This window comes from Neobacillus sp. (assembly GCF_031988165.1).
Taxonomy (GTDB): domain Bacteria; phylum Bacillota; class Bacilli; order Bacillales; family Cytobacillaceae; genus Neobacillus; species Neobacillus rhizosphaerae.
On record NZ_DALZYO010000008.1, the window covers coordinates 1 to 115,343 of the forward strand.

At 39.8% G+C, this 115,343-nt stretch carries 93 protein-coding genes and 2 pseudogenes (1 of these 95 running past the window's edge); 80 read left to right on the forward strand and 15 right to left on the reverse strand.

The window, feature by feature from the left end; genetic code table 11:
• Positions 1 to 82 precede the first annotated feature (82 nt).
• From RTR43_RS06165 to nuoN, 25 genes are all read left to right on the forward strand, one after another.
• Positions 83 to 379 carry a transposase gene (locus RTR43_RS06165; protein WP_312470444.1) on the forward strand — a complete coding sequence of 99 codons (297 nt, stop codon included), beginning with the start codon at positions 83 to 85 and terminating at the stop codon, positions 377 to 379.
• 14 nt (positions 380 to 393) lie between these two features.
• Positions 394 to 1,290: an IS3 family transposase gene (locus tag RTR43_RS06170; protein WP_312470597.1), complete on the forward strand. Its 897-nt coding sequence runs from the start codon at positions 394 to 396 to the stop codon at positions 1,288 to 1,290.
• Between the two features lie 440 nt (positions 1,291 to 1,730).
• A complete protein-coding gene (locus RTR43_RS06175) occupies positions 1,731 to 2,711 on the forward strand; it encodes a nuclease-related domain-containing protein (RefSeq protein WP_312470446.1) in 981 nt (326 codons plus the stop codon).
• Between the two features lie 32 nt (positions 2,712 to 2,743).
• Positions 2,744 to 5,023 (forward strand): S8 family serine peptidase, encoded by a 2,280-nt coding sequence (locus RTR43_RS06180; protein ID WP_312470447.1) that lies wholly within the window; start codon positions 2,744 to 2,746, stop codon positions 5,021 to 5,023.
• 328 nt (positions 5,024 to 5,351) lie between these two features.
• Complete coding sequence (locus tag RTR43_RS06185) at positions 5,352 to 5,570, forward strand: AtpZ/AtpI family protein (protein WP_312470448.1); 219 nt, start codon at positions 5,352 to 5,354, stop codon at positions 5,568 to 5,570.
• A 6-nt stretch (positions 5,571 to 5,576) separates the two neighbouring features.
• Complete coding sequence (locus RTR43_RS06190) at positions 5,577 to 5,957, forward strand: ATP synthase subunit I (protein WP_248734270.1); 381 nt, start codon at positions 5,577 to 5,579, stop codon at positions 5,955 to 5,957.
• 19 nt (positions 5,958 to 5,976) lie between these two features.
• Entirely contained in the window at positions 5,977 to 6,690 is a 714-nt protein-coding gene (gene atpB, locus RTR43_RS06195) for a F0F1 ATP synthase subunit A (protein WP_312470449.1), read from the forward strand.
• Positions 6,691 to 6,756: 66 nt separating this feature from the next.
• On the forward strand, positions 6,757 to 6,969 hold the full coding sequence (gene atpE / locus RTR43_RS06200) for a F0F1 ATP synthase subunit C (RefSeq protein WP_066093867.1): 213 nt from the start codon (positions 6,757 to 6,759) through the stop codon (positions 6,967 to 6,969).
• A gap of 379 nt (positions 6,970 to 7,348) precedes the next feature.
• Positions 7,349 to 7,873 carry a F0F1 ATP synthase subunit B gene (locus tag RTR43_RS06205; protein WP_312470454.1) on the forward strand — a complete coding sequence of 175 codons (525 nt, stop codon included), beginning with the start codon at positions 7,349 to 7,351 and terminating at the stop codon, positions 7,871 to 7,873.
• Positions 7,870 to 8,406, forward strand: a complete 537-nt coding sequence (locus RTR43_RS06210) for a F0F1 ATP synthase subunit delta (protein ID WP_312470455.1) — start codon at positions 7,870 to 7,872, stop codon at positions 8,404 to 8,406. The genes RTR43_RS06205 and RTR43_RS06210 overlap by 4 nt, the downstream gene beginning before the upstream one ends.
• Before the next feature lie 24 nt (positions 8,407 to 8,430).
• Positions 8,431 to 9,939, forward strand: coding sequence for a F0F1 ATP synthase subunit alpha (gene atpA, locus RTR43_RS06215; RefSeq protein ID WP_248734266.1), 1,509 nt, complete (start codon positions 8,431 to 8,433; stop codon positions 9,937 to 9,939).
• A gap of 96 nt (positions 9,940 to 10,035) precedes the next feature.
• Positions 10,036 to 10,893 (forward strand): ATP synthase F1 subunit gamma, encoded by an 858-nt coding sequence (atpG, locus tag RTR43_RS06220; protein WP_312470458.1) that lies wholly within the window; start codon positions 10,036 to 10,038, stop codon positions 10,891 to 10,893.
• A 185-nt stretch (positions 10,894 to 11,078) separates the two neighbouring features.
• Positions 11,079 to 12,500 (forward strand): F0F1 ATP synthase subunit beta, encoded by a 1,422-nt coding sequence (atpD, locus tag RTR43_RS06225; protein ID WP_248734264.1) that lies wholly within the window; start codon positions 11,079 to 11,081, stop codon positions 12,498 to 12,500.
• A gap of 20 nt (positions 12,501 to 12,520) precedes the next feature.
• Positions 12,521 to 12,928, forward strand: coding sequence for a F0F1 ATP synthase subunit epsilon (locus RTR43_RS06230; protein ID WP_248734263.1), 408 nt, complete (start codon positions 12,521 to 12,523; stop codon positions 12,926 to 12,928).
• Positions 12,929 to 13,467: 539 nt separating this feature from the next.
• Positions 13,468 to 13,842 (forward strand): NADH-quinone oxidoreductase subunit A, encoded by a 375-nt coding sequence (locus RTR43_RS06235; protein ID WP_248734262.1) that lies wholly within the window; start codon positions 13,468 to 13,470, stop codon positions 13,840 to 13,842.
• The gene (locus RTR43_RS06240) at positions 13,833 to 14,345 is read left to right on the forward strand and encodes a NuoB/complex I 20 kDa subunit family protein (protein WP_312470461.1); all 513 of its coding nucleotides are present in this window, start codon (positions 13,833 to 13,835) and stop codon (positions 14,343 to 14,345) included. The genes RTR43_RS06235 and RTR43_RS06240 overlap by 10 nt, the downstream gene beginning before the upstream one ends.
• A gap of 3 nt (positions 14,346 to 14,348) precedes the next feature.
• On the forward strand, positions 14,349 to 15,656 hold the full coding sequence (locus RTR43_RS06245) for an NADH-quinone oxidoreductase subunit C (protein WP_312470463.1): 1,308 nt from the start codon (positions 14,349 to 14,351) through the stop codon (positions 15,654 to 15,656).
• Positions 15,657 to 15,659: 3 nt separating this feature from the next.
• Positions 15,660 to 16,760 (forward strand): NADH-quinone oxidoreductase subunit D, encoded by a 1,101-nt coding sequence (locus RTR43_RS06250; RefSeq protein ID WP_312470465.1) that lies wholly within the window; start codon positions 15,660 to 15,662, stop codon positions 16,758 to 16,760.
• The gene (nuoH, locus tag RTR43_RS06255; protein ID WP_248734258.1) at positions 16,760 to 17,764 is read left to right on the forward strand and encodes an NADH-quinone oxidoreductase subunit NuoH; all 1,005 of its coding nucleotides are present in this window, start codon (positions 16,760 to 16,762) and stop codon (positions 17,762 to 17,764) included. Before RTR43_RS06250 ends, nuoH begins: the two co-directional genes overlap by 1 nt.
• 88 nt (positions 17,765 to 17,852) lie before the next feature.
• Positions 17,853 to 18,272: an NADH-quinone oxidoreductase subunit NuoI gene (gene nuoI, locus RTR43_RS06260; protein WP_248734257.1), complete on the forward strand. Its 420-nt coding sequence runs from the start codon at positions 17,853 to 17,855 to the stop codon at positions 18,270 to 18,272.
• Positions 18,269 to 18,787 (forward strand): NADH-quinone oxidoreductase subunit J, encoded by a 519-nt coding sequence (locus RTR43_RS06265; RefSeq protein ID WP_248734256.1) that lies wholly within the window; start codon positions 18,269 to 18,271, stop codon positions 18,785 to 18,787. The genes nuoI and RTR43_RS06265 overlap by 4 nt, the downstream gene beginning before the upstream one ends.
• Positions 18,784 to 19,098 (forward strand): NADH-quinone oxidoreductase subunit NuoK, encoded by a 315-nt coding sequence (gene nuoK / locus RTR43_RS06270; RefSeq protein WP_248734255.1) that lies wholly within the window; start codon positions 18,784 to 18,786, stop codon positions 19,096 to 19,098. The genes RTR43_RS06265 and nuoK overlap by 4 nt, the downstream gene beginning before the upstream one ends.
• 189 nt (positions 19,099 to 19,287) lie before the next feature.
• A complete protein-coding gene (gene nuoL / locus RTR43_RS06275; RefSeq protein ID WP_312470469.1) occupies positions 19,288 to 21,156 on the forward strand; it encodes an NADH-quinone oxidoreductase subunit L in 1,869 nt (622 codons plus the stop codon).
• A complete protein-coding gene (locus tag RTR43_RS06280) occupies positions 21,153 to 22,664 on the forward strand; it encodes an NADH-quinone oxidoreductase subunit M (RefSeq protein ID WP_248734253.1) in 1,512 nt (503 codons plus the stop codon). The genes nuoL and RTR43_RS06280 overlap by 4 nt, the downstream gene beginning before the upstream one ends.
• A 6-nt stretch (positions 22,665 to 22,670) precedes the next feature.
• Positions 22,671 to 24,155, forward strand: coding sequence for an NADH-quinone oxidoreductase subunit NuoN (nuoN, locus tag RTR43_RS06285; protein WP_312470472.1), 1,485 nt, complete (start codon positions 22,671 to 22,673; stop codon positions 24,153 to 24,155).
• 320 nt (positions 24,156 to 24,475) lie between these two features.
• On the opposite strand, the gene RTR43_RS06290 is transcribed toward nuoN, so the two are convergent.
• A complete protein-coding gene (locus RTR43_RS06290) occupies positions 24,476 to 24,694 on the reverse strand; it encodes a hypothetical protein (RefSeq protein WP_312470474.1) in 219 nt (72 codons plus the stop codon).
• A gap of 139 nt (positions 24,695 to 24,833) precedes the next feature.
• On the opposite strand from RTR43_RS06290, the gene RTR43_RS06295 reads away from it, so the two are divergent.
• From RTR43_RS06295 to RTR43_RS06325, 7 genes are all read left to right on the forward strand, one after another.
• Positions 24,834 to 26,870 carry a leucine-rich repeat domain-containing protein gene (locus RTR43_RS06295; protein ID WP_312470475.1) on the forward strand — a complete coding sequence of 679 codons (2,037 nt, stop codon included), beginning with the start codon at positions 24,834 to 24,836 and terminating at the stop codon, positions 26,868 to 26,870.
• A gap of 382 nt (positions 26,871 to 27,252) precedes the next feature.
• The gene (locus tag RTR43_RS06300) at positions 27,253 to 27,507 is read left to right on the forward strand and encodes a DUF1146 family protein (RefSeq protein ID WP_312470476.1); all 255 of its coding nucleotides are present in this window, start codon (positions 27,253 to 27,255) and stop codon (positions 27,505 to 27,507) included.
• A 242-nt stretch (positions 27,508 to 27,749) separates the two neighbouring features.
• Entirely contained in the window at positions 27,750 to 28,562 is an 813-nt protein-coding gene (locus RTR43_RS06305; RefSeq protein ID WP_312470477.1) for a YwmB family TATA-box binding protein, read from the forward strand.
• Between the two features lie 32 nt (positions 28,563 to 28,594).
• Entirely contained in the window at positions 28,595 to 29,905 is a 1,311-nt protein-coding gene (murA, locus tag RTR43_RS06310) for a UDP-N-acetylglucosamine 1-carboxyvinyltransferase (RefSeq protein WP_312470478.1), read from the forward strand.
• A 270-nt stretch (positions 29,906 to 30,175) separates the two neighbouring features.
• Positions 30,176 to 31,213, forward strand: a complete 1,038-nt coding sequence (gene spoIID / locus RTR43_RS06315) for a stage II sporulation protein D (RefSeq protein ID WP_312470479.1) — start codon at positions 30,176 to 30,178, stop codon at positions 31,211 to 31,213.
• Between the two features lie 401 nt (positions 31,214 to 31,614).
• Entirely contained in the window at positions 31,615 to 32,451 is an 837-nt protein-coding gene (gene spoIIQ, locus RTR43_RS06320) for a stage II sporulation protein SpoIIQ (RefSeq protein WP_312470481.1), read from the forward strand.
• Positions 32,452 to 32,734: 283 nt separating this feature from the next.
• Positions 32,735 to 34,726, forward strand: coding sequence for a penicillin-binding transpeptidase domain-containing protein (locus RTR43_RS06325; RefSeq protein ID WP_312470482.1), 1,992 nt, complete (start codon positions 32,735 to 32,737; stop codon positions 34,724 to 34,726).
• Between the two features lie 88 nt (positions 34,727 to 34,814).
• Here the strand turns inward: RTR43_RS06325 and RTR43_RS06330 are convergent, their stop codons facing one another.
• On the reverse strand, positions 34,815 to 35,126 hold the full coding sequence (locus tag RTR43_RS06330) for an MGMT family protein (protein WP_312470484.1): 312 nt from the start codon (positions 35,124 to 35,126) through the stop codon (positions 34,815 to 34,817).
• Positions 35,127 to 35,761: 635 nt separating this feature from the next.
• Here RTR43_RS06330 and spoIIID point away from each other — a divergent pair.
• The 4 genes from spoIIID to fabZ all read left to right on the forward strand — a co-directional run bounded on the left by spoIIID (position 35,762) and on the right by fabZ (position 38,793).
• Entirely contained in the window at positions 35,762 to 36,034 is a 273-nt protein-coding gene (gene spoIIID / locus RTR43_RS06335) for a sporulation transcriptional regulator SpoIIID (RefSeq protein ID WP_090762775.1), read from the forward strand.
• Between the two features lie 271 nt (positions 36,035 to 36,305).
• Positions 36,306 to 37,307, forward strand: a complete 1,002-nt coding sequence (mreB, locus tag RTR43_RS06340) for a rod shape-determining protein (protein WP_248734243.1) — start codon at positions 36,306 to 36,308, stop codon at positions 37,305 to 37,307.
• 488 nt (positions 37,308 to 37,795) lie between these two features.
• Positions 37,796 to 38,125 (forward strand): DNA-directed RNA polymerase subunit beta, encoded by a 330-nt coding sequence (locus RTR43_RS06345; protein ID WP_312470490.1) that lies wholly within the window; start codon positions 37,796 to 37,798, stop codon positions 38,123 to 38,125.
• A gap of 233 nt (positions 38,126 to 38,358) precedes the next feature.
• Positions 38,359 to 38,793: a 3-hydroxyacyl-ACP dehydratase FabZ gene (gene fabZ / locus RTR43_RS06350; RefSeq protein WP_248734241.1), complete on the forward strand. Its 435-nt coding sequence runs from the start codon at positions 38,359 to 38,361 to the stop codon at positions 38,791 to 38,793.
• A gap of 261 nt (positions 38,794 to 39,054) precedes the next feature.
• Here the strand turns inward: fabZ and RTR43_RS06355 are convergent, their stop codons facing one another.
• Positions 39,055 to 39,315: a hypothetical protein gene (locus RTR43_RS06355; protein WP_312470491.1), complete on the reverse strand. Its 261-nt coding sequence runs from the start codon at positions 39,313 to 39,315 to the stop codon at positions 39,055 to 39,057.
• A 128-nt stretch (positions 39,316 to 39,443) separates the two neighbouring features.
• Positions 39,444 to 39,875 carry a YwpF-like family protein gene (locus tag RTR43_RS06360; RefSeq protein ID WP_312470493.1) on the reverse strand — a complete coding sequence of 144 codons (432 nt, stop codon included), beginning with the start codon at positions 39,873 to 39,875 and terminating at the stop codon, positions 39,444 to 39,446.
• 244 nt (positions 39,876 to 40,119) lie between these two features.
• On the opposite strand from RTR43_RS06360, the gene ssb (RTR43_RS06365) reads away from it, so the two are divergent.
• From ssb (RTR43_RS06365) to RTR43_RS06380, 4 genes are all read left to right on the forward strand, one after another.
• Positions 40,120 to 40,488 carry a single-stranded DNA-binding protein gene (gene ssb / locus RTR43_RS06365; protein WP_248734239.1) on the forward strand — a complete coding sequence of 123 codons (369 nt, stop codon included), beginning with the start codon at positions 40,120 to 40,122 and terminating at the stop codon, positions 40,486 to 40,488.
• Positions 40,481 to 40,693 carry a hypothetical protein gene (locus tag RTR43_RS06370; protein ID WP_312470495.1) on the forward strand — a complete coding sequence of 71 codons (213 nt, stop codon included), beginning with the start codon at positions 40,481 to 40,483 and terminating at the stop codon, positions 40,691 to 40,693. The genes ssb (RTR43_RS06365) and RTR43_RS06370 overlap by 8 nt, the downstream gene beginning before the upstream one ends.
• Positions 40,694 to 42,358: 1,665 nt before the next feature.
• Positions 42,359 to 49,081: a DNRLRE domain-containing protein gene (locus RTR43_RS06375; protein WP_312470497.1), complete on the forward strand. Its 6,723-nt coding sequence runs from the start codon at positions 42,359 to 42,361 to the stop codon at positions 49,079 to 49,081.
• Between the two features lie 52 nt (positions 49,082 to 49,133).
• Positions 49,134 to 49,670, forward strand: a complete 537-nt coding sequence (locus RTR43_RS06380) for a hypothetical protein (RefSeq protein ID WP_312470498.1) — start codon at positions 49,134 to 49,136, stop codon at positions 49,668 to 49,670.
• Positions 49,671 to 50,347: 677 nt separating this feature from the next.
• Here the strand turns inward: RTR43_RS06380 and RTR43_RS06385 are convergent.
• Both RTR43_RS06385 and RTR43_RS06390 read right to left on the reverse strand, forming a co-directional pair.
• Positions 50,348 to 50,590 carry a hypothetical protein gene (locus tag RTR43_RS06385; protein WP_312470499.1) on the reverse strand — a complete coding sequence of 81 codons (243 nt, stop codon included), beginning with the start codon at positions 50,588 to 50,590 and terminating at the stop codon, positions 50,348 to 50,350.
• Between the two features lie 406 nt (positions 50,591 to 50,996).
• Complete coding sequence (locus RTR43_RS06390) at positions 50,997 to 51,392, reverse strand: helix-turn-helix domain-containing protein (RefSeq protein WP_312470501.1); 396 nt, start codon at positions 51,390 to 51,392, stop codon at positions 50,997 to 50,999.
• Positions 51,393 to 51,830: 438 nt separating this feature from the next.
• Between RTR43_RS06390 and RTR43_RS06395 the strand changes: the two genes are divergently transcribed.
• The 5 genes and pseudogenes from RTR43_RS06395 (at position 51,831) to RTR43_RS06415 (ending at position 58,882) form a co-directional block, all read left to right on the forward strand.
• Positions 51,831 to 55,523 carry a tetratricopeptide repeat protein gene (locus tag RTR43_RS06395; protein ID WP_312470502.1) on the forward strand — a complete coding sequence of 1,231 codons (3,693 nt, stop codon included), beginning with the start codon at positions 51,831 to 51,833 and terminating at the stop codon, positions 55,521 to 55,523.
• 366 nt (positions 55,524 to 55,889) lie between these two features.
• Positions 55,890 to 56,129 (forward strand): annotated as a pseudogene (gene ssb / locus RTR43_RS06400) (single-stranded DNA-binding protein); the annotation flags it as partial.
• A complete protein-coding gene (locus RTR43_RS06405) occupies positions 56,122 to 56,334 on the forward strand; it encodes a hypothetical protein (RefSeq protein ID WP_312470495.1) in 213 nt (70 codons plus the stop codon). The pseudogene ssb (RTR43_RS06400) and the gene RTR43_RS06405, both read left to right, overlap by 8 nt.
• Before the next feature lie 949 nt (positions 56,335 to 57,283).
• Positions 57,284 to 58,402: a 3D domain-containing protein gene (locus tag RTR43_RS06410; protein ID WP_312470503.1), complete on the forward strand. Its 1,119-nt coding sequence runs from the start codon at positions 57,284 to 57,286 to the stop codon at positions 58,400 to 58,402.
• A gap of 255 nt (positions 58,403 to 58,657) precedes the next feature.
• Entirely contained in the window at positions 58,658 to 58,882 is a 225-nt protein-coding gene (locus tag RTR43_RS06415; RefSeq protein ID WP_312470504.1) for a DUF3951 domain-containing protein, read from the forward strand.
• A gap of 112 nt (positions 58,883 to 58,994) precedes the next feature.
• Here the strand turns inward: RTR43_RS06415 and RTR43_RS06420 are convergent, their stop codons facing one another.
• Positions 58,995 to 59,366 (reverse strand): winged helix-turn-helix transcriptional regulator, encoded by a 372-nt coding sequence (locus RTR43_RS06420; RefSeq protein WP_248734236.1) that lies wholly within the window; start codon positions 59,364 to 59,366, stop codon positions 58,995 to 58,997.
• Between the two features lie 158 nt (positions 59,367 to 59,524).
• Between RTR43_RS06420 and RTR43_RS06425 the strand changes: the two genes are divergently transcribed.
• Positions 59,525 to 60,736, forward strand: a complete 1,212-nt coding sequence (locus tag RTR43_RS06425) for an MFS transporter (RefSeq protein ID WP_312470505.1) — start codon at positions 59,525 to 59,527, stop codon at positions 60,734 to 60,736.
• 43 nt (positions 60,737 to 60,779) lie between these two features.
• Positions 60,780 to 61,610 (forward strand): aldo/keto reductase, encoded by an 831-nt coding sequence (locus RTR43_RS06430; protein ID WP_312470506.1) that lies wholly within the window; start codon positions 60,780 to 60,782, stop codon positions 61,608 to 61,610.
• A 126-nt stretch (positions 61,611 to 61,736) separates the two neighbouring features.
• Here the strand turns inward: RTR43_RS06430 and RTR43_RS06435 are convergent, their stop codons facing one another.
• Together RTR43_RS06435 and RTR43_RS06440 are read right to left on the reverse strand one after the other, a co-directional pair.
• Entirely contained in the window at positions 61,737 to 64,874 is a 3,138-nt protein-coding gene (locus tag RTR43_RS06435) for a DEAD/DEAH box helicase (RefSeq protein ID WP_312470507.1), read from the reverse strand.
• 184 nt (positions 64,875 to 65,058) lie between these two features.
• Positions 65,059 to 66,696, reverse strand: coding sequence for an SWIM zinc finger family protein (locus tag RTR43_RS06440; protein ID WP_312470509.1), 1,638 nt, complete (start codon positions 66,694 to 66,696; stop codon positions 65,059 to 65,061).
• A 290-nt stretch (positions 66,697 to 66,986) separates the two neighbouring features.
• Here RTR43_RS06440 and RTR43_RS25625 point away from each other — a divergent pair, with 290 nt between their 5' ends.
• The 13 genes from RTR43_RS25625 (at position 66,987) to RTR43_RS06500 (ending at position 80,755) form a co-directional block, all read left to right on the forward strand.
• Positions 66,987 to 67,217, forward strand: a complete 231-nt coding sequence (locus RTR43_RS25625; RefSeq protein ID WP_396954541.1) for a DUF4181 domain-containing protein — start codon at positions 66,987 to 66,989, stop codon at positions 67,215 to 67,217.
• A gap of 898 nt (positions 67,218 to 68,115) precedes the next feature.
• Positions 68,116 to 69,132, forward strand: coding sequence for a UDP-glucose 4-epimerase GalE (galE, locus tag RTR43_RS06445; protein ID WP_312470511.1), 1,017 nt, complete (start codon positions 68,116 to 68,118; stop codon positions 69,130 to 69,132).
• 443 nt (positions 69,133 to 69,575) lie between these two features.
• A complete protein-coding gene (gene rfbA, locus RTR43_RS06450) occupies positions 69,576 to 70,454 on the forward strand; it encodes a glucose-1-phosphate thymidylyltransferase RfbA (protein WP_312470512.1) in 879 nt (292 codons plus the stop codon).
• A 17-nt stretch (positions 70,455 to 70,471) separates the two neighbouring features.
• Positions 70,472 to 71,032, forward strand: coding sequence for a dTDP-4-dehydrorhamnose 3,5-epimerase (rfbC, locus tag RTR43_RS06455; RefSeq protein WP_312470513.1), 561 nt, complete (start codon positions 70,472 to 70,474; stop codon positions 71,030 to 71,032).
• A gap of 3 nt (positions 71,033 to 71,035) precedes the next feature.
• Positions 71,036 to 71,893 (forward strand): dTDP-4-dehydrorhamnose reductase, encoded by an 858-nt coding sequence (gene rfbD, locus RTR43_RS06460; RefSeq protein WP_312470515.1) that lies wholly within the window; start codon positions 71,036 to 71,038, stop codon positions 71,891 to 71,893.
• A complete protein-coding gene (rfbB, locus tag RTR43_RS06465) occupies positions 71,890 to 72,918 on the forward strand; it encodes a dTDP-glucose 4,6-dehydratase (RefSeq protein ID WP_312470517.1) in 1,029 nt (342 codons plus the stop codon). The genes rfbD and rfbB overlap by 4 nt, the downstream gene beginning before the upstream one ends.
• 185 nt (positions 72,919 to 73,103) lie before the next feature.
• The gene (locus RTR43_RS06470; protein ID WP_312470518.1) at positions 73,104 to 74,360 is read left to right on the forward strand and encodes an O-antigen translocase; all 1,257 of its coding nucleotides are present in this window, start codon (positions 73,104 to 73,106) and stop codon (positions 74,358 to 74,360) included.
• Between the two features lie 19 nt (positions 74,361 to 74,379).
• Complete coding sequence (locus RTR43_RS06475; protein WP_312470519.1) at positions 74,380 to 75,522, forward strand: glycosyltransferase family 4 protein; 1,143 nt, start codon at positions 74,380 to 74,382, stop codon at positions 75,520 to 75,522.
• A gap of 587 nt (positions 75,523 to 76,109) precedes the next feature.
• Positions 76,110 to 76,751, forward strand: coding sequence for a sugar transferase (locus tag RTR43_RS06480; protein ID WP_396954542.1), 642 nt, complete (start codon positions 76,110 to 76,112; stop codon positions 76,749 to 76,751).
• A 117-nt stretch (positions 76,752 to 76,868) separates the two neighbouring features.
• Positions 76,869 to 78,113: a hypothetical protein gene (locus RTR43_RS06485; RefSeq protein WP_312470521.1), complete on the forward strand. Its 1,245-nt coding sequence runs from the start codon at positions 76,869 to 76,871 to the stop codon at positions 78,111 to 78,113.
• Positions 78,097 to 78,993, forward strand: coding sequence for a glycosyltransferase family 2 protein (locus RTR43_RS06490; protein ID WP_312470523.1), 897 nt, complete (start codon positions 78,097 to 78,099; stop codon positions 78,991 to 78,993). The genes RTR43_RS06485 and RTR43_RS06490 overlap by 17 nt, the downstream gene beginning before the upstream one ends.
• Complete coding sequence (locus RTR43_RS06495; protein WP_312470525.1) at positions 78,986 to 79,879, forward strand: glycosyltransferase family 2 protein; 894 nt, start codon at positions 78,986 to 78,988, stop codon at positions 79,877 to 79,879. The genes RTR43_RS06490 and RTR43_RS06495 overlap by 8 nt, the downstream gene beginning before the upstream one ends.
• A 60-nt stretch (positions 79,880 to 79,939) precedes the next feature.
• Positions 79,940 to 80,755 (forward strand): glycosyltransferase, encoded by an 816-nt coding sequence (locus tag RTR43_RS06500; protein WP_312470526.1) that lies wholly within the window; start codon positions 79,940 to 79,942, stop codon positions 80,753 to 80,755.
• Positions 80,756 to 81,069: 314 nt separating this feature from the next.
• On the opposite strand, the gene tagU is transcribed toward RTR43_RS06500, so the two are convergent.
• The 4 genes from tagU to RTR43_RS06520 all read right to left on the reverse strand — a co-directional run bounded on the left by tagU (position 81,070) and on the right by RTR43_RS06520 (position 84,576).
• Positions 81,070 to 82,008 carry a polyisoprenyl-teichoic acid--peptidoglycan teichoic acid transferase TagU gene (gene tagU / locus RTR43_RS06505; protein ID WP_312470528.1) on the reverse strand — a complete coding sequence of 313 codons (939 nt, stop codon included), beginning with the start codon at positions 82,006 to 82,008 and terminating at the stop codon, positions 81,070 to 81,072.
• A 368-nt stretch (positions 82,009 to 82,376) separates the two neighbouring features.
• Positions 82,377 to 82,514, reverse strand: coding sequence for a hypothetical protein (locus RTR43_RS06510; protein ID WP_312470529.1), 138 nt, complete (start codon positions 82,512 to 82,514; stop codon positions 82,377 to 82,379).
• A gap of 595 nt (positions 82,515 to 83,109) precedes the next feature.
• Positions 83,110 to 83,247: a hypothetical protein gene (locus RTR43_RS06515; protein WP_312470530.1), complete on the reverse strand. Its 138-nt coding sequence runs from the start codon at positions 83,245 to 83,247 to the stop codon at positions 83,110 to 83,112.
• A gap of 117 nt (positions 83,248 to 83,364) precedes the next feature.
• Positions 83,365 to 84,576: a C40 family peptidase gene (locus RTR43_RS06520; protein WP_312470531.1), complete on the reverse strand. Its 1,212-nt coding sequence runs from the start codon at positions 84,574 to 84,576 to the stop codon at positions 83,365 to 83,367.
• Between the two features lie 477 nt (positions 84,577 to 85,053).
• On the opposite strand from RTR43_RS06520, the gene RTR43_RS06525 reads away from it, so the two are divergent.
• Positions 85,054 to 86,541: a sensor domain-containing diguanylate cyclase gene (locus RTR43_RS06525; RefSeq protein ID WP_312470533.1), complete on the forward strand. Its 1,488-nt coding sequence runs from the start codon at positions 85,054 to 85,056 to the stop codon at positions 86,539 to 86,541.
• A gap of 44 nt (positions 86,542 to 86,585) precedes the next feature.
• On the opposite strand, the gene RTR43_RS06530 is transcribed toward RTR43_RS06525, so the two are convergent.
• Positions 86,586 to 89,687 (reverse strand): hybrid sensor histidine kinase/response regulator, encoded by a 3,102-nt coding sequence (locus RTR43_RS06530; RefSeq protein ID WP_312470536.1) that lies wholly within the window; start codon positions 89,685 to 89,687, stop codon positions 86,586 to 86,588.
• Between the two features lie 374 nt (positions 89,688 to 90,061).
• On the opposite strand from RTR43_RS06530, the gene RTR43_RS06535 reads away from it, so the two are divergent.
• The 6 genes from RTR43_RS06535 (at position 90,062) to RTR43_RS06560 (ending at position 99,695) form a co-directional block, all read left to right on the forward strand.
• Complete coding sequence (locus RTR43_RS06535) at positions 90,062 to 90,217, forward strand: YwzD family small protein (protein ID WP_312470537.1); 156 nt, start codon at positions 90,062 to 90,064, stop codon at positions 90,215 to 90,217.
• A gap of 324 nt (positions 90,218 to 90,541) precedes the next feature.
• On the forward strand, positions 90,542 to 91,663 hold the full coding sequence (locus tag RTR43_RS06540; protein ID WP_312470538.1) for a response regulator: 1,122 nt from the start codon (positions 90,542 to 90,544) through the stop codon (positions 91,661 to 91,663).
• A 205-nt stretch (positions 91,664 to 91,868) separates the two neighbouring features.
• The gene (locus RTR43_RS06545) at positions 91,869 to 97,307 is read left to right on the forward strand and encodes a SpaA isopeptide-forming pilin-related protein (protein WP_312470539.1); all 5,439 of its coding nucleotides are present in this window, start codon (positions 91,869 to 91,871) and stop codon (positions 97,305 to 97,307) included.
• 351 nt (positions 97,308 to 97,658) lie between these two features.
• On the forward strand, positions 97,659 to 97,937 hold the full coding sequence (locus tag RTR43_RS06550; RefSeq protein ID WP_312470540.1) for a hypothetical protein: 279 nt from the start codon (positions 97,659 to 97,661) through the stop codon (positions 97,935 to 97,937).
• A gap of 531 nt (positions 97,938 to 98,468) precedes the next feature.
• The gene (locus RTR43_RS06555; protein ID WP_312470542.1) at positions 98,469 to 98,780 is read left to right on the forward strand and encodes a hypothetical protein; all 312 of its coding nucleotides are present in this window, start codon (positions 98,469 to 98,471) and stop codon (positions 98,778 to 98,780) included.
• Positions 98,781 to 99,473: 693 nt separating this feature from the next.
• A complete protein-coding gene (locus RTR43_RS06560; protein ID WP_312470545.1) occupies positions 99,474 to 99,695 on the forward strand; it encodes a hypothetical protein in 222 nt (73 codons plus the stop codon).
• A gap of 551 nt (positions 99,696 to 100,246) precedes the next feature.
• On the opposite strand, the pseudogene RTR43_RS06565 reads toward RTR43_RS06560, so the two are convergent.
• Positions 100,247 to 100,993, reverse strand: a pseudogene (locus tag RTR43_RS06565) (EAL domain-containing protein).
• A gap of 202 nt (positions 100,994 to 101,195) precedes the next feature.
• Between RTR43_RS06565 and RTR43_RS06570 the strand changes: the two are divergent.
• From RTR43_RS06570 to RTR43_RS06630, 13 genes are all read left to right on the forward strand, one after another.
• Entirely contained in the window at positions 101,196 to 101,927 is a 732-nt protein-coding gene (locus RTR43_RS06570) for a LytR/AlgR family response regulator transcription factor (RefSeq protein ID WP_312470547.1), read from the forward strand.
• Positions 101,928 to 102,039: 112 nt separating this feature from the next.
• Positions 102,040 to 104,001: an ATP-binding protein gene (locus RTR43_RS06575; protein WP_312470550.1), complete on the forward strand. Its 1,962-nt coding sequence runs from the start codon at positions 102,040 to 102,042 to the stop codon at positions 103,999 to 104,001.
• 315 nt (positions 104,002 to 104,316) lie between these two features.
• Positions 104,317 to 105,120 carry an EAL domain-containing protein gene (locus RTR43_RS06580; RefSeq protein ID WP_312470553.1) on the forward strand — a complete coding sequence of 268 codons (804 nt, stop codon included), beginning with the start codon at positions 104,317 to 104,319 and terminating at the stop codon, positions 105,118 to 105,120.
• Positions 105,121 to 105,185: 65 nt separating this feature from the next.
• Positions 105,186 to 105,914: a LytR/AlgR family response regulator transcription factor gene (locus RTR43_RS06585; protein ID WP_312470555.1), complete on the forward strand. Its 729-nt coding sequence runs from the start codon at positions 105,186 to 105,188 to the stop codon at positions 105,912 to 105,914.
• Between the two features lie 280 nt (positions 105,915 to 106,194).
• Positions 106,195 to 106,944: a YveK family protein gene (locus RTR43_RS06590; protein ID WP_312470556.1), complete on the forward strand. Its 750-nt coding sequence runs from the start codon at positions 106,195 to 106,197 to the stop codon at positions 106,942 to 106,944.
• Positions 106,934 to 107,638: a CpsD/CapB family tyrosine-protein kinase gene (locus RTR43_RS06595; RefSeq protein ID WP_312470557.1), complete on the forward strand. Its 705-nt coding sequence runs from the start codon at positions 106,934 to 106,936 to the stop codon at positions 107,636 to 107,638. Before RTR43_RS06590 ends, RTR43_RS06595 begins: the two co-directional genes overlap by 11 nt.
• Positions 107,639 to 107,738: 100 nt before the next feature.
• Positions 107,739 to 108,503, forward strand: a complete 765-nt coding sequence (locus tag RTR43_RS06600; RefSeq protein ID WP_312470559.1) for a tyrosine-protein phosphatase — start codon at positions 107,739 to 107,741, stop codon at positions 108,501 to 108,503.
• Between the two features lie 414 nt (positions 108,504 to 108,917).
• The gene (locus RTR43_RS06605) at positions 108,918 to 110,744 is read left to right on the forward strand and encodes a polysaccharide biosynthesis protein (RefSeq protein WP_312470561.1); all 1,827 of its coding nucleotides are present in this window, start codon (positions 108,918 to 108,920) and stop codon (positions 110,742 to 110,744) included.
• Positions 110,745 to 110,878: 134 nt separating this feature from the next.
• A complete protein-coding gene (gene galU, locus RTR43_RS06610) occupies positions 110,879 to 111,760 on the forward strand; it encodes a UTP--glucose-1-phosphate uridylyltransferase GalU (protein WP_312470563.1) in 882 nt (293 codons plus the stop codon).
• Between the two features lie 35 nt (positions 111,761 to 111,795).
• Positions 111,796 to 112,464, forward strand: coding sequence for a sugar transferase (locus RTR43_RS06615; protein ID WP_312470565.1), 669 nt, complete (start codon positions 111,796 to 111,798; stop codon positions 112,462 to 112,464).
• Complete coding sequence (locus RTR43_RS06620; protein ID WP_312470567.1) at positions 112,461 to 113,300, forward strand: NAD-dependent epimerase/dehydratase family protein; 840 nt, start codon at positions 112,461 to 112,463, stop codon at positions 113,298 to 113,300. Before RTR43_RS06615 ends, RTR43_RS06620 begins: the two co-directional genes overlap by 4 nt.
• 17 nt (positions 113,301 to 113,317) lie before the next feature.
• Positions 113,318 to 114,529, forward strand: coding sequence for a glycosyltransferase family 4 protein (locus RTR43_RS06625; RefSeq protein WP_312470569.1), 1,212 nt, complete (start codon positions 113,318 to 113,320; stop codon positions 114,527 to 114,529).
• A gap of 24 nt (positions 114,530 to 114,553) precedes the next feature.
• Positions 114,554 to 115,343: the 5' portion of a polysaccharide biosynthesis protein gene (locus tag RTR43_RS06630; protein WP_312470571.1), read on the forward strand. 248 nt of this gene lie beyond the right edge of the window; the window shows 790 of its 1,038 coding nt (coding positions 1–790); its start codon is at positions 114,554 to 114,556; its stop codon lies off the right edge, out of view.

Consider the following 115,343-nt stretch of genomic DNA (forward strand, 5'->3'; position numbering starts at 1 on the left):
AAAATTGAAGCTAGTATAAAAAGTGGACACCGGTTGTGGCGTCATGTTTAAATCAATACAACAATAAAAGGGCGGGTTTAACATGGCGAAAAAGTATCCTAAAGAGTTTAAAGAATATGTTTCTAAATTAATTGTCATCGACGGAAAGAAAAGGGTAGATATTTGTAATGAACTAAAGCTTCCATATGATACGGTTCAGAAATGGGTAAGCAGTTACAAAAAAAGTAAACAGGATGCTGAAAAGGCTAGACAAAATCAGTTACTAACAGCTTCTGAATACAAGGAACTTTATGAAGCTGAGCTATCAAAAAGACTAGAGATTGAGGAGGAGAACGCAATTTTAAAAAAGGCCATGCACATCTTCACGCAAGAAAAGTAGAAAGGTTTGCTTTCATACAGTCCAATAAAAAGGATCATTCTATTGTGAAGATGTGTAAAGTGTTAGGTGTTTCAACCTCCGGTTATTATGTTTGGGAGAAACGTCAGAATCAGGATGAAACCGAAAAGGAAAAGTGGAATCGTCAGCTAGACGAACGGATAAAGTTCCACTTTTATGATAACCTTTCGGCATTCGGCAGCCCTAGGATTCATGATAAGCTGGTAAATCAGGACAAAATCAAGGTTTCTCAAAAAACAGTAGCTATCCGTATGAGGACATTAGGTCTGTTTGCTACTAAGCCGAAAAAGTATATCAATACGACTGATTCTAATCATCAAAAACCTGTCTATCCAAACGAACTAAACCGAGAGTTCTATCCTGAAGCGCCCAACCGTGTTTGGGTAACGGATATCACCTACATTCACACTGGTGAGGGGTTTATTTTCCTTAATCCAGTAATCGATTTGTTTTCCCGACGAGTCGTTAGTTATGCCATTGATGATCAAATGGATCATACACTGCCACTTCGTGCCTTAAAGGAAGCTGTAACACTACGTAAGCCGTCTGAGGGCTGGATCCACCATTCAGACCGAGGAACTCAATACTGTTCTAAAAAGTACACAGAAGCATTGAAGGAAGCTAAAGCTGTAATCAGTATGAGCAGAAAAGCTACTCCGCATGATAATGCTTGTATTGAGTCATTTTTTGCGTCATTAAAGAAAGAGTATCTCTATAAGTTTGTATTTCCAACAAAAGTGGAGGCCGTCGCAGCTGTAAAGTTTTATATCGAATTTTATAACCGTAAACGCACGCACTCTACGCTTGGATACGCCACACCGATTGAATATGAATTGGCGTACGAACAGGCGCAACGAAATAACGCCAGTGTAAGTCATGTGTCCTCAGCCTGAAAGAACAATTGTTTTTCAAATTGTTCTTTTAGGCTGAGGTCTCCAAGCGAAGTGTGAACGAAGCGCGGAAGAAAAAAATACGCCACTACTTGGCAGAAAAAAGTCTATTTTATTGACAGAAGTCCAAAATGAGCCATTAACGTGAAAAAATGAGCCAAAACCTCCGATAAATGAGCCAATCGACTTTTTAAGCTAAATAAGTGGGCCAAAAACCAGCCCATTTACCTCAGAAAATGCCGATTTCTATTATCAAAAATACTGCCCCGTCAAAAAACCTCTTAAAAAAGGACTTTTCTGCCCAAATGAGCGAAAAAATGACCGTTACTTTACAATCTTCAACAAACTGAAAAACGTTCACAAAAAATTGCCAATTAAGTGGAAGGGGTTTTCCTTCTGAATAAGGAAAATTAGAGGTTAAAGACAAAAAAGGAGGAGTAGGCATGATTATAAATGAAAGGAAGATTCCAATACCACTTTTACAACGGGAGGCACTTCTTCGGAGGATAGATAAGCTTCATTCGAGATACAAGGATATTGAAAAGGAACTAATTAATTGGAAAACAGGATATTCGGGAGAGAAAAATGTGGATTATTATTTTTCCTATTTGCCAGATGAACCATATAGGATCATCAATGACCTTCGTCTGAAATGTAACAATACCTTCCAAATCGATAGTCTTATTTTTTCGCAAATGTTTGGATTGGTTATAGAAATAAAGAATATAACAGGGACGCTGTTTTTTGATAAGCATACAAAAGGTGTAGTCAGAACCTATAAAGATAGTGAAGAAGGGATCGCCAATCCACTGACACAAGCTAGGCGGCATCGTACCCAATTAATAAGTTGGATGATTAAACATAAAATTACCCCAATGCCAATTGAGTATTTAGTTGTTTTTAGTAAAAACTCAACCATTGTAAAAACAAATGAAGGTAATGAGCGTATATTTGAACATATCATTTATGCGGAATATTTAGAGGAAAAAGTGGCCCAAATCGCCGCAAAATATAACAGCCCAGCCCTTAAAGGCAAAGCACTTAACAAACTTTGTGATTACATTCTATCGGAAAATATCCCCTCATATCCTGAAATCCTCAAAACCTATGGAATCTCCCAAACCGATATCATCCGTGGTGTACAATGCCCGACCTGTAAAGCGATTCCGATGATCAGAGTTTCAGCCGCATGGTATTGTCCCACATGTAAAACTTACTCAAAGGATGCTCATTTACAGCCAGTGAGAGATTACTTTCTGTTAATGAACTTACCCATAACATTAAAACAGTTCCAGGAATTCTTGCTGATTGAGCATAGAGGTGTGGCCAAAAATTTACTCCATTCACTAAGCCTTCCCTCGATCGGGGCAAAACGCACCACTCAATACTTTATCCCACCCGACTGCATACTTTCTCCTTTATAAGAAAACGATATGAAAAAAGGGGAATTCGTCACATGAAACTTCTAATCGCCATCCTTCTCTCGATTCATATACCAAAAACACTCATCCACCCACCAATACCGAAACCAACAGAGGACACAATTGCAATTGTTCTCTTGGAAAAATCACAATCCGAACAAGAAATCAACCAGCTCATCAGCCCTTATAAGGACATCAAATTGCGCCGGGTATTTCGTGAAGCTCTCGACGGTTTTTCCGTACAAGGCAGCCCAGAATCAATCGCAAAGCTGGCCGAACAAAAACAAATTCTGAACGTCGCGCCGGTCACGCAGTACCAGGTGCAAACCGAGGAAAGTGTCAAAATTATCGGCGGCGATAAGGTGCGCGGTTTTTTTGACACCAAAAATAAGCGGCTCACCGGAAAAGGAGTGACCGTCGGCGTTATCGATACCGGCGTGGATTACACCCATCCCGACCTGAAAAGGAACTATGCTGGCGGGCACGACCTTGTCGACAATGACCGAGATCCGATGGAAACACGGGCTATCGGGCAGGCAACCATCCACGGCACCCATGTCGCCGGAATTATTGCCGCCAATGGAAAAATAAAAGGCGTTGCGCCAGAGGCAAACATTGTTGCCTACCGGGCGCTCGGACCAGGCGGCGGCGGGACAACGGAGCAGGTACTGGCGGCGATTGATCAGGCAATCAAAGATAAAGTGGATATTGTCAATCTTTCGCTCGGGAACGATATCAACGGACCTGATTTGCCGATTAGTCTCGCACTAAACAAAGCGGTCGATAAAGGGATTGTTGCCGTGGCGGCGTCAGGAAATTCCGGACCGAATGTGTGGACCGTCGGTTCACCGGGGACAGCCTCAAAGGCCATCTCTGTCGGGGCCTCTACTCCGACGATGGAAATTCCATCCCTATTAATAGAAGGAACGCAGGGGATTTTCCGGATTCAGCCAATGGAGGGCTCGGCCAACTGGGTGCTTGATCGTTCTCTTGACATAGTCGACGCGGGACTGGGCAGGAAAAGTGAGTTAAAGGATGTCCAAGGGAAAATCGCCTTAATAAAAAGGGGAACATTAACCTTTGCGGAAAAGGCAGAAAATGCACGACAAGCGGGTGCCACTGCTGTTCTAATCTACAATAATATGAGTGGGGGCTTCATGGGGAACCTCGATACTCAGCTGACCATCCCTGTCGGATCACTCTCGAAGGGTGACGGAGTTTTTTTTCAAAAAGAATTAAAAAAACGAAGTCTCACAGCAAAGGTCATGGTCAGCGAAGCACGGGATTTGCTGGCGGACTTCAGTTCACGGGGGCCGGTGACGGGGACGTGGGAAATCAAACCGGACGTTGTCGCGCCGGGGGTGGCGATCAACTCGACGATTCCGGGCGGATACTTAAGCTTGCAGGGGACGAGCATGGCGGCACCGCATGTGGCAGGGGCATGCGCGTTAATCAAGCAGGCGCACCCAGACTGGACGCCTGAGCAAATCAAGGCGGCGTTGATGAATACAGCAAAACCGCTCGTGAAAAAGGTGGAATTGACGACGAAACTGGACCGAAGGAATAGCGGTACTGGAAAAAGTGGGTCCGACACCACCGGGAACAGACGGGCGGCCAGTGGTGACGAACCTAGTTATTACCGCACCTTTGAGCAGGGAGCAGGCAGAATTCAGGTAGACGAGGCCATCAAGGCTTCCTCACTCGTTTCGCCGAGCAGCATCAGGTTCGGGAAGTTTTCGGACAAGAGACACTCACATAAAGCTTTTTTGCATGTTGAAAATACGAGTAACCAACCACAGCGCTATTCGTTTGCGATTCCCAAACAAGTAGAGGGGTTAAGCTGGCGGTTTCCGTTAGCGTTTGCCTTGGAAGCGAAGCAATCCAAGGATGTCACGGTGGAGTTAATGGTCGACCCGCAGATATTTAAAGGGAAAATCCATGATGGCTACCTTAGTCTGCTGGCTGGGGCGAAGATCATTCAAATTCCGTATCTGTATGTGCTTGAGGAGCCGGGCTATCCAAGGGTGATGGGCTTTGAGTTTGCGGAGGGAGATAAACCAGGCAGGTACAGGTATGAGGTGTATTTGCCTGGTGGGGCGGAGGAGTTTGGGATTGCCTTGTTTAACCCAGAGGATTACCGATTTATCGGCTTTTTGGATACGAGCACGAATCTGAATAAGGGGCTTATCAAGAAAGAGATACCCAGTGAGCAGCTACCGGCTCCAGGGACGTACTTGGTGAAGATTTTTGCGAAGAAGGCAAATAAGGAAGATTTTATTGACAGGATGATCAGCATTGGAGAAAAAGTAGACTAGACGGCCACTAGTCTACTTGCATCAATAAGTTTTTAATTAAAGATCGAAAAAACGTTCACAAAATAGACACAAACTAGCCATAAAACTTTAAAGATTTCCAATACAATAATAGTGTAAACCAGAATGATATAATGGAAGGATTTACGGGAAATTGTTTGTGGATTAATTCACGTAAACTCATTGACATTGAAAGGTGCCTATTGTATGCTAACAAAGGGTGTAAATGATAGGGTTTTCATATTCATTTTCATATTGTGAACAGCTTTGTCATATTGCCCGAATACCTCGTTGTCCGTTGCCGATTCTCTTAAATGTGGGGGAGAAAAGGATGCAAAAAGACCGCAATTCATTTAAGGCGATGGCCCTAATGTCCGCAATCCTCTCACAATTGGTGGGAGCCACTCTTATCGGTATTTTTTCAGGAAGATGGCTGGATAGTTACTTAGGCACAGAACCAATTTTCTTAATAATCGGATTGTTCATCGGACTCGCGGCAGGTATATATTTCATATTTATATCGATCCGTCATTTCTTTACAGGAGATTAATCAACCATGCCGGAACTTCAATTAATGTTTGCAAGACAACGAAGATGGATGTTTTCTTTATTATCTATTTATGTACTCGGCTGGGGGTTCACGTCTTATCAATCTATTTTTTTAGGATTGGTGCTTGGGACGAGTTTGAGCCTTTTTAATTTGTGGTTAATGGTAAGAAAGATGGACAAGTTTGGGGATGCTGTATCACAAGGGAAAAAGGTACGATCACTCGGATCTTTTTCAAGATTTGCGACGGCGGCATTGGCTGTAATGATTGCCATGAGGTATCCTGAGCATTTTAGCTTAATCACTATGGTTATAGGGTTAATGACATCCTATATTGTCATTATAATAGATTTTTTTTATTTCACAGCATTAAAAATACATAAAAAATGAGGAAGCGAGGTGAATATTGTTGGAACACGAAGCTCCGATAAGAACATTTCTTGGGCTCCAATTTAACATGGCAAATGTTTTGATGATAACCGTTGCAACTGTCATTGTCTTTTTAATTGCCGTCCTATCCACTCGAAAACTAGCCATGAAACCGACTGGAGTCCAGAACTTTATGGAATGGGTCATGGACTTTGTTAAGAATATTATTAACAGCACGATGGATTGGAAAGACGGTGGACGATTTCATGTTCTCGGATTAACGATCATTATGTATGTCTTTGTAGCCAATATGCTGGGATTACCATTTTCAGTCTCAGTTAACGGCGAACTTTGGTGGAAATCACCAACAGCTGATCCAGCTGTGACGTTAACGCTTGCTGTATTAGTGGTAGGGTTATCCCATTTCTATGGTGTAAAAATGAGAGGGGCGGCGGCATATGGGAAAGAATTTTTTAAGCCGTTTTGGTTTATGGTCCCAATCAAAATCATTGAAGAGTTTGCAAATACTCTGACTCTCGGTCTCCGTCTTTACGGAAACATCTACGCGGGTGAAATTTTGTTAGGTTTACTCGCAGGTGGACTAGCAGCATCTGGTCCAGGCGGATGGATAGCCGCAATCGTACCAACGTTGGCTTGGCAGGGCTTCTCAGTCTTTGTCGGTGCCATCCAGGCATTTATCTTTACCATGTTAACAATGGTTTACTTGTCTCACAAAGTGAGCAGTGACCATTAATATAACCGTTCATTCTATGGACAAAAAAATAAAATATTTTATACATTTTAAGGAGGAAAATTACAAATGGGTCTTATAGCAGCAGCAATTGCAATCGGTTTAGCAGCACTAGGTGCCGGTATCGGTAACGGTCTTATCGTATCTAAAACAGTTGAAGGTATCGCTCGTCAACCAGAAGCTCGCGGTATGCTTCAAACAACAATGTTTATCGGGGTTGCGTTAGTAGAGGCGATTCCTATCATCGCGGTTGTAATCGCGTTCATGGTTCAAGGTAAATAATATTAACCAATAAACGTTCCAAAATGGCGAAGATCATTTCCGTGAGAACCTTCGCCATTCGTTTATGTCCATATCCATTAGGGCAATGTTGAAAAACAAAAAACGGATGGAACCTTCACTTAAATATGTGAAATGACGAATGAAAATGATGGTTTTGTGGATAAGGGGCGGAGCGCCGCAAAAATGAATCAATATATCCAATCGTGGTGAAAAAATACATTTTCGCCTCGAATGACCTGAAGCTCTGCTCTGCTCACACCGCCTTTATTAAGTTAGATTGGTTCTTTGAATGAATTGTAGTTCCATTGTCGATGGTGGCGTGGAACCCTATATAGGTTTTCTATATAAAGGAATGACTCTTGAAGGGAGTGAACCCGAGGTGTTTACAAGCAGTCTAGTATTAGGTGCAGCAGCGCACACTGGTATCAATTACGGTGATATTGTTTTCCAACTACTAATGTTTATCGTTTTAATGGTATTGCTGAAAAAATTCGCGTGGGGCCCGTTAATGGGTATAATGAAGCAGCGTGAAGAGCATGTTGCGAATGAAATCACAGCAGCGGAAAATAGCCGTAAAGAAGCAGCGAAATTAGTAGACGAACAAAGAAATATGTTAAAAGAAGCTCGCACAGATGCACAAAACTTGATTGAATCTGCTAAAAAGCAAGGCGATCTTCAGCGTGAAGAAATCATTGCTACAGCTCGCGGCGAAGCTGAACGTCTAAAGGAATCAGCGAAGCTTGAAATTGAGCAGCAAAAAGAAAAAGCAGTTGCCGCGATTCGCGAACAGGTTGCATCATTATCAGTCTTAATTGCTTCTAAAGTAATTGAGAAAGAATTGAGCGCACAAGATCAAGATAAACTCATTAACGAATATATTCAAGAGGCAGGAGAAGAGCGATGAGTAGCTCCATGGTAGCAAAGCGCTACGCGTTGGCTCTTTTCCGAATTGCCAAAGAACAACAGCTTCTTGGAGTAATAGAAGAAGAACTTCGTGTAGTGAAAGAAGTTGTCGGATACAATCCAGAATTTAAGGCCCTATTAAAATCTTCCAAACTGTCACTGGACAAGAAAAAGGAGATTTTAACACAGGCTTTTGCAACAATTAATGTCTATGTACTCAATACATTGTTAATCTTGATTGACCGTCACCGCGAAGACCAAATCATCGACGTGGCCAATGAATTTATTCAGCTAGCCAATGATGAAATGGGCATTGCTGAGGCAGAGGTACACAGCACACGTGCATTGACAGATGCTGAGCGTGACGGATTATCGGCTGTATTTGCCGCAAAAGTCGGCAAGAAATCACTAAGAATTGAAAATATCGTAGATTCCAACCTTCTCGGCGGTCTGCGCCTTCGGATTGGAAATCGTATATATGATGGTAGCTTGCGTGGCAAGCTCGATCGTTTAGAACGTAAATTGTTAACCTAAGATTCGTAGATAGGGGTGAAACTCATGAGCATCAAAGCTGAAGAAATCAGTGCCCTGATAAAAAAGCAAATCGAAAACTATCAGGCAGAAATTCAAGTGACTGATGTCGGTACAGTTATCTCCGTAGGTGACGGTATCGCTCGTGTTCATGGCCTCGACAATGTCATGGCTGGAGAACTTGTTGAATTTTCGAACGGCGTTATGGGTATGGCACAAAACCTGGAAGAAAATAACGTCGGTATCATCATCCTTGGACCTTTCACCGAAATTCGTGAAGGTGACGAGGTTCGCCGTACAGGACGCATCATGGAGGTTCCAGTTGGTGAGGCGTTAATCGGCCGTGTTGTTAACTCATTAGGACAACCAATCGATGGAATGGGTCCAATCCATTCAACAAAAACTCGTCCTGTTGAAGCTGTTGCTTCTGGGGTTATGGCTCGTAAATCCGTTCATGAGCCATTGCAAACAGGGATTAAAGCGATTGACTCTCTCGTTCCAATCGGACGTGGTCAACGTGAGTTAATCATCGGTGACCGTCAAACAGGTAAAACATCTGTTGCCATCGATACAATTTTGAACCAAAAAGGTCAAAATATGATCTGTATCTATGTTGCCATTGGTCAAAAAGAATCAACGGTTCGTAATGCAGTTGAAACTCTTCGTAAGAATGGTGCATTGGAATATTCAATCGTTGTGTCAGCATCTGCTTCACAACCAGCACCGCTTCTTTTCTTAGCTCCATATGCGGGCGTTGCAATGGCTGAAGAGTTTATGTATGCAGGTAAACACGTATTAATCGTATACGATGATTTGTCTAAACAAGCGGCAGCTTACCGTGAGCTTTCCTTGTTGCTTCGTCGTCCTCCAGGTCGTGAAGCTTATCCAGGGGATGTATTCTACTTACACTCCCGCTTACTTGAGCGTGCAGCTAAATTAAACGATACACTTGGGGCTGGTTCGATCACGGCCTTACCATTTATTGAAACACAAGCAGGTGACGTTTCTGCTTATATTCCAACAAACGTTATCTCCATCACAGATGGACAAATTTTCTTGCAATCAGACCTTTTCTTCTCCGGTGTTCGCCCAGCGATCAACGCAGGTCTTTCCGTTTCTCGTGTAGGAGGATCCGCGCAAATCAAAGCGATGAGGAAGGTAGCCGGTACACTCCGTCTTGATCTTGCTTCTTACCGTGAATTAGAAGCATTTGCTCAGTTCGGTTCTGACCTTGATAAAGCAACACAAGCCAAGCTTGCTCGTGGTGCCCGTACAGTTGAGGTTTTAAAGCAGGACCTAAACAAGCCGCTTGCGGTTGAAAAGCAAGTAGCAATTCTTTATGCCTTAACACGCGGTTTCCTTGATGATATTCCATTAGAGGATGTCCGTCGTTTTGAATCTGAATTCCATAACTGGTTAGACCACAACCGCAAAGAGTTGTTAGACCATATTACACAAACGAAGGATCTTCCTTCTGATGACGATATGGCTTCTGCAATCAACGACTTCAAAAAGACGTTTGCAGTTTCCGAATAATAGGGTCTGACATTTAGAACGGTGAAGGTGTTGGGCGCACGAGTTGGTGCCTGACACCGGAGCCAGACATTCTTTGAATGAGGGTGGTGAGAACCTATGGCTTCCTTACGCGATATAAAAAATAGTATTAATTCTACAAAAAAGATGAGTCAAATTACGAAAGCTATGGAAATGACGTCCGCAGCTAAATGGAACCGTGGCGTAATGAATGCAAAAGCATTCGTTCCTTACATGGAAAAAATCCAGGAAGTAACGGCGTCGATTGCGATTGGCGCAGGCGGTGTGAATCATCCAATGTTGCAGCATCGTCCCGTTAAGAAAACCGGTTATATTGTCATGACAAGCGACCGCGGACTTGCTGGTGCCTTTAACAGTAACGTGATTCGTAAAGTTCATCAAACAATCCAAAGCCGTCATCAATCGAAGGATGAGTACGCGATTATTGCCATCGGTAGAGTCGCACGTGACTTTTTTGTGAAGCGCGGCATGAATGTAATCCTCGAAATCGTCGGGGTGTCAGACCAGCCAAGCTTTGAAAGCATTAAAGATATTACCAGCTCAACGGTTGGTATGTTTGCGGATGGAACGTTCGATGAACTATATGTTTACTACAATCATTATCAAAGTGCGATTTCTCAGGAGGTTACCGAGAAGAAGCTGCTTCCACTTGCGGATTTATCGACTTCTCATAAGCTGATTTCCTATGAATTTGAGCCGTCAGCAGAAGAAATTTTAGAAGTTCTCCTGCCGCAATATGCGGAAAGCTTAATTTATGGTGCGCTTTTAGACAGTAAAGCCAGTGAGCATGCTGCCCGGATGACAGCCATGAGAAATGCGACTGATAATGCACAGGAAATGATTAAATCCTATTCGCTTAAATACAACCGTGCTCGTCAAGCTGCGATTACGCAAGAAATCGCAGAAATCGTCGGTGGTGCGGCTGCATTAGAATAGAAAAGCGGAAGCGCCAAGGCTGCTTGCGTTAGACAATAATAATTATAATTTGGTGCCTGACACCATTTTCTTTGGTTTAAACGGAGTCGAAGGCTGTGCTGCCTTTGAGTCTGCTATATTTTTTGAAAAAAAGAAGAGCCCCGAGGCTTGGATAGGTTTGAAAGAGTAAGTTAGGAGGGAAAACGATGAACAATGGACGCGTTCTTCAGATTATGGGTCCGGTAGTTGACGTGAAGTTTGACGGCGGCAATCTTCCTGAGATCTATAATGCGTTGAAGGTTGTAAGTAAAGCGCATAATGCATCAGAAGTTGATATCAACTTAACCCTTGAAGTAGCCCTTCATTTAGGTGATGATACAGTTCGTGCGATTGCGATGGCTTCTACTGATGGTTTAACACGCGGTTTAGAAGTGGTTGATACAGGTGCGCCAATTTCGGTACCAGTTGGTGATGTGACCCTTGGCCGTGTATTTAACGTTTTAGGTGAAGCGATTGACCTTGTGGAAGATGTTCCAGCGAGTGCTCGCCGTGATTCGATTCACCGTGAAGCACCAACGTTTGAAAATCTTTCTACAGAGGTAGAAATTCTTGAAACGGGTATTAAGGTAGTAGACTTGCTTGCTCCATACATTAAAGGTGGAAAAATCGGTCTATTCGGTGGTGCCGGTGTAGGTAAAACGGTTTTAATCCAGGAGTTAATTAATAACATCGCTCAGGAGCACGGTGGTATTTCGGTATTTGCCGGTGTAGGTGAGCGTACACGTGAAGGTAATGACCTTTTCCATGAAATGACGGATTCTGGTGTTATCAAGAAAACAGCGATGGTATTCGGACAAATGAATGAGCCGCCAGGTGCACGTATGCGTGTTGCCTTGACTGGTTTGACGATGGCTGAGTATTTCCGTGATGAGCAAGGACAGGACGTGTTGTTCTTCATGGATAACATTTTCCGCTTCACGCAAGCAGGTTCTGAGGTTTCCGCGTTACTTGGTCGTATGCCATCTGCCGTTGGTTACCAACCAACACTTGCTACAGAAATGGGCCGCTTGCAAGAGCGTATCACTTCTACTAACGTAGGTTCTGTTACTTCAATCCAAGCGATTTATGTACCAGCCGATGACTATACGGATCCGGCTCCGGCGACAACTTTCGCGCACTTGGATGCAACAACGAACCTTGAGCGTAAGCTTTCTGAGATGGGTATTTACCCAGCGGTGGATCCACTTGCGTCGACTTCTCGTGCACTATCACCTTCCATTGTTGGTGAAGAGCATTATGAGGTAGCACGTAAAGTACAGCAAACCTTACAGCGTTATCGTGAATTACAGGATATTATCGCGATTCTTGGTATGGACGAACTTTCTGATGATGATAAGTTGGTCGTACACCGTGCGCGTCGTATTCAGTTCTTCTTATCGCAAAACTTCCACGTGGCTGAGCAGTTTACTGGCCAGCCAGGTTCATATGTACCTGTAAAAGAAACGGTTAAAGGGTTCAAAGATATCCTTGCTGGTAACTATGATCACCTTCCAGAAGATGCATTCCGTCTTGTTGGACGCATTGAAGATGTGATTGAGGCCGGAAAACGCATGGGTGTAGAAGCCTAAGTACGCCAGGAGGGTAAAAAATGAAGACGATTAAAGTCAGTGTTGTTACTCCCGATGGCCCGGTGTATGATTCAGATGTGGAAATGGTGAGTACGAAGGCTCAAAGTGGTGAGCTCGGAGTTTTACCTGGTCACATTCCGATGGTTGCGCCGCTTCAAATTGGTGCCGTTCGTCTTAAGAAAGAGGGCAAGATGGAGTTTATTGCGGTCAGCGGTGGATTTTTAGAGGTCCGTCCTGATCAAGTGACGATTCTTGCTCAGTCTGCTGAGACAGCATCTCACATTGATGTGGAACGTGCTCTAAGAGCGAAGGAACGTGCCGAGCAGCGGATGCGCGAACAGAAGGCCGAGCATATCGACTTCAGACGTGCTGAGCTTGCGTTACAGCGTGCCATCAATCGCCTCGCCGTATCGGAAAAAAGATTTTAATTTTTTGAAAAAATAGGGAAACCCCTTTGTACAGCATGTTGCTGTGCGGAGGGGTTTTTTTGGTTGTAACGGGGCCATGTGGAGAGTTTTTACTGAGATTTTTTAGTTACCTAGGCCAATCAGGCGACTGGCTTTTTCGAAGGTGAACAAATAATAAGGAAGGGAAAGAGGAACTAGATTATGTGAAAATCGAATGAAATTGAAAGAATAGAATAAGAATGGTAGGGGAAGAGGAAAAAAGAATGGTAGGTGAATTTTTTAAAAAGAAAAGTTGTCAAATAAAAAAATGTAATTAAATATAAAAAATTTATAACAAAACTCACTGACAGTGTGTATGGATTGTTGTTAAATAGGGGTTGTTGTCGAATAGTTATGGGGTTAATAACGGTTCTTGTAAGCCTTTAAAGAGGGAATTTTGGAGAAATTTGAATTCCATTTTTAAGTAGATGGCTTGTCGACACGAGTTTGTAACAATGCTATAATGAATTCGGTTACAATATTGATTAGTTTAAAAATTTTCAACATTGGAGGGGATGGACATGGAACTTTTAAATGTATATCAGAATAATTATCTGATAGTTTTTGTGTTCCTATGTCTTGGGGTACTGCTGCCGGTGGTGGCGTTATATTTGGGTAAGCTTTTGCGTCCGCATGTTCCGAGTGATGCGAAGTATACCACATATGAGAGCGGTATTGAGCCATTTCACGATTCCCGTGTACAGTTCAATGTCCGCTATTATATTTTTGCCCTAATGTTTGTTATTTTTGATGTGGAAACGGTGTTTTTATATCCATGGGCTGTGGCTTATGACAAGCTGGGGATTTTTGCATTGGTGGAGATGCTGATTTTTGTCATCATGCTATTAATCGGACTAGTGTATGCTTGGAAAAAGAAGGTGCTACGATGGATTTAAAACTAGACGCTATTTCACCTATGGAAATGGAAGAGTTACAGAGAAATGTATTTATGACTACGCTGGAGCAAATTAAGGCTTGGGCTCGAAGCAGTTCGATCTACCCAATGACATTTGGTCTGGCTTGTTGTGCGATTGAAATGATGGGTGTGGGTGGTGCGAATTATGACTTGGACCGTTTTGGGTCATTTTTCCGGACGTCACCACGGCAATCGGATTGTATGATTGTTTCTGGAACGGTGACGAAGAAGATGGCACCGATTTTACGACGTTTATATGATCAAATGCCTGAGCCAAAATGGGTAATCGCAATGGGTTCTTGTGCGACAGCAGGTGGGCCGTATGTTAAGTCATATGCAGTAGTTAAAGGAGTCGATCAAATCGTTCCTGTTGATGTATACATACCAGGATGCCCTCCAAACCCGGCCGCTTTAATTTATGGAATCAATAAGTTAAAGGAAAAGATTCGCTATGAAGCGAAGACTGGGAAGAAGGTGATCTAACCGATGAGTGGGGAAAAAGACCTTGAGCAGTTAAAGAAAGAGGCTGTTGCAAAAGCAAAAGCGGCAGCAGCAGCGAAACGGCAGGCTAAGGCAGCGGGCACGTCGGCTCCCAAGCAAGATGAAAACCCGGTTGAGCCAGTAAAGGCTGAGGCAGCGACACCGCCAGCTGTAGAAGCAGATTCGGCAAGTGACACCGATGATTTGGCAAAGAAAAAAGCAGCAGCGGTAGCAAAGGCGAAAGCAGCGGCAGCAGCGAAACGAAAAGCAATGGGTGAGGCGCCAGCGGAAGAAAGCGTAGCCGAACCAGCCCCAGCAGCCGATGCCGGTGATGATCTTGCGAAGAAAAAAGCAGCAGCGGTAGCAAAGGCGAAAGCAGCAGCAGCGGCGAAACGAAAAGCAATGGGTGAAGCGCCAGCGGAAGAAAGCGTAGCCGAACCAGCCCCAGCAGCCGATGCCGATGATGATCTTGCGAAGAAAAAAGCAGCGGCGGTAGCAAAGGCGAAAGCAGCAGCAGCGGCGAAACGAAAAGCAATGGGTGAGGCGCCAGCGGAAGAAAGCGTAGCCGAACCGGCCTCAGCAACGGATGCCGATGATGATCTTGCGAAGAAAAAAGCGGCGGCAGTAGCGAAAGCAAAAGCAGCGGCAGCAGCGAAGGCGAAGGCGAAAGCAGCTGGAGCAGGAACAGACGCAGCCTCAGACGGCGACGATGAAAAGGCGAAAGCCATTGCGGCAGCAAAAGCCAAGGCAAAGGCCGCGGCAGCAGCAAAAGCAAAAGCAGCAGCTGGAGTAAAAGCTGGCGACACGTCGATACCGGAGACCGAAACAAAACCATCAGCAAACCAGCCTTTCTTAGATAAGTACAGAAAGGTTATTGAGGAAAACTTAGGTGCTGATGTTTTAGAAGATTCTTATATTAATAAGCTTTCCAAAGATGTTCCAACACTTGTGGCGAAACGTGGTACATATTTTAAAGTAGCCCAATTTTTAAAATATAATGAGCTGTTAGGGTTTGATTATTTATCTGAACTTCATGGATCAGACTTTGAAACACATATGGAAGTTTATGTTCACTTGTACTCATACAAAAATCATCAGTCTGTCGCCTTAAAGGTGAAGATTGATCGTGATGAACCAACAATCGAGTCGTTGCACCCGCTTTGGGCCGGCGCGGAATGGCCTGAATGCGAAGCTTATGATTTATTAGGTATTAAGTTTACAGGACATCCAGACTTACGTCGAATTATGCTCGGCGAAGATTGGGTTGGCCATCCACTGCGAAAAGATTATGAGCCGTACGATGTGGAGGTGTAGAGAGTGATCAGAACAGAAGAAATGATACTAAACGTCGGTCCTCAGCATCCAAGTACACACGGAGTTTTCCGGCTTGTGGTAAAAATTGATGGGGAAGTCATAACCGAGGCAAAGCCTGTCATTGGATATTTACACCGCGGCACGGAAAAATTGGCTGAGGACCTCCAATATACGCAGATTATCCCGTACACAGACCGGATGGATTATCTGTCATCGATGACGAATAATTATGTGATCTGTCATGCTGTTGAAACGATGATGGGAATTGAAGTTCCTGAACGTGCAGATTTCCTGCGCGTCATTGCTATGGAATTGAACCGGGTTGCCAGTCACCTTGTAGCGTGGGGCACTTATATCCTTGACCTTGGGGCGACAAGTCCATTCATCTATGCGTTCCGTGACCGTGAAATGATTATTAACATGCTTAACGAATTATCGGGTGCCCGCTTGACCTTTAACTATATGCGCGTTGGCGGTGTGAAGTGGGATGCTCCTGAAGGTTGGATTGAAAAAGTAAGAGATTTTGTTCCATATATGCGTGAGCAACTACAAGGCTATCACAACCTTGTTTCTGGAAATGAAATCTTCCTAGACCGGGTAAAGGGCATTGGCACGTATACGAGAGAGGATGCCATAAATTATTCACTCAGCGGACCCAATCTTCGCTGCACTGGAGTGAAATGGGATCTTCGTAAAGACGAGCCGTATTCGATTTACAACCGTTTTGACTTTGATGTTCCGGTCGCGGAGAGTGGCGATGCTTTTGCACGTTATCATCTGCGTCTTTCTGAGATTGAAGAATCATTGAAAATCCTTGAACAAGCAGTGGAGCAATTCCCTGCCGAAGGCCAAATTCTAGCCAAAGTGCCGAAAATTATCAAGGCACCTAAAGGTGAAGCCTATGTCAGAATTGAATCACCACGTGGAGAAATTGGCTGCTATATTGCGAGCGATGGTAAAAAAGAGCCGTATCGCTTAAAGTTTAGAAGACCATCCTTCTATAATCTGCAAATTCTCCCAAAACTATTAAAAGGCGAGAATATCGCAAACATGATTGCTATTTTAGGGGCAATTGATATTGTCCTTGGGGAGGTTGACGGCTAATGATAGAAGAATTGCTCCAGTCAAGTCCGGGTTGGGCTAACTTTGGTATTTTCTTTTTACTCGGTGCTGTCTTGCTTTTAATCGTATTAGGCTTCGTTACTTACGGAATTTTAGCAGAACGGAAAGTCATGGGTTACATGCAGCTGCGTCATGGTCCAAACCAGGTAGGTGGCAAATGGGGACTCTTGCAAACCGTCGCTGACGTCCTCAAGCTGTTACTTAAAGAGGACATTATTCCGAAAGCAGCCGATCGGCCATTATTTATCATCGCACCAGTAATTGCCTTCGCGCCATCCTTTATGGTATTAGCGACGATGCCCTTCACTGACAAATTTCAGTTTGCTGATATCGGTGTCGGATTACTTTATTATATTGCCGTTTCCGGATTAACAACCTTTGGAATGCTGCTTGGCGGCTGGGCATCGAATAACAAGTACGCCCTCTTAGGAGGCATGCGTGCAGCTGCCCAGATGATTTCATACGAAATCCCGCTTGTCATGTCCGTCCTAGGCGTTATTCTTTTAACAGGCAGCTTAAATTTAAATGAAATCGTTGCAAAACAGGAGCATGGCTGGTTTATTCTTTTACAGCCAATCGGTTTTATCGTCTTTTTCATTGCATCGATTGCCGAATTAAACCGGACACCATTTGACTTGCCAGAGTCGGAAAACGAACTAGTCGCTGGATACCATGTTGAATATTCAGGTTTCCGCTGGGCCTTCTTTATGCTCGCAGAATATGTGTATTTATTCGCAATGTCCGCACTCATTACCGTCGTCTTCCTTGGTGGATGGTTGCCGCCACTCGCCATCCTTGGATTTATCCCGGGGGCCGTCTGGTTTGCGCTTAAATTCAGTGTCGTCGTCTTCGTCTACATTTGGCTGCGCAGTACGTTCCCGCGTTTCCGCGCCGACCGACTAATGGAGTTTGGCTGGAAAGTACTCCTGCCAGTAGCACTAGCAAACATATTCTTAACCGCCTTAATCAAATCATTATTTTTCTAAGGTGCGGTGCCTGACACCAAATTGCATTATTTGGGAAATGGTACCTGACACCAAAAACCATCTTTAAAACGTAAAAGGGGTGAAAAACGTGCTTGGATTAGCAAAAGGCTTGAAATATACCCTAAAAAACTTAACACGCGAAAAGGTTACTTATGATTATCCGAACAAGCCGCTGCCGTTGCCAGACAGATTCCGCGGTATTCAAAAATTTTATCCGGAGAAGTGTATTGTTTGTAACCAGTGTGCGCAGATTTGCCCGACAGATTGTATCAATCTGACTGGTAAGAAGCATCCGGATCCAGCGAAAAAAGGGAAAATCATCGACACATATGACATTAACTTCGAGATTTGCATCCTTTGTGACCTATGTACGGAGGTTTGCCCAACGGAAGCCATCATCATGACCAATAACTTCGAGCTCGCTGAATACAGCCGTGACATGTTATTTAAAAACCTAGAGTGGTTGGATGAAAACGACGAAAACATACGGCAGGTGAATAAAGCATGACATTTTCAGGCGAATTCCTCGCTTTTATGGGACTCGCACTTGTTGCGATCATCGGCGGCGTGCTTCTGTTGAACCTTACAAAGGTTGTTCATATGGTCGTTGCCCTCATCTTCACATTTGTAGCGATAGCCGGCATTTACGTTCTGCTTTCCGCAGAGTTTATCGCCGCCGTGCAAATATTAATTTATTCAGGTGCGATTACGATTATCATGCTGTTCGGAATTATGTTAACGAAGCATGATGACGAAAGTGAACCAAAAACAGGAAAATGGCGAAAGATTCTCGTATTTTTAGGGATTGTTGGCTTTGCCTTTGCCGTTTATATTGGTATCTACAATTTCAATATCGAACAAGTTCCAACCACCTTGCATGAAAACAACACGATGCAAATTGGTAAAGAACTTTACTCAAAATATATCATTCCGTTTGAGTTGACTTCTGTTTTACTATTAGTAGCCCTAGTCGGATCGATTATTTTGGCAAAAAACGAGAAGAAGGAGGCAGATAGCGAATGAGCTCAGTTCCCGCTTCAGCCTTCCTGGCACTTGCACTTATTTTATTTTGCATCGGTTTATACGGTGCGCTGACTAAGAGAAACACCGTCATCGTCTTGATTTCAATCGAATTAATGCTGAACGCCGTGAATATTAATCTCGTAACCTTCAGCAAATACGGGATGACACCGTCAATTACCGGACAAATCTTTGCCCTGTTCGCCATCTGTGTGGCAGCAGCAGAAGCATCGGTCGGTCTAGCGATCCTTATCGCCCTGTACCGCACTAAGAAAACCGTCAACATCGACGAAATGAACACAATGAAAAACTAAAACTTTTAAGGTGTCAGGCACCACAAAAAGACACTTACGGCAATTTGTCCACCGTGGACGGACACTATCGATGTGAGAGCGTCCACTGCACACGTACAAATGTCCATGAAGGGTGTCAGGCACCATAAAATTAGACATTCGACAAAATTCGGGTGGTGACAGGTACCGCCCGAAAAGGGGATAGTGATAATGATGGAAAATGCATGGCTCATACCGCTTTTCCCGCTATTATCGTTTTTGATCCTTCTTCTATTCGGTAAGCGACTGAAGGAGGCGAGTGCCTTTGTGGGGATTATCTTCACACTGGCATCGCTTATCTTCTCGATTCTAGTGTTATTCGAGCGCTTTTCAGAGCCAACCTACATGACGAAATTTGAATGGCTCACAATAGGAGATCTGCATCTAACAGCGGGCTTTGAAGTGAATCAATTAAATGCATTAATGCTGTTTATCGTATCGCTCGTAAGTTTCTTAGTTCATACCTATTCCAAAGGGTACATGAACGGGGACGAACGGTTTCCAGTATTTTATGCCTATTTAGGATTATTTACGTTTGCAATGCTCGGGCTCGTCCTATCACCGAACCTGCTGCAAACTTATATTTTCTGGGAGCTTGTTGGTGTCGGTTCCTTCCTATTAATCGGTTTCTATTTTAACAAAGAAGAAGCGAAGGCTGCTGCCAAAAAGGCGTTCATCATGACCCGTATTGGGGACGTTGGACTCTTTATCGGCATGATCCTGCTCTTCTGGGAAACCAAAAGCTTTGAATATAGCGAAATTTTCAAAGCAGTCGACTCAGGCGCGGTGTCAGGCACCATGATTACCTTGACAGCGATCCTGATTTTTATCGGGGCAGTTGGAAAATCAGGTCAGTTCCCGCTCCATACGTGGCTTCCGGATGCGATGGAAGGACCGACGCCTGTTTCGGCCTTAATCCACGCCGCAACAATGGTTGCCGCTGGGGTTTATTTAGTCGCTGCACTTTTCCCGCTGTTCTTAGCTAGCAAAACCGCACTGTTAACGATTGCCGTCATCGGCGCGTTTACCGCGATATTTGCCGCCAGCATTGGTCTTGTGCAAACCGATATCAAAAGAGTTCTCGCTTACTCAACGGTCAGCCAGCTCGGCTACATGATGCTAGCGCTTGGCTCTGGTGGGTACGTTGCAGGTGTATTCCACCTCATGACACACGCGTTCTTCAAAGCGCTCCTATTCCTTGCTGCAGGCTCAGTCATTCACGCGGTCCATACGCAGAACATCGAGGAAATGGGCGGACTTTGGAAAAAATTAAAACTGACCGGACCATTATTCTTAATCGGAACACTTGCCATTAGCGGGGTGCCGTTATTATCCGGTTTCTTCAGTAAAGATGAAATTTTAATTGCGGCATGGGAAGGCGGACATCCAATCCTCTTCTTATTAGCACTTATTGCTGCATTCATGACCGCATTCTACATGTTCCGTCTGTTCTTCATGGTGTTCACCGGTAAAGCACGCAGCGAAATGAAACATGTTCACGAATCACCAAACAACATGACCTTCCCGATGATTCTCCTCGGCGTGCTTGCGATTGTTGCTGGTTACGTGAACACACCATGGTTCGGCTCGTTCTTTGGGGACTGGCTCGTTGACGGTAACCCCGTCCTCGGGCATGGCCATATTGAAGGTCCAATTTGGATTATGATTGCTGCAACCGTTGTTTCCTTACTCGGAATCTATGTTGCTTACTTGATGTACTTCAAACGCTCGCTTGCTCGCAATTGGCTAAGTGGCACAGGGGATACATTGCATACGATTTTACTGAACAAATATTACGTCGACGAATTTTATCAACTGACAGTCATCGCCTTCACGAAAGGCTTCAGCTACTTCTTACGGTTCATTGATGTCTTCGTGGTCGAAGGACTTGTCAAGGGCGTTGTCGGGATTGTCCAAGGGCTTGGAAAAACAGGCTCGAAAATGCAAACCGGACAGGTGCAAACGTACGGGGCAGTCGCCTTTATCGGACTGGCGCTACTCGCTGTCATCTTTGCCTTAACAGGGGGGTACTTACGATGAATTTACATTCGATTCTTTCAATCCTAGTATTCTCCCCTTTACTAGGAATCGTCGTTTTGGCCTTTTTGCCGAAACAATCGGAAAAACTAATTAAATGGGTCGGCTTTTTAGCGACCATTCCAGCACTCTTAATTGCGCTTGCTGCTTACTTGCACTTTCAGTGGGGCAAAGATTTAGCCGATTTTGCTGTATCGAAGTCGTGGATTCAATTTCGCGGCATGGGCGGCGCCCCTGAGCCATTTTTCTCGGTGAATTATGAGCTCGGGCTAAGCGGTTTTCAGCTCTTGCTTGTCGTCCTTACAGCCGTCGTTGCCACACTCTCTGCCATTGCGGCGGTAAAGTTTGTGAAAAAGGAATGGAAAGGCTACTTCATGCTGTTCCTTCTATTAGAAATCGGCATGCTCGGAGTCTTTACCGCAGAAAACTTAATCTTGTTCTTCATCTTCTTCGAGGTGACCCTGATTCCAACCTTCTTCTTAATCGGAAAATGGGGTTATTTTGAAAAAGAAAAAGCAGCATACAGCTTCTTAATTTATAACGGTTTAGGGTCAGCCGTCCTTTTAATCGTCATTATGATTCTGTTTGCGAAAACAGGAACAACCAATATTGAGATGCTGACAAAAATTATCGCAGACCCAAGTGCACCGCTTTCTGGTGACTTGAAGCTTGGCTTATTAATCGCCCTTTTGGTGGCCTTTGGAGTAAAATTACCAATTTTCCCATTGCACAGCTGGATGCTGAAGGTGCACGTTCAGGCACCGCCAGCGGTTGTCATGATTCACTCTGGGATTCTACTAAAAATAGGTGCGTACGGATTAATTCGTTTTGGATTGGGCATTTTTCCCGAGCAGTTTAAGACTCTTGCGACGCTGCTTGCGGTACTTGGAGTCATCAATCTACTCTACGGGGCGTTTCTAGCGTTCATTCAAACAGACTTTAAAATGGTTTTAGCGTATTCGTCGATTTCACATATGGGAATCGTGTTAATCGGACTTGCGGCTATGAACGAGGCTGGGGTTCAAGGGGCGATTTTCCAAGTGATTTCACACGGATTGATTTCCGCATTATTATTCTTCCTAGTGGGAGTATTGTACGAGCGAACCGATACATCGCTCATCGAAAATCTGGGCGGAATGGCGAAGGGCATGCCGATTGCCGCAGGCTTCTTACTGGCCGGCGCAATGGCCTCGCTCGGATTACCGGGTATGTCCGGATTCGTCAGCGAATTTATGGCGTTCCTCGGATTGTTCAAAGAATTACCGTGGATTGCCGCTGTTGGTACCATCGGCATTATCATGACGGCCGCTTACTTGTTGCGTGCTGTCCTTGGGATGACCTACGGCAAGGCACACCGTGAATTTACTGGCGTCCTTGACCTGAAGGGCGTCGAATTCGTACCAGTTGTTGTTCTTTTTGTATTAATCGTGTTAATCGGCGTTTACCCAAGTGTTTTAAGCGCACCGCTTCAAACGACACTGGAAACAATCATGCTTGGGTTAGGAGGGTGATGAAGGATGAGTCTGAAGACATTAAGTGAGTTTAACTGGAGTGTCATGACACCGGAGTTCATCATCCTTGGTGTAATCGCACTGCTTACATTATTAGATTTATTTATGCCAAAGCGTCTGGACCGTCGAATTCTTGGCTGGCTGAGCATTGCGGGGATTTTTGCCGCGATTGTCTCGGTTGTGAGCTTACTAAACGTAGAGCCAACCTCGATTTTGCATGATACGTTTACACTTGATACCTTTGGCAAGGCATTTAAACTACTTCTTCTTGCCGGCGCCGGGCTGGTCATGTTTTTGGCGGTCAGCTACGAGGCAAAGGATGGCATGGAAGACTACCGCGGCGAGTTTTATTACTTATTCTTAACGGCCTTGCTCGGTGCAATGTTCATGACATCAAGCAGCGATTTGATTACGCTGTTTATCGGTTTAGAATTGTTATCGATTTCTTCTTATATATTAGCCGGCATCCGTAAGCACAACCTACAGTCAAACGAATCAGCGATGAAATACGTCATCAATGGCGGAATTTCCACAGCGATTACGTTATTCGGGATGAGCTATGTTTACGGCTTAACTGGGACAACCAATTTGGGGGAAATCGCCAATACGCTGTCGATGATAGCGGATGGTCAGCAGGCCTACTTGCTTGGCCTCGCTTTCTTAATGATTTTCGTTGGTTTATCGTTTAAATTGGCTTCGGCACCGTTTCATATGTGGGCGCCGGACGTTTATCAAGGGGCACCAACACCGGTTACAGCGTTCCTTAGTGTTGTCTCCAAAACGGCTGGATTTGTGATTGTGATTCGAATTCTGGTTGCTGTGTTTTACAATGCTGCTCCATCAGGAGAAGGCGGCAGTATCCTATTCAGAATGCACGATTACCTCGCTTTCCTTGCTGCGGCAACGATGATCATCGGTAACATAGTCGCCTTGAAACAAACGAATATTAAACGAATGTTTGCTTATTCGAGTATTGCCCACGCGGGTTATCTGCTTGTGGCCTTAACGACGATGAGCTCGAATTTGATTTTTTCGGTTTGGTTTTATCTGCTGGCCTACATGTTAATGAACCTTGGCGCGTTTGCGGTCATCCAAGTCATTACGGAAAAATCCGGTTCGACGAAGATTGCGGACTTCGCTGGGCTATATCGACGATCACCGGTTCTTGCCGTCACGATGGGAATTTTACTGGTTTCCTTGGCAGGTTTCCCGGGCACGGCCGGCTTTATTGGAAAATTAAACATCTTTGTCGGCGCCTTTTACGGCGAACCGCATTATGTGCTGGCTTCGATCATGATTGCGACCACCGTCGTATCCTATTTTTACTATTTCGGCGTTATGACGCAAATGTTCTTCCGCCCTGCTCGCGACGAAAGCAAATTCAACGTTCCATTTGGAATCATCGTTGTCTTAATCATTGCCGTTGTCGGCTCAGTATTGTTCGGTATTGCGCCAAACATCGCCTTAGATTTCATGAACAATCTCAAGTAATGTTTTGAAAAAAGTAATAGAAGTGATTTCATGCGCTGGCTAGCCAGGTTGCTGCAGCGAAGCTGAAGTCAAAGTAACAGGGGCGAATAAGGTGGCCGTCTACCTTAGGGAAGGAAGCTAGCCTGAAATTTGTTTCTGATGGCTAGTATTGCAGAAATTTTGAACAGATAGCATGATGAGCAAGAGCGCTGGTGCCACGAAAATCGTGGTCTGCTTTTGCTGAAGTGTCAAATTAAAGGGGTATTATCTAGAAAGAAGAGGTTGGGGAGCCTCTTCTTTCTTTGCGTTTTGAAGGTGGAAACGAGCAGGATTCTGCAGAATTAGAGAGGAATTCCGCTGGATATCCAGTAACCGCTAACTACAGCGCAAATTCCGCCAACTCTTGATACAATTCCGCCATCATAACAAATAATCCCGCTAAGTTCTTGATAATATCCAGGGATCCACCAAACTTTTCCATATTTCTGGATGATTCCACCGATTTTCGAATTAATTCCGCCAACTTCACAAATAATACCGCTACCATCACTCGAATCCATCTAAAATACCAAGGAAATGACATAATTTTTCAAAATACGAAATCAAAAATAGAAAAATATGGAGTATAATGGAATATGCTAGATAATCTGCACTATATAGTAGATTATTAGATTAATTTTTTTGCAAAAGGAGGGCACAATGAAAAAACTACGAATAATTTTGATGTTTCTAGTGGTGATTACATCATTTCAGTTAATTCAGCTGACTGGCTCGGCCCAGGTTCAAAAGCCAGTGGCCATCTTTTATTCTCCTCATCAAGATGATGAACTGCTCAGCATGGGGATGGGCATTATCAACAGCATTGCCCAAGGCTATGAGGTCCATTTGGTACTGATGACGGATGGCGGCGGCGCAACCGACGCCTTAAATGCTGTGAACAAAAAACTGGAGAAAGAGAAATTTGCACCGCTCACAAGGGAAGATTTCATCAAAGCACGCACCGAAGAATTCCAGCAGTCCGCGGCATCACTTGGGGTTAAGATGGAAAACATCCACCTGATGAATTTCCCTGATGGCAAGCTAACATACAATCAAGCAAAACAAACAATCGAAACCTTCGAAAAGACTTACCCACATGCGATACATAAATCGATGTCCTATGCGGATTGGCATTCGGACCATGCCGTTATGGGAAAGGCACTAAATGATTTATATAATGAACATAAAATCCGTGACGTGCGTTTTTATGTTAAAAATGTTCAATATAATACGATACCAGGCAGCAACGAAGCTCCAAAGCAAATGACAGAAGCAAATCTACAAAAGATAAAAAATGCATCCTCTGTTTATAAACAATGGGCGCCAGCTTCACAAAAATATTCGATCGGCTATATTTCGGTGCCAAGCAATTTTGCTGGGCTCGAAAAAGATCCGCAAAGCCGAACACACTTGGCAAATACTCCTAATATGCCAGCTGCGCACAAGCTCGCAAAATCGATGGCGAGTGGACAAGCTGACGGTCCTATATCTGACACTAACCTGGCAGCTACGATTAAAACGGAGCTAGGTGTCACCGATCGGGAACTAACCGAGGATGATTTATCAGCATTAACAGCGCTTCATGCGGCCGGAAAAGGGATATCCAGTCTAGAAGGCTTGCAATTAGCAAAAAATCTCAAATTTCTAGTCCTTGACAACAATAAAATTTCTGATTTAATGCCACTAAAAGGGCTGACACAGTTAAATGAGCTCTACCTGAAGGATAACCAAATTGGAAATTTGGCGCCGCTCAACGAACTGACTAACTTAGCAGCGCTGAATTTTGACTTTAATCAGGTCACCGACCTTGGTCCAATTTCTTCCTTAACCAATTTACAGGTGCTGACGTTTAATAATAATAAGGTTTCGAATCTTGTTCCGCTTGCTCCGTTGACGAATTTGATAACACTTTCAATGGATAGCAATTTTTTCAAAGACATTACCCCTTTAAAAAACATGACGAGCTTAAATGCGTTATCTTTTTTTAATGTCGATCTGGATTTAAGCAAAGGCAGTGGCAATAGTGGAATCCTTGACAGGTTGGCCCCACAAGCAAGCGTTTATTATTCTAGTGTAAAAGTAACGCGGAGCTATCACACGAATCGGATGGTCGGGATTTCCTGGAGGTACCTTGATAGCAGTATCGATAAAGTGCAAATCCGTATTAACGACAACAAACCGGTAGAAGTGAATGGCGGCACGACAAATTATTTGTTTGTGAATTTGAATCCGGGCCAAACCTATAATCTGACCATTTCCGCTTTTAGTAAAGGAAATATGAGTTTTACCGGCGATATGACGGTGGCAACTGATGCCAAAGTAATCATGAGCAAGTGGCTGGCGGTCGACCGTGATTGGTATTTTATTAACCCGGCTACCGGCAATCTAAGCACCGGCTGGCTCAAGGATAATGGCAAGTGGTATTACCTTGGTGCTAATGGGAAAATGAACTCAGGCTGGGTAAAGGTGAATGGCAAGTGGTATTACCTGGCGACTAGCGGTGCAATGAAGACGGGGTGGAACCTAGATAAAGGTAAGTGGTATTATCTTGATAGTTCTGGCGCTATGCGCACCGGATGGCTATACGTTAATCGAAATTGGTATTACCTCGAAAGCTCGGGGGTAATGAAGACGGGCAGGGCTTTGATTGGTGGCAAGTGGTATTACTTCAATGCGAGTGGCAGCATGCGCCGCTAACATTTGGTTTGAAAGCCGTGTCTGAACTGGACGCGGCTTTTTTTGTGAGAAGGCGGGTAAATGAAAGAGTCGGTTTGTTTGGTAAAATGAGTGGGTGAATGAACGAGTCAGCTTTTTAGCGAAAAGGAAGGCTGAATTTGTGAGTCGGCTTGTTTGGCGAGAAGGAAGCCTAAATTAATGACGCGACTTTTTAAATTTTTGACGCTGTTTTTTACGGATAGGAAGTATGAACGATCCACGTAGCACACTTTTAAGTGTTTTTTGAAATTGTCATTAATTTGTCACAATTACCACGAAAGTTGAAAAATAAAGAAACAGTTAAGTATTTCTCTCGTCTATATGTTAGAATAGTCACAGTGTGTAAAAAGGGGGTAGCAGAAGGATGAATGACTTTGGTCAAATCGCGTTGGTAAGCATACTGTCACATTTGCTGTTTATTGCCATTTCGTGGTGGGCGCTCCAGGCAATTCGTTTAGAAAAATTGCTCAAAGCCAATCATGTGTTTCAGGCACGATTACTGTACATATTATTAGCCATTTTCATCGGATCATCTGTTAGTAACTTTTTCCTTGATTATCTTCAGTGGTCAAGACAACTGCCATTAATTCTGCAGTTGGCACAATTGGTAAAAATTTAGGTCTTCGTACATGTTCCCATTTACGAGAATTTTGAGTACAATTTTCTTTATGTGGAAAGCTATGTATGTCTTACAATTGAAGTAATAGATCTCGGTTGGATTATTATAGGTAAAGGTCGGACGTTTTACGACCGATTATTCATTTTCAATAGTCGAATTTGGTATTTGTCTAAATGTGACGACATTTCCCAAGTATGCTCTCCTGCTGCCTGGTAACAATGGTAGTAAGGGGGAGTAGAGAGATGAACAGAAATAGTAAGATTTTTTTAAGCGTGATTGCGATAATTAGTTTTATCCTGGTTGTTATTGGGAACCGCACAACTGAAGCTTATGGCGGCCTGGATTTATTTCATATCGACGGTGTCGATGCCTTACTTTTTCAAAAAGATGAAAGCAATCCTGACTTGGCGAAAATCGGATCTGTTTTGCAAGCCGAAAATATTTTGCTCAATGAATGGTCGTTTTATGCACGAGAGCATCTTTCTGGCATGAAAAGTGAGCAGGAAGTGAAGGAATACGTAGAAAAGCTTCAGCAAAAGTTTCCCGACTGGGATTGGTCTGTAAAAAGCACCAGCCAAAAATGGGAAGCAATAGCAGTATCTCCAACAGCTAAAAACCACAGCGAAAAGCTTCAAATTATGGCAACCCACACAAAACAACCTGTCAATGCGTATATAGTTTATAGTGTTAGCGGTAAGGAGTGGAACAAGGCTCAAGAAGCCTATTTCACAAGCGATCATTTTAAAAATAGGCTATCTGACATATTTCGAGGAAAACCAACAGTTTTTTCTTGTATGAAGGGCGTAGTCAGTGATAAGATTGATACGGCTTTACCTACAGCAGTAAGCAAGTTACTGTCTAGTTTTAATGCAAAAGAAATCGAAGCGTTAAAAGAGGAGACATTCATGTCTGTTTCGGCGACATCGCCTATGTTTACAGGCTCCATAGATAATCAAAAAAATAACATGAATTTGCAAATTGGCATACGCTCCGAAGGATTGGGCGCAAAGACTACCATCGTAGTTGGCACACCAATCATTACGATTGAATATTAATATAGAGAAAATGGACGCGGAGGGGAATACTCTTGGAAAAGATCATCGTCCGCGGCGGACAAAGGCTGTTTGGAACGGTAAAAGTTGAAGGTGCAAAAAATGCCGTCCTGCCTGTTATCGCTGCAACATTATTAGCAAGTGACGGAAAAAGTGTAATTCGTGATGTACCTACACTCTCCGATGTATACACAATTAATGAAGTCTTACGCAATTTAAATGCTGAAGTGGGATTTGATAATAATACAGTTGTTGTTGATGCATCCAGAGAGTTGAAAGTTGAAGCACCATTCGAATATGTTCGGAAAATGCGAGCGTCTGTCCTTGTCATGGGATCATTGCTAGCACGCAATGGCCGAGCACGTGTCGCTCTTCCAGGAGGATGTGCGATTGGATCTCGACCTATCGACCAGCACTTAAAGGGCTTTGAAGCCATGGGTGCCTCGGTGAAGGTAGGAAATGGCTTTATCGAAGCAGAGGTAGACGGTCGCTTAAAAGGAGCAAAAATTTATTTGGACTTCCCAAGTGTTGGTGCCACTGAAAACATTATGATGGCAGCAACCCTTGCACAGGGCACAACCATCATTGAGAACGTCGCAAAAGAACCAGAAATCGTTGACTTGGCAAACTTTTTGAACAAAATGGGCGCTAGGGTGAAAGGTGCCGGTACGGGTACACTTCGGATTGAAGGCGTTGATGTATTATTTGGCGCCGATCACAACATTATTCCTGACCGGATTGAAGCGGGGACCTTTATGGTTGCAGCCGCGATTACGGGCGGAAATGTAGTAGTAAAGGGCGCAGTTCCTGAGCATTTATCTTCCTTGATTGCCAAAATGGAGGAAATGGGTGTTGAAATTTTTGAGGAAGAGGATGGCGTAAGGGTCATCGGTCCTGATCAATTGAAGGCTGTTGACATCAAAACGATGCCGCATCCCGGCTTCCCAACCGACATGCAATCACAAATGATGGCATTATTGCTTCGTGCACAAGGCACATCGATGATTACGGAAACGGTATTCGAGAACCGTTTCATGCATGTAGAGGAGTTCCGTCGCATGAATGCTGAAATTAAAATTGAAGGTCGTTCGGTTATTTTAAATGGTCCTTCCAATTTGCAAGGTGCAGAAGTGTCGGCAACTGACCTTCGTGCAGCGGCAGCTCTCATTTTAACCGGACTTGTTTCTGAAGGAAACACACGGGTCACAGAGTTAAAACACTTAGACCGCGGCTATGTAAACTTCCATGGCAAGCTCGCTTCATTAGGCGCTGACATCGAACGGGTAAAAGAAGTGGATGAAACCTTCATCGAGATAGAAAATTACGTATCGGATATGAACGCGTAGTTGCGTTGTATTGGACGTACGGATTGCTAGAGATGAACCTCAGGCTTAAGCTGAGTAGACAATTAAACACGAAAACAAAGCAACGGGGCCTAGAGATGAATTGGGTCCTGTTTTTATTTTGTTTGATTTTATGGATTAGGAGAAGTACATCATGCTCATACTTTAATAAAAAAATCTGTAATAAATGCTTGTCCGCCCCCATATGTATGAATGGAGACACAACCTGGCAGATGGTGCCGGCTGTGAATTTTTCAAACTGGAGGCACAATCATGAAAAAAATCAAACCACTCATCGTACTAGCATCACTCTTCATTGCCCTAACCTTGATTATTCCCGCAGTGCTTGTATTACCATTTTCAGGGGAACATCACGCAAGCGGAAAGCTGGGGGAGGATTTAACCAAGGTCCCGGCTAAAGAAACGAAGGCACCAGGACCCTCCGCGGACGAAGCGGTTGAAGTTGCAGTATTTCGTTCTGCAAAATCGAAAATTGAGAAAGTACCATTAGAAGATTATCTTGTTGGGGTGGTTGCGGCTGAGATGCCCGCGGAATTTAAGGAGGAAGCACTCAAAGCACAGGCGCTAACAGCGAGAACCTATATCGTAAAAAGATTGTTAACGAAGGATACGATGGGGACTCCAAAGGGTGCCCAGGTTACAGATACCCCCATCCATCAGGCGTACAGGAGTGATGACCAATTACGGAAGGAATGGGGGATGAAGTACGACGAGAAGAGGAAGAAGATTTTAGAGGCTGTTAGGAAGACGAGCGGGCAAATTTTAACCTACAAGGGCGAAGTGATTACGGCGACCTTTTTCTCGACAAGTAATGGTTACACGGAAAATTCAGAAGACTACTGGCCAAGCACCTACCCATATTTAAGAAGTGTTTCAAGTCCATGGGATAAAAGTTCTCCTAAATTTAACTTTCAAAAGGTGCTGACGGTTAAGGAATTTGAAGCAAAGATGGGCGTGAAAATTGGTTCAGGTGGGACGATTGGAAAAATTGTTGAAAAAACAGCTGGTAAACGCGTTGGAAAAGTGGATTTCAATGGAAAGGTGCTGTCCGGAAAGGATATCCGAGAAAAACTTGACCTGAAGTCATCTGACTTTGCATGGGAACGCAAGGGTAACAATATTGTCATCTCAACGAAGGGCTTCGGCCACGGCGTGGGCATGAGCCAGTATGGCGCGAACGGCATGGCAGAAGAAGGTGCGGATTATAAAAAGATTGTGAAGCACTATTATCAGGGTGTTGAGATTACTTCGGCGGCGACCATGCTTGCCACGATAACGGCACAGAAATAGTGGATTGAATAGTTTAAGTTACCTAAGCCAGGCGCGAAGCCTGGCTTTTTAGCTTTAAGTGGGGTGAATGTTAGCGGTTTAAGGGAAAAGGAGAAGTGGACGATAACACTAGCAAAACATATTATATTGCGAACTCTATTAAATGGAGGGACTCTTTGATATTGCAGGTAAACCAATTACGACCAAGGCAGAGATAAACTATCATCTCATACAGAAGCAAATCGTTTTAAGAATCGAAACACCGGGTCCATGATTCTGAAATTAATTTTAACAAAATATAATTTTTTCACTTTCATGCATAAAAAGCTTAGCATTGTTGAAAAATAAGTTTTAAAAAAATTTTTTAGATTCGTGTATATAATTCTAGTTATCTGTTCAGAATGATTGCTGAGGTGATGAAAATGAGAGAGGAAGAAAACAAACGATCTTCTCAAAGTTCCAGCGTAAAACGCTTTTTCAAAAAGCGTTGGGTATTTCCAGCCATCTATATCGCAAGTGCAGCAATCATTTTAACAGGAGTTCTTTGGTATCAAGCGAGCAGCAGCAATACAGACAAATACGATTATAAGTCTACTGATCTCACTGGTAAAAAGAACCAACCCAAAGCTGTCGAAGTTAACAAAACAATGGAAAACTTCAAAATGCCTGTGGCAAAAGCGGATGAGGCTGTCGTTAAAATGAAATTCTATGATTTCCAAGGCAAAGCAGAAGACCAGGAAGCAGCATTAGTATTTTACAACAATACTTATGTTCAAAACATGGGTGTCGATCTTGCCATGAAAAATGGCGAAGCGTTTGATGTTACAGCATCACTTAGCGGTACCGTCACTCGTGTCGAGGATGATGCTGTTCTCGGAAACGTCATTGAAATCGAGCACGACAAAGGTATTGTAACACAATATCAATCCGTTAAAGACATAAAAGTTAAGGTTGGCGAACAAGTAAAACAGGGCAAAGTCATTGCCAAGGCTGGACAAAGCTTGTTCAATGAAAAAGCTGGAATACATGTACATTTTGAAATCCGTAAAGACGGCGTTGCTGTAAACCCAACGAGCTATTTTGAAAAATCGTTGAGCACATTACAGGAAAACAAGCTTTCGGACGATAAAAAATCAATCGAATCTCCAAGCTTAAAAAAGCAACAAAAGCTTGAAGACCTAGAAAAGTCAACAGACGACAATCAGTCCTCTGACACACAAGACGAATCTACAAATTCCAGTCAAAACAAAAACTCATAAAAACGTAACAAAGGGGAAGGGGATGCTTTCCTCTTTTTTTGCATTTAGGGCAAAAAAAATGGTGCCTGACACCATATTATATCTTTTCACCATGTAAATAAGATTATTGCTGCGAAATTATTGTTTCTTTACTAGTGCTATTAGTGGTGCAGACACCCACCTCAAGAAAATGTTCTCCAAACGAGGACAAATGTATTTCTATGGTGCCTGACACCATGTTTTTGCGTTAAAACGATTTGTTGGTGCATATATGTTAGAATGGTAATAAAAGGGGGGGATTTGGTTGAGGAAATTAGCAGGGTTCTTGCTGCTGATTGTTGTTTTAGTGTTTACTGGCTGCAGTAAGGAGCCTACACCACAGGAAAGATTCTCTGAATACATAGCTCTATGGAATCAGCAAAAGTTTACTCAGATGTATGATTATCTTTCAAAGGATGCGAAACAGAAAATCACCAAAGAAGAATTTACGAGTCGCTATCAAAAAATTTACGAAGATCTTCAGATTACTAACCTCAAGATTAAATTCAAAGAGCCAAAAAAGGATAAACAGGCAGATCAAGAACAAGCCAACTATTCCTTTAGCGCTAAAATGAACAGCATTGCAGGAACGATTCAATTTACCCAAAAAGCTAGATTGCATCAGGAAGAAAGAGACAATAAGAAAAACTGGTATGTAGACTGGAATACTGAGTATATTTTTCCGGATTTAAAGGAAGAAGACACGATTGGATTAAGGACAACTTCGCCAAAACGAGGGGAGATTGTCGACCGTAATGGTACCGGGCTGGCGGTGAACGGGCAGGTGTATGAAGTGGGCGTGGTAGCCGGAAAGGCAGAGGCGCCTGTTATCGAGCAATTAGCTTCCCTGTTAAAAATGACGCCTGAGCAAATTAACAAGACACTCGGCGCAAGCTGGGTGAAACCTGGGCAGTTTGTACCACTGAAAAAGGTATCGATGGAGGACAAGGAGCGGGTTGCCCAGTTGGTCGCGCTCGAGCCGGTACAGACGCGGAAAGTGGAGGCACGGATTTACCCTTACAAGGAGGCAGCAGCGCAGCTGGTGGGCTATGTCGGCGCGATAACGGCGGACGAGCTGGCAAAGCGAAAGGATAAGGGCTACACTAGTCAAGATGTCATTGGCAAACGGGGCCTTGAGCAGGTGTTGGACGAGAAGTTAAAGGGCGAGAGCGGTGTCAAAATCATCATTAAAAAGAAGGGTGACGGAACAGATGTTGTGCTCGCAGAAAAGGCAGTAGTGGACGGGAAGGATATTAAGCTGACCATCAATGCCGATTTGCAGGCGGTGATTTATGACGAACTGGCCGGAGAAGCTGGTACCGCTGCAGCCATGAACCCTGTTAACGGTGAAACGCTGGCACTTGTCAGTAGCCCGGCGTTTGACCCGAATCAGGCGGCGCTCGGCTTTTCAGCTGATGAATGGAAGGCGTTACAGGAGGATAAACGGAAGCCGCTGACGACACGCTTTACCCAGGCGTATGCCCCGGGATCTGTCATGAAGGCAATTACGGCCTCTATCGGGCTTGCAAGTGGGGCAGTCAACCCGGCTGAGCAGGTGGCCATCCTCGGGCCGAAATGGCAAAAGGACAACTCATGGGGCGGCTATTTTGTGACACGGGTCCATGTGGGAAGTCCGGTTAACCTGGAAAAAGCGCTCGTCTTTTCCGATAATATTTATTTCGCCCAGGCAGCGTTGAAAACAGGAAAAGAAGCGTTCGTGGACGGGCTGAAGAAGTTTGGCTTTGAGGAGAAGCTTAAATACCCGTATCCGTTGGAGACATCGACTATCGGCCGGATGGACAGTGATATTGCGCTTGCCGACTCGGGTTACGGTCAGGGGCAAATTCAAATGAGCATTGTTCATCTGCTGACCTCCTATACTCCGTTTATGAATAATGGCAATATGATGAAACCGATTCTATTAGATGAGGAAGAACGAGGGCAGGTACTGAAGGAGGCCGTGGTCACAGGGGAGCAGGCAGGTCTGATTGCAGCTGATTTACGGAAGGTCGTTGGCGACGCAGGTGGGACAGCCCATGCCGCTGAAATGGCGGAATATCCACTCGCAGGAAAAACAGGGACAGCGGAAATCAAGCAGAAGCAAGGAGAAACCGGAGCAGAGAACGGCTGGTTTATCGCTTATAACGCGGATTCGCCAAGCCTAATGGTCGCGATGATGGTTGAGGATGTCCAGGGGCGTGGCGGCTCACAGGTACCGGTGAAAAAGGTGAAGAATATTTATATGAAATTGAAATGAGGCACGTGTGGTGTCCCGCAAAAAAGGTTTGAAAATCAATAATAGTTAGGGAGACACTTGGCAATTAAATCTCTCCCTAGCTATTTTTTTATACGTGTGGATTCCACTGATATACTCCCAAATCGATGGCACCGTTAAGACCAATTACAACCCCCTCCGCCTCAAGTGACATCCATTGCTCATTGTAGGAATCGTCATCTTGAAGGGCAATCTGCCCCTTAGCGTTAATGACGCGGTGCCAGGGAAGGCGATGCGCCCTGCTCATCGAGTGGAGAATGCGGACGACCTGGCGGGCAGCGCGCGGGCTTCCAGCGAGGCTAGCAATCTGGCCATAGGTCATGACCCTGCCAGCCGGTATATTTCGAATGATTTCAACCACAGCTTCTGTAAAAGGTGTCATGGTTATTATCCTTTCTGATCAACGTATGACCATTATATAATACTTGAAAAAAGAAGGTCGAGGAAACGGGATATATTTGAGCCCGTAGCCGTAATCGTTAAAATTATCAATAGCCCCTCGAAATTACTAGTTTAGGTCAGTTGAAGAAAAAATAAGGGGTTTTCGGGAGTGTGGAAAAAAATTTTCTCTCGACAAATTTCTAAGTAAATAACACAGCTGTAGGCAAATTTCTTAGATAAAACCTAGCGGCACGGGCAAATCGGCGGTTGTCGAAAAACGTTTTATTGTCCTATTTTCAAAAAACTTCGGATTTGAATGGTCCTGAATGTGGATTTTGTGCATAAACCCGTATCCAAGCTAATAAACTGTTACAAACCTTTACAAAGAGAGTGTTTGAGGTGAGGAGTCGTTTGAAGTTAGCGGGTATCCAGTCAGGGACATGATTATTCATTGTATTTCAGAAGGTATATTACCTTCATCCGCGTGGCGCCAGATGAAACCAAATTAGGATAGTGTCCACCGGACGCGTACAAATGTCCTTTTTGGTGCCTGACACCAGCGGAAGCAGAAATCGTTGGAGTGAAAGCGGGCCCTTATTTCACACTACTCACATCCATATTAGGGAGGGCGAGAGTGTGCACGATTACATCAAAGAGAGAACTATCAAGATTGGAAAGTATATCGTGGAGACGAGGAAAACGGTTCGCGTGATTGCGAAGGAGTTTGGCGTATCCAAAAGTACAGTCCATAAGGATTTGACAGAGAGACTTCCTGAAATTAATCCAGAACTGGCAAACGAGGTAAAAGAAATTCTAGATTATCATAAATCGATCCGGCACCTCCGGGGTGGAGAGGCGACCAAAATGAAATATCAAAAAGAAGAACAGGAAGGCGAGGCTGTTAAATAATCCGCAACTTTCTATAGTTTTTTTGAAGAAATTGTGTCTTTCAGGTAATTTTATAACTGACTTTTTTAATTGTGATCCATCATTTTTTCAGGAAATCCATGTAATTTAAGGAAGGAAACCCATTGTTCTCTTGGAATTCTCCAATTCTGACAGTACTCAACAAAATTCTACTTATTTTATCAAATCATTATGGAAATTTTAATGAATATGATAAAATATACAATTAGGTAAAGTATGAGGATTTTTGTTTTCAAGGAGGAAAGAAAAGAGAATGTTTGCAAGGGATATTGGAATCGATTTAGGAACGGCTAACGTCTTGATTCACGTTAAGGGTCGTGGAATTGTGTTAAATGAGCCATCTGTTGTGGCAATTGATAAGAATTCAAACCGTGTTTTGGCTGTTGGCGAAGAAGCTCGCCGCATGGTCGGACGTACACCTGGGAATATTGTCGCGATTCGCCCGTTGAAAGATGGCGTCATCGCTGACTTTGATGTTACAGAAGCAATGTTAAAGCATTTTATTAATAAGCTAAATGTGAAAGGCTTTTTATCGAAGCCGCGAATTTTGATTTGCTGCCCAACAAACATCACTAGTGTGGAGCAAAAGGCAATCAAAGAAGCTGCCGAAAAAAGCGGCGGCAAAAAGATTTATCTAGAAGAAGAGCCAAAGGTGGCTGCAATTGGCGCAGGGATGGACATTTTCCAGCCAAGCGGGAACATGGTAGTGGACATTGGGGGAGGAACGACAGATGTTGCAGTGCTTTCAATGGGCGATATCGTAACTTCTTCCTCCATAAAAATGGCCGGCGACAAGTTCGACATGGAAATCCTCAGCTACATCAAGCGCGAGTACAAGCTGTTAATTGGGGAGCGTACGTCTGAAAATATTAAAATCAATATCGGTACAGTATTCCCTGGCTCCCGTTCAGAAGAAATGGAAATTCGCGGCCGTGACATGGTGAGCGGTTTACCGCGCACGATTACCGTTCGTTCTGAAGAAATCGAAGGCGCATTGCGTGAATCCGTGTCTGTTATCGTTCAGGCTGCAAAAAGTGTTCTTGAGCGCACACCGCCCGAGCTTTCTGCCGACATCATCGACCGCGGTGTGATCTTAACTGGCGGCGGGGCATTACTACATGGAATTGACATGCTGCTTGCGGACGAGCTGAAGGTTCCAGTTCTCGTTGCTGAAAATCCAATGGATTGCGTAGCGATTGGTACAGGCATCATGCTTGATAATATCGATCGGATTCCGAGCCGGAAGTTAGGGTAAGAACAAGTTCATTTTTGAAAAAAGAAGATTGGGATTCGTTTGTGCCATTCATTGGTTGAATACTAATCAGAAAATTAGTAATCGCTATAGTTAAAAAATTCGTTTAAGCTGTTGTAAGACATCAGACCATCAAAGTCATGGCTAGCAGCAAATAAAAAGTCTAATGAAGCAGGCAGGATAAGCCACGCTCATTGGACTTTTTTTATTTTACCTGGAGATTTAGCGGCTGAGGCTGATTGAAATGATTAGCCTTAGGTATTTTATATTAAAAAAACAATATCTAATTGCAAATATTGCGTAATTTTTGCAAGGATTGACTTTTTCTTGCAAAAAGTTAATGTGTAATTATGAATAATTTCTTATAATAGAATAAATACAACTGCAATTTTATAAATAGTCGAAAACCAAAGTTGGTTATAATATGTATTAACTCACTGAAGCCGTGGACATAAGCTGGTATTAACGGGTGCAGTAAAAGGGGAAATAATATGTCTGTGAATAATCTAAGCCAGGAACAATCGAAAACGAGAGAAGAATATAAAAAGGCCAAATATGAGGCTGAGCAAAAGATAAAGGCGAAGGATGCGAAGGCTGATAGGGCCGAAGTCGAAACGAAGTCGGATCCTCAGAAAAATAAGCGGATCCGCATTCGCCTGATTCCGGTGTGGCTTCGCCTTGTCCTATTAGTTGTATTCACCTTCATCAGTTTAACGGCTGGGGCAGCTGTTGGGTACGGAATACTTGGAGATGGGAAAGTGGCAGATGTTTTCAAAGAGTCAACCTGGACGCATATTCGTGATTTAGTGAATAAGGAATAAAGATGAAGGGTGGAGAATCCCTTCTTATTTGCAGATTTTTTTCATGGAAAAAAGAAGGGAACAAAATACCATCTTTGGGTAGACTATAACTCATGAAATAAGTAAGGCTGCAATATTAGCACATGGAAAAAGTAAATTAACTCGGGAAGGGACTGAAATCCCTTCCCTTTTGTGTAGCATTAATAGTAGAATAGGGAATATATACTTGATACTAGTAGGAGGTACTAAATCATATGTTAGATATTGATCAAATCAAAGAAATCATTCCGCATCGCTACCCATTTCTGTTAGTGGATCGTATTTTGGAAGTAGAAGAAGGCAAAAGAGCTGTCGGGATAAAAAATGTTTCAGCCAATGAAGAGTTTTTCAATGGCCATTTTCCAGATTATCCGGTTATGCCTGGCGTCTTAATCGTCGAAGCACTCGCACAGGTCGGGGCTGTCGCTGTATTGAAAAAAGAAGAAAACCGTGGCCGCTTAGCTTTTTTTGCAGGCATTGACAATTGCCGTTTCAAAAAGCAAGTGAAGCCTGGCGATCAACTCCGGCTAGAGGTGGAAATCGTGCGGCTTCGCGGGCCAATCGGAAAGGGTAAAGCCGTAGCGACTGTGGATGGCGAGATTGCCTGCGAAGCGGAAATCACCTTCGCTCTAGGTGGCAAAAAAGAATAATCTTTACTAGAATGATGATAATAGCAGAATGAAACGACGGGGAGCAATCTCGGTCGTTTTTTCATGTGGAATCGGATAAATTTGGCTGCAACCAGGAGCCTGAGAACAAAAACACAGACACGGATAAAGACCCTACGATAACAACAATACGCCAAAGGAAGACACTATCGAAAACGATATTGACCGCACAACGCCTGATAACAAAGAAGAATAAAGAAAAGGGACAGGCGTGGGCCTGTCCCTTTTGACTCCATCAGCCGCTTAAAAATTGCCACTTGAAAGAAGCACTGCTGCGATGACCACTATAAAGATGAGAAAAATATAAAATAAACCAACGACAACCAGCATAATCCAACCAATCACTTTACGGCCGGTTTGAATTAAATAAATCCCTAGTGGAATTGGGCCAAAGAAAAATCCTAAAATCGCCCAAAGCCAAGGCCTTTTGTTGTGTTTAGGCGCATCAACCGCCAAATAAATTGCAATAATAATACCAATAATAAGACTGATTCCATACTTCAACTAATATCCCCCTCCTTTTTCGCCGAATACTTTTAGTATCAATGGAAATAGTCGAAAAATCAACATAATTTGCAAAAATTAACTCCTTATGAAAGAGAAAAACCAGCCCGGAGACTGGTTAGTTAAAATTAAGGATTTTTTACTTTTATCTTAGGCTTACTCTTCATTTTTTCCTTGAATTCCTTGAGAAGTTCCGGACCATTTAGGCCCTTTTGGAGGAGGATATCAAGTAACAGCTCCGAGTAGTCACTTTTATTGCGGCGGAGATGGCCTTCAAATAAAACGCTAATATGCTTTTCAAATTTATTCAATGAGCAAATTTTTGTTTGAAAATAGGCAGGGTCATTTTCTTTTTTTGTGATCACCGCTTCGACGATGATGTCGCGGTTTTGCTCGGAAATTTTTTTAAAATAATCATAGAGGGACAGATCTGTATAAGCCTCAAGCAGCCAGGTGTAGCGGTCGTCTTCCTTATTAAGAATCAAGCCATCTGTTAACGGAACTTCCACCGACCTATCATCATCCACAACTTCCAATGAGTATAACTTAAAAGATTTCATCGCAACCTCCTGTTTATTTTTTCTAAATTATAACATACGTTTGCCAGAAACAAATGTCGAAAAATATTTGTCGAAATTTAGAATATCATTTTATGGAGGGAAATAATCAGCACTATTTTACAAAAACCAGCTTAATAATGTCATTATCGAGCAAAATCAGCCGCGAAAATACCCTTATCGTTGTTTTACAACTATAAAGGCCTGGCGCTATGATAAAACCATCAAACGAAAAGGAGATGAAAACATGATCAATCAGGTCACGCTTGTCGGTCGATTGACCAAAGACCCAGAATTAAAAGTGACACCTGAAGGGACGCCGGTCGCCCACGTTACGTTAGCGGTAAATCGCCACTTCCGCAACCACAATGGTGAGATTGACGCCGATTTCGTTCAGTGTACACTTTGGCGCAAGGCCGCGGAAAATACGTGCCAATATTGCCGCAAGGGTTCAGTCGTCGGGATAACGGGCCGGCTGCAAACGCGGAATTACGATAATAAAGAGGGCAAAAGGGTGTACGTGACAGAGGTGGTCGCGGAAACGGTCCGTTTCTTAGGCGCCAAGCCACAGGGCGTCGTTCCTGAGCAAAAGCAGGAGGAAGTGCCAATTGGATAATCATGATGACGATGCTAGAAACTTGGAGCAGCTTTTAGAGAGCTTAATTAAAATGGTTGGAAAAGCTAACCATAATGTCGACAGCCTACAAAAACGCGTCAGTCAGCTGGAATGGCTCATAAAGGAGCAGCAGTTTGAACTAAGGGAAAGAGGCCTCATCAGAATTTACTCGAAACACCCACACAGATCCTCACATTTAATCTAAAAAAACGCCATAATGAAAAAATGTTCATTTGACAAAATATACAATATCGTGAAAAAGCGGTTCTATTCGACTAAATACACTCTATCGTGAACAAGCAATTCATCCTACAAAATACGCCACAGTTCTGCCTCATGATTAGCTTGCCGGCGAGTTTTTTGAAAAATTTTCCCCGCAACCGGTACCAGTTGTTAAAGAAAATCAAACATTTCTCCGCCAGCATCCCCATTTTTCCGGCAGAACCTTGCCGGATTTTTTTGTTTGGTCTCCCTAATGGCAGAATCTTATTTGGATTTTCGAAAGTAGTGTGGTTTTTAATATAAAATTTCACAGATTTTAAGATATTTTGTCATAGGATTTTAATATATAATGTCACAAATTTTTGATCGTAAACCTTGATATAATAAGGTTTGTCGGTGATTTTATTAATAAATAACATATCCTTTAAAAGAGCAAAAATCATTTTTTTTTGGAATCGAAGAAAAAAATAATTTTATTATATATTGTCATATTTAATAATTATTTTGTTGGATACCTGTATAAATACACTTTATAGTGGACCAAGAAGAATTTACAGCCTAATAAGATGTCTTGAAGGTTGATTAACACAAATACTTAGAAATCTAACCAAAAATTCGACTGCACAATTACAATTAGCTAATGTACTTCAAATTCTCAAACTCATTTGACAAACCGGAATTTCTAAACGTTATATTCAATTTCTTCCATTCTACCTTAGTCAAAATTATTAAAGAATCATAAAAACACCTTTATCCAAAATACTGCTATCTCAAAAGCTTTTAAAACGAAGTAACTTCCTAATAGTGCTAAAACAAAGGTCGAATTGCAGATGTGAATAAGTATAAACTTTATTAATACAAAACCAAGAATGCTGAAGAAGTTGATTGGTTGCTATCAGAACGAACTATAGCCATTGATAAATACTGAATACAAGGTATATAACAAGAGCGAAGTACTTAACAAGTTCTTGCTAAACATCAATGATGCTATGTTAATCTTTGCTTCTTACTTGGTTAATGAAGTAAGAGGAGACTTCAGAAAACCCAAGATAAAGAACTACCCATTCCTTCCAGAGTGTTTACGACATTAAAATTTTTTAAGGCTGTTTTTTATCCAAGTAGGCTTGAATCTGACTTTCTTCTTTTGCAACATCAAGACAAATAACTAGGTTCAACGTTTTTCTCTCCTTGAGTTTTATTAACCGGCACACCTAACTCTGCATATACGGTTGTTATTCCAGATCGAAGTACCAACCACCTCAATCAGTTTCTTCGGAGTGAACGGTCTAGTTGACGAAATTAAGTCCCTCGGGTACGACTTTTACCACATCTACTATTTCATATATCGAAAAAAATGATCAAACAGACATAACTGGCTGAACCTAATAATACGAACGGGTACTTATCTTGGATAAGGTTTTTTAAGAAGTGATCTTCTACAATCGGGCACGCTAGGGGGAACGAAAAGTAAATATTTTGAAATAGACCTCTTTTCAACACTAAAGAGATAAAAAGTAACATAGTAATAGGTGAAAATTTGTCGAATTATGCGCTATTTTGTCTGTGAAATATTGTTGTATTATGTAATATTAGCAAATAAAATTAACACTGTTGCACTTAAAGTGAAAATAAAAGGAGATTGATTTGCGTGAACATCTATCATAAGGGATTGGCGATTTTTCTATCCCTATTATTAATTATTACTAGCATTCCAGTACACAGTTTTGCGGAAAATTCAGAAATTAATGGAGGAGATGTTAATTTAGTAGAATCCTTGGCTACTAAACCAAAAGAACTCGATTTGTCTGAACATAATAAATATGATAATCAGTCAAAAAAGAAAAAGCCGGTAGAACTGAAAAAAGAACGAAAAGAGAAGGAAAAAGTCTTCGATAACCAAGATGGAACCTTCACAAAGAAACTCTACAACCAACCTATTCATATTAAAAAAGGGAATACGTGGGAAGAGATATCTACTAAACTAGCGGAAAACGGGAAAGAGAAAGTTAAAGCAGAAAATACAGGGATTGACGTAGAATTTGAGAAAGGTATGAAAAAAGGGAAATATGCACAGTTTCAACAAGGGAATGACTACTTAAGTTTTTCCATACTAGCGGCTAACGGAGAAGCAGGTGAGGTTAGGGCAAATGAGGTTGTTGCGGAAGTAGAAGATAATAAAATAACGTATAAACAAGTATTTCCTCATGTTGATATAAGAAATATTCAGTTTAATGACTCAGTAAAGGAAGATATTATTTTGAATCAGTATACTGGTCATAATATCTTCAAGTATGAAATCAAGACGAACTTAACGCCAAAACTAGAAGAAGATGGTTCGGTAACATTTACTAATCGTGGTGATATCAAATTCTCATTACCGAAGCCGGTTATGTCCGATTCAAATATGAATCCGGAATCGGGAGAAACAGCCAAATCAGATAACATTTCGTTCAAATTAGAAACAGTACAAAAGGATTTATATATTCTCTCCCTAACTGCCGATACCGAGTGGTTAAAAAGCCCTGACCGTGTATTTCCAATTTATTTAGATCCCACAGTAGACAAGTCGCGTTTTAATGCTTTTGGAGATGCCTTTGTTTCTAAAGCGTATCCTACAACGAACTATTCAGGAGGAAATCTTTGGGATGCGGGGCAAGGTGCTTATACGTTAAAGGTTGGATACTACGATAGTACAACAGGGGATAACTATGCCTATTTAAAGCATGATCTAGCTGCATTAAAAGGGGCTACGATTGTTGAAGCGAAGTTTTGGCTCAATTGCATATGGAGTTATAGTACAACACCAACAGATGTTTGGCTCGCGGAGGCAAACTCTTCATGGAATCCTAAAACGATTACATGGAATAATAGTCCATCTGTTACCAATATCGGAACAACTAAAGTAGCAAGAAACAATTGGACTTCTTTTGATGTTAAGAGTACGGTTCAAAAGTGGGCTACTAATCCGGCAACTAATTATGGGTTTGCCGTGCATACGAGCGGAAACGGGCAGACCTATTGGAAAAAATTCGTTGCAACAGAAAACAACACCGTTGCCATACCTGAATTGACAATTACCTACTCATTCCCTGACTTAGTGCAACCTAAAGTAACTCCTCAAGCCGATGGTAATGGTACAGGCTACCTGGATATCAGTTGGACTAAGGTATCAGGAGCAATTGGGTATAGTGTCGGGATTTATAACGGAAAAGATTATGACTATTTTGATTTCGATGCCAATCAAACAAGTTGGTCTACGAAAGGGGAAGGGATATGGCCCACTGATTCTGAAATTTCAAAGGGAGTCTACAAGCTGCATTATGATGGAGGCGGGAACGAATTACCGCTAGATCCATCCCTAGTATACAAAAATGCCAATATGGGTGTAACTCCCCAACCTCCTTGGGTGAATGACTCCACCTATTGGGTAGTGGTAAGAGCGGAATATCCTGATGGTTCCATTTCTAGATCACCGTATGCAGTACCAAAAATTCCGGTAGATAAACCCAAAGGCTCTACCTACACATTTCCATTAGATCCTACTAGAGGTCATATCGCGTTAAATTGGGTGCCAATAAAAGGAGCATCCGGTTATAAAGTATTGATATACAATGGAATTGGATACGATGAAATTAATGTTGGAAATGTAACCTCATGGTCAACAGAGGGGCAAAATCTTTGGCCAACAGATACAGAAATTTCATCAACAGAAAAAAGATTTCATCTTCATACAGATAAAAAAGGAGTAGAATTTCCTTTAGACCCGTCACCTGTTTATCGAAATTCCGGGGGGGCAGAGGGCAATTCTAAAGATTATTGGATTAGAGTCATCGCCTACGGTCCAGCTGGTACTCAGATTGGCGCTCAGTCAGATTATGGAACATTTCGTATCGCTGATCCAACGTCGTCCCTTGGTTTGAAAGATTATTGGGCTAGTATCGATGTAGTGGGAGGAAAAGTTAATGCTTTAAATGGAAATCTTGTCATTAATGAAACGGATTTTCAATTAACAGGGAATGGACCGAATATTACAATTGCCAGGACCTATAATAGCCAAGACAAGGAAACAGGTCTATTTGGGAAAGGCTGGTTTAGTTCGATTGAAGAAAATATAAAGGAAGCTACTAATGGGGACTTACTTTATACAACCGGGGATAAAAGCAACTATCGTTTTGTTTATGATGCTACGACTAAATCCTATTCAGCGCCTTCTGGAGTCTACTTAAAGGCTTCAAAAGATTCAACCAATGGCACTTACACCATTGAAGATAAAGATAAGTCAAAGACCACGTTTGGCACGAACGGAAAAATTCAGTCGGAAATCGATGATCACAGTAAAGTGGTTAAATATGAATACACAAACAATCAATTAACGAAGATTACGGATGCTACAGGAAATAGATCCTTTACCTTTAACTATAAAGGAAAATTCATTGGAGAGATAATTGGTCCAGAACAGAAGAAGGTTAGTTTTGACTATGACTCAGACAATTTAGTTTCTTCTACGACCCCAAAGGGGAAATTGTACAGGTATGGGTATTATGAAAATAGTAGTTTGCTACAATATTTATATGATCCAAAGCATACGGAAAAAAAAGAATATAAAACCACTTTTCTATACGAAAATGAAAAAGTCACGGATATAATTGACCCGGTCAATAAAAAAACAAACTTAAAATATATCCCTGACGCCAAGCAAGTAATTATTACTGATCCAAAAGGGAAGAAAAATTCGATTATATATAATCTCTCAGGCAATTTAATTGAATCATCCGTTGATATTGAAAAGTTGAACTTGAAAACAATTTTTCAATATTTAGGAAATAATTTGGTCAAAACGATCACACCCAAAAATCAAGAAGAATCGGCAACATATGATGCATATGGAAATGTTACCTCTGTGACGGATCCATCTGGTACAGAAAAAGCAGAATACAATAGTAATAATGATGTCATTAAAGCAACAGATAATGAAAACAGAACGACGACTGTCGCCTATAAGGAGACGGATGCAGTATCCGTCACGGATAACAATTCGCTCACCTCTTCGGTAGCGATGTATGATTCGTATGGCAATCCCACTGAAGCAAGTAGTGATTATGCATCTGGCCATAATCTGCTGAAGAATTCAAGCATGGAAGATGCACAAAACATGTTACCTACAAACTGGACTATTTCCTCATTGAAAGATTCAGGGGATGGTTGGATAGAATCACAGACAAAAAAAATGGGGGAAAATTCGCTACGTCTGAATAGTAGTGCGTCCTCTACGGATTATGGATATGTAACCGCATCTCAAGTGGTACCAGTTCAGCCCAATACGACCTACACATTAAGCGGATATATCGAAACAGCAGGAGTGAAAAACGCAAATACAGTTCTTGAGGTAACAGAACGAGATAAAAATAATGTTAAGGTAAAATCAAGTAAAAATGATCTTAGTAAGATATCATCTAATGTATATGATTGGACAAAGCGTCAGTTTACCTTCACGACTGAAGCAACTACAACAAATGTAGTAGTTTGGTTAACGATTGATCATACAGGTGATGCTAAGGCCGTAGCGAGTGCATGGTTTGATAATATCCAGCTAGAAAAAGGAACGGTATCATCTTCCTACAATCCGATTGCCAACAGCAGTTTTGAAGACAATAATATAGGGACCATTCCATCATGGGTTCGGACCTGTACTGGAACGAATTGCGGAGACGCTGCTAAAAATGTTAGCAATCTTCCTTTTGACGGGAACTACTCCCTCTTTCTTGAGAGAACGAGTGAGTCTCAGGCTAATACATGGTATCGGAACCGAGTTGTGTTAAATCAATCTGAACCAAAAGCCATAACGTTGACAGGGATGTCCCGATCAGAAAATGTATCCTATAACGGTACCACAAATCTCAATAATGATTATGCTATTTTAGCAACTGTCACCTATAACAATGGTGACGCCATTAATTATTATGCAAAGTTTCCATTAGGAACGCATGAATGGAACAGGGGAGCGGTAGTCATCAATCCTCCAGGCATATATGGGATAAAATCAATTGATGTGTATACTCTTTTCAGGAATAATAATAAAGGAAAAGTATGGTTTGATGATATCCGATTAATAGAAGGTAGCATTCTTTCTAAAAACACGTATAACACCAATGGATATGTCCAGGATTCTACCGATGTGGAAGGGAATACATCCTCCTTTACGTATGATGAGTATGGAAATAAGAAAACTGAGACAGATCCAAAAGGAAATAAAAAGAGTTATGAATATACGTTGGATAATCAGTTAGAGAAAGTAACCTTGCCGAACAAATCCACTATCACGTATCATTACGACCTAAATGGAAATATCGAGGAGAAAATAGTCCAAGACACTAAAGGTATTACGAAAACAAATACTTTTGTTTACGATCAAGATAATAAGCTCCTAAACTTTATTGATTCCTTGGGCAGAAAAATTACTCATGAATACGATAATAATGGTAATAAAACTAAAACATTGATGCCTAATAAGCATGAACTAGAATGGAATTATGATACGGCAGACCGTCTGACGAATGTCAAACGGGATACAAAAGATGCCTTCACCTATGAACTTGACAATAATGGCAACCAAACAAAGATAATAGACCATGTCAATAGCATCATTTATACCAATGGCTATGACACAAATGATCGTTTGTTCAGTTGGGCAAACGACCGTGGGGGATCCATCAATTGGTCCTTTCACGATACAGCTTCCAGTAAGACAGGGAAAGTGAAAGACCTTACCGTCACTCAAGGTTCCTATAATCAAAAAACAAGCTATTCCTATAATAGCCTTGACCAAAATACAAAAATTGTCGACGGCAATGGAAAAACCTATTCATTTGATTATAATGAAGAAGGGAATGTCGATACCTATACGGCTGGGAATGGGGCAGGCTCCACGTTTGTCTATGATCACACCGGCAAGGTAAAAGAGTTAATGGTCGCCACCAAATCAGGAGAAACCATTCTTTCAGAAACATATGAGTATGATAAGAACGGGAACCGGAGTGGAGTGAGAAAGTATGATGCCCCTCTGGTGTTTAAGAATGTGTATGACTCATTAAATCAACTGGAGGAAGAAACACTACCTGATGGTAGGAAAAACACATACGGCTATGATGAATTTGGAAATCGTAATCTTGTAAATGGTAAAGTTGTCAAATATAACAGCGGAAATCAACTGACCGATTTCGGGACAGAGTCAATTGGCTACGATGAAAATGGAAACCGCACATCAGACGATAAATATACCTATCAATGGGATGCTGTAGACCAATTAATTTCTGTAACGGAAAAAGGAAAAACGACTCCACTTACCGAATATAAATACGACGATGCTGGCCGCAGAATCGAAAAAATAAAACAAAGTAACGGAACAACATCTACTATTCGCTATATTTACGACGGCAACAGCATCAATGTATTATATGAAACTGATGATAAAGGAAATGTGCTGCGTCACTACATCTACTCTGCAAGTGGTATCCTAGTTGCAATGAAGTCCCAGGGACAAACCTTCTATTATCACTACAATCCGCATGGTGATGTCATTGCCATGACAGATGATAGCGGCAAAATTGTCGCCAGTTACCAGTATGACGCATGGGGCAATGTGCTTTCATCTGATGTAACAGGACTCGCAGCCGATAATCCGTTTGGGTATGCAGGATACATGTACGATAAAGAAATCGGAATGTATTATCTCATGGCAAGGTATTATCATCCAGTTCACGGGGTATTCTTATCTATGGACCCAGATCCTGGGGATGAAGACGATCCGATTACACAGAATGGGTATTCCTATGCGAACAATAATCCAGTGATGAATGTAGATCCGGATGGGCATTGGGCACACATCGTAGCTGGAGCTGCTATAGGAGCTGTAATAGGTGCAGGAATATCTGCATATGATCAATGGAGAACAAGTGGAAAAGTAAAATTGGGCAAAACATTGACAGATGCAGGAGTTGGTGCAGTGTCTGGAGCTCTTGCAGCTACTGGTGTGGGAGTCGTTGGACAAATGATTGGTGGAGCTGCTATTAACTCTAGTGTATACTTGGCTCAAAAGCGTAAAGGTGTTACCCTAAGAGGGTATGCAAACAGCGCAATAGTAGGTGGCATTGGTGGAATTACTGGAGGGGCTGGTGCAAAAGGTGCAAAATTATTAGGGGTATGGAAAACATCTAATAGAATTCTTAAAACTGCAAAAAGCCCCCGAAAAATTCTAATGTATAACGCTAAAAAAGCTGCTGTTAAAAAGACTGCGTTTAAGTCTGCTGGACAATTTTTAGGTGGTGGAGTAGCTTCTTATGGGAGTTCAAAGTCAAAGTGGCTAAACTATTAAAAAATGGTGTTTCATAAAATTAGAAGTTTTGGGCCAAAGAGGAGTTAATTAAATGCAAGAGATTTTTAATTACATTGACAAGATTATCATGATGGGCCTAATTGGAATCGTTGTAGGTATTGTAAAATGGAAATCATTAAGCAGCAACGAAAATGTTAGTAGTGAAAATAATACGGTTGTTCGTCTACCTAGTTTTTATAAATGGGTGGGGTTATTCGTAACACTTTTTTTCGTAGTACTTGCATTTGGGGACATTCTTTTCCCAAAGATTTTTGTTAAAAACCCACTTATAGAAAATCTATTAATGTCTACTCCATTTGTACTATTAGGAGTATATCTAATTATGGTTGGATTGTTCTGGAATATTCAGATAAATAAAGATTCTGACTATTTTGTTTATAGAACCATTTTTGGGCGTATTCACAAAATATATTATAACAAGATTTCTTATTATAAAACAGATAAGCACGCTATGATAATGAAGTACAATAAAAAATTCTTTGTTATCAATCCTTATGCAATTAATTATGATGATTTTCTTCAATTGCTTATTAAGAAAGATGTTGTAAAAAAATTCAAGCGTGTTTAGTTAATCGTATTGTAGTATTTTGATTGGCTATTGAAGTAATGCCAAACGTGAGTTCAGTAGCTTGAGTGATTTATAGAGTTAAATTACTAAAAAAACACTGTTCTTATAAGAATCAGAAACGTTTCTAAAAAATAGAGGGCTTATTCGAGTCCCATTGGAAACATTACTATATGATAGATTTAAATTAATGAGGCGACCTTTCATTCGATTCTGAATGAAAGGTCGCCTTTATAGTTTGTTTTCTTAATAAGCTCTCTTAATCAATGTCATAGGTGTTTAAATTGTAAGAATGGAAAATTAACTTAGAGAGCACCGATGAGCATGAAGGATTGGGAGCAAATTCTGGACAATCGGCGGTATAACTCTAACAGCAGCTATAAGTATGCTCCTTTTCCTAACATATTCATATAATGAAATTGGTGAATCCTTTAAAAAAATAAATGATTATGGAACTGTTATTAGGAATAATATTAAAAATAAAGGTACACGTTCCATTAATTTTTTTGTGATGGTTAACATTATGTATATTTAGGGTGATACTTATAACTTTAATAGGAATTTCGATAAATGACATTAAATATTAAAAAAATCTTGACTTATGACAAGATAAGATAATAAAGTGACATTTTTATGTTCAAAATAAGCCTAAAGAAGAGGGGGAATTGTGACAAAATATATTAAATTCCACATCTATGGTCATAATAAAACTTTCGTGGACCCAATTTTTTTACTTCCCCTCTTTCAACTGCTTTTTTCCATCGTTCAATGCTGATTTGGTTTAAAGCTTCAATTTCCCCTTTGCTACGTGGTCTAAGTCTTCTCTTACGGTCTGAGCCTAGACTTAAAGCAATCTGTTCGTTTACTTCTTTCCTTCTTTCCATGATGACCCGGTTAAGTTCATCAAGATTTATCTTCCTCATCACCAATTCACCTTCTAACTGTTTAATTTAATAATATTCTTGGGTTTCCCTTTAAACTTGTCATTAGACTTTGCAACGGCAATACCTGTCTCCGACATTCATGTATCCTCGCTCTCCCATGCAGGACTGTAAGAAAGATATTTCTTAAAAGCTTTGACGTATCTGTGGAATCAAACAATCCCATATTTATAGGTGAAGATTTATAAAATTCTTTCCTTTACGTTCCTAGCCATCTAACAATCTTTGTAACGATTAATATATCCCCTTTGTTAAAAAAGTTTAAAAGCATTTTCTATCTCTCATTTTCATTGTTTTTCACTATTACCTTATAATATGTCAAATAAATTTTTATTGTTAGAACCACATTTCCGAAGAAACCTTTTTAAACATTTATTGGTTTATATAATCACCCGGGGATTATACGTTCAACATTTTTCCAAAGCTTTAATAATTTTTTAATTTTCTCTTGTGTGTTTTCTTTAACAAAAACCATGAAGTCTTTATTTTTTTTAATTTCCTCAAATATAGTAATTTCTATTTCACTAAAATTAATTCGATTTTTTTCAGTTTTACTAACACTGTCGTCATAACCAAGAATGTCATTAGGAGAAACATCAAAAATTTTTGTAAGTTCAAGCAGGGTTGTAATTTTTATTTCTCTTTCTCCAGTTTCATATAAAGCTATAATCGACTGTCCAAGAGAAAGCATTTCGGCTAAATCTTTTTGGCTTAATCCTTTTTCTGTTCTGAACTTCTTTATCCGTTTTCCAATATTCTTAAGGATATCTTCTTTATTTTCCATATCGGTCTTTCTCCATTCTAGGTATATGCTATGCTTTTTTGTTTTAATATTATTACATATAGTAATTAACGTCAATTAAAATATTTGAATTCAGTGGTTATAATTACCGTATAATAATTAGATTATTGATAAAGTAAATATTAATTAATTACTATTTGTAATTAAAATCATTGATGGTCTACTAAATGGCTTGGTTAAAGTAAATAAAAATATCGATACTTTAATGGGGAACCGTAGATTATAAATTATTAAGATATAATTAATTTAAATTGTATAAGGAAGAAACCAAATTTTGCATTTTATTAGACAAGAGAATAAGCATATAGTTATGAAAATTTGGTAAAATTGTGAAAATAATTGTAACCATTTTTATTTTTTGAAATAATGCTCTTATGGTAGTAATTTTTCAGGGGAATTTTATTAGAAAGGTGAAGTGAAATGTCAATATTAGGAGAAGTAGCATTAGCGATTAGTAAAGGTCTAATGAGTAACTTAGCATCAAAATCTTTGATGAACTTTAATGACAAAAGGGCTATTGGACGGATACGATTACAAATAAGTGATTTCAATAGAAAGTATGATAACACTGAAGTTGATTCATATGCATTTCAACAATTTTTGAATTCTTCTGACCTTGTAAATGAAATATATACAAGAGTGTTCGAATCGTATAAAACTGAGACTGAATCTATCTTAGATTTCAAACAGAAGATTGCCGAAAATGCTATTGAAAGTGTGAATCAGTTTTACGAGAAGTATTCAAGAGCTATAAAAGACCGATACATCTTTTATGATTACTTTAATGATTTGGTAGATTCATTTGTTAAAATAAGAGACAACGTTCTATCTTTTCAAACAGGAATTCAAACAGCTATTATAACTGATAAAGTCGTAGAAAATAATGAACAACTTGTAGATAGAGTCGTACTTGAAATTGCCAGGCAGAAAGAAGATAACATTTTTGCCGAAGATAAAATTAATAAAATAGTTGAGATTATTAATCAAAATAAATTTAACCTAGCTGAACAAGAGCTTTCAGAAATTCTAGAATCATCACATCTCCTTAGTATTTCCCAAAGGGAATTTGTTTATTATCAGAAAGCAAGAATACTCATAAATTCTAATAAGTACTCAAAACTTAAGGATATTATTCAAAGGATTGAAAGAATTAACAGGAATTCAGTATATATTGCCGAAATTAATTATTATATTGCTTACAAAACCCATGATAAAAAACTTTTTGATGAATCACTGGAACGTTTCCAATTACATAATTATTCGTCTGAAAAAATACTTCTAAAAAATGTTAACTTTGAGTTAGGTTTAGGTAATTATGATAAAGCACTTGAAATGATTACTTTAGATGGAGAATTATTAAATGAATTACAGGAGCACCATGAAGCACATTTTTATTATGGCATTTTACTAAATAGAAATGGTGATTTCAATAAAGCTTATAAGGAGTATTCGAGAGCTTTTGAATTATCAGGTAAAGTGGTCTACAAATATAATGCTTTAATTACCAAGTCAAATATTTTACTTGCTGATAATAGAAACAGGATTGTCGGTTCAGATGAGCTTTTTGAGGAAGTAAGAGGAACTATAAATGAATTGAATGAAGTAAGATATTTAATAGAGAATTTCTCGGAAGAAGAAGAAAAATACTATTGGGTGTTTGAAATTAGTCTTTTATTAATTATCAACCCTAAAAAGGCTTTAGAAGAATTAAAAAATATAGATAAAAAACTTGATAAAGATAAGTTGATTCGGAGCATTAAAGCAGATGTATACTGCAAAAACTATATGGATACAGAAGCAAAAGACATACTAGAAGAATTATGGGATTTTGACCCTATTAATACTATTAATCTATTTTTTATTCTTGCAAAGGAAGAGGATTGGAATGGTATCTTAGCAATATATAAGCAAATAGAAGATGCCGAGACGAGAAGAAATCCTCACATAGTAACATTATATATTAAAGCAAAAAATGAGTTAGAAGGTTTTTCTATCATTCGAAATGAAATCATAAGGTTATTGGAAGCGAACGAAAAATCAATATATTTTTTAAGGTATGTCTTACAAACTGTATTAGTAAATCAAGATGATGAATTGCGAGCCATACTTCTAGAATATTTAAATTCAAACAAAGCATCGTTTTATGATCAGGAACTAGGAATTGTTGGAGAACTTTTAAATGAGTACTCATTCTATGAAGATACAAGAAAACTAATTGAAGATAGAATTGAAAATTGTGAACCATTGCTGAGTTTATATGTTCAGACATTTAAAGATTTAGATGAATTAAATGAAATAACGGAAACTTATGAAAAAGTAAAAACTTTTTATAGCAATGGTTGTAGATTTAAGGTTTTATTACAGTTTAAGACTAAGTTGGAAGTTAACCTTGGCATTCCAAGGAAAGTAATCAAAACACTTGAAGAATATAAGGGGATATTTGGAATTGATGATTTTTATGGTTATTATTATGTTGCTTCAAAGCTAGAAAAGAGAGAATTTGATGGACTTAATGAAGAGGTAGAATATTTATTAAATGCAAATAATCCCTCATTTCATCAACTCGTTTCTTTTGTTAAAGCAAAACAAGGAAATTGGGATGAAGCCAAAAATTTGGCTATTAGCGCAATATATTTGTCAGACGAAAACCTTGAAAAAGAAATACTGATGAGTCACATCTCATTCCATTTTTCTAATATAGAGAAAGAGAAAGAGAAAGAGAATGTAACTCTTGAGGAAGTAATTTGCAATTCAGTAGTTACAATTAAATCAAATGATAAATTTAGAAACATTGCTATACACAAACATGGAGAATTCATAAGTGAATCAGGCCAAGTCAAATTCGGTTTGGAAAATTATCTTCCCGATGATGACTTAAGTTTAATCTTAACCTCAATTGGTAAGAAGGGAGAAGTAATTAAATTAGAAGATAGTGAATATGAAGTTATTGATATTGTCCCTTTAGAAGTATATTTCTTTAATTACTGTTTAACAAAACTACAAGAAGATTATCCTGAACACGAATACTTTATTGCGAACTCTGCTCAAAGTACTGAAGAATTTCTTGAAAAAACGAAAAAAACCATGGAATCCCTAAATGAAAGTAGAAACAAACAACTTGAATTTTATAATTTCGGTGTAGAAATTGGAGTGCCCATTTCGTACTTGTCAGGAAAAAATATAGATAGCTATTCTGAAATGATTAATTCACTTTTAAATCATAAGAATCAGCATTTTTATACGGGCGAAGTATCTGTTTACGAAGATAGAGAATATGTTTTATCTTTAAGCTCGATTATTGTTTTAGCTACTTTTGGAATGTTAAACAAGTTAGAAATGATTCCTCAAAAATGTGTGATTTCAATTAATGTTGAAAAAAGTATTAGAGAGGGTATAAAAGAGTCCCAAAAACATGCCAAAATAGCATCAGGTGTTTTATCTCTGAATGAATCAGGGAAACTACAAATGTATTCATATAATGAAAATGATAAGAAAAACAGAAAATTATTTTGGACTGATATTTTGATTACATTGTCTAAGATTAAAAAAGATGAAGTCCAAATCGAAGATAATTCGTTATATGAAGTTATTACTATGAGTATACTTGACGAAGATATTTCTTCTATTGAATTAAGTAGGAAATCTAATAGGGTATTAGTATGTGATGACCTTTTTATTCGAAAATTACATCACGGAGTAACTGGTACAACAGATACTACAAATATCGTTGGATTAATCATATCCGAAGGTTTAGCAACGTTCGAGGAATTCATTGAACTACTATTAAAACTGATACGAAGCAAGTACCTATATCCACTGAATGAATCAGTAATTATTAACATTATTTATTGGATTCAGGATTTAGAAGATACAAACCAAAGGAAATTATACTTTAGTAAACTCAAAGAAGTATTTCAATGTATGCTTGATAATGTCAGTGGTCAATATTACATGGAAATGCTTCCTAAACTTGTTGATGAAACTAAGAAATTTGGAATCCCAATAGGGTTAATTTATGAACTAGTTAGTGAGCCGTTAAAATTGAAGCCAGTAAAAGATTTTGTAAATGAAAAGAGTAAAGAATTCATAAATGAATACTTTAAGGAAAAATAATAAATTAGGATTTAGAAGGTGGCAACAACAATAAAGTTCACCTTCTCTTTTTTTATTTAGTCCCTAGAATTGGAGTTAGGTAATTCCCTTTATAAGTTAAATCCAGTAGCAATTTTTTAAAATCATTCTCACTAGGAGAACTACTACAATAACAAAAAGAGTGTTGTTGTAGTAGAAGTCTAGATAGGGTCTTAAAGGGGTCATTTTTATACAAGATTTATACACTTAACATCATTTTATATACCAACATTATTTTTACACATAAAAATGATTATTGTGAGAAAAGTTTTCCTTCTAAATGTTGATAAATCCACCTTTTTTTCACCTAATCTACATTTATTTATATTTAGACCAAAAAAGAGGAATATAAACGCCGATTTCGTTCAGTGTACACTTTGGCGCAAGGCCGCGGAAAATACGTGCCAATATTGCCGCAAGGGTTCAGTCGTCGGGATAACGGGCCGGCTGCAAACGCGGAATTACGATAATAAAGAGGGCAAAAGGGTGTACGTGACAGAGGTGGTCGCGGAAACGGTCCGTTTCTTAGGCGCCAAGCCACAGGGCGTCGTTCCTGAGCAAAAGCAGGAGGAAGTGCCAATTGGATAATCATGATGACGATGCTAGAAACTTGGAGCAGCTTTTAGAGAGCTTAATTAAAATGGTTGGAAAAGCTAACCATAATGTCGACAGCCTACAAAAACGCGTCAGTCAGCTGGAATGGCTCATAAAGGAGCAGCAGTTTGAACTAAGGGAAAGAGGCCTCATCAGAATTTACTCGAAACACCCACACAGATCCTCACATTTAATCTAAAAAAACGCCATAATGAAAAAATGTTCATTTGACAAAATATACAATATCGTGAAAAAGCGGTTCTATTCGACTAAATACACTCTATCGTGAACAAGCAATTCATCCTACAAAATACGCCACAGTTCTGCCTCATGATTAGCTTGCCGGCGAGTTTTTTGAAAAATTTTCCCCGCAACCGGTACCAGTTGTTAAAGAAAATCAAACATTTCTCCGCCAGCATCCCCATTTTTCCGGCAGAAACTTGCCGGATTTTTTATTTGGTCTGCCTAATGGCAGAAACTTATTTGGATTTTCGAAAGTATGTATAAAATCCATACAATGGGATAAACTGATTGAAAAACCCCCCTGTTTTTTTTGTAAAGAGGCCGCTGACCATTGTGTCAGCGGCTTCTTATATTTAGGGCCAAGTATTCTTAAAGCGTTTAGGGTTTTTAATATAAGTTGTTTTCGCAAATAATTTTTTTCTAAATCTTCCTAATTCCATTGATTAGATAAGATATTAATTTTTCTATTTGATTGATCAAATTAAGGTAACCCAACAAAGAATATTTCTATAAGAAATTGAGGTACTTTCCGTTATGGTTACCAATACCCTCAAATACTCCTGATTGTAGGTCGTTTCCTTCTTTCAATCCCATTTCAATCACTAAATGATGAGTTTTTTTGCTTTTCTAATACAAAATACTATTTCAAAATAATTCCTATTTTGACAAAAATGGATTAGAATAATTACCTCAAAATGGAACCCTTTAGAAATATATATGGATTTCCCCACCTTTTTATCCAACGTTAGACCCATTCAAATAACCGATAGAACTGACACTAATATGACACAGAATTAATAATTTCTTCTGTAATAAGACAATTTGTGATACGCTTTTAATATTTTTGTAACATAACTGGCATATTGTTCTGATATAAATATAGTAATAAGGAAAGGAGAAAGAGTATGCAAACGTCATTAAAGCGTATAATTCTCGTGTTACTTACAATCCTGTTATGTGTATCAGGAACTGCGGTTACATATGCACAAACAAGTAAGGAAGCCCTACATAACGCCAAGCAGGTGCTTGACGAAAAACAAAGAATCGTAGAGCAAAAGAATCAAGAAAAGCAGGCTGTAAATAAAGAAATAGAAAATATACAAAAAGAACTTGAATCATTATATTCTTTTATTACAAAGAACAAAGAAGCAATGGCAGCAACTCAGGAGAAAATAGACGCAACGAACCAACTCATCGAGAAGAAAAAAGAAGAGATTGTTGTGCTTGAGGACAAAATCCTTGGACGTAAAGGGATTATGAAGCAGCGTGCCGTAGCTATGCAGCAAAATGATAATATTAATCTCATCATTAACCTATTCTTTGAGTCTGATAGTATCTCAGAGTTCATCCAACGCGCCAGTGCTGCATCGGAATTGATGGATGCAGACAAAGATATTTTAACCTCACAGAAGGAAGACCTGCAAAAGATTGAAAAGGATAAAAAAGAGATTGATAAGCAGGAGCAATTTTTAGAGGAACAACAAAAGGAGCTTGCTAAACAGCAGGCGGACCTCGATCAAAACCTGCAAAAAAGGCAGCAAACGTTAACCGTTATGCAGGATAAATACAATCAAATCGCGCAGCAGGCGGCACTTGCAGAACAGGAAAAAGCAGGCCTTGAGTCGCAAATGAAAGATATCCAAGCGAAAATGGCTAGAGAACAAGCGGAGGCACAGGCACGAGCAGCCTCAGGTTCGTCTTCCAGTTCATCACAAAACAATGCGGGCGTAGCAATAAAAGGCAAGGAAATGTATGTTACTGCCACCGCTTACACACCTCAAGATTCCTATCATATTACAGCGGCCGGCTATGATATTAAAGCCAACCCGAATATGAAATTGATTGCCGTCGACCCAAGAGTTATTCCACTTGGAAGTAAAGTTTGGGTAGAAGGATATGGTGTGGCCGTTGCTGGTGATACCGGCGGAGCCATCAAGGGACATATCATCGACGTGCTATTGCCAACAAAATCGCAAGCATTAACCTGGGGCAGAAAGACTGTGAAAATTGTTATTTTGAATTAGCAGTCCACTAAGATGACTATGAAAATGCCATTATCGGTCAACGCCAAATAGATAGATCGTGGTAACATAAAGCCTGACATAAAAAGAGATCCAACAGTTGAAAAAGCTGTTGGATCTCTTTTCTTTGCAGGGGAGGACGCCAGCCAATAGATATGTGATAAAATATTGAAAAAGAAAGTCAATGTCTACATCACATCACAACGATTCGAAAAGCACAAAGTGGTTTCGAAAAATTGAAGAGCTGGAGTTGACGGTATGGATTTATTAAACATGGCTGCGGTCGGAATTCCAATGGTGATTTTTGTTATAACGTTAATCGGCTTTTACAAACTGTTTATCAAAAAGAAAAATATTACGCCTTTTTACACTCCGTTTGATGAAATTACGGGGCAGACCCCGATTGTTTTTCACCAGGAACATGAGGTCATTGCCGAGGATGAGGATCAAGGAGATGGGAAAAAGAACTTTCCCACTGATTAATTTAATAGAAACATATCCAAAAAAATGGTTCCGCAGTTTTAAGCGGAACCATTTTTCTATTCGTATGGATGGTGCCTGACACCAATAACACTATTAACATCATTTGCACCATTTATTTCAGATTATCGTTTAGTATGCTTTCCTCAAGGACGGAGAATTTGTCACCGTAAACCTTGGTGATGTGTTTGTCGCCCCAGACACAAAGAGAATTAAGAATTCCTTCCAGACTCCGGCCGTATTCGCTTAGCTCATATTCCACTTTTGGCGGTATTTGATTATAGATGATGCGGTTAATGACTCCATCTGCTTCAAGCTCACGCAATTGCTGCGTCAGCATTTTTTGCGTAATATTTGGCATCAGTCGCTTCAAATCACTTGTCCGTTTTTTCCCGTGCGTCAGATGGCAAAGAATGACGCATTTCCACTTTCCTCCAATTACCTCGAGTGTTGCCTCGACAGATATATTATATTTCTTTTTCTCCATCACAATACATCTCCTTATTTATAGGCACAAAAAAGTACCTAAAGCACCAAAAGGTAACAATAGCACTTTAAAGTGCGTACTTCTTATTATTTTGTGTTTATACGATAATAACATTTGTCAGTTGCAAATAATCATACACAAATGAAGGAGGAACTGCCATGTCTTTAAATAAAAAACAAAGCACAAGCGCCCTGCTGGCCTTAGCCATCAGTGCCTTTGCAATAGGAACAACGGAATTTATCAGCGTCGGCTTACTGCCGCTAATTGCACAAGACTTAAACATCCCCCTGACAACCGCCGGATTGACGGTTTCATTATATGCCCTTGGGGTCACAGTCGGCGCTCCCGTTGTGACATCCCTGACATCAACCATGTCACGCAAGACATTACTGCTATGGATCATGATTATTTTTATCATCGGGAATAGCATCGCCGCCAGCGCGACAACCATCAGCGTCCTTCTGGCTGCACGGGTGATTTCCGCTCTGTCACACGGCGTATTCATGTCCATCGGCTCAACCATCGCCGCCGAACTCGTTCCGGTGAATCGTCGAGCCAGCGCCATTTCAATCATGTTCTCCGGACTCACTGTCGCCACCGTTACCGGTGTGCCGCTTGGAACCTTTATCGGCCAACAATTTGGCTGGCGTCTCGCCTTCATCCTCATTGTAGGAGTCGGCATCATCGGCTTGATCGCCAACGCAATTCTTGTTCCTTCTTTTTTGAAAAAAGGAACTCTGTCCAGTTTTCGTGACCAGTTCAAGCTCCTGACCAATGGACGTCTCTTACTTATTTTTATCATCACAGCGTTAGGATATGGAGGGACATTCGTTGTTTTCACCTATTTATCACCGTTATTACAGGATGTAACTGGTTTTAAAGAAAGAACCGTAGCGATTATTTTGCTCGCTTATGGTCTGGCGATTGCGATTGGCAACATGATAGGTGGTAAGCTTTCGAATCGAAATCCGATAGGCTCACTATTTTACATGTTTATTGTCCAAGCTGTCGTGCTCTTTGCTTTGATGTTCACGGCACCCTTTAAAATCGTCGGACTCATAACGATTATCTTAATGGGATTACTCGCTTTTATGAATGTGCCAGGCTTACAAGTATATGTCGTGATGCTGGCTGAGAGGTTTGTGCCCAGTGCAGTGGATGTTGCATCTGCCATCAACATTGCGGCTTTTAACGCGGGAATTGCGATAGGCTCCTATTTAGGCGGCATTATCACCGATTCCATTGGACTCATCCACACCACTTGGATTGGAGCACTGATGGTCTTTGGCGCTGTCATCTTAACGGGTTGGAGCCGAGCTCTAGAGAATAATGATCAAAAAGTAAGTGATTTTGCCCAGGAAGTATGCTAGGAGAAAAAATAAAATACAATATTTTTTATTAGGAGGAAATCTAATGATTAACAACTTACAGGATACAATTACTTTAAATAACGGTGTAAAAATGCCTTGGTTCGGTTTGGGCGTGTTCAAAGTTGCAGAAGGACCAGAGTTGGTAAATGCGGTGAAAACAGCAATCAAACATGGATATCGCAGCATTGACACAGCGGCTGTTTATGAGAATGAAGAGGGAGTCGGTCAAGCGATAAAAGAAGCTGGAATCGCTAGGGAAGATTTATTTGTAACATCGAAGGTTTGGAATTCCGAGCTCGGATATGAATCAACCCTTGCCGCCTATGAAACAAGCTTAAAGAAACTTGGCTTAGAATATTTAGACTTATTTCTAATCCACTGGCCTGTTGCTGGAAAGTACAAGGAGGCCTGGAGAGCATTAGAGAAGCTATATAGGGATGGCCGGGTAAAAGCGATTGGCGTGAGTAACTTCCAAATCCATCATCTCGAAGACTTAATCAAGGATGCGGAAGTCAAACCAATGGTGAACCAAGTGGAATACCATCCACGGTTAACGCAAAAAGAAGTCCAAGCATTTTGCCGGGAACAGGGAATCCAGCTCGAAGCCTGGTCTCCATTAATGCAAGGGCAGTTGCTAGATAATGAGGTCCTAGTGGGAATAGCCGAAAAATACAAAAAATCTGTGGCACAAGTGATTTTGCGTTGGGACTTGCAAAATGGCGTCGTTACCATCCCAAAATCGACAAAGGAACACCGTATCATCGAAAACTCACAAGTATTCGACTTTGAACTAACAGCAGATGATATGGACAAAATCAATGAAATGAACCAAAACCACCGCGTCGGCCCAGACCCGGATAATTTCGATTTTTAATACAGTTTAATTATCTCTTGCGGTAGCGGTCAACCAAAGTACTTTTCACCAATGAAAAAAGGGTTCCGGGGCTTTCCCCTGGAACCCTTAATTTTATTACGATGCCTGACACCATCACTGAAACCATCAACCCAAGTACACCAAATCCTTCAGCTCGTCTGTCGATAGTTCGGTGATCCAGTTTTCGCTTTGGATGATCTGGTCGTTTAGGTGTTGTTTTTTCTCGAGCATGGCGTCGATTTTCTCCTCGAGCGTTCCGGTGCAAATCAGCTTGTGCACGTGAACGAAACGCGATTGGCCAATGCGATAGGCCCGGTCGGTTGCCTGGTTTTCAACAGCAGGATTCCACCACCGGTCGTAGTGGATAACGTGATTTGCCGCCGTCAGGTTCAGCCCAGTTCCACCTGCCTTCAAGGACAGCAGGAACACCGGGAACTCGCCGTTCTGGAAGCGCTCAATCATCGTATCCCGCTGGGTCTTCGGGACGCTTCCATTCAAAAACGGCACTTCAACGCCATATTTCTTCTTCAACGTGGCACGAATCATCTCGCCCATTTCAATATATTGTGTGAAAATGAGACAGCTCTCACCTTGCTCCAAAACAGCGCCAATCAGCTCGACAAGCTTCTCCATTTTATTAGAACGCTCAAGAAGCTGCCGCGTCGCCGACTTTTCTTTTAAATAAAGTGCCGGATGGTTGCACAGCTGTTTTAACCGGCTTAGCATTTGTAGGATTAACCCCTTGCGCTCAAAGCCAGATAATTTTTCAATTTCAGCAAATGTATCGTGGATGAGCTGCTCGTACAATGACGCCTGTTCAGCCGTGAGCGGACAATATTCCTTTTGCTCCAGCTTGTCTGGAAGATTGAGGGCGACCTCTTCATCCTTTTTCGTACGCCTTAGCAAGAATGGCCGAATTAACGATTGTAGCTGCTGAACTTTTTCCTTCTTATCATCCTTTTCAATTGGGATGACGAACTTTTTCTGAAATTGTCCTAAGCTGCCAAGATAGCCGTGATTGGTAAAATCAAAAATCGACCACAGCTCGGATAACCGGTTTTCCATCGGTGTGCCCGTCATCGCGATGTGGTGGCGGCCACGCAGCCTACGAACTGCCTTCGATTGCTTCGTCTGCGCGTTTTTAATATTTTGCGCCTCATCAATGGCGATAGAGCTCCAAATCATGGACTCGAATTCGGCTGAGTCGAGATGGCTCAACCCATAGGAAGTTAGGACGACATCGACATCTCTTACCTTTTCGGAAAAAGAATCTTCCTTCAGACGGTTTGAGCCGTAATGCAAATACACCTGCATCTCTGGAGCGAAGCGCTCCAGCTCCTTCTGCCAGTTTCCAAGCACCGAGGTCGGGCAAATGATCAGTGCCGCCTTCGTTGGAATCTTAGTGGAAGCAGCATCAACTTCCTTTTTGCTTCGGGGTTTGGCCGTGGTGACAGGCACCACGATGCCACCGCCTTCGTCAGTCACCAATGTATCGCCGCTGTTATTATGGATGTCAGGCACTACCGCAACGTTTCGACCGTCTGCGGTGTCAGGCACCATGGAGTTACCGCTACCAACACGACTTCCAAGAGTGCTAGGATCCATCGCCAAATCATCCCCACTCATTTCCTTCACCTTCAACAAATAGGAGATGAGTTGGACAGTTTTGCCGAGGCCCATGTCATCGGCAAGGCAGGCGCCAAACCCGTACTGGCGTAAGAACCAAAGCCAGCTCATGCCAAGCTGCTGGTACGGGCGGAGCTCGCCGTTCAATCCTGATGGTACATCCACTGGAGGAATTTCGTGCACCTCCGAAAGCTGCTTGACCATTTGCTTCCATTGACGGTTCATTTCAATTTGAATTTTCGCAAATGCTTTAGGGTTTTCCAGCTCATCTTCAGCCGCTGTAGGCTCCACCAGCTCCTGCTCAAGCAAATCGCGGACATGCAGGCCTTCTTTCTCAGCACGCTTCATCAAATCCTGTATTTGGCGGATGAACTGCGGATCCAACTTGACCCAGCGGCCGCGGATATAAACAAGCCGTCTTTTTTCCTCGACCAGCTTGCCGAACTCCTCTTCGGAAAGGTCGACACCGTTCATTGAAAAACGCCAGTTAAAATCGAGCATAGCTTGCAGGCCAACGAACGACGGCCGGTGGCTTGACGTTCCTTTTAACGACGCCTTCACCTTCAAATTAGCATTTTTCATTGCCTGCCACCAGGAAGGAAGGAGAATTTCAACATCGAGCGCGACCAGCGTTTCGCTGGCTTCGGTTAAAAACCTCCACGCTTCTTCCTCGCTAAGGTGCGTTTTGAGGCGATCCTGCATGGTGGCAAAACTAGCCGTATCCTCGATATCCTTGTAATCCTCGCCCAGCCATGGAATCAAACGAACCCAGCGAGCCTGTTCACAATCGACTTTTTCCAAAAATGTCCGCCACTTAGCAGGAATCCTAGCGGTACCCTTAACATCATATATCTCCTCGACATTTTTCCTCCCACGTAAAAAAACATCCAGAGTCCACGCACCTTCACCATCGATAGGTTCATCTAACCGTAGTCCGATGGTAAAAGGAGTGTCGCTTTGCTTAATCCCGACCCACTCGAGCCAGCTTTCTTCATCAAAATAACGGGCCAGATCGCCTCCAGAAATATTTTGTTTTTTCAATAAATCAAGCTTCGGTCCGAACAGCTCTTTCATCGCTGAATTCCTCGTTAAATAAGCATCGAGGGCACTGTTGTATAAGTCAGAGATATAATCAAAAGTCGTTTCTGTTTGATGTGATGCCGCTTCATGCTCTCTAGTTCTATCCAGGGAATGAGCGGAATCCATAATTTCCTGTTCCCAAAAGGACGGGTCGAATTCATCCTTAACCCGCTCCGGCAGCTTCCAGCGGAAATCACCATGCTCCCACACTGAAAAGTCAGGCAACCAGTCTTTTTCCAATATCCCTTCATAAAGCGCAAGGGAGGAGGCAAGACAAATCTCGGATTCCTCATTCCAGTCCCATTCGATAAAGCGGTTGAACGATTCTTTGGCAAAAAGTGAGACAAGCTGCCAGCCGCTAACTGCGACCCCTTCAACGCCATCCACGGTTTCCGTTTCAAGCAGAGTCCCGAAAAAGCTCTCATCATGGCTACTAAAAACGAGGTTTTTCCATCTAGAGGGATCCTTATAGTTATCACGCTCATCCTGGGCAGTAAGAAGAAATCGCCCATTTCCTAATTTAGTTGTCAGCAATTTCAAAAACCTTGTTTTCAGCATCGTGCATTGTGCTCCTTTTACTGGGGGAGAGAGTAATTATGGGAAAATCAGTTGATTTTCCATAAAATATCTAGATAAAAAAACCCCTCCAAAAATAAACAAAACCTTCAAATATTAAAACAAAAGCTCTGGCGTAAAAAACTCCCAAAAATAACTCCTAAAAATGACACCTTCAATGCCGGTGTCAGCCCTCGATCAGCTTGCTCCGCTTGCATTCTTCGTGAAAGGCTCGGAGCCTCCTGGTTCGCTCAAGTAAGGTTTCCATAAAGTATTGCCAGTCGTCGACGCGCTTCTGTTTCTTATAGATCGTCCGCAGCTTTTTCAAGTGCCGGACGGCCATGCGATAGCTCGCGCGGTTCTTCTGGTCAATCTCGCGCTGGGCGGTTTGGTGGAGCATCGCCAGGAGTACCTCGGGCCGCTCCTTCTCGATAACTTTCAAGCGGTCCTTCGGCAAATCGTAATAATCGAGGCCCACCAGTGCTTGGAGTTCGCCCCAGCGATCATACTGCCCGCGCTCGAACAACAAATACTCATAATCAGCAAAACTATATGGAAGCATCACGAGCAGCGCTCGCTCAAACAAATCGACCCGGTCATTTTCCACACAATATGGTGTCACAGCCCGGAGCGCATTCCTTGTGAACGCGGCACAACTATGATAGCCACCCAAATGCTCCAAATACCCCTTCACCTTTTGCAAAAATAACTCAATCAATGGTCCAACCCGTTTCCATGCCTTCAGCTGACTCAGATAATCAATCCAAAAAACCATATAAGCCGTGAATAAGTCATCCGTAATTTGAGCCATTATTTTCAAAGCCAATTCATCATTCTGCTGCAGGATATTCAAATGAATCCTTGCCACCGCTAGCGGCACAGGATTCTCCCAATCCTGGAGCTCCTTACCACGGAGCCGGATATTCTCCAATTCTTCCTCACGCCAAGGCTTTTTTTTGAAAAAATGAACCCACAACAAGCGATACAAATAAATCCGTTCATACTCGACCCCGTTCGCAGCCGTCAACAACTCAAACGCATCGTCCTTTAATTTCTCGATAAACTCATCAAAGGCGAAGGGCGTCGTCTGCACCCCAATTTTCCCCACAAGCTCCTCGGCATCATCCATCATATTTTGGAACAAATGAAGATAAGCTCGTTTGACAACATCCTCATTATGGCCGAGCTGCTCACTCAGAACAGCCAGCTTTCGGAAAGATACAACAATCCCAACCAACTCATATAGCAGGCGCCATTCCTGCTTCACAGGGGCACTTGCATGAATCCGCCGCTCGTAAATCGCGAACAACTCAGGAATCACATAAGGACTTGTGTACTTTTTCGAGGCAAGCAGCGTATCAAAACTCAACTCAAACGAGTGCACCCAGCGGCTGTATTCCGGCTTCAACACCCCGTTTGCCTTGATCAAATCCTTTGCTGCCTGCATGCCCCAGCCCGCAACCGCCTTCTGCTCACGAATCGGCTCACGCCATTCCGTCACCCAGTCGCCAACACTGCCCACCCCAGATCGGGCATAGGCACTGAAAAACACCGCCAGCTGATGACGGCACAGGTCATCTGTCGGGCACGAGCACTCACTTACCGACAAAAAGTTGAGGTCAAGCCGCACCTTAGCTGGTGTCACGTCCTGCACCGTCGCCGTGACCGAATCATCCCCAATATGTAATTGTGTAACCATTCCTTGCCGATACAGCATCAAGCCTTTTTGCACAAGCTTGGCATCTTCGACCGTATTTGGATGCAAAAGCTCGCCAAGCTCAGCTGCCAGGCTTTCTATCAGTTGATTAGTAGGTGTCAATTCCAAGGCAACAACCCCCTTTTTGAAAAAAGTAAATATGGAGGCCGACCCATCAAAGTCGCAACTCCTTTTGAAAAATCAATATCATAAACCGTTTTTTATAAAGAAAAAACAGTAAACACGTTAAAAAAATCCATATTCCTTTATTATACCCAAAAAATCGCTATTAGAGGAGGGGGAGGATTGGAAAGAAGGAAAAAGCTCAAACATTGAAGAAGTACTTTGAAAAAATTCAATTAAAGTGAAGGTAACCACGCATAGATTTAAAAAGTTTACTACTGTATTTGATTCCTTGGATGTTGTTTATTTTGCTTTTTGAGTTCGTCTTACGCAAAAAATTAAAAATAATCAAACCAAAAGGCTTTTATCTAAGAGTGAAAAACCTGCATAAAAGAGTGGAACTAGGTCTTATCATCGTATTTTTCTTTTCCTCTATTGTTACTGCCTGGTATGACTTTGAAAAAACAAAAATATTATTTTCATTTACTTTACCGTATTATTGGCACTTTTATCGAATGGAAATTTGACCGGCCGACAAAGGAATACATCATTTCTTTTTGGGGGTTCTTCCTCTTTTGCATTTTTACAATTAGTTTCATCGTCCTCTTTTGAAGACTAATAGTCTCTGAAACTACTGATAATGTTGCCGAACGTTAAGTTTTAAATTACCAGAGTAAAACGCATGGATGAAGGAAACGTCAATGCGGTATTTTTTTGTCTAATATTGGTTGTGAATTTACCAATATACAACTCAAACAGCGGATGATATACTAAAAAAGTTAATACATGCTAGTGTAATTATAGAATTTAATAAGCAGCTTTTTTATACTATGGTACTTGAAAGTGGTCAAGAATTATGTAGGATTTGAAGGGAGAGCAAGGCGTCAGGAATATTAGTTGTTTAATCTTTTCAGTGCGATAATTTCCGTTATCCTCATAATTTTTAGCGACAATCTCTTATTCCTTGTCCAATACTCAATTAATTGGCATTCAGTTACCAACCCTAGCTGTCAAAAATCAGGATTTACCCGTCAACTTTTCTAGTTTACTCGTCGAAGTCCCCATTTTTCCGTCCCCTATCACACTACTCCCCAAACCAGAGAAAAAGCTTACCCTTATATTAGGACTGGCTTGGTAACTGATGAATCTCCATATCTCAATCTCACTCCTCCTGAAATTTTAATAGAAGAGATGGATTAGGGCTATTAGGACTTCAAAGGATTTTTTCATTAGAAAATACTGCATGTTTTATCTTTTATTGTTATTATAAAGTGGGTCATTATTCCTGTTTTTGAAGATTCAGTATAACGAATTGGTAATTTAATAGGATTAAAATAAGTGTGAAATTTGGGGCTAAAGCATAATCCCCAATTTGAAAGAATGAGTGAAATATCAATAAAATAAAAATAGGGAAGGTACTTGTCCATGGCTATATTAGTTACTGGTGGTGCTGGTTATATTGGAAGTCACACATGTGTAGAGCTATTGAATGCGGGCTATGAAATTATTGTCGTTGATAATTTTTCTAACAGTAAACCAGAAGCGTTAATACGTGTTAACGAGATTACAAGTAGGGATTTTAAATTTTACGAGACAGACTTACTTGATCAAAAGGGGCTTGAAAAGGTATTTTTCGAAAACAAAATTGAGGCTGTTATTCATTTTGCTGGCCTAAAAGCAGTGGGAGAATCTGTATCAATCCCATTGCATTATTATCATAATAATATTACTGGAACGCTAATGCTTTGTGAAATGATGAAAAGGTATGAAGTGAAAAATCTTGTGTTTAGCTCTTCCGCGACCGTATATGGTATGCCTGAACGCATGCCGATTGCAGAAGACTTTCCACTTAGTGCCACGAACCCATACGGACGGACGAAGCTGATGATTGAAGAAATTCTTCGCGATTTGCATATTGCCGATGAAAGTTGGAGTATAGCATTGCTTCGATATTTTAACCCAATTGGTGCACACGAAAGTGGCAGAATCGGGGAAGCCCCCAATGGAGTTCCAAACAATTTAATGCCATTTATTACTCAAGTGGCTGTTGGTAAACTAGAGAGTTTGCTTATTTTTGGAGAGGGCTATCCAACAGTTGATGGGACGGGCGTTCGTGATTACATACATGTCGTTGACCTCGCAAAAGGTCATTTGAAAGCACTAGAAAAAACAATTCATGGTAATGGGGTAGAGGAATATAATCTTGGTACTGGAAAAGGCTATAGTGTTCTGGAAATGGTTAAAGCTTTTGAGAAAGCCTCTGATAGGCATATTCCTTACCAAATTGTTGAAAAAAGACCTGGGGACGTAGCGGTATGCTATGCTGATCCAGAAAAAGCGAAAACTCAACTCGGGTGGAAAGCTGAAAAAGGAATTGATGAAATGTGTCGGGATTCATGGAGATGGCAACGGGCAAATCCGAATGGATATGAGCATTCATAAGTATGAACTTTCCTTTTGTCTTTTAAGATATTAAAAGTGATGATCATAAAAGAGATGATAGGATCGTCTAATGTAAAAACGCAAAGAGAAAAGATAACCTATTAATCTATTAACAGAAAGAGTGCCCTGTCACTCTTTTTATTTTTTATTGGTAGCCTCTAAAAATAATTGTACGAACGATATAGTTTTGGTTTGAATGGCTTTTGCTTATTCATTTTACTTTCTTTTATAAGCAGAAAAAAGAAAGTAAATACATTTTTAACGAAAATATGGGTAATGGAACTTAAGGTTGAATTGTGAAATATTAGGTGAAAATAAAAATTTTAACACTAATTGTGATATAATACTTTTGTTTTGCAATGATCGATGTTGATCAAAGAAATATAAAATGAATGAAATGTTAAAGAAGGAAGATTTCTTATAAAAATAAATTGAGGTGTGAGATGAAAGGAATAATTTTAGCTGGGGGTAGTGGGACACGTCTATACCCTCTTACTATGGTTACAAGCAAACAGTTATTGCCGATATATGACAAACCGATGATTTTTTATCCTCTATCAACTTTAATGCTTGCAGGTATTCGTGACATTTTAATTATTTCAACTGCAGAAGATACTCCAAGGTTTGAAGCATTGTTAGGGGACGGCTCTCAATTTGGGATCAATCTTGAATACAAAATCCAGCCAAGCCCGGATGGATTAGCTCAGGCTTTTTTAATTGGGGAAGAGTTTATCGGAACTGATTCGGTTGCCATGATTTTAGGGGATAATATTTACTATGGTAGTGGTTTACGGAAAATACTCCAACGGGCATCACAAAAGGAAAGTGGAGCGACCGTATTTGGGTACCATGTTCAGGATCCAGAGCGATTTGGTGTGGTTGAATTTGATGAGCATGGCAAAGTATTAAGCGTGGAAGAAAAGCCAGAAGTACCAAAGTCAAATTATGCAATCACTGGATTATACTTTTATGACAATCGGATTGTCGATATCGCGAAAAATGTTAAACCATCTCCACGCGGAGAATTGGAGATTACCTCGGTGAATGAAGCTTATTTACAAATGGGTGAACTGGATGTAGAACTTCTTGGACGTGGTTTTACTTGGTTGGATACGGGAACACATCAAAGTTTAGTAGAAGCAACCAATTTTGTGAAAACTATTGAGGATCATCAAGGGATTAAAATAGCTGCACCAGAGGAGATTGCCTTCATTAATGGATGGATTGGCATCGACGAATTGATTGAATCGGGAGAGAAATTCTCCAAAACTGGTTATGGTCAATATCTATTAAAAGTTGCAAATGGCAGTATAAAGTACTAATTAAGAGGTGTTATGAGTTGAATGTAGTGGAAACCTTCCTTCCAGGAGTAAAAATAATTGAACCAAAAGTATTCGGTGATCACCGCGGCTGGTTTATGGAGACGTATAGTGAAGCAATGTTTGAAGAAGCAGGGATTAATATAAAGTTTGTTCAGGATAATCAATCCTTTTCGGCAGCAAAGGGAACGTTAAGAGGTTTGCACTATCAGTTAAATCCTAAAGCCCAAACAAAGCTTGTAAGATGTACGAAGGGATCTATCTTTGATGTTGCGGTCGATATTCGCAAAGGGAGCCCAACTTACGGGAAATGGTTTGGCATTGAGTTAAGTGCAGAGAATAAAAAGCAGTTATTAATCCCCAAAGGATTTGCCCATGGATTTATGACCATAACGGAAGATGCAGAAGTGCAATATAAAGTGGACGAGCTGTACGCACCAGAGTGTGATCGAGGCATCATCTGGAATGATCCTGCCATTGGAATTGAGTGGCCGATGGAGATTACGCCGGTTTTATCAGCCAAAGATGAAAAGGCACCACTCCTTGTAGAGGCAGAGAATAACTTTATAGTTGGAGAGTAAACGATGAAAATTTTAGTGACCGGTTATACAGGGCAACTCGGCTTTGATGTTGTCCGTGAAGGGAAAGGCCGCGGGTTTGACATGATTGGTGTTGGTTCGAAAGAGTTGAATATAACGGATGAACGGTCAGTCTATCAGTATGTGAAAAAAATCAATCCTGATGCCATTATCCATTGTGCAGCCTATACAGCCGTCGATAAGGCAGAAGACGATAAAGAAACTTGCTGGAATGTGAATGTTAACGGTACGAAGTACTTAGCCGAAGCGGCAAAAGAAATAAAGGCAAAGTTTATGTTTATAAGTACGGATTATGTTTTTGAAGGAACGGGAGAGTCTTCTTTTGAAGAAACGGACGTACCGAACCCTGTGGGATATTATGGACAGACCAAATCGGAAGCGGAGAAACTAGTGCAGTCGCTATTAACGAAATCGTTCATTGTCCGGATATCGTGGGTTTTTGGTATCAATGGAAACAACTTTGTCAAAACCATGCTAAAGTTAGCGGAAACTCGCGCAGAGTTAAATGTTGTCGGTGACCAAGTTGGTTCCCCTACGAATACGTTGGATGTATCACGCTTATTGCTCGATATGATCCAAACGGATCGATATGGCGTGTATCATGCAACAAATGAAGGATTTTGTAGCTGGGCTGAATTTGCCAAAGAAATATTCCACTTAGCAGGTAAGAAGGTAAAAGTAAATTCAATTACAACGGAAGAATATCCTACAAGGGCCATTCGTCCAAAAAACTCGCGGATGTCTAAGCGAAAATTAATTGACAATGGCTTTGCCCCATTACCGAGCTGGCAGGATTCATTAAATCATTATATAAAGCAATTACTACATGAGGTGAAATCATGACAAGAAAAAAGATTCTTGTAACCGGAGGAGCAGGGTTCATTGGGGGGAACTTTGTTCAATATATGGTCAACAAATACCCACACTATGATATTTATAATCTAGATTTATTAACCTATGCGGGTGATTTAACGAAGCATCGAGAAATAGAAAAGAAAGAAAATTATCATTTTGTGAAAGCAGATATTGCTGATCGTGAGGCCATCATCTCCTTATTTGAAAAGGAAAAATTTGATTATGTCGCGCACTTTGCGGCCGAAAGCCATGTCGATCGCTCGATTACGGAACCAGAAATTTTTGTTCGTACCAATGTATTAGGAACTCAGGTGTTACTAGATGCAGCCAAACAGATTGGTGTGACAAAATTTGTTCATGTATCAACAGATGAAGTATACGGTGAATTGGATTTTGACCCAACGACATTCTTTACAGAAGAAACACCATTACAACCAAATAGTCCATACAGTGCCAGTAAGGCGTCATCCGATTTCTTAGTGCGGGCTTACCACGAAACATTTGGGCTACCAGTCAATATCACTCGTTGTTCCAATAACTATGGACCTTTCCATTTTCCAGAGAAGTTAATTCCCTTAACGATTTCTCGCGTTTTAAATGATGAAAAGGTGCCTGTCTATGGTGACGGGAAAAACATCCGTGATTGGCTGCATGTTCTCGATCATTGTTCGGCAATCGACCTTGTCCTCCATGACGGTCTGAATGGAGAGGTTTATAATGTCGGTGGACATAATGAGCGAACAAATTTAGAAGTGGTTAAAACCATTATTAACACATTAGGAAAGTCAGAAGAGTTAATTGAATTTGTAGCCGATCGTTTAGGACATGACAAGCGCTACGCGATCGACCCTACTAAATTGGAGAAGTTAGGTTGGAAGCCAACTTACACATTTGAGACAGGGATTGCCCAAACTATTGACTGGTATCTAGATAACATGTGGTGGTGGGAGCAAATCATTAGTGGGGAATATCAAAATTACTTTAAAAACCAGTATACTTTAAATAAAGATTGATTCATAAAGTGGCTTAAAGCCTGTGTTCACAACTAATGAATACAGGTTTCTTCTATCTTTTGTATGAAGGGAAAATAAATGTTAGGATAAATTGGGATGATTTTATCATAATATAGAAAAAAATACACACCAATCAAAGTTGAGTGACAACGAAATTTTATCAGACAACTAAAAAGGGATAAATTATGAATTTAATAAAAACAAGTATTCTCTCTTCAATAGCCACGATGATCCGAATTATCACTGGATTTGTTGTAAATAAAGTAATTGCCTTGTATGTAGGTCCTGCAGGTATAGCACAAATTGGACAACTTCAAAACTTTTTCTCTATTATCTCTAATTTAAGTAATGGAGCCATAAACCAAGGTGTAACGAAATTTACTTCTTTCTATTCAGATGATACCAAAAAACAAAAAATATATATTAATGCTGCTTTTACTATCGCTTTCTGGGCATCATTATTGACCGGCATATTGGTTGTGGTTTTTAATAAGTCACTTTCCATTATGCTATTGAACGATGCTTCTTTTTCAAAGTTATTTATTTCAATAGGGGTGTTAATTATTTTTTATTCCATTAATAGCATCTTATTGGCTATAGTAAATGGAATGAAAAATATTAGGAAATTTACGATAATAAACGTTTTGTCAAGCTTATTTAGTTTGGGGATTTCTTTATTACTTACAATCAAATGGGGCCTAAATGGGGCATTGTATTCCTTTGTCATTTCTCAAACCCTTATTATTTTTATCACCATCTCCTTAATTTTTAAGGAAAGTTGGTTTAGAGAATTAAGGCTTATGAAAATAGAACGGGATACGATTAAAAGCTACTCAAAATATACAATCATGGCACTAGTCCATGTGGTAACAGCCCCTGTATCTTATATTATTGTAAGAAATTATATAACGGATACATTATCCATGAGAGATGCAGGTTATTGGCAAAGTATTGGGAAAATATCCGATACCTATTTAATGTTAATCACCATGACATTAAGTATATATTATTTGCCCAGATTATCAGAAATAAAGGATGATTTCCTATTAAGAAAAGAAATACTTAGTGGCTATAAAATCATCATACCCGTTTTGACAGTAATGCTAATTCTAATCTATTTTCTAAAAGATTTTATCATTATCATTTTGTATTCAAATGAGTTTCTCGAAATGAAACAGTTATTTTTATTTCAGTTAATTGGAGACTTTTTTAAAATTGCTAGCTGGTTAATCTCCTTTAATATGGTGGTAAAGGAAATGACAAAACACGTAATCATGACAGAATTATTTTATTCGTTTACGTTTACCACTCTTTCAATCGTGTTTATTAAATATTTTGGGTTGATCGGTGTTACCTATTCATATAGCATAACGTATATTTTATACTTTTTTATGGTTGCCTTTATACTTAGACGGATTTTATTCATGAAAACAAATAAATAGGGATTGGATGTAACAATCGATGAAACAATTGAAAATATTATTTGCAACGAGACATGATGCTCTTACCCGACAGGGTGGGGATACCGTTCAAATGTTAAAGACAAAGGAATTTTTAGAAAAGGATTATAACGTAAGAATTGAATTAGCTTTGAATGAAAAGGATTTTGAACAGCATAAGGATTCGGATATCGTGCATGTTTTCAATCTTCAAACAATCGATGAAACGTTAAAATACGTAGAATTGTGTGGAAAATATAGCAAAAAGGTAGTACTTTCGACGATATATTGGGACCTTTCACACTCCATTTTTCATACATTCCTCACAAATAGGTTTAATTTAAATAATATAAATAAGAAAAGGTCTTTATTTAAGGATAGCTTTTTCCATTTCAAAAACCTAATAGGGAAAATGGCCAATAATAGTGATCAATTTGGAAGTAAAAGTTACATAGAAAGACGTAGGCGTGTCCTAGAGCTGGTTGACGGATTGCTTCCTAACTCCCATGAGGAGCTCGCTATTTTAGAAAAAGAGTTTGGTTTAAATCGATTAGATGAAAAAACCATGGTAATACCAAATGCTGTTGATGTTAAAGCCACAGGTAATGAATCAAATTCAATTCATGAAATCATCAATTTAGACAAATTTGTATTGGAAGTTGGGCGGATTGAACCGACCAAAAATCAGGCTAATGTCATTAAAGCGTTAGAAAACTATCCGGATATCCCAATCGTCTTTGTTGGGAGAGTTCAAAACGAGAAATATAATCAATTTGTTAGAAAGTTAGCAAATAAAAGAGGCAATGTGTATTTTATTGACCAGATTAACCATGATGAAATATTTAATTTATATAAGAAAGCTTCTGTTCATCTGCTTCCATCATTTCGCGAGTCCCCCGGCTTATCTAGCCTCGAGGCACTTACTTCAGGGTGTAACATTGTTGTTTCTTCGATTGAATACTGTCCAGTAAAATATTATCAATTCGATAAATTTGGTGAAATTTGTGATCCTTATGATCCATGGTCAATCGAACAAGCAATACTAAGAGCTCTAAATAAGGAAAGAGTGAATCTGCCTAGTGAATATTTAAGTGAATATTCATACAGCAAAGCTGCTGAGTTAACATTTAATGCATATGAAAAAGTTTTAGGACTGTCTAGGTAGCCCTTCAGTTCTTCAATAATAGTTAGCGTATGTCTGAACCATGACAATAAAGGAAAATAGCAGAGTCAAATTCCTACTGGATTTGATAATAGGAAAATACAATGAAACAGGATGCCTTCCTTTATGGTTTTTAAGGAGAGTTGTTTTATTTGTTAAACTCTTCAAAAAAAGATAATCCGTTGATATTAAAATGTTATGAAAATTGATAATATTAAAATAGAAAAATACACGGTAGTAACAAAGAAAATTTCCAAAAAACCTTTTGTTTTTTTGTGGAAGTTTGATATATTATAAGATGAACAAAATTTCTAGTAAAATGGAAATTTCGATAAAAAAATAGCAATCAATTGTGACGAAATTCACAATTGAAACACGAGTTAGTTGTTAAAATTATATTATTCCGTTCTATTGAAATTGAAAGTGACCTATATCCTATTAAAAATAAAGACTGTAATTGAATTTACGCATAATGAAGAATTGGTATTTAACATGCTAAATATTGTTTATTGTAAAAATTCTACTTAAAAGGTAGATTGTTAATTTCTGAGGGAGAGTGTATCTCAATGGAAACGAAAGAGTCATTTGACATGGTCAAACACAAAATTAGCCCCCAAATAGCAATTAATTATTACCAGAGAGAAGAGAATAGAACTTTTTATTTTTTTATTAAAAGGTTTTCAGATATCCTATTTTCAATTTTGGGTCTACTCATTTCTTCTCCTATTATGTTATTATTTGCTGTATTAATTAAACTCGAAACGCCAGGACCCGTTTTCTTTACTCAAGAAAGAGTGGGTTTAAATGGTGTTAATTTCAATGTAATTAAGCTAAGATCAATGGGTATAGATGCAGAAAAGCACGGTGCACAATGGGCAGAAATAAATGACGCACGTGTTACAAAGATTGGGGCATTTATTAGAAAAACTAGAATTGATGAGATTCCTCAATTTATCAATATTTTAAAGGGGGAAATGAGTTTAGTTGGCCCTAGACCGGAGAGGCCCATTTTCACAACCCAATTTAATAAAGAAATACCTGGATTCGTTGATAGATTAGCTGTTAAACCTGGACTTACAGGGTGGGCTCAAGTAAATGGTGGTTATGATATTTCACCAAAAGAAAAGTTGGAGTTTGATCGTTATTATATAAAAAAACTTAGCATTATGCTTGATATAATGATTATTTTTAAAACCATTAAGGTTTGTTTAACTGGGAGTGGAGCAAGATAATTTAAATCAAATTAAAAATAGGGGCCCAATAAAATGGGTCCTTAAAATTGTTTGAAATAGATTTCTACCGAATGAGAAGTCCCATACTCAAATTTTTCATACATAAGGGAGAGCTTAATGATCAAGAGGAATGAATGGTTTTTAAAAGCCTTGCCAATATTATCTTATCTTTCATTTGTTATTTGTGTATTTGCTATTACTCGGCAATTTCCTTTTGTGAAAATTTCCGGTTTAATTAGCATCAGTTTAGTATTGATATTTGTTTTTTCGATCATTCCAATCTGGAAAAAAATTAGTAGAAGTAAGAAAGGGATAAAAGTCCTCTTCTTGATAAATGTAGTAAGTTTAATGCTTTTGTTTATGTATTCTGTATTCATTCAGCACAATAGTGCAGGCTTGGCGATCCGATTTTTAATTATTTTGGTGTTATTATTAGTCGTTTTCTTTATGCCCAGGAAAAAATTCTTTTTGGATAGCTTTATCGTTCTTGCTGTCCTTCACAGTTTATTTTTAATTGGCTTTGAAATTTATATTGTGTTATTAGCTGATGCCAATTTTGCCACTCATATTCGAAACCTTGTGATTGAACTGGGTGTAGGGGATATTTACACTTATAATGGCTTTTACTACAGAATTCAGATAAAAGGGAATCCAATCCTGCCAATTGCCTTTCTAATCAGTCTTTTTTCTATAAAAACGAAACGGTTAAAGATTATCATTCCACTTATATTATTTGGTGGAACCATGATCGCGGGCAATTTTGCCTTCATGCTAGCCATTATCTTCTTTTTTATTGTATACAGTGCTATATATTATCGAAAAAGAATTATTTCCACTTTTTCCTCCCTGTTTAAACAGCGGAAAAGATTTTATATCGTTGTTTCTACTTTGGTTGTATTTCTAGCGCTCATCGGTTTTCAAACGTTTAAATATGTTGAAGAAACAATCGTACGAAAATCGGAATATTCACTGCCGGCTCGTTTTGATCAGGTAGAAGTGTTAATGGACAATTTAAGTGAATCGCCGCAAACTTTATTATTAGGTCAAGGTGTTGGAAATGTTCTTTCCAAGAAGACTCCTTACCGCGACTACACAAATAATATTTATTTTGAACTCCAAACTTTTTATGTTCTTAATCAGGTAGGAATATTATACTTCTTGCTTTATATTTTAACGAATATTGTATTTATCCTTTTCTTTTGGAGGAATAAAATAACCTACGTTTTATATTTATCCTATTTGGTGTATGCACTGACGAATCCGTATATTTTTGATTCAACCCATATATTAGTCATTTTAGTTTTGAACTCACTCGAAAAATATTTAACAAATGAGGTTTTAGTTGGTGGAAAAGAAATTTAGGGTTTGTGCGGTTGTGGTTTGTTATTACCCAAATATGGAGGAGTTTCCATTAAACATCGACTCAATCGCTTCACAGGTCGATCAATTACTAATCGTTGATAATAGTGAAATACCACTGAAGATGGACTTTATTAATGGCAAGGAATATCAAGATAAAATTGAATTTATTTTACTAGGTGAAAATAAAGGAATTGGCGCAGCCCAAAATATCGGAATTCAGAAGGCAATCGACCTAGGATTTGACGGTGTCTTGTTATTGGACCAGGATAGTAATCCACCACAAAATTTGGTCGAAGAACTCTCTAGAGGCTTCCAATATCTTAATAGCTTAGAAATTAAAGTAGCGTGTCTCGGTCCAGAAATCTACAACAAAGAATCAGAAGCGGTATATACTCCCTTATTGAACAAAGGGGTAAGTTTGACAACTGATTTTGTCGAGAAAGATGCGATTATTAGTTCAGGGAAATTATTAATAAGTGACGCAGTTCAGCAAATTGGTTTAATGGATGAAACGTTATTTATCGATTTAGTTGATTTTGAATGGTGCTGGAGAGCAAGGAAATTCGGATATCGAGTCTTTACTAACAAAAAAGCTCGAATGGGTCATATGGTCGGCCAAAAGAACAAAAAATTATTTAATGTTTATAATTTACTAATCCCTTCTCCAATCAGACATTATTATCAGTTTAGAAATTCGTTGCTCCTGTTAAGAAAGGGCTATGTGCCAAAGTATTGGAAAGTCAGAGTGCTCATCGAAAGAACAATTGATCTATTTGTCTATCCTTTCTTTATTAATCCTAAACGGATTAGGTTTAAATATATTAGAAAAGGAATAATGGACGGTGTCTTAGGCAGGAAAGGAAAAATAGCAAATGACTAAAGCCGGTTTAGGTTTAAGTGAAACATGTGCAATTATTGTTACTTATAATCCTGACATAATTGAATTTAATGAAAATGTTAAATCAATCATTAAACAGGTTAAAGAAATATGTATTGTTGATAATTCTACCTTGGATTCCCTGCAAAAAGAGGTCATGAATTTTCAAGAAAGCTACAGCCTGCATGTCATTTCCAATAAGACAAATCTTGGGATAGCTGAGGCGCAGAACCAAGGTTTAGAGTGGGCTCTTGACCATGGTTTTGAAGCCTTCTTGCTTCTCGATCAAGATAGTAAGCTGCTAGATCATACAACTGAAAGATTGTTAGCTCACCATAATCGTTTAACTGAAAAAGATATTAAGGTCGCATGTATAGGTCCTTTGGCCTTCAATCGAGATAAATCAGAGGAAAATGTATATCATAACTATGGTGAAAATAATGAAATGATAATTGAAGTTGAACAAACCTTGAGTTCAGGTTCCCTTATTTCTCGTGAGGCATTAGTAACGATTGGAAATATGGAAAGTGACCTATTTATAGATTTAGTCGACTATGAATGGTGTTGGAGGGCTAAAGAAAAAGGTTATTCTACCTTTATTGCACAGGATGTCAAACTTGCTCATCGATTAGGAGATGATCGGATAAATTTCCTTGGAATAAAGATAGGGATACCTTCTCCGGTTCGACATTATTATCAATTTAGAAATACGTTAAAGTTGCTGTTCAGGTCCTATGTCCCCAAAAATTTTAAAATGAAATATGTTATTCTTTTACCGATAAAATACCTTGTTTATCCTTTATTGGCGAAACAAGGGTACCTTCGTTTTAAAATGATTAATAAAGGGATAATGGATGCGGTTAAAGGGATTAAAGGAAAAGGTTTATAAGATGGTAAATGATTAAAATAATTGTAAAGCAAATAGATATCTATTTTGGAGTTGTTCCATTTGAAGTTTTCTGTATTAATGTCAGTTTACAGTAAAGAAGATCCACAATTTTTACTTGAAGCAATAAAAAGTACGATTAATCAATCTTTAAAACCTGATGAGATCGTTATAATCCAAGATGGGGTGCTAACATCAGAATTAAACAAAGTACTAGAAGAATTTCAAAATTCTTACCCTGGGATAATAAAGTTGATTCAATTGGAAACAAATATGGGCCTGGGAAAAGCTTTGGAAATAGGGGTCGAAAAATGTACCTTCGATTTAATTGCCAGAATGGATACGGATGATATATCCCATCCAAATAGATTTGAAAAACAAGTCAATTTTATGGTCAACCATCCGGATGTGCAGGTTTTAGGCTCATGGATAGGGGAATTTGAACATAATCCAGATGAAATCAATTCTATTCGAAAAGTCCCAACCACATACGAAGAGGTCGTTCAGTATGCTAAAAAAAGGAACCCGCTAAATCATATGACAGTAATGTATCGTAAGAGTGCTGTTTTAGAGGCGGGGAATTATAAACCTTTTTTATGGAACGAAGATTATTATTTATGGGTAAGAATGTTAAATAGAAATGCAAAGATTGTAAATATGCCTGAAATATTAGTGTTTGCCCGCGCTGGAAGCGATATGTTTAAAAGGCGTGGAGGATTCAAATACCTGGTAAAAGATGTTGAATTGCAACAGGAATTTTTAAAAATGAATTTTATCGATAAAAAACAATTTATTACAAATATCTTTCTCAGAGGTTCTGTAAGAATACTCCCAAATTTTGTTAGAGGGTTTGTTTATAAAAGCTTTCTAAGAAAATGATAATAATATAATATATATCAGGAATCTATCATCCCCTTATATCTTTAGTCCAGGTGTTAAACCTGTTGAAGATTAAGTATATAACCCACATGGAAAAACCAGAATAATGGACTTTTTTAGCTGTCCTTTATTCTGGTTTTTATTTGCCTATAGGAAAGGATTACTTTCCTATCCGTCATTAGTGCGCTAGGGATGCCTCGTGCATAAGCTTCACTGTCGAAATGCTGTCCCTTTTGATGAATAATGTCCCGTAAATAGACCTTAGAAGCCCACCAAGCGGCGAGCTTCCTTTAATAGACCTGTCTCCAGTTTTATTACTTTTTAAGCTCCAACTGTTCCGCTAAAACCTGATGAAGTCTCGCTTTTTCCTCATCTGAAACCAACTGGTAAGAGATACGATCAATCATAGTACCTTTTGCATTTACTGGAATTTGTTCAATTGAATTGCCTGCATCTCGATATTTACTTTGAATGGTTACCATCTCATTAAATGTCAAGTTGGTTTTTACGTTATTTCCTAAAGCAGAAAAGATGTCACTGTAATTTGTTAACGAGCTTAAGCTTGCACCTTCATGGATAACACCTTGAATAATTTGGCGTTGACGCTGTTGTCTACCGAAGTCTCCACGAGGATCTTCATGACGCATTCGAGAGTATCTTAGGGCCCTTTCACCTTTTAGTGTTAATTCTCCTTTAGGAAAGTGAGAACCTTCATATGAAAAATCTAAGTCGTTTTGTACCGTTACCCCACCAACAGCATCAACAATATCCTTAAATCCTTCCATGTTAACTTGTACATAATAATCAATCGGGATATCTAGGAATTTTTCGATTGTATCAAGAGACATTTTAGCACCGCCAAATGCGTAAGCGTGGTTGATTTTGTCTACTGTCCCTTTCCCAACGATTTCAGTCCGTGTATCACGTGGAATACTTAGCATCTTAACAGAGTTAGTATTAGGGTTAACGGCCATCACGATAATGGAATCAGATCGGCCCCGGTCGTTCTTTCGTTGGTCAACACCCAATAATAAAACTGAAAATGGCTGAGCCTGCTTCAATGACACCTGTTCGGTACGTTTATCTGATTTTTCTCTATCGAGGGGACTGTGCATTGTTTCCACAGCGCTTGTTAGGGAGTGATAAACCATATAAGCATAAGCACCTGCTGCAAATATTAATATCACAATGATTGATAATAAAACTTTTAGCCATGTGGGCTTTTTTTTCTTTCTTTCTGTTCTTGAACTCATAACAGGTAATTCCTCCTCAGATGATTGAACATTAATATGAAATGATAGATGATTCCTAACCGAAATAATAGACGAGTATTCGACAAAAAATGTTTCGTTCACATAGAATTTTGATAGATTATCATTCCACATTTAGAACGCAATTTTAAGAATCATATAATTTATTCAGTTAGAGAGTAAATACAGCCAATGATATAATAGCAGAAAACACTTTTTTAATATACAAATTTTTAAAATTTAAGGGTAAATTCCCATTGGGTTTAGTCGAAAAATGGACAATCATTGTTCTGAATAGGCATATTTCGACAAATGCCATCGGTCATTACTCATATATAAAGTGATTCAGTCCAAAAAAGCCAGCCCTCGTATTACGAGGCTGGCTCGGTATTCGATTTTCCAGCAGTTGATCGTTTTAGATAATAGTCAAACAAGTGGGTAAGGTACTTGTTAAGCTCAAATCCCTCTTCATTAGCAAACTCTGACAATAACAATTTATTTTCCTCCATTAACTTTCCCCCTTGATTATGGAACTATCATCATTATTATCAAACTATTAAACTGTTATACAAGAATTTGAAAATAAACAGCCAGCCTTCAATTAGAGGACTGGCGTATATTTCTAATAGAGTCTCTTAAATGTCGAAAAGTGAGCGGTATAGTACGTGCTTTTAAGTTGGCTTGACATAAGAGGGAAAGGTGATGACCGTTGTAATTTTAATCGTTTGTGCTGTCATGATATTGTTTTTAGCGGTTTGGTGATGGGTATTGTCCAATAGAGATGATCTAAAGGACAATTTAAGTGGTAAGGTGGTGGGTATTGTCCAATAGAGATGATCTAAAGGACAATTTAAGTGGTAAGGTGGTGGGTATTGTCCAATAGAGATGATCTAAAGGACAATTTAAGTGGTTCGGTGGTGAGTTTTGTCCAATAGAGATGATCTAAAGGACAATTTTAGTAGTATGGAAGTGGGTATTGTCTAATAGAAGTCCAATACCCGTCAAAAATCAGGATTTACCCGTCAGTTTGCCCAATTTACCCGTCGAGATCTCCATTTTACCCGTTTCTCCCCATCGAACACTCTCAAAAGCCAGCCCTCGCAATTACGGGGCTGGCTCGGTATTTGTGTTTTTACTTTTTGGTAGAGAAGAGAAATATTCAAATAACTGGGTAAGATAGCTGTTAAGCTCGAATCCATCTTCATTGGCAAACTCAGACAATAACAATTTATTTTCCTCCATCAACTTTCCCCCTTGATTATGGAACTATCATCATTATTGTCAAACTATTAAACTGTTATACAAGCATTTGAAAATAAATAGCCAGCCTTCAAATAGAGGGCTGGCTGGCATATATTTCTAATAGAGTCTCTTAAACGCAGAAAAGTGGGCGGTATAGTACGTGCTTTTTAGATTGGAAATCATGATGCCGTACTTTTCATCGGCGTGGATGAATTGATTATCGCCAAGATAGATACCAACATGGGAGATCCCCTTTTGATATGTATTTTCAAAGAATACGAGGTCGCCGACCTTAGGCTGGTCTACGTAGTAACTGCGATCGTAATAGCCTGCTGCGGAATAGCGGCCGATTTTCGTGCCTGCTTGGTTCGCTACGTAATAAATGAACCCGCTGCAATCGAAACCGGAAAGAGTGCTGCCGCCCCAAACATATGGCGTCCCTATTAAGCTTTTAGCCACACTGACCATTTGCGTCGCAAAATTAGTCGTTGGTGGAGCTACCGTGGTGCCTGACACCTTCAGTTTTTGCCCGATAAATATCATATTAGAAGTAAGATTGTTGAGCGATTTCAAATCCTGAACGGACATGTTATATTGTACGGAAATTTTTCCGAGAGTATCACCGCTTTGTACAACATATTCACTCACATTGACAGGTGGAGTGGTCGTTGCCGGTGGCTGTATAGGTGTTGTCGTCTGCCCAGTAACCTTCAATTTCTGTCCGATATAAATCATGTCGGAAGTTAGATTATTCAACGTCTTCAACTGCTGCACGGTCATCCCAAATTGCACGCCGATTTTGCTTAAGTTGTCACCGCTTTTGATGGTATACTCACTTGTAGGAGTTTGCGGTGCTGGAGTGGTTGTTGTCGGTGGCGGAGTCACGGGTGCCGGCGGTGTTGGTGCTGGCTTTGGTGCCGTTACGGTCACAGTTTGGCCGGGAGCGGACACCTTCAGTACTTGTCCGACAAGAATCAGCGTGCTGCTCAGATTATTCCACTGCTGCAGCTCACCGACGGTAACATTGTAACGGTTGGCAATTTTGATTAGGGCATCACCGCTTACAACGGTATAGGTGGTTTGTTGGACAGCTTGTACGGTTGCAGACGCTGGTGCAGAGTTAATTTGCAGAATCTGGTTTTCATAAATTAAATCGGATGTCAACCCATTTTGCGTCTTGATTTCATTGACACTTGTCTTATATTTCGAGGCAATTTTCGATAGGCTGTCACCTTTCTGGACTTTGTATGTATCGGCGAGGGCAGAACCGGCAAACAGTGTCGAAAAAAGTGCGGTTGTCGATAGAGTACGAACAATAGTTTTCTTCATCTAGTAATATCACCTCATATATTTCATTTTTATATAAATTTTACCATAGTTTACTATTATTATCGGTAAATAATTGAAAAAGTTTACAGTGTTTTGCCATGAACATCATAGAAAATGGCTAAAGGGGTCGAAAGATGCTGGGGAAATTTGAGTGATTACGAAAATAGAATAGTTTATCTGAGGGGAAAAAGTGTCTCCAAACCAGGATATTGGTGACCATAATTTAATAGAACTAGAGACCCAAATTATATGGCGGAATTTTCATAAACTATTTAGTTGCTTCATATCTTATTTTTCTATAAAATTAATCTGGAAATTGTAACCAATAGATTGAGCTTGTACTGTCTCTAATCGTTGACGTTAGAGTAGTTAAGACATTAGAACGGACTACCCATTAGGGCTGGATGAAGGAAAACCCCCACTGATGGAAGTTTCACTTTATTGTTTCTCATTTACTGTAAAGAGCGGGTGAATAAATTGAAAAATAATATGACTTTTTATAAAGGGATTGCCAATCTCTCTCTCATCACGGCTTCCCTTTTTTTGTTTTTTGTTGTTAAAAATGAGCTGTCACCAAATCACCTTTTTATTTTTGCTGTACAAACCATTATAGGAAGTGTTTGTATTAGTCTTCTCGTTCATCATCTCATAAAGTCCAAACAATTGATTTTTCATATTGGACAAGAGGAAGAAAAACAACGAATAGCTGCCAAAAATATGACGGAAATGTTGGCTGTTATTGATCAAAAGGGAGTAATACAATCCTGTTCACCCTCACATGCAAGGAAAATAGGTGCAGTATCGACAACAACTAATTTTTATCAATTAATTCATTCGGAAGATGAGGAGAAGGTCGTAGCGTTAATTCAATCCGTTTTTATTAAAGGGGAAGAGATTGAAACAGAATTTCGTATGAAACATAAATACGGATACTGGATTAATATAGAAATTAATGCAAGTCCATTCAGTAATGAACACGGTGAAACGGATCAGGTGGTGCTAGTATACAGGGATGTAACAAAAAGAAAAGAAGATGAGGAGAAATTACTTGAAACCATCAAAAACTTTCAGGACATAAGATTTGCACTGGATGAATCCTCACTTGTGCAAATTACCGATAAACACGGCATCCTTATCTATACGAATGAAAAAGCTTGTCAACTTTCAGGATACTCATTAGAAGAAATAATGGGAAAACCGATGCGAGTGTTCAATAGTCATTACCATTCAAGAGAATTTTTTGAAAACCTTTGGAAGACTGTCTTGAACGGTAATGTATGGAGAGGCGAGATTCGAAATAAAACAAAAAGTGGGGGCTTTTTTTGGGTGGATACAACGATTGTTCCATTTTTAGATAAGAGCGGACAGCCATTTCAGTTCATTATTATTCGAACAGATATTACAAAAAGTAAGGAGAACGAAAAAAAACTGGAGTATTTATCAAATGTCGATGGCCTTACCTCCCTTTATAATCGCCGTTATTTTGATAGGATGCTTCAACAATATTGGGTTTCCATGATGCAGAGAGAAAATCCGATTTCGATTATTATTTTCGATATGGATAGTTTTAAATCCTATAATGACTATTACGGACACATAAAGGGCGACGAATGCCTTATTCTCATTTCAAAAAAAGCAAAAGAACTATTGGATGATAGTAAAACGGTCTTAGCAAGATACGGCGGAGAAGAATTCAGTATTATTTTGCCAGGCATAGACGCAAAAGAAGCCTATTATATCGCAGATAATATCAGAGCTGAAATAGAATCTTTAAAAATACCGCATCGAAAATCTGAAGTAAACACATATGTAACCCTTAGTCTTGGTGTAGCATCTATGGTTCCGAAGAAAGACATAGAACCAAATGAAGTATTAATGTTAGCTGACAAAGCATTGTACCAAGCAAAGAATAATGGAAGAAACACCGTCGTTTCAAATGATGTAACACTTTGTTCCACTATATAAACGGGGCTGTCCTAAACAGCCCCTGGCTTATGTAACATCCTTTTTTAATGCCTTGGTATTTGGAAGCTTACAGTCGTACCTTGGCCAAGCACGCTTTCGATGTGCAGGCCTTTTCCATATAATTGCTTTAAGCGGCGATCCGTGTTAAGTAAGCCGATACCCCTTGTTTTATCGGGGTGACTGATTAGAGTTTGCTGTAGCTTTTCCAAATTCATCCCTACACCATTATCGATGATCATGATTTCGGTATAAGCGATATTGTCGCTAATCCGAATTGAAATTTTCCCTCCATCTGCTCTTCTTAGAACACCATGTTTGATCGCATTTTCTACTATCGGCTGAATCGACAATGGAGGGATCTGAATCGATATCCGTTCATCGATTTCCCACTCGACTTGCAGTCTTTCTCCAAAACGTTCTTTTTCGATAAACAAGTAAGAACGAAGAAGATCAAGCTCATGTTCAAGCGGCACAACGGAGTTTGAATTCCTGACATCGAAGCTTCTTTTTAAATAATTGCCAAATTCATTAAGAACGATGACCATTCTTTCTGTATCAATATCACTGAGCGATGCGATGGTGTTTAATGTGTTAAATAAAAAATGTGGCTGAATCTGCGCTTGAAGCCAGGCTGCTTCCATACGCAACCGCTCACTTATCGACTGTTTTAATTTGGTTAAGGCATGGACACGAGATTTTAATTCTACCGCATCAACTGGTTTGGTCACATAATCATTTGCACCTGAAAGGAAGCCAGTATAGATGTCTTCGATTTGACTTCGTGCGGTGAGAAGCAAAATAGGGAGTTCTGAAATGGAAAACTGCTCGCGTATCTTCAGTGCCAATTGGTAACCAGACATATGAGGCATCATGACATCGGAAATAACCAGATCCCATTCACCCCTAGCCAACTGGGATAACGCTTCTTTTCCACTTGTGACGGTGACAAAATCATATTCTTCTGAAAGCATGGTGCTTACGATTTTCAAGTTAATTGGGTCATCGTCCACAATCAAGATCCTTGAACGTTGTGTTGTAAGCGTTGCGGCGGTGGAAGTATTGCTAAAGGCTCTCCCATCAGCCTGACTGGATTCAAAACTTCCCTGATCAGGCCGCCACGTGTCAAAGGCTGCCGCCACTTCTTCCTGAGGCAAAGCGGATCCTTTAGCAAGCGGAAGTGTAAACGAAAAGACGGAGCCTTTGCCAAGAGTAGATTTTACGCTTAGTGTCCCACCATGTAATTCCACTAATTGTTTACAGATACTGAGTCCTAGACCTATGCCACCGCCCAGAGACGTGATACTGGAATTCCCCTGCTCGTAAGGGTGGAAGATTCGTTGCTGCGTTTCCTCATCGATCCCCATTCCTGTATCCTTAATCGAAATAGTGACCATGTCACCTTGAATAGCAGCGGAAAGGGTTACGACCCCTTCTTCTGTGAATTTGACGGCATTATGAAGGAGATTGAACAAGATTTGGATTAACCGATCTTCGTCAACCAACACGTTTGAAATATGGTCTGGGATCTCAAGTTTTAGCTGAATATTCTTCCCTTCGGTCATAAATCGAAGCATATCGAGTACCCCAGAAGCGACGGGGAGAATATGAATACTTTTTTTGTGAAGCCGAATATGTTGCTCCCTTAGACGCGTGATATCGAGGAGATCATTAAGAATAAAGGACAGCCGGCGTCCGATGGTAATCAACAGCTCTAAGTTTTGTTTATTTTTTTCATTCCCAGAATGTACTTCACTGTCCAAAACGGTTTGAGCGATGTTGATCATGCCGTGAAGCGGATTGCGCAATTCATGGGAGGTGTTGGCAAGAAAGTCATCCTTCAGCTTATCCACTTTTTGTAGTTTCGTAGCAAGCTCTTGGCTTTGTACAGACATTCGAATAAACTGTCTAAACAGATAACAAGCGAAACAAATAATAGCGAAAATCCCATCAAATGGATAAAAAGTACTGGTTGGTAGATACGTAGCTTTAACAATCCCCCATAAAAGGCTGTTAATAATACTTGTAATCGCAAGCAATAAAAATATGGAGTCTTTTTTGGCGTTCAAAACATTTTGCAACATATGAATAAAAATGAAAATAAAAGTCGCTATGCTTTGAACTATTATAAGGGAGAATAAATAAGTGACGAATGGTAATGGTGTGATCAAAATGATGAGAACCATCATGCCGAAAAAGATCTTGAACCAACGAAGCATAGGATTTTTTTCAAAATTAGAAAGTAATAGTTGAAAAAACCGAATCGCAGAAAAAGAGAGACCGATATAGGATAAAAATAATAGTTTCAGCGACCATTCGAAATCAATCGGTAACCAAAGGAGTAATAGTTTATCATCCTCTAGTAGGATGGATAGAACGGTACAGACAAGAAGCAAGGCGAAGTAAATTAATTCCAGTTTTCGCCTTCCAATGAAATAGATGATTATGGCATAGATACCATGCAGCATGAAAATGACACAGGCGATAAGCTGCATCATAATTGAAAAATTTGTTGTTCTGCTGATTGCCTTTTCGGTTCCGAATTGAATCGATTTAGTGATTCCACCTGCAGCGGGATCATCATAGTTGGCAACGTGAATGACCATTTCAATATCGTTGCGGTCACTACTAAAGGCGGAAGTGTATGGAATTATTTTCGCTTTATATTTTTGAACCGAATCCGCTGGATGACCAGACGCAGCAACGAATTGTCCATTAATGAAAACGTTAGAAGACATAGGGATTCCCTGAAGGTGAATGCCGTATAATTGTGGGTGATTTTTCGGAAGTAAAATTCTTAAACGATACGTTCCGAACCCATATGAGTGTTCTGGCTTGTTCTCTGTTAACGCACCTCGCCAATTTCCAGGAACGGTGATCAAGCTTTTAGCTGATTCATTTGTTGGATGATCGAATGTGTTTGGCATAAGGAGAAGATGAGGGTAAAATTCCCACTTCCCATCTAGGGGAATCGTTTGATCATCGTCAAACACCCAATTTCGTAAATCCAATACCCCATTCTTTGCTTGAGCATGAGGCGGAGTCGTATTAGATAGGACCCAAAGGATCCGGTAACTGGTGATGACAATCAGAAAAAGGACGAAAATGAGTAAATATTTTCTTGTTAAGCTTCGATTATTTGTTGACACGATTCACCCAACCTTTAGACCGTCAATAACCTTCAAATGAGATATCGACTGAATAAAATAATGCTCCAATTCTTGGTAGCATAGGTTTTACGACATCATTATAACACAATATATTTCCATTTTTGGTAATCATACTAACTTATCTGTGGGGTTCTACCGTTTTAATTGCCATTTTTAATCGCTTACCATCTACTTTTCGTAACTTCCCGGCCAACCACTATACTGAAACCTGTTAAGACAGCTAAAAAGTCAGTCCCGCCAAATTAGACATAATTCACAGCTTATCCACAACAAACAACTGGAAATGTATTTACAATCGAATGTGGTTCTAGTAAAATATGTAACTAATACAACTGGAAGGAGGATATTGGGAATTGGAGCAGGATGGAAAAGAAAATAGTTCGAATGTCATAGATTTTTCGGAAATCGTGAAAAAGGCATATGATAAGGGCTTGAATGAAAATGAACTAACATTGGAAAAATTAATGGAAGATTTAAAAGCGGATTTGAAGAGTCTAGTGATGAGCTAATTATATAAACGATACATAAGGCTGTCGAGGTGAACTTCGGCGGCCTTTTTTGACTAACAAGAATGTAAATCCATTAATCTGTACGCATAAGTCTACTTAGGAGAACTCCGTAAGCATTTACTTCATAGATGAAAACTTCATCGAATTTCACCACTGTCTTCGCCAAACGGCTCACCAATCAGAGTTTTCTTTACATTTTTCAAAATAATGTCGGTGCCTGACTCCATCAAATCGATACCATATTTCTTACATTTTCGATTAAAAATGGTAAAATGAAAAGTGGGTAAATAGTAGGATAATTAGTTAGGATGAAAGGAGCAGTTTATGAAAGCAATCCTTGTGGATGATGAGCAACTTGCCCTGGACTTTTTAGAACGTCAACTCAATAAAATTGGGAATATTGAAGTGTGTGGTAAATTTGTAAATCCTCTTGTCGGGAAAGAGAAAATCATTCAGGAAGCTGTGGATGTGGTGTTTTTAGATATTCACTTACCGGAAATCAATGGTCTTGAATTGGCCGAGCAGATTTTGGAAGAAAAGCCCGAAGTCATAATTGTTTTTGTCACAGCGTATGATGAATTTGCTGTGAACGCATTTGAACTGAATGCCCTAGATTATCTAGTCAAGCCGATACGGGCAGAGCGGTTGGCAAAAACGATCACACGAATCGAAAATCAATTACCTACACTGCCAAGTGAATGTTCGTATGAAACAATAAAAATCCACATGAATATTGGCAGTCAAGTTACGATTGAAGAAGAAACCCTTCATTGGCGGACGACAAAGGCGCAAGAGTTGTTTCTTTACCTCTTTCAACATCGTGAACAACTACTACATAAGTCAGTGATTGTCGATCTCCTTTGGCCGGAATATGAACCAGAGAGAGCGTATTCGCAATTATATACAACCATTTATCATATACGGAAAACGCTGAAGAAATTTCACGACCACTTCAAGATTGAGAATACGACAGAAGGTTACACACTTCGGACTGAAACCATCGTGTTCAATATCGAGGAGTGGGAAAACGGAATTCAATCAGCGCCACCCCTGAATAAGAACACTATCGATCACTATTGTGAGTTGATGAAATTAAATGCAGGAATCTATTTACATAAATATGATTACTGGTGGGCAGAAACGGAACGCCATCGATTAGAACAAATATGGCAAAAAACCGCTTTTCAACTAGCAAATTGGTATCAGGATCACGGGTTAATGGACGAGGCAATTAACTGGTATGTCGAAATAGAAAATCGTCAGCCCGAAGTGGAAGAAGCTTATTTTGCTTTAATGAAAATCTATGCAGCAAGGGACAATCATTTGTTGGTGAATCGACAATATCAGGAGTTAACAAAATTTTTAGCAGCGGAATTAGACATCTTGCCGAGCGCCTATATCACCAAGTGGTATCAGGAATGGAAGAAAAAAGCAGTCATAACATGAAAAATCTTTCACAAAGGTGGAAGGTTTTTTTTTTTCGACAATCAGTAAGTTTTTTCTCAAAAATCAAACAAATACTTTCCTTTTGTGACATAAATCACCGATTTGTAGAGTTTTTGTATAGTTGGAACATTCATAATTCTCCTTTAGAGTGAAATCCTTTTGTAAAAACTACTGAAAGGAAATACAAGGTAAGGAGAACGTAGTGATGAAAAGTAAGATTAGGATCATAGCCATTTTATTTATGTTCATCGTCCAGACTATGTTTAATGGGTTGGGTTATCCATTGGTGGCAACTGCACAGGAGTCAGAATCAACTGAAGCCACTGCTATCGCCGCGACAGCTAGTGAGATTAAGGAAAATATTCTCACAAGTGTCGTCTTAAAGGATAAAGATGGAAATGTTATTCATGCAGCGGAAAATCCAGATCTTCATCCAAGCTTAGGTTCAGCAGTAGAAATTTCCTATACATGGGCACTAAAAAACAATCACGGGTATAAGGCAGGTGATTATTTTAGCTTCTACCTACCAAAAGAGTTTGCGATTTACAATGATATTGATGCCCAACCTTTATTGTTTGGCGGTAGTACAGTGGGAACTTTCACTGTGACAAAAGACGGAAAGGTCACCATGACCTTTAACGAAAAAATAGAAACTCTTTCCAATGTCAACGGGGTCATCAAGCTTTGGACCGAATTTAGTGAAAAGCTTGTTGGCAGTGTGACGAAAGAAATTGTTTTTCCCATCAAGGATGACCAAATCGTAAAAATCCCAGTTGTTTTTCAACCAAAACAAGGTCCTGCTATTGATAAGAAAGGCCTGCCCAATAGAGTTTACAATGCTGAAACCATTAATTGGACGGTTGATTTTAACAAACAGCTAGCGAAAGTGGACCAAGCCATTCTCCGGGATCCAATCCAAACAGGACAAGCCTTACAGTCAGGTTCGATCAAGTTATACCTCCTTTACGTGCAGTTGGATGGCAGCGTGAAACAAGGAGAAGCAGTTAACCCGAACGATTATATCATTGAAAAAATAACCGGAGGGGGAGATTTTCAAATCCGGTTTAAAGAAGGTACTGTTCGTTCCGCCTATCGTGTCTGTTACACAACGACTATTACCAATGCAGACCAAACGAGTTTTGAGAATGAAGCTTCACTATTAGGGACGAATATCAGTGAATCAAAGGCGAAGACCACGGTTACGGTCAGTCGGGGAACACCGCTCGCGAAGGATTCAACAGGCTATAATGCAAAAGAACAAACAATTGAGTGGACGATTAAATACAACTATAACGAAAAAACCATTGCCAAGAATAATGCGGTCTTAACCGATTATTTCAATAATAGTCAAAAGCTGGTCAATAGCTCATTTAAAGTGTATAAAATAACATTAAACGAAAATGGCACTGAAAAAGATGCCCAGCTACTCACAGCAGATAAATACACTGTCACACCGATATCCAAAACGGGACAAGACGGATTTGAGTTCAAATTCCTGGAGGAGATCAATGCAGCTTACAAAATTGTTTATCAGACAAAAGCGAAGGATCGTATTTTTACGAATGGAACGATTACCAATAGCGTCGTGTCAGGAGATGCGAATGCCAGTGCTTCGAGAAACATAAGCCAAGGGATATTAACGAAAGTAAATAAACCCAATTATCCTGATACCAACTACATTGATAAAACCACCAAATGGGAAATCACCTTTAACTATGATGAATTTTATATGAATAAAGCGAAATTAACAGATATTTTTCCTAATAAGGGACTGACGTTGGTTCCAGAAACACTGAAAATTGAACAGGATGTCCAGGGCAAAAGGGAAGTATTAAAGCAAGGGATTGATTATGTATTAACACAGAACAAACAAGATGAATTCATCCTAACCTTCCTCAAGCCAATTACTGAAACGCATTTCATCAGCTATCAAACGAAATTTGATTATGAAGCAAGAGCGATTACAAACAATAAATATTTAGATAATAAAGCAACGCTAGTGTGGGAGGATGAAGCGGGCAAGCAACAAACGCAAGAGGCCACAGCTCGATTTACCCCAGATACCTACACCCAGAATAACGGCTTTAAAAATGGTTCTTACAATGCAGTCACAAAAGAAATCACCTGGAATATTGGAGTGAACTATAACCTAAAGACCCTTTCAAACCCGATGATGGACGACTATATTTTACAAGGGCAGGAACTAGTAGAAGGGTCACTCAAAGTCTACCGGATGGACTTGACGGGCACTAACAATGGAACAAAGAATGGTACAGAGTTAATTCTCGGTACGGACTACACCGTTACAAGTATAAAAGATAAAGATGGAAATCCTGGATTCCGAATCACGTTTAAAAAGGAAATCAATTCACCCCACTTTATTACCTATAAGACGAGTTTGAAAGATAAGCTCATTAAAAAAACTTATAACAATACGGCTACTCTATTCGATGGAACAACGGAAGTAACCAAGCTCAATGCCAGTGTATCTGTTCAATATGGAGAAGAATACACACGTAAAACAGGGACACAGGATAATAAACTCATTAATTGGACGGTAAACATCAATTTTGGGCAATCACATGTTTCAAATGCCAAAATCCTGGATACCCCTACTCCCAATCAAATTTTATTAGAAGACTCCTTCCATTTATATGCAACAAAAGTTGCTGGAAATGGAACGGTGACAAAAGATCAAGCAGCTGAATTAAAACGAGATGTCGATTACAAGCTGACAATAAAGACGGATGACCAAGGGAGTCAAAGCTTCGAGGTCCGTTTCCTTCGGACCATCGATTCAGCCTATATATTAGACTATCAATCTTTCATTAATGCCCGAAATGGCGATACCGTGTCGAATACGGTTAAATTTGAAGGCGAACAAATTACCACCGAAGTAACGGAATCGACTCAAAAGGTTGTCGTCAAACTTTCAGGAGGTTCTGGCACAGGTAGTGGCGAAACCGGTAGTCTAGAAGTGACTAAAGTTGACGCAACTACAGGTGATGTTTTACAAGGGGCTACGTTTACTCTCTATGACAGTGAAGGGAAAATCGCTCTTCGGACATTAACAACTGGCGAAGATGGGAAAGTGACATTTGCCAACTTACTCTATAACGATTATATCTTGAAGGAAGCAGCCGCACCTGTGGGCTATCTAGTAGGGATCAGTGATAGTCAAAAGGTGACTGTTAATGCCAAGGATACAAAAGTAAGTATAAAAAATAAAAAGATCATCCGTGCTGTCGAATTAACAAAAGTCGATAGCGATAATCAAACGGAAACGTTAAAAGGGGCCAAATTTGCGTTATTGGTTAAAGAAGGAAATCAATTCAAGAAAATAGCTGAACTAGAAACAGATGATCATGGCATCATCTACAAGGATCAGCTTGAACCAGGCGAGTATCAATTCATTGAGATCGAGGCCCCGTTTGGATATAAGTTGGACGCTACGCCACAATCATTCACGATTGGGGAAAAACAAACAGAAAAAATCACGATAACGATGAAAAATCAACTTTCGACTGGTGCAGTTGAACTAGTGAAAATCGATAAAGACCATAAAGAAACAACATTGTCAGGAGCAGTGTTTAAGCTGCAGGACGCTAAGGGCAATTCGCTAAGAACCGGGTTGACAACTGACGCGAGCGGCAAGCTGGTAGTGAACAATTTAAAACCAGGTGACTATCAATTTGTCGAAACGAAAGCGCCATTTGGTTATGAACTGGACCAAACTCCGATCAAGTTCACGATTGTAAAAGGCCAGGTAGTTGTGGCCCAAGTAACTGCCATTAATGAATTGACCACAGGCTCCGTTGAGTTAACCAAGTTCGACAAAGACAATCAGAATCTAACATTGTCCGGAGCAGTATTTGAGTTACAGGATGTAGCAGGAAAATCGCTGCAAACAGGATTGGTAACCACTGAGGATGGCAAGTTGGTGGTGAACAATTTAAAACCAGGTGACTATCAATTTGTTGAAACAAAAGCACCATTTGGCTACGATCTCGATAAAACGCCAATCAAGTTTACGATTGTCAAAGGGCAGACAGTAGTAGCCAAAGTAACAGCGATTAACGAACTGACACCAGGTTCTGTTGAATTAATCAAAATCGACAAGGACCATAAAGAATTAACAGTGTCCGGAGCAGAGTTTGCTTTACAGGATGCAAAAGGAAAAACGCTTCAATCAGGCTTAGTAACGGATGTGGATGGCAAGCTGATTGTGAATCATTTAAAACCAGGCGACTATCAGTTAGTCGAAATGAAAGCGCCATTTGGATATGAGCTTGATCAAACGCCTGTCAAGTTCACAATTGTCAAAGGACAAACAAAAGCGATCCAAGTAACAGCGATCAATGAACTGACCACAGGTTCAGTGGAATTAACAAAGGTTGACAAAGACGATCACAAAATAACATTGTCCGGAGCGGAGTTTGAGTTACAGGATGCATTTGGTAAAACACTGCAAGCAGGATTGACCACGAATGAGGTTGGCAAGTTAGTGGTCAACAAGTTGAAGCCGGGCAATTATCAATTTGTCGAAACGAAAGCACCGGTAGATTATCAGCTTAATGCCACTCCAATCAAGTTCACGATTGAAAAAGGTCAGAAGGTAGTGGCTCAAGTAACAGCGATCAATGAACTGATAACTGGTTCGGTTGAATTAACGAAGGTCGACAAGGACAATAAGGAATTAACATTGTTCGGAGCGGAGTTTGAGTTACAGGATGTGGCAGGGAAAACGCTGCAACCAGGCTTAATTACCGGTGTGAATGGCAAACTGGTTGTGAACAATTTGAAACCAGGTAACTATCAATTGGTCGAAACAAAAGCGCCATTTGGCTATAATTTGGACCAAACGCCAATCAAATTCACGATTGAGAGAAGTCAGGCGGTGGTGGCTCAGGTAACAGCCATAAATGAACTGACCCCAGGCTCGGTTGAATTAACGAAGGTCGACAAAGACAATCATGAGTTAACATTGTCTGGCGTCGAGTTTGAATTACAAGATGCAACAGGCAAAACGCTGCAATCAGGCTTGGTAACAAATAAAGAAGGCAAGCTAGTGGTGAACAATTTAAAACCAGGTAACTATCAATTTGTTGAAACAAAAGCACCATTTGGCTACGATCTCGACCAAACGCCAATCAAGTTCACGATTGAAAAAGGCCAGACGGTAGTGGCCAAGATAACAGCAATCAATGAACTGACAACGGGTTCGGTTGAATTAACGAAGATCGACAAAGACAATAACGACTTAACATTATCTGGAGCAGAGTTTGAGTTGCAGGACGCAGCAGGTAAATCACTCCAAACAGGCTTGGTAACCGATGAAAACGGCAAGCTAGTGGTAAATAATTTGAAGCCAGGTGACTATCAATTTGTGGAAACAAAAGCGCCATTTGGCTATGAATTAGACACAAACCCAATCAAGTTCACGATTGAAAAAGGTCAGAAGGTAGTTGCCACAGTGACGGCAAAAAATGTGAAGAAAATAGTGGTCACTAAAGACACCTCTGATCCACACAAATTAGCGAATACCGCAACAAACATCTATAATATGATGCTTGTAGGTTCAGGGCTGTTGCTAGCAGGAATGGTTCTACTGATCATTGGCAGAAGAAAAAAATCCTCTGAATAATGATAGATAAGCAAAAAGCTTTCACGTACTAGATTAGTATGTGAAAGCTTTTTTTGCTTTTAGTGGATTTGGAGCACGAAAAGCGAGTAAAACGTAGAAAATGGTTGTCAATATGGAATAAAGGTGACCGGATTGAGGGGGAAAATCTAACGGGGGTTTATAAGAGAGGTCCATAGAGCCTGTAGTTGGAAAAAAAGCCTAATTTTCAGGTCGATAAGAGAGTTTCATAAAGCCTGTAGTGGGGAAAACATTTGGTAAACAAATACAAAAAATTACCAAAATATTCATTTAAGTAAATGAACTTTATGTTATGATTAGTGTAAATTTACACTTACGAAGGGTGATTTGATTGTGGGGAAACTTAACGCATTGTCTTATTTGTTTTTTTCTATTGCAGTAATTGCAAAAATTATTGAATCAACTTTTATTACATCGCACTTTTTCTATTCTCATTATCTTAATTTCACACTGCTTATTGTTATAGTCAGCCCCTTTGTTGGCATAATTTTAGCTTCGTTCGGAAAAGGAAAAAAAACAAAATGGATTGCTATTGCTTTGAATGGCATCTTTTTATTTCTTTTTTCACCTTTAGCATTGCTAAATTTATGGATTATAAATTTCGGAAAATGAACTCACAATTAACAACCTCATAATTTTGTTCCATTTTGTATGAAGTTGAAGATCCAGCTGTCATCGAATGCATCTTTTCTTTATTTAAGTAACGGGCAGAATAATTGAATAAAGTATCACGATTCTTGTAAGTCGGGAGGTAAAGCATATGTTGCCAAGTGAATATGTTTTACCAACTCTACAGAAGGATACTTAAACTATATGGGTTCTTGAATTCAAAAAGGCCAGGCCGTTACGGCAGCCTTTTTCAGATTGCGCTAACTGTCCAGTTTATTTTAAGAAGGAAAATTTTCCAATATTGTAGAATAATTAATAATACAATATGCAGAAGTAGAGAATGGAGGGGTATACATTGTTATACAAAATTTTAACTTGGAAACATACACCATTTGTAGGTATTGGATTTATGACGGGTCCGCTAATTAACCACATTGGATTATGTAGTGCAATATTATTTTTTATTGGAGCATTCCTAATAGTGAGATCAATTACATATAGGATAGAAATTCAGGAAGCAAAGGAGGACTGTGGATGAGTCGTATTAATAATTGGATAGTCATTTTTATCTACAATTTGCTTTTATTTATTATCTTTTACTTCTCATTAAAAACGTTGGTGGAAATCCCAGTCACAGCAAAAGCTTTTCCAAATTCTAATTTTTTTCTTGTATTATTATCAACTGCCTTTGGGATTGTGATATTAGCTCTTGGAGTTAGAAGATACATTTTTATTTCATCAAAGGATGAAAAAGAACGGGGGAAACTTAGGACAATTATTATTTTAACAACACCAATTACTTATATTATTTATTTGATTGCTTTTTCAAGTAGAACGCCTACGTAGACCCTTTCTACATCGCTTTTGCTCGTCTTTTTTAGCTGAAAACCTACGTAGATCGCTTCTACATCGGTGTTAGCTCACTTTTTTCGGTGGAAAACCTAAGAAGAGCCCTTCTACATCGTCTTTTACTCTCTTTTTTGGGTGGAAAACCTACGTAGACCCTTTCTACATCGACTTTTGCTCGTCTTTTTTAGCCGAACACCTAAGTAGACCGCTTCTACATCGGTGTTAACTCACTTTTTTCGATAGAAAACCTAAGTAGACCGCTTCTACATGGGCGTTAGCTCACTTTTTTCGATAGAACACCTACGTAGCCCCCTTCAACATCAACGAAAATGTCCCTTTTATCAGCGAATTTTATGATATATCACCGATTCGAAGGGAAATTACCAGATTGTCCTTAAATTTCAATAAAAGCAACAATTATCAAAAAAATCATGATAAAAAGATACCATTTTTGTTGTTGTTTGACATCGATTTCGACAAATACTGCACGACTGTTAGGAAATAGTTCATAACCGGATGGGGATTGCGGTTTGGGAGAGGACACTTGATATTCTTGGGTTTGTTGATTCTTTCAAAATAACACAAGCAGGCTGGATCGGTATAGCGTTTCCTGGGCAAAGAATAACTTGGATAATCCTAAGGCAGTCTTGTATACTATTGGTATTAGTTTACAAACATGGAGGGATTTAAATGGATGGAATGGATGGAATGAATGGAATGGGTGGAATGGGTAGTGTATTTGGAATGTTTGCTATTATTCCTATTTTAATGTATTTGTTAATATTGGGCTTCAGTATTTATTTTATCGTTCGGACGATCAGGTTCATGAAGGAAAAAACGAAATTGGATCAAGAAAGAAATGAGAAGCTGGATACTCTGATCAAGGTGATGCAGGAGAAGTCACGGGATTAATCTTAATCAGGTAGTTTGCCCAAAAGGAAGTGGCTCCCGCACACTCGTGACTTTAGTCGTGGGAGGTTCATGAGGGCAACAATAAAAGGGATTCTTACGATGCTGGCAGGGACAGTCGTCCTCGCGCTGTTACATTATGCAATTACCTGGTAGTTTGTGTTTTTTAAATACGTATTTGATAGAGAGAGACCGTTTTGGGGGACTTGGCATGATTATGCGGAATCCCTCGGAAAATTCACGAAGATGCTCGCAAAAATCATGTTGGTCTCATCTATTCTAGTGCTCGTATATACCACTTTTGTTTAATCTAGGAGCAGGGGCGCTCTTCCACACACCCTCTTAATAAATAAGATTTTTTTAATCTTTTGTTCATAGTTTTTTCATGTTTGGGGATTATAATGAGAGCATGAAAAGGAGTTAATGCATCTTCTTCTCATGCCCCCCCCATATAAATATTTTTTATTGCAGATCCGGCATTTTGCCGGATATTTTTTTGCAAAAAAAGGATGTCAAAAGTCATATTTGCTAGCTTTGCGCACACTCTTCTAAACTCAAAAAACTTCCAGCCCCTCTGAATCTATCCGCAAAAAACCAAGCTGCTCTATTTCCCCCGCCCGCAATGGTTTGCTAAAAAAGTAGCCTTGGGCATGTTTTAGGTCGGCCGCCATTAAATAGGAAATTTGCTCTTGTGTTTCAACACCGACGGCAATGATCAGTATCCCTAGTTCTTTTTCCAAAGTGACAATCGACTTGATAATCGCTTGATTCTCTTGTCCATCCCCGCCAAAAACACTTTGAATAACGGACTTATCATTTTTTACTTTGTCGATGGGCAGATGCTTTAGATAATCGATAGAAGCATAACCCGTTCCGAAGTCATCGAGAGAAACCGTTACTCCCATCTCATTTAAGCTATACAGCTTGTCCATCATATCAAAAAGATTCTCAAGAAAGACGTTCTCTGGAATTTCGACCTCCAAGTTGGAAGGATGAATAATACCCTTTTAGAACGCATCTAGTAAAATCATAAATGATTGGTTCCGTTGCAAAATAACGGGAGAAATATTAATCGCAAACAGCATCGGTGCATAGCCGCTTTTCACCCATTGCTTCGATTGTTCGCCAACCTGTTCAATCAACCAAACCGTTAGCTCATCAATCAGATCCGTTTTTTCAGCGATAGGAATGAACTCATCAGGAGGAATATTCCCAAAAATCGGGGTAGAAAAACATACATTATCAGTGATTTTCCTTACGTAATTTGTGTAGAGTATCAGATAATTTTTATAGTAATCAATTTACATGTCGACAAGATGATAGCCGTGAAAAGGGAGAAATGGAGGTTGAAGAGGATAAATACCTATTTCTTATGTCCAGTCTGCTTCGACAATTTTCAACATTTGCATGGACGTAATCACCGAAATTTATACCACTAAATGACATTTTCTATTAAAATAAAACAATAAGATAGATTTTCAGAGATAGGAGGGAAGGGATAGTGTGAAGCCAATAAAGGTGATACTTGCTGATGATCATCCAGAATCTATAGAGATAATTAAAAATTTGATTAGCGACTTACCGGATTTTCAATTCATTGGGCAGTGTGAAAACGGGGTACAGCTCGTCGAGATAGTCATGGTAAAGAAGCCTGACCTTGTACTTACAACGGTTCCATTTCCGAACAAGGATGGGATGCAGGCGATAAAGGAGTGTATGTCTGTATTTCCAATGATCAAAGTCATTTTTATTACGGGCAATGATGAATTTGCGATCGAAGCCTTTGAAATCGGAGCTATTGATTATATGGTTAAACCAGTGAATAAGGAACGTTTATTTCAAGCATTAATGAAAGCGAAAAACATCATCTCCTATGAACGGGACAAAACGGGAAACAGCCCCCAATTGCAGCAAAAAACTCTGACGCTAAAGGACCAAAACGCTATCTTATTTATTCCCCTAGTTGATATCTTTTTTATAGAAAAAGTTGGGAAGAAGTGTCTTGTATATACTAATAAAGACATCTATGACACGTTCGAAACGATGGGGAGAATTATCACTCGTCTGGATGACTCCTTTTTCCACGGACACCGTTCCTATCTCATTAATTTAGAAAAGATTTCGCAAATAACACCTCAGAAAGAAACCTTTATCGTTCATTTTAAGGACTACGACAAATTGGCGAAAGTCTCCAAGTTAAAAATCAATCAAATGAGAGAACAAATTTCGCTGTAATCGTCATGTCTAGCATTACATCGGTAGTTCCTTATCGTATTCCATTACCATTAATATATGGATCAATTCATAAAAGGGGGATTCTAAACTGATCTATTCTGGTTTCAATTTAATGGGACTTGTGAACTTGTCGGTTCTTGTCGCCATCCTTTCTTCAATTGTATCACTGACGATTTATATTAAATACAAAGCACAGGCCAAAAAAGCGGAGATAGATTTAATGACCACGATCCGCAGGCAGCAGGGAATGACCTTGAAATATATCAAGCAGGGAGACCATTACATATATACCTTGATGGAAGGCCAATTGTTAGGAAAAATGGGCCTTACGTCTGCGATGGTAACCGGAAAAAATCTCCACGAGTTTTATTCAAAACAGGATGCGGATACGATTGAGCAAGCATATTCCAAGGCCTGGAATGGTGAAATCACCGATTACGAAGCCCATCTTAATGGGATTGATTACTTTGTCACCTTAAGCCCAGTGATCAAGCATGGGAAAGTGGTCGAAGTCATTGGCTCGGGTGTAGATATTTCCGAGCGGAAAAAGTCAGAGAAAATATTGCATATGTCCCTAGCATTAAGAAGAACGCTGATTGATAGTTTGGAGATTGGCATGGTTGTGATTGATGATGACCGGAAAATAATCGCCTTAAATCGGAAGTGGTGCCAATTATTCAAATTCGAGGGGCCGATACAGAAAATTATTGGCAAAGATGTTTTCGAACAGATGGCTTTCTTTTTTGAAAATAATGAAGTAGAAAAGAAAAAGTTGAACGATCTATTAGTAAATCAAAAGCCAGCGGTAGATGAAGTGGAACATTTTGAAAATCGAATCTTTAAAAGAAGCTATTTCCCTTTTTATATGGATGGAGAACTAAAGGGACATATATGGGCGATTGAGGATATTAACGAACGTAAGGCGATGGAAAGAGGAATCATTGAAACGAAGGAAGAAGCGGTCAAGGCCAACAAGGCGAAATCGGAGTTTCTAGCGAGAATGAGTCATGAGCTGCGCACCCCGTTAAACGGAATTCTCGGATTTTCGCAATTGCTGGAGTTAGAGGAGACACTAAATGCTAAGCAGCAGCAGTTTGTCCGTGAAATATTAAAAGGCGGCCGACACCTATTGACGCTGATTAATGATAGCTTGGATCTTTCTGCAATTGAATCTGGAAAAATAAAGCTGGCATTGGATACCGTGAAAATCGATGAGATCATCAATGAATGTATTAAATTAATCGCCCCGTTAGCGGATAAAAAAGGAATCAGCATCGCCTTCGAGCAAAACGGTAATCATGATTGGTATGTTTTTGCTGATAAAATAAGGCTGAGACAGATTTTCTTGAACCTATTGGATAATGCGATAAAATATAACCGCGAAAATGGAAAGGTATCGATTCACTGGGACAAGCGAGATGACATCCTTTTCGTGCATATGGTGGATACAGGGATTGGGATACCGGATTCCGAACAAAAGTCGATATTTGAACCTTTTTACCGAAGTGATCATACACAAGGGGAAGGAATAGGAATGGGCCTTGCGCTTGTCAGCCAGCTGATTCAAGTAATGGGGGGCAAGGTCGGGGTGGAGAGCCGGATAGGAGAGGGAAGTGATTTTTGGATCAGTCTTCCGCTCGTGAATGCCCAAGTAGCTATCGACCGGCAGCTAATGGAAGGAGAAAGACCGGCGCTGCTTCAAGGGCATAATTTTACGATTTTATATATTGAAGATAATTTATTAAATCTACAATTAGTAATAGAAATACTCGGAACGATCCAAGGGATTAGCTTAATTTCGGCGATGACCGGTAGTGAGGGAATGGAGTTGGCCGCGGAGTGGCGGCCGGATTTAATCCTATTAGATCTAAACCTTCCTGATCTTCATGGGTATGAAGTGTTTGACAGGATTAAAGCGAATCCTGCTTACGAACAAACGCCAATCATTGCTTTAAGTGCGAATGCGATGCCAGAGGAGATCAATCAAGCACTGGGGAAAGGGTTTGCGGAATATATATGCAAGCCGATTGAGATTCCTGCCTTTTTAACCGTGCTTTCGAAACATTTGTCATAGCCGTTAGTGAAATATCGTTCAGATGGAAGCTGCCTGATTTTAGGCAGTTTTTTTCTATGAAAAGCAGTTAGAGATAAATTGTGAGGTTGGTTGGCCTATTTTATGTACAAAACTAAATTTTGAAAAATAATGCGAAAAATGTCGCGAAATGTCGCTTTTTATGTGGTGTTCTGTCCTCATTTCCTATCTGTTAGGCCTAGATGGCAGTCTTTCATGCCATTTGGAGATTAGACAGATGGATAACTTACAGGTAAATTAAGGTATTGCTATTATTTTCTAAATATAGAAGAGTTATGACAGGAATGGTGGTTGTTTATGAGTGTGAGCTTTATGGGTGATATTCTTACGCAAAAAATGGAACATGTCTATCAACCCATGTGGAATATAGAGAACTTAAGTATTTTTGGCTATGAAGCACTCCTAAGGTTTCCTGATGGCTTTTGGGCAGGGAAGATTGAGAATGCCTTCGAGTTGGCAAGGACAGAAGGAACCTTGTACGAATTAGATACGATGTCCATCTCGACGGCAATCAGCAGCTTTCCGTTGCATAGATTGGCCAAGGACGCGAGGTTGTTTATCAATATTTATCCATCGACACTCATTCATCCGTACTTTCCGTTATTCATTGATCAGTTGCTCACAATCTATCCACAAGTAGCTGGGAAAATTGTTTTTGAATTAAATGAAACGAAAAAGGAAGAAGCTAGTTGGGATATTCCAGAAATGAAGGAAAGAATCGCGCTGGTAAAACAACGTGGTTTTTCCATCGCGCTCGATGACATTGGCAAAGGGGCAGCTGGGATACAAAAAATCATTGAGTTTTCTCCTCAATACATGAAATTGGATCGCTACTTTGCTGAGGGACTTTCATCCTCAAAGGAAAAGCAGGAAATGATTTCATTATTCATTCAATACGCGAAGGATAAGATGGGCGTTATTCTCGAGGGTATCGAAAAAGAAGAGGATCTAGAAGCGGCAAAACGGATCGAAGTTCCTGTTATTCAGGGCTATCTGCTAGGAATGCCACAAAAATTAACAGCCAATAACCACTTTTTTGATAGTCATCTAACATGTAAAACCACCTACCAACCCATTTATTCTCTGCAGAAAAAGAGATAAAATAATAAGGAGTCTATATGGCTTGAAAGTGGATCATAGATAAAAAAACAAAGGTGAGGGGTTTGATGACGAAACTGAAAGTGATTATAGCTGATGATGATCTTTCTTCGAAATCACTCCTGGCTCATTATATTCAGTTATTACCTGATTATAAGGTAGCAGGAATGGTATCTAATGGCGAAGAGCTGATTCAGGTGGTCATGAAGGAGAAGCCCGAGATTGTGCTAGTAGATATCAATATGCCGAAAATCAATGGGGTCGAAGCCGCAAAGGCTTGTAAAAAGATCGTTCCTTCGGTGCAGGTCATTTTTACAACTGGTTATGCTGAGTTTGCTGTTGAGGCCTTTAATCTGGCGGCGGTTGATTATATTGTGAAACCCATCGAGAAGATTCGCCTATTTATTGCGTTAGAAAAGGCAAAGGTAGGTCTGAAATTACATAGAAGAATGGAAGAAAGGCAGATCAATATCATACCAAATAAACTGGCAATCAAGTCCAATCAAACGGTTCTTTATCTACCTTTGGACGAAATCTTCTATGTAGAAAAAGAAGGAAGAAAGTCGATTATTCAGCTAGAGGATGACCGGGTCGAAACAATGGAGTCTCTTCAAGAGATTGAGAAACGATTACCGAACTACTTTTATCGAACCCATCGATCGTACGTGGTGAATCTTAGAGAAATTATCAAGATTGAATCCTTCGGTGAAACCTATCTTGCTCATTTTTTCAATTCGAATAAAGTAGCCCATATTTCAAAATTACAGATTAATAAGGTACACCAGTTAATGGGGTAATCACATGGTTTAAATGAGGTAAGTAACCTCATTTTTTTTTCGTTTGCGGCGGAGCTTCTTCCTTTTCTATAAAGTAGATAGACTGGATGTAATGGATCCCCAAGTGATGTGGTGAATCTTTGTTAAAATAAATACAATTCCTATTCTCTGTTCAAAAATTTCATGCAAATGAGTGTTTAATAGATTAAGTGGATTTACTTGACAAATTAAGAAGATTTTACGACAAATTATGATATAATAACCCTATATATTTTGGATTAAGATTTATTAGGAGGACGAAATGGAAGAGACTATTAGTTTAAAAGAGCTGTTTGAGACCTTGAAGAAACAATTGCTATTAATCGTCTCAATAACAGTTATTGCTGCCTTGGTTAGTGGAGTAGTTAGTTACTTTTTCTTGACCCCGATTTACCAAGCTTCTACGCAAATTCTCGTGAACCAAGCGAAAAATGATCAAACAATGTACAGTCCAAGCGAAGTACAAACAAACCTTCAATTAATTAATACCTATAATGTGATTATCACAAGCCCGGCGATTTTAGATATTGTTTCGCAAGACCTTGATTTAAAGATGACAGCTTCCGAATTAAAAAGAAAGATAACGGTTGGCAGTGAAAAGGATTCACAGGTTGTCAATTTGTCTGTTCAGGATCCGGATGCCTTGGTAGCAGCTGAAATTGCCAACAAAACGGCAGAGGTTTTTAAAAATGAAATTCCCAAAATCATGAAAGTCGATAATGTCAGTATTTTAGCAAAAGCGGACATTTCCGAAAATCGGACACCGATTAAACCAAGACCGTTATTAAATGTAGCGATTGCGATGGTGGTTGGTTTAATGGCTGCTGTCGGACTAGCATTCCTACTTGAGTACTTTAATAACACGATTAAAAACGAACAAGATGTGGAAAAAATCTTAGGTCTGCCAATCTTAGGAGTAATTGCCACGATTGATGACCAACAGATGGAAGAATTGAAATTGAAGCGAGAAGCGAGAAAATCAACAGTAAGAGGTGAGACCCTTGGCTCTTAAGAAGAAAAAGACACAAACAAGTAAAGATCCGAGCCGAAAGCTGATTACAGCGATTGCGCCGAAGTCGCCGATTTCTGAACAATACCGGACGATTCGGACCAATATCCAATATTCTTCGATTGATGAAGAAATTAGAACGATTATGGTTTCCTCATCAGGACCAGCTGAAGGAAAGTCGACGACGGCAGCGAATCTTGCGGTTACCTTTGCCCAGCTTGGGAAAAAGGTATTGCTTGTCGATGCTGACTTACGTAAGCCAACGGTTCATCATACTTTTGGTGCTGATAACCTGTTTGGGTTTACCACGGTGCTGACAAAGCAAAGAACACTTGTAAAAACAGTTGTCGATACAGAAGAAGAGGATCTGTATGTATTGACAAGCGGTCCGATTCCACCCAATCCAGCGGAGCTATTAAGTTCAAAGTCAATGCAACAATTTATGGAAGAAGCGAAAGAGCATTTTGACTATATCATCATGGATACACCGCCATTATTAGCCGTGGCAGATCCACAAATTATTGCCAATCAGTGTGATGGCTCGATTCTGGTTGTGTATAGTGAAAAGACAGAAATCGATCAGGTGAAAAAAGCAAAGGAATTGCTCGAACATGCACATAGTAAACTGCTTGGTGTGGTGTTAAACCATAAAGAGATCCACAAGAGTGACTATTACTATTATTATGGGGCAAAGTAACAAAATTCGACAAAATCCCCCCTTTACCTATATTTACGACAATGTTAACATTAAAAATGTCACGCGTTTTTAACATTTTAATGGAAGAGGTGTAGTACAAATGATCGATTTGCATTGTCACATTTTACCTGGAGTAGATGATGGGGCAGAGGATTTGTCAGCAAGCATCAGGATGGCGAAGGAAGCTGTCAGACAAGGGATTCATACCATTGTCGCTACACCACATCATTTGAATAACCAGTACGAAAACCCGAAACAAACGGTTATCGAGCGAGTTGCAGAGTTGAACCAAGCATTGGTAAAGGAAAAAATAGATTTGAAGATTTTGCCTGGTCAGGAGACACGAATCTATGGGGAATTGGTAGAAGGGTTTGAATCAGGTGAAATCCTCGCAGTCAATGAGTCACAGTATGTATTAGTAGAGTTCTCGTCGAGCCATGTGCCGCGATACACCGAGAAGTTGTTTTATGATTTGCAGATGCAAGGGCTTATTCCGGTGATTGTTCATCCGGAACGCAATCAGCAAATCATCGAACAGCCAGAGATTCTTTATCAGCTTGTTAAAAAGGGAGCATTAACACAAGTGACTGCGGCAAGTGTTTTTGGCGGCTTTGGGAAGAAGATTAAGGGCTTTACGCTGCAATTAATAGAAGCGAATCTGACTCATTTTATTGCCTCTGATGCTCATAATACTACGAATCGGACGTTTATGATGAGCGATGCCTTCGGTGTGATTCAAGAGAAGTACGGGAATGAAATGGTGTATTTGTTTGAAGAAAATGCGGCGTTGGTGATTGAGGGTAGTCGTGTATATAAGGAAGTGCCGGAGCGGATTAAGAAGAAGAAGTTTTTTAAGATTTTTTAGATAAGAAAAGCGTAGGTTTCTGTCGGTTGATTAATATGTTCCACTTACATATCCGTACAACTACTCCCTTACGGGATCATTAATCGTCTATCATTATCCTAGTATAAAAATGGGGATTTATGAGGATTCCTATATTTTTTTATCAGACTTCATCACTGATCGGCGACGCTTCCCTGTCCGTTATCCATGGGGGCACTCGATTATGCTGTGGGGTCCATGAAAGGACCCTTAGACGCGAGTCGTCAAAGGTATATTGTGAGGGGGGTTAGATGCCCAATAAAAAAATTTACATATAATATTAAATATCTAATGAAAAAACAGGTGTAAAGTCACATGTGTTTCCATTAGGTATTTATTTTTTTGTCCGAGGGGTTCTTAGATAGACGAAATAAAGAGATTAAGGGGGAATGATAGGTGGCATACAAAACTCGCATTGTTACTTTAGGAATACTAGATACGATTCTAGTATTAACGGCATTATATTTAAGCTATTATCCATTGCATCCATCGATTATCATCCATACGAATACATTCATGATGATAAGCGGGTTCACACTTGTGGTCAGCCATCATATTTTAGCTAGCTACTACCGCCTTTATCATAAGGCCTGGGAATATGCGAGTGTTGGCGAATTATTTGCGATTGTGAAGGCAGTAACATTCGCCGTTCTAACAATGGCGCTTGTCCAGTACATCATCCGCTTTGAGATTTATTTTCGAGCGTTACTAACTACCTTCAATCTTTATGTGTTATCGGTCGGTGGCTCGCGGTTAATGTGGAGAATGATTAGGGATACATATTTTAAAGCTGATTCCTCAAAAAAGCGAACGCTGATTATTGGTGCGGGTGCTGCGGGGGTCATGGTTGCCCGACAATTACAGCAAAATGCTGATCCAGAATTAATGCCGGTTGCCTTTATTGATGATGACCCGCGGAAATTTAAGCTTCAATTCTTGAATATCCCTGTATACGGGGATACAAAGCATATTATGAGAGCGGTAACAGAGCTGAAGATTGATAATATCGTCATCGCGATCCCTTCCTTAGAGCAGGAAGAGTTATCGAGGATATTCGATGAATGTGCAAAGACAAAAGTAAAAACACAAATTTTACCGATGCTGGAAGACTTAATGACAGGGAAAGTTTCTGTTAATCAATTCCGTGAGGTTCAAGTTGAGGATTTACTTGGAAGAGAACCGGTAGAGTTAGATATTAGTCGGATATCTGAAAATATTACTGGAAGAACGGTATTGGTTACTGGTGCCGGTGGTTCGATTGGTTCGGAAATTTGCCGGCAGATTTGTAAGTTTACGCCAGCGAAACTAGTTTTAGTTGGACATGGTGAGAACAGTATTTACTTGATTGATATGGAACTACGTAAGAAATACCAAAATCAAATCGAAATTGTCCCGGTGATTGGTGATATTCAAGACCGGACAAGAATGTTTGATGTGATGGAAGAACATCGTCCGTTTGTTGTGTATCATGCAGCGGCACATAAGCATGTTCCGTTGATGGAATATAATCCGCGGGAAGCGGTTAAGAATAATATTTTTGGAACGAAGAATGTGGCAGAGGCGGCAGACACCTTCGGTGTGAGTACATTTGTGATGATTTCTTCGGATAAAGCAGTGAATCCTACGAATGTGATGGGGGCGACGAAACGATTTGCGGAAATGATTATTCAGAGTCTAGCGCAAAATAGTGAAACAAAATTTGTTGCCGTTCGATTTGGAAATGTATTGGGTAGCCGTGGTAGTGTGATTCCGTTGTTTAAACAACAAATTCAGGCTGGTGGGCCAGTGACAGTTACCCATCCCGAAATGACGAGGTATTTTATGACGATTCCGGAAGCATCCCGGCTTGTGATTCAGGCAGGGGCGTTAGCACGCGGTGGCGAGGTGTTTGTCCTCGATATGGGGGAACCAGTTAAGATCGTGGATTTAGCGAAAAACCTGATTAAATTATCTGGATATACGATAGAAGAAATTGGGATTCAGTTCTCTGGGCTGCGGCCTGGGGAGAAGATGTATGAAGAGCTGCTGAATGAGAATGAGGTGCATCCGGAGCAGGTGTATCCAAAGATACATATTGGAAAAGCGAAGATTATTAGCACTGAAAAATTACGCGTTTTAATAAATAGTTTAGTAGATATGTCTGAAGCGGAAATGCATGAAACGTTGATTGCAGTGGCAAATAATAGGTTTGATGGTGCAACTGTTCTATCTAAGGCGAACTGAAGAAACGGATTAAAAGATACAACATAGGGTTTGATTAGGACAATAACCATACATATTGAACTGCGGTTGAAAAGAACAAGATTAAACGATTCAAGCCTTTCGGTTTGATATTAAAATAAAAAGGTGGAATATGCATGAAACGAGTACGGAAAGCGATTATACCAGCAGCGGGACTTGGGACAAGATTCCTTCCGGCTACAAAAGCAATGCCAAAGGAAATGCTGCCGATTGTTGATAAACCGACGATTCAATATATTGTCGAAGAAGCAGTTGCTTCTGGGATTGAAGATATTATTATTGTCACAGGAAAAGGAAAACGAGCAATCGAAGATCATTTTGATTACGCTCATGAACTTGAGCAAAATTTATTAGAAAAAGGAAAAACAGATATACTCGATAAGGTCCGTTATTCTACTAATCTAGCTGATATTCACTATATTCGGCAAAAGGAACCAAAGGGTTTAGGGCATGCTGTATGGTGTGCACGTAACTTTATTGGGGATGAGCCGTTTGCTGTTTTACTTGGTGATGACATTGTTCAAAGTGAAACTCCTTGCTTAAAGCAGCTGATAAATCAATACGAAGAAACGCTTTCGTCTGTGATTGGCGTTCAGTCTGTACCGAGTGAGGAGACGCATCGGTATGGGATTGTTGATCCTTCAGTTCAGGATGGTAGAAGGTATCAAGTGAATAATTTTGTTGAAAAGCCTAAGCAAGGAACAGCTCCTTCTAATCTAGCGATAATGGGACGGTATATTCTTACGCCAGAGATTTTTATGTTTTTGGAGCAGCAGGAGACTGGAGCTGGTGGCGAGATTCAGTTGACGGATGCGATTCAGAAACTGAACCAGATACAACGGGTATTTGCTTATGATTTTGAGGGCAAACGGTATGATGTTGGAGAGAAAATTGGGTTTGTGAAGACTACTATTGAGTTTGCGTTGCAAGAACCTTCATTACGAGAAGAAATTCTTACCTTTATGAATGAAATATTGGAGACAGAAAAGGTTAAATAATTATTTAACCTTTTCTAGTTGAGGTGGATAAAAGAGTGATTTATAGAGCATATATAAAAAAAATATTAGACATTATTCTTGCCTTTATAGGTATTGTAGTGCTTTTACCTGTCTTCTTACTATTAATTATTTGCATTAAGCTTGATTCAAAAGGTCCGGTGTTATTTAAGCAACGTAGGATTGGAAAAGATAAATCAGAGTTTTTTATTTTGAAATTTAGAACGATGAAAATTGATACACCAAAAGATACACCAACTCACCTTTTGAAGGACCCAGAAAGCTATATTACTAGAGTTGGAAAAATACTACGTAAAACTAGTTTGGATGAACTTCCACAAATTTTAAACATTCTTAAAGGTGAAATGAGTATTATTGGTCCACGGCCTTGCCTATGGAATCAGTATGATTTAATGGCTGAAAGGGATAAATATGGGGCGAATGATATTTATCCTGGGCTTACCGGATGGGCACAGATAAACGGGAGAGATGAGCTTTCGATTGAAGTTAAAGCGAAGCTGGATGGGGAGTATGTTGAAAAATTGAGTTTTGCATTTGATGTGAGATGCTTCTTCAATACTATTGACAGTATTCTTAGACACGATGGTGTTGTTGAAGGTGGTATTGGTGAGATTGAGAGAGAGAATGGTGCCTCAACTACAATAAGAACAGTGGAAAACGAGGATAGTGAGAGGATAGTGGGATGAAAAAAATACTTATCACAGCCAAACATAGTTATATTGGTAATGCATTCGCAGCCTGGGCTGCTGATAAATACAATACAGAGTATATTTCATGTAGGACAGAAGAATGGAGGAAAACAGACTTTTCTAATTATGATGTCATCTTACATGTGGCAGGTATAGCGCATGTATCAACTGATCCCAACATGGAATCGCAATATTATAAGGTCAATAGAGACCTAACGATAGAGCTAGCAACAAAAGCAAAGGCCGCTGGAGTAAATCAGTTTATTTTCTTGAGTAGCATAATTGTTTATGGTGATGAAAAGAGAATTATCGATGAAAGCACTATTCCAAAGCCAAGTAATTTTTATGGTAACAGTAAACTTCAAGCTGAAGAAGGAATAAAACCTTTAAATTGTGACAATTTCAGAATTGCTATTCTTCGACCACCTATGATTTACGGTAAAGGATCAAAAGGGAATTATCCAAAGTTGGCAAAGGCAGCACGGAAACTACCAGTGTTTCCTGACATTGATAATCAGCGCAGTATGCTTCATATAGATAACTTGTGCGAGTTTATGCGGCTTATGATAGAAAATAAAGAGAGTGGATTATTCTTCCCGCAGAATAGTGAGTATGTCAAGACTTCAGAGATGGTAAAGGCAATTGCTGAAGTTTATGGCAGAAAGGTTAAATTGACAAAAATATTTAATCCTATGTTAAGTATAATGGGTTTAAAGGTTGGAATCATTAATAAGGTTTTTGGTAATTTGGTATATAAGCAAAGTATATCTGAGTATAAAGAGAATTATAGAGTTAGAAATTTAAAAGAATCTATTATGTTAACAGAAAAATAGGATGAGTGGGTGAAGGGTTGAAGAAGCATATTTTAGTTGTAGCACAGTATTTCTACCCTGAACAATTTCGAATAAATGACATTTGTACTGAGTGGGTTAAAAGAGGATATAAAGTAACGGTTTTAACTGGAATCCCTAATTATCCGCAAGGAAAATATTACGAAGGGTATGGATTGTTTAAGAAAAGAAAAGAAATTTATGAGGGTATTGAGATTATTAGAATACCGCTTATACCTAGAGGAAACAATGCCATCATGCTCGCTTTAAATTATTTATCCTTTGTGGTATCGGGTTTCTTTTGGAAAGTATTCACTCTAATAAAGGCTGATTATGTATTTATATTTGAAGTATCCCCAATGACTCAAGCATTACCAGGAGTATGGTTTGCGAAGAAAAGAAAGATACCTTGCTATTTATACGTTCAAGACCTTTGGCCGGAGAATGTCGAGATTATAACTGGGATAACAAATAATGTATTTATTGGTGCAATTGGGAAGATGGTGGATTACATCTATGCCCGGTGTACAAAAATCTTTACAACGTCAAATAGTTTTAAGGAGTCAATTGAAAAACGAGGTGTACCTTCAGAAAAGATTGAGTATTGGCCACAATATGCAGAAGACTTTTATAGACCAATAGAGAAAATAAATATCGATGAAATTCCTAATGATGATGCTTTTAATATCATATTTGCAGGCAATATTGGCAACGCTCAAGGTTTAGATATCTTGCCAAAAACAGCTGTCTTAATAAAAAAGAATAATTTGAATAGAAAAATTCGATTTAATATAGTAGGGGACGGCAGATATAAAGAAGCATTAATTAATTTTGTTAATTCAGCTAATGTCTCTGATATGTTTAACTTTATCCCTAAGCAGCCAGCAACAAGGATTCCGCAATTTATGGCGGCTAGCGATGCTGCTTTTCTTTGCTTAACTGACAGTCCTTTATTTGCTATGACAATTCCTGCAAAGCTACAATCATATATGGCCTGTGGAATCCCGATTATTGCGTCTGCTGATGGAGAAACAAATCAAATTATTAAAGAATCGAATGCAGGTGTTTCTTGTCCTGCTGGGGATGCAGAAAGACTTTCAGATTTGATAAATGATTTATCATTTAAATCCTACGATGAATTAACAAAATTAGGATTTAATGCAAGAGATTACTATGATAGAACCTTTAATAAAGAAGAGCTATTAAAAAGAATGGATAAACATTTTGGTTAATCCATTAAGGGAGGAAGGAAAATCATGTTCACTAATAAAACACTTTTAATAACAGGAGGAACAGGTTCCTTTGGTAATGCTGTAATGAAGCGATTTTTAGACACCGATATCCGTGAAATTCGTATATTTTCTAGAGACGAAAAAAAACAAGATGATATGCGTAAACAATATAAGAGTGAGAAGCTTAAGTTTTATTTAGGAGATGTTCGGGATTTAGCAAGTGTCAAAAATGCTATGCATGGTGTAGATTATATTTTCCATGGAGCAGCATTGAAGCAGGTGCCTTCATGTGAGTTCTTTCCGCTTGAAGCAGTAAAAACAAATGTAATAGGTACAGATAATGTACTTACTGCAGCAATACAATATGGAGTTGAAAAGGTAATTTGTCTATCAACAGATAAAGCTGCTTATCCAATTAATGCAATGGGAATTTCAAAGGCGATGATGGAAAAGGTCTTTGTTGCGAAATCAAAAACTGTATCTCCAGATCAAACTCTTATTTGTGGTACTAGATATGGCAATGTTATGGCTTCACGTGGATCGGTTATACCATTATTTATTGAACAGATTAAAAGTGGGCAGCAGTTAACAGTAACAGATCCTAATATGACAAGGTACTTAATGAGCCTTGAAGAGGCGGTCGAGTTAGTAGTATTTGCCTTTTATAATGCCGAGGCTGGAGATATCATGGTTCAAAAAGCGCCAGCAAGTTTGATTGGAGATCTTGCACAAGCGATTAAAGAGCTTTTTAATGCCGATAATGAAATCAAAGTAATTGGAACTCGTCCTGGAGAGAAGTTATATGAAACTCTTC

Excerpts from the sequence above, each read along its gene's own strand:
- RTR43_RS06165 (WP_312470444.1), top strand. The coding sequence starts at position 83 with ATGGCGAAAAAGTATCCTAAAGAGTTTAAAGAATATGTTTCTAAATTA.
- RTR43_RS06175 (WP_312470446.1), top strand. The coding sequence starts at position 1,731 with ATGATTATAAATGAAAGGAAGATTCCAATACCACTTTTACAACGGGAG.
- RTR43_RS06180 (WP_312470447.1), top strand. The coding sequence starts at position 2,744 with ATGAAACTTCTAATCGCCATCCTTCTCTCGATTCATATACCAAAAACA.
- RTR43_RS06185 (WP_312470448.1), top strand. The coding sequence starts at position 5,352 with ATGCAAAAAGACCGCAATTCATTTAAGGCGATGGCCCTAATGTCCGCA.
- RTR43_RS06190 (WP_248734270.1), top strand. The coding sequence starts at position 5,577 with ATGCCGGAACTTCAATTAATGTTTGCAAGACAACGAAGATGGATGTTT.
- atpE (WP_066093867.1), top strand. The coding sequence starts at position 6,757 with ATGGGTCTTATAGCAGCAGCAATTGCAATCGGTTTAGCAGCACTAGGT.
- RTR43_RS06210 (WP_312470455.1), top strand. The coding sequence starts at position 7,870 with ATGAGTAGCTCCATGGTAGCAAAGCGCTACGCGTTGGCTCTTTTCCGA.
- atpA (WP_248734266.1), top strand. The coding sequence starts at position 8,431 with ATGAGCATCAAAGCTGAAGAAATCAGTGCCCTGATAAAAAAGCAAATC.
- atpG (WP_312470458.1), top strand. The coding sequence starts at position 10,036 with ATGGCTTCCTTACGCGATATAAAAAATAGTATTAATTCTACAAAAAAG.
- atpD (WP_248734264.1), top strand. The coding sequence starts at position 11,079 with ATGAACAATGGACGCGTTCTTCAGATTATGGGTCCGGTAGTTGACGTG.
- RTR43_RS06230 (WP_248734263.1), top strand. The coding sequence starts at position 12,521 with ATGAAGACGATTAAAGTCAGTGTTGTTACTCCCGATGGCCCGGTGTAT.
- RTR43_RS06235 (WP_248734262.1), top strand. The coding sequence starts at position 13,468 with ATGGAACTTTTAAATGTATATCAGAATAATTATCTGATAGTTTTTGTG.
- RTR43_RS06240 (WP_312470461.1), top strand. The coding sequence starts at position 13,833 with ATGGATTTAAAACTAGACGCTATTTCACCTATGGAAATGGAAGAGTTA.
- RTR43_RS06245 (WP_312470463.1), top strand. The coding sequence starts at position 14,349 with ATGAGTGGGGAAAAAGACCTTGAGCAGTTAAAGAAAGAGGCTGTTGCA.
- nuoH (WP_248734258.1), top strand. The coding sequence starts at position 16,760 with ATGATAGAAGAATTGCTCCAGTCAAGTCCGGGTTGGGCTAACTTTGGT.
- RTR43_RS06265 (WP_248734256.1), top strand. The coding sequence starts at position 18,269 with ATGACATTTTCAGGCGAATTCCTCGCTTTTATGGGACTCGCACTTGTT.
- nuoK (WP_248734255.1), top strand. The coding sequence starts at position 18,784 with ATGAGCTCAGTTCCCGCTTCAGCCTTCCTGGCACTTGCACTTATTTTA.
- nuoL (WP_312470469.1), top strand. The coding sequence starts at position 19,288 with ATGATGGAAAATGCATGGCTCATACCGCTTTTCCCGCTATTATCGTTT.
- RTR43_RS06280 (WP_248734253.1), top strand. The coding sequence starts at position 21,153 with ATGAATTTACATTCGATTCTTTCAATCCTAGTATTCTCCCCTTTACTA.
- nuoN (WP_312470472.1), top strand. The coding sequence starts at position 22,671 with ATGAGTCTGAAGACATTAAGTGAGTTTAACTGGAGTGTCATGACACCG.
- RTR43_RS06290 (WP_312470474.1), bottom strand. The coding sequence starts at position 24,694 with ATGGATTCGAGTGATGGTAGCGGTATTATTTGTGAAGTTGGCGGAATT.
- RTR43_RS06295 (WP_312470475.1), top strand. The coding sequence starts at position 24,834 with ATGAAAAAACTACGAATAATTTTGATGTTTCTAGTGGTGATTACATCA.
- RTR43_RS06300 (WP_312470476.1), top strand. The coding sequence starts at position 27,253 with ATGAATGACTTTGGTCAAATCGCGTTGGTAAGCATACTGTCACATTTG.
- RTR43_RS06305 (WP_312470477.1), top strand. The coding sequence starts at position 27,750 with ATGAACAGAAATAGTAAGATTTTTTTAAGCGTGATTGCGATAATTAGT.
- spoIID (WP_312470479.1), top strand. The coding sequence starts at position 30,176 with ATGAAAAAAATCAAACCACTCATCGTACTAGCATCACTCTTCATTGCC.
- spoIIQ (WP_312470481.1), top strand. The coding sequence starts at position 31,615 with ATGAGAGAGGAAGAAAACAAACGATCTTCTCAAAGTTCCAGCGTAAAA.
- RTR43_RS06330 (WP_312470484.1), bottom strand. The coding sequence starts at position 35,126 with ATGACACCTTTTACAGAAGCTGTGGTTGAAATCATTCGAAATATACCG.
- mreB (WP_248734243.1), top strand. The coding sequence starts at position 36,306 with ATGTTTGCAAGGGATATTGGAATCGATTTAGGAACGGCTAACGTCTTG.
- RTR43_RS06345 (WP_312470490.1), top strand. The coding sequence starts at position 37,796 with ATGTCTGTGAATAATCTAAGCCAGGAACAATCGAAAACGAGAGAAGAA.
- fabZ (WP_248734241.1), top strand. The coding sequence starts at position 38,359 with ATGTTAGATATTGATCAAATCAAAGAAATCATTCCGCATCGCTACCCA.
- RTR43_RS06360 (WP_312470493.1), bottom strand. The coding sequence starts at position 39,875 with ATGAAATCTTTTAAGTTATACTCATTGGAAGTTGTGGATGATGATAGG.
- ssb (WP_248734239.1), top strand. The coding sequence starts at position 40,120 with ATGATCAATCAGGTCACGCTTGTCGGTCGATTGACCAAAGACCCAGAA.
- RTR43_RS06380 (WP_312470498.1), top strand. The coding sequence starts at position 49,134 with ATGCAAGAGATTTTTAATTACATTGACAAGATTATCATGATGGGCCTA.
- RTR43_RS06385 (WP_312470499.1), bottom strand. The coding sequence starts at position 50,590 with ATGAGGAAGATAAATCTTGATGAACTTAACCGGGTCATCATGGAAAGA.
- RTR43_RS06390 (WP_312470501.1), bottom strand. The coding sequence starts at position 51,392 with ATGGAAAATAAAGAAGATATCCTTAAGAATATTGGAAAACGGATAAAG.
- RTR43_RS06395 (WP_312470502.1), top strand. The coding sequence starts at position 51,831 with ATGTCAATATTAGGAGAAGTAGCATTAGCGATTAGTAAAGGTCTAATG.
- RTR43_RS06410 (WP_312470503.1), top strand. The coding sequence starts at position 57,284 with ATGCAAACGTCATTAAAGCGTATAATTCTCGTGTTACTTACAATCCTG.
- RTR43_RS06415 (WP_312470504.1), top strand. The coding sequence starts at position 58,658 with ATGGATTTATTAAACATGGCTGCGGTCGGAATTCCAATGGTGATTTTT.
- RTR43_RS06420 (WP_248734236.1), bottom strand. The coding sequence starts at position 59,366 with ATGGAGAAAAAGAAATATAATATATCTGTCGAGGCAACACTCGAGGTA.
- RTR43_RS06425 (WP_312470505.1), top strand. The coding sequence starts at position 59,525 with ATGTCTTTAAATAAAAAACAAAGCACAAGCGCCCTGCTGGCCTTAGCC.
- RTR43_RS06430 (WP_312470506.1), top strand. The coding sequence starts at position 60,780 with ATGATTAACAACTTACAGGATACAATTACTTTAAATAACGGTGTAAAA.
- RTR43_RS06435 (WP_312470507.1), bottom strand. The coding sequence starts at position 64,874 with ATGCTGAAAACAAGGTTTTTGAAATTGCTGACAACTAAATTAGGAAAT.
- RTR43_RS25625 (WP_396954541.1), top strand. The coding sequence starts at position 66,987 with ATGTTGTTTATTTTGCTTTTTGAGTTCGTCTTACGCAAAAAATTAAAA.
- galE (WP_312470511.1), top strand. The coding sequence starts at position 68,116 with ATGGCTATATTAGTTACTGGTGGTGCTGGTTATATTGGAAGTCACACA.
- rfbA (WP_312470512.1), top strand. The coding sequence starts at position 69,576 with ATGAAAGGAATAATTTTAGCTGGGGGTAGTGGGACACGTCTATACCCT.
- rfbD (WP_312470515.1), top strand. The coding sequence starts at position 71,036 with ATGAAAATTTTAGTGACCGGTTATACAGGGCAACTCGGCTTTGATGTT.
- rfbB (WP_312470517.1), top strand. The coding sequence starts at position 71,890 with ATGACAAGAAAAAAGATTCTTGTAACCGGAGGAGCAGGGTTCATTGGG.
- RTR43_RS06470 (WP_312470518.1), top strand. The coding sequence starts at position 73,104 with ATGAATTTAATAAAAACAAGTATTCTCTCTTCAATAGCCACGATGATC.
- RTR43_RS06475 (WP_312470519.1), top strand. The coding sequence starts at position 74,380 with ATGAAACAATTGAAAATATTATTTGCAACGAGACATGATGCTCTTACC.
- RTR43_RS06480 (WP_396954542.1), top strand. The coding sequence starts at position 76,110 with ATGGTCAAACACAAAATTAGCCCCCAAATAGCAATTAATTATTACCAG.
- RTR43_RS06485 (WP_312470521.1), top strand. The coding sequence starts at position 76,869 with ATGATCAAGAGGAATGAATGGTTTTTAAAAGCCTTGCCAATATTATCT.
- RTR43_RS06495 (WP_312470525.1), top strand. The coding sequence starts at position 78,986 with ATGACTAAAGCCGGTTTAGGTTTAAGTGAAACATGTGCAATTATTGTT.
- tagU (WP_312470528.1), bottom strand. The coding sequence starts at position 82,008 with ATGAGTTCAAGAACAGAAAGAAAGAAAAAAAAGCCCACATGGCTAAAA.
- RTR43_RS06510 (WP_312470529.1), bottom strand. The coding sequence starts at position 82,514 with ATGGAGGAAAATAAATTGTTATTGTCAGAGTTTGCTAATGAAGAGGGA.
- RTR43_RS06515 (WP_312470530.1), bottom strand. The coding sequence starts at position 83,247 with ATGGAGGAAAATAAATTGTTATTGTCTGAGTTTGCCAATGAAGATGGA.
- RTR43_RS06520 (WP_312470531.1), bottom strand. The coding sequence starts at position 84,576 with ATGAAGAAAACTATTGTTCGTACTCTATCGACAACCGCACTTTTTTCG.
- RTR43_RS06540 (WP_312470538.1), top strand. The coding sequence starts at position 90,542 with ATGAAAGCAATCCTTGTGGATGATGAGCAACTTGCCCTGGACTTTTTA.
- RTR43_RS06545 (WP_312470539.1), top strand. The coding sequence starts at position 91,869 with ATGAAAAGTAAGATTAGGATCATAGCCATTTTATTTATGTTCATCGTC.
- RTR43_RS06555 (WP_312470542.1), top strand. The coding sequence starts at position 98,469 with ATGAGTCGTATTAATAATTGGATAGTCATTTTTATCTACAATTTGCTT.
- RTR43_RS06560 (WP_312470545.1), top strand. The coding sequence starts at position 99,474 with ATGGATGGAATGGATGGAATGAATGGAATGGGTGGAATGGGTAGTGTA.
- RTR43_RS06575 (WP_312470550.1), top strand. The coding sequence starts at position 102,040 with ATGGGACTTGTGAACTTGTCGGTTCTTGTCGCCATCCTTTCTTCAATT.
- RTR43_RS06580 (WP_312470553.1), top strand. The coding sequence starts at position 104,317 with ATGAGTGTGAGCTTTATGGGTGATATTCTTACGCAAAAAATGGAACAT.
- RTR43_RS06585 (WP_312470555.1), top strand. The coding sequence starts at position 105,186 with ATGACGAAACTGAAAGTGATTATAGCTGATGATGATCTTTCTTCGAAA.
- RTR43_RS06590 (WP_312470556.1), top strand. The coding sequence starts at position 106,195 with ATGGAAGAGACTATTAGTTTAAAAGAGCTGTTTGAGACCTTGAAGAAA.
- RTR43_RS06600 (WP_312470559.1), top strand. The coding sequence starts at position 107,739 with ATGATCGATTTGCATTGTCACATTTTACCTGGAGTAGATGATGGGGCA.
- galU (WP_312470563.1), top strand. The coding sequence starts at position 110,879 with ATGAAACGAGTACGGAAAGCGATTATACCAGCAGCGGGACTTGGGACA.
- RTR43_RS06620 (WP_312470567.1), top strand. The coding sequence starts at position 112,461 with ATGAAAAAAATACTTATCACAGCCAAACATAGTTATATTGGTAATGCA.